The following is a 108,803-nucleotide window of genomic DNA, read 5'->3' as shown; positions in this document are numbered from 1 at the left end:
TCGCAGCTCGCCGCCATCAAGCCGCGCGCCGGTCCGGCCGGTTTCGGGCTGAAGCTTCTGGTGCCGCTCCTCTTCGGCGCCTGGCTGCTGATCTTCTGGCAGGTGATCGTCGTCGCCTTCCAGGTGCCGAGCGTGCTGATCCCGCCGCCCTCGGCGATCTGGGCGAAGCTCGTCTCGTCGATCCCGATCCTCGCCGCCGATTTCCGCCAGACCTTCCTGAAGGCGGTGATCGCCGGCTATGTCATCGGCTGCGGCTCCGGCTTCCTCGTCGCCATCCTGGTCGACCGCATTCCCTTCCTGCAGCGCGGCCTGCTGCCGGTCGGCAATCTGGTCTCGGCGCTGCCGATCATCGGCATCGCCCCGATCATGGTGATGTGGTTCGGCTTCGACTGGCCGTCCAAGGCGGCGGTGGTGGTGGTCGCCACCTTCTTCCCGATGCTGGTCAACACCGTCACCGGTCTCGCCGCCTCGCAGCCGATGCAGCGCGACCTGATGCGCACCTATGCCGCGAATTATTGGCAGTCTCTCTTCAAGCTCCGGCTTCCCGAGGCGCTGCCGTTCATATTCAATGCACTCAAGATCAATTCTACACTGGCCCTGATCGCAGCCATCGTCGCCGAGTTCTTCGGCACGCCGATCGTGGGCATGGGCTTCCGTATCTCCACCGAAGTCGGGCGCATGAACATCGACATGGTGTGGGCGGAAATCGCGGTGGCGGCGCTCGCCGGCTCCGTCTTCTACGGGGTGATCGCGCTCATCGAGCGCGCCTCGACGTTCTGGCATCCGTCCTTCCGCGCCTGAGGACGGGCGAGATCTGTATCTACCGTCCGCGTCAAAGAGCGCGGACGGGCAAGGTTGGGGGATCTCGCCAGGGAAAGGGCGACATCCTCGAAGGACGACAACGAACAGAACCTGGAGGGGTCAATGAAGAAGCTTATGATTGGAGCGCTCGCCATCGCCGCGGGGCTCATGACCAGCGTCTCGGCCCATGCGGCCGATCCGGTGACGCTGCAGCTGAAGTGGGTCACGCAGGCCCAGTTCGCCGGCTATTACGTCGCCAAGGAGAAGGGCTTCTACGAGGCGGAAGGCCTCGACGTCACGATCAAGCCGGGCGGCCCCGACATCGCCCCCGAGCAGGTGATCGCCGGCGGCGGCGCCGACATCATCACCACCTGGATGCCGGCGGCGCTGGCTTCGCGTGAAAAGGGCGTGCCGCTCGTCAACATCGCCCAGCCCTACAAGAAGTCGGGCATGATGCTGACCTGCCGCAAGGATACCGGCATCAAGTCGCCGGACGACTTCAAGGGCAAGACGCTCGGCGTCTGGTTCTACGGCAACGAATATCCGTTCCTCGCCTGGATGGCGAAGCTCGGCCTTTCGACCGAGGGCGGCCCGAACGGCGTCACCGTGCTGAAGCAGGGCTTCAACGTCGACCCGCTGATCCAGAAGCAGGCCGACTGCATCTCGACCATGACCTACAACGAGTTCGGCCAGGTGCTGGACGCCGGCATTCCGGAGAGCGAGCTGATCGTCTTCAAGTATGAGGACCAGGGCGTCGCGACGCTGGAAGACGGCCTCTATGTCATGGAAGACAAGCTGAAGGATCCGGCCTTCGTCGAGAAGATGGCGAAGTTCGTCCGCGCCTCGATGAAGGGCTGGGACTATGCCCGCGCCAACACCGACGAAGCCGCCAAGATCGTGCTCGAGAACGACGAGACCGGTGCGCAGACCGAAGCCCACCAGAAGTTCATGATGGGCGAGGTCAACAAGCTGACCGAGGGCAGCAACGGCAAGCTCGACGAGGCCGACTACACCCGCACGGTGAAGACGCTGCTGTCGGCCGGCGGCGAAGCGCCCGTCATCACCAAGGAGCCGACCGGCGCCTGGACCCATGCGGTCACCGACGCGGCCGGCCTGAAGTAAGCCGGCTTCGCGGAAGCGCGGATCCGCAGAGAAGGACGGGCGCCTCCTGGGCGCCCGTTTGCCATTTCAGGGCTCGCCTGCGCGGCGATCACGCGGCGGTCAGGCCGCCATCGACGCTTTGGATGCCGCCATGGATGGTGCTGGCGTCGTCGGAGGCGGGGACGGGGGGTTGCCTTCTTCACCTCTCCCGTGGGGAGAGGTCGACGGCCGCAGGCCGGCGGGTGAGGGCGTAGGAAACCATCCGGAAGGGCTGCACCCCCTCACCCGGAGCTTCGCTCCGACCTCTCCCTCTGGGAGAGGTGAGGGCCGGGGCGAGTCGGCGGGCGGGGACGCGGGCCAGTCGCCCTCTTCACCTCCCTCCGGGAGAGGTGAAGGCCCCGCGACGCCCGGCTTCCGCCCGGCCCACGCCAGATGCGCTCAGACGAGAGAAATCATTCCGGCACGAAGCCGAACACCGCGGCGAAGCCGGCCGAGCCCGTCGGCGTGACGGCGATGGCGCGGCTGTCCTTCACCCGCTCGATCCAGCCCTTCCGCAGCAGGTGGTCGCAGAGCGCCGCGCCGAGGCGGCCGGCGAGATGGGGACGGCGCTCGCTCCAGTCGAGGCAGGTTCGGCAGAGCGGCCGGCTGCCGGCCTGGGCGCGGCCCTTGCCGGGATGCCGGTTCAGCGCGATGCCGAAATCGCACAGGAAGCGGTCGCCCTCGGGCGTCACCAACCCCGCACCGTCGGCGAGGCGCACGAGGTCGCGCGCCACCAGGCTGTCGGCGATGGCGACGCCGAGCCGGCCGGCGAGATGGTCGTAGCAGGTCCGTGCCGCCCGCATTGCCTCGTCGCGCGGCCCGGTTGGCCGGTGCCGCTTCGGCCCCACGGCGACAAGCGACATCAGCGCCTCCAGAGCTTCAGCCACGGCGGGCGTCGCCAGCCGGTAGTAGCGATGGCGGCCCTGTTTCTCGACGGCGAGGATCTTCGCCTCGGTCAGCTTGGCGAGATGGCCGCTGGTGGTCGGGGCGCCGACGCCGGCATGGAAGGCGAGTTCGCCGGCCGAAAGCGCCCGGCCGTCCATCAGGGCCGACAGCATGTTGGCGCGGGCGACGTCGCCGATCAGCGCGGCGATTTCGGCGAGCGTGGTGCCGGAGACGAGATTGCTCATGGCGGCGAGGATACCGCCTCGCGCCGGCGCGGTCATGGACGAACCTTTCGTCCGTCGCCGAAGCATTCCGCGCCGAAGCCTCCCGCAACTTGACGCGCCTTGGCGCTTGTCGTCGGGGCCGTGGCGGGGTAGAGCCGCGGCGGCCGGTCCAGCCCGCCATCCATCCCGCAAGCCGCACGAGGCCCGATGCCCCTTCTCGACGACGCCCTCTACGAAGCCCTGATCGCGACGACGCTCGCCGCCGGACGCGTCGTCATGCAGGTTTATGACGGGGCCTTCGCGGTGGCGGTGAAGGGCGACGCCTCGCCGGTGACCGAGGCGGACCGCGAGGCCGAGATGGTCATCCTCGCCGATCTCGCGCGCCTCATGCCGGAGATCCCTGTCGTGGCGGAGGAATCCTGCGCCGAGGGTCGGATCCCGACGGTGGGCGGCTCGTTCTTCCTGGTCGATCCGGTCGACGGCACGCGCGAATTCATCAGCCGCAACGGCGATTTCACTGTCAATATCGGCCTCGTGCAGGACGGCGTGCCGGTGCTCGGCCTCGTCTACGCGCCGGCGCGCGGCGATCTCTATGCCGGCCGCGCCGGCAAGGGCGCCGAGCATTTCTCCGTCGTCGATTTCAAGATCGCTTCCCGCCGCGCCATCCGCGTCTCAGACCCGGCCGCTTCGCCGCCGCGCATTCTCGCCAGCCGCTCGCATCGCACGCCCGAGACGGACGACTTCATCGCCCGCTTCCCCGGCGCCTCGCTGGTCTCGGCCGGATCGTCGCTGAAATTCTGCCTGATGGCGGCGGGCGAGGCCGATCTCTATCCGCGCATGGGGCCGACCATGCAGTGGGATACGGCGGCGGGAGACGCCGTGCTGCGCGCCGCCGGCGGCAGCGTCGAGACGATCGACGGCGCGCCGCTCGGCTACGGTCCGGGCCCCGGCGAGGGCGTGTCCGCCTATGCCAATCCGTGGTTCGTGGCGCGCGGCGCCCTGGAAATCCTCTAGCCAAACACGACTAAATCCATCGACTTGGCTGAAATCAGGTTGCGGGATTTCGCCGGAACACGGCACGGATGGTGGCAAAGGCGGGCGATTTACGGCACGGCTGTGCTTGAGGCGAGGGGCGGGCGCGGACTAGGTTTCGGGCTCAAGTTCGGAGTTCACCATGTCGCCACGCCCCCCATCGCCGCATGCCCCCTCGCATCTCCGCCGCCTCGAAGCCGAGGCGATCTTCATCATGCGCGAGGTCGTGGCGAATTTCGAAAATCCCGTGATGCTCTATTCGATCGGCAAGGATTCGTCGGTCATGCTGCATCTGGCGATGAAGGCCTTCTATCCCGCCAAGCCGCCCTTCGCGCTGCTGCATGTCGACACGACATGGAAGTTCCGCGAGATGATCTCGTTCCGCGACGAGACGGTGAAGCGGCTCGGGCTCGAACTCCGCGTCCACACCAATCAGGAAGGCAAGGCGGCCGGCATCAATCCGTTCGACCATGGCTCGTCCAACTACACCCAGATCATGAAGACCGAGGCGCTGAAGCAGGCGCTCGACGCCGGCGGCTATGACGCGGCCTTCGGCGGCGCCCGCCGCGACGAGGAGAAGAGCCGCGCCAAGGAGCGCATCTTCTCGTTCCGCTCGGCCAACCACGGCTGGGACCCGAAGAACCAGCGGCCGGAGCTCTGGTCGCTCTACAACACCCGCATCCAGCCCGGCGAGACGATCCGCGTCTTCCCGCTGTCGAACTGGACCGAACTCGACATCTGGCAATACATCCTCGCCGAGGAAATCCCGATCGTGCCGCTCTATCTCTCGGCCGAGCGGCCGGTGGTCGAGCGCAACGGCCAACTGATCATGGCCGACGATGCGCGCATGCGCCTGCTGCCCGGCGAGGTGCCGCAGAATCGCCGCGTCCGCTTCCGCACGCTCGGCTGCTACCCGCTGACGGCGGCGGTCGAATCCGACGCCGACACGCTCCCCGAAATCGTCCGCGAGATGTTCCTCGCCACCACATCCGAGCGCCAGGGTCGCCTGATCGACCATGACGAATCCGGTTCGATGGAGAAGAAGAAGCGCGAGGGATATTTCTAATGGCCGAGCTTTTTTCCGCCCAGGCGGTCGCCAATGACGACGGCGCCGCCAGCATCCTCGCGCAGTCGGACGACAAGGGCATCCTGCGCTTCCTGACCTGCGGCAGCGTCGACGACGGCAAGTCCACCCTGATCGGCCGGCTGCTGTTCGACACCAAGAAGCTGTTCGAGGACCAGCTGGTCACGCTGGAGAAGGACTCGAAGAAGTTCGGCACGGTCGGCGACGACATCGACCTGGCGCTCCTCGTCGACGGCCTCGAGGCCGAGCGCGAGCAGGGCATCACCATCGACGTCGCCTATCGTTTCTTCGCCACCGACAAGCGCAAGTTCATCGTCGCCGATACGCCCGGCCACGAGCAGTACACCCGCAACATGGCGACCGGCGCTTCGACGGCCGATCTCGCGGTACTCCTCATTGATGCGCGAAAGGGGATCCTGACCCAGACGCGCCGGCACGCGACCATCGCCTCGCTGCTCGGCATCCGCCATGTCGTGCTGGCGATCAACAAGATCGACCTCGTCGGCTATGACCGCGATGTCTACGAGAAGATCGTCGCCGCCTTCGACGAGGACGCCGCGCACTACAATTTCGCCAGCCGCGTCGCCATTCCGCTCTCGGCCCGCCATGGCGACAATGTCAGCGTCCTGAGCCCCAACATGGAATGGTATCGCGGCCCGACGCTGATCGAGCATCTCGAAAACGTCGAGCTCGAGCCTGGCATCGACCGTCCGTTCCGCTTCCCGGTGCAGTGGGTCAACCGGCCCGACCTGACCTTCCGCGGCTATGCCGGCACGGTTGCCGGCGGCACGGTCCGTCCCGGGGACGAACTGGTGGTCGCGCGCTCGGGCCAACTTGCAAAGGTCGAGCGCATCGTCACCCATGACGGCGACCTCGACGCCGCCGGCACCGACGAGGCCGTCACGCTGACCCTCGACCGCGAGATCGACGTTTCCCGGGGCGACGTCCTGGTCGCCACCGAGGCGCGGCCGGAGGTTTCCGACCAGCTCGCCGCCCATCTGATCTGGATGGCCGAGGAGCCGATGTTGCCCGGCCGGCCCTACCTCATGAAGATCGGCACCCGCACGGTCGGCGCCGCCGTCACCGAGCTGAAGCACCGGGTCGAGGCCGAGACGCTGAAGCCGCTCGCCGCCAAGACGCTGGCGCTGAACGACATCGGCTTCGCCAACCTGTCGCTCGCCGAGCCGATCGCCTTCGACCCCTATGAGGACAACCGCGCCACCGGCGCGTTCATCCTGATCGACCGCTTCACCAACCAGACGGTGGCGGCGGGCATGATCCGCTTCGGCCTGCGCCGCGCCACCAACATCCACCGTCAGGCGCTCGACATCGACAAGGCGGCCCGTTCCGCCGCCAAGGGCCAGAAGCCCGGCATCCTCTGGTTCACCGGCCTTTCGGGCGCGGGAAAATCGACCATCGCCAACCTGGTCGAGAAGAAGCTGCAGCTGATGGGGCGGCACACCTACCTGCTGGACGGCGACAATGTCCGCCACGGCCTGAATCGCGACCTTGGCTTCACCGACGCCGACCGGGTGGAGAACATCCGCCGCGTCGCCGAGACGGCCAAGCTCTTCGTCGATGCCGGCCTGATCGTGCTGGTCTCGTTCATCTCGCCGTTCCGCTCCGAGCGCCAGCTGGCGCGCGACCTGGTGCAGGAAGGCGAGTTCATCGAGATCTTCGTCGACACGCCGCTTTCGGTCGCGGAAGAGCGCGACGTGAAGGGCCTGTACAAGAAGGCGCGCGAAGGGCTGATCAAGAATTTTACGGGCATCGACAGCCCGTATGAGGCGCCGCTTTCGCCCGACATCCATCTCGATACGACGTCGGGCGACAGTGAGGCGCTTGCCGACCAGATCGTCGCCTATCTCGTCGCGAAGGGCTATTCGGCGGGTTGATCCCGCCGGCGCCTTCTTCACCCCTCCCTAGGGGAGAGGTGACAAGGGCCTGTCGCTCGCATGGAAGCGGCTCGCAAAGCCGCTGCATGGATCCCGGGTCTCCGCCCGGGATGACGGCGAGGTGGGTGGCTGTTGGAGCCATGACGGCGAGGATGGGACGGTGGGCGGGGCATTCTGCCACCCCAATAAGACCGGGTCCCGGTGTCCGGCCTCGGCCGGCTCCCTCGCCCGCTTGGCTTGCGGGAGAGGGGTGGGGTGAGGGTGCCTATTTCAGCACTTCGATCCGCACCGACTTGATGTCGGCGGCGGTGCCGTCGCCGGGGATGCCCGGTTCGATCAGCACGGCGTCGGTTTCCGGGCCGCCGCGATCCTTCGGCACCGTCCAGGTGGTCGAAAGCGGCGCGTAGTCGGCGCCGATGACGCCGTCCTTCCAGGGGCTCAGGCTGCGGCCGTTCTGATAGGCGAAGCGTAGCGAATGGGACGGGGCCCCGGAGGCGGCGCGTGCCACGACGACGATGCGGATCGTCCGCCCGGAGAGCCGCTCATAGACGCCGCGACCAACGGTGATCCGCGACCCCGTCGAGTTGATCGACGAGGAGACGCGGGCGAAGCCGCCCTGCGTGTCGCCCTCGAAGCGGACGGGATTGTCCGGCATCGACTGGAACACGCTGGGATCGCGGCCGTCGAACAGGTTGAGCGTTTCAAGCGCCAGCGTGCCGGCGGGCTCGGCCGCTGGTTGCGGCGCCGGCCGCGCTTCGGCGGTGGCGGGCGCCGGGCTCTTCGGATCGTCCTCCGAGGCGGCGATCATGCCGGCGATATCGGTCGGCTTCGCCGGCGTCGCGGCTGGGCCGGCGCCCTCGGCGGTGGCGGCGGGCGCCGGAGTGCGGTTCAGGAAGAAGGCGGCTCCGCCGAGGCCGGCGACGAGCAGCAGCACCACGCCGGCGACGATGGCGACCATCCGGCCGCTGACCGCGTCGGTGAGGTTGCGCAGGCGTTCGCCGAGCGTCGGACGCGGCTCTTCCTCGTCGAACGGATCCTCGTCCGCTTCGTCGGCGGCCGCGTCCCGGTCGTCGGAATCGGCTTCGTCCGCGTCGAGCGGCTCGTCATCGACGGCTTCCTCGTCGATCGTGTCGTGCTCGTCCTCCGCCGCTTCGGTATCGCGCCGGTCGAAGCGTTCGCGGTGCAGGCGCAGCACTTCCTCGGCCGTTTCCGGCCGGTCCTGGTCCGCGTCGTCTTCCTCGTCGTCCCGCTCGTCGAGGTCCGGTTCGTCGCTCGCTTCCGGGCCCTCGTCGTCGTGGGGCTCGTCGTCGATCTCCGCGTCGAGGTCGGGCGCGTCAATCTCGGCGGGATCGATTTCCTCGTCGAGGAGGCCGACCTCGTCGTCCGCCTCGCGGCCGCGCGGATCGGCCGTCTTCGCCGGTTCCGCCTTCGCGGCCGGCTTCTTGTCGGTCACGGCTGCCTTGTCGAGCGCGGCAAGCGCGGCGATCACCGCCGCGTCGGGGCTCGGCGGTCCAGCTTCCGACGACGTCGTCGCCTTCGTTCGGGCCGCGTCGCCGGGCGTGGGCGAGCCGATCTGCGACAGCGGCTCGAACCGCGCCAGCTTGCGCACCGGCTCGCGCGGCGGCAGCACCAGGCTGGTCGCGAAGGAGGTCGCCGCCGGCGCGGCGACGATCTCGGATTTCGGCACGGCAAGGCGGCCCGGCTCGGACGACGCCTTCGCTTCCGCGGCGGCTGGACTGACTTTCGTCGCCGGCGCGCCGGCCTCGTCCGCGTCCTCGTCGCCATCCGCGTCGGCGGCTTCCGGGGACTCGCCTTCGCGCGCGATCGAGGCGACGACGGCGTCGAACTCGTCGATCTTGCTGTCGATTTCCTTGGGCGTCAGCGGCGGGTCGTAGGACCACAGCAGCCGGATCATGGCTTCGCGCGCATTGGTGAACGTACGTTCCCGACCGTCGTGATCCGACGGGTCGAGATGCGCGACGGAGCGGCGCAGGACCGTTTGAAGTTGGCTCATTCGCTCGGGATGACCGAAAAAGGGTGAACGAACGGTTGATAGCACCGCCTGAAGGCAAAACTTCGGCAAGCGCGCCCGGCCGCGGTGGCGGCGCGACCGGGGGGCGGCGCGGCGGTTACCCCTTCTTGAGGAAGCGCGGGCCGCTGCCGAGGATCAGCGGATCCGGCTCGCGCACGATGTCCTTGTCGCGGCCGGGATAGTCGATCTTGCCGAGCACGTAGCGGATGATGTTCAGCCGCGCGCGGCGCTTGTCGTTGGCGAGCGCGATGATCCAGGGCGACTTGTCGGTATGCGTCGCCTCCAGCATGGAGTCGCGCGCCTTCGAATAGTCCTTCCACTTGCCCAGCGCCGCATAGTCCATCGGCGACAGCTTCCAGATCTTGAGCGGGTTATGCCGGCGCTCGTGGAAGCGCTTCAGCTGCATTTCCTGGCCGATGTCGAGCCAGAACTTGAACAGGATCGTGCCGGAATCGATCAGCCCGGCCTCCAGCACCGGCGCCTGCTGCAGGAAGACCTTGCGCTCGTCCGGGGTACAGAAGCCCATCACCGTCTCGACGCCGGCGCGGTTGTACCAGGAGCGGTCGAAGGTGACGATCTCGCCGGCGGTCGGCAGCTCGGCGACATAGCGCTGGAAATACCACTGGCCGCGCTCGGTGTCGGAGGGCTTCGGCAGGGCGACGTCGCGCGCGTTGCGCGGATTGAGATATTGCCGCAGCGCGAAGATGGCGCCGCCCTTGCCGGCGGCGTCACGGCCCTCGAACAGCATGACGACCTTGAGGCCCTTCTCGATGACGTGGTGCTGCAGCTTGACCAGCTCGATCTGCAGCGCCGTCAGCTCTTCCTCGTATTTGTCGGATTTCAGCGACTTGTCATAGGGATAGCCGCCGGACCGGAAGGCGCTCTCGTCGACCCAGGCCGGCAACTGGGGATCGTCGAGGTCGAAGCTGCCGAGCTTGGTCTCGATCGGCGCGGCGTCGACGGTCGGCTGGAGCTGTATCGGCAGCGGCGCCGCCGGCTTGCTCTCCTCCTTCTTGCCGTTGCCGTCCTTGCCATTGCCGTTCTTGCCGCCATCGGCCTTCGCGGCGCCGTCCGGATCCTTGCCGGACTTGTCCTTGTCGTCGCCGTTCTTGCCCGTCTGCTTGTCGGCCTTCTTGCCGTTCTTCGGCTCGGCCGGGAGATTCGGATCCGCCTTGGCGTCGTCTGCCTTGGACTTCTTCTTCTCTGAATTCGCCATGTCGATTCCGATCTCTTGCATAGGAGCCGCTTCGTGCTGACAGTGCCACGCTGTCATCAGCTTGTCCTGTACGACATGTGATACTGAGCCGGCATGGTTATCGTGGCCTGCCGAGTTGGGGATGGAAGACGGAATGAGCGACAGGGAACGGACCGCGGGGGATCCCGAGGCGGCGGGCGAGGCAAGGTACGGCGTCGTCGCCCGGCTGATCGAGGCGCGCGGCTTCTTCCTGACCATGACCGCGCTGCTCCTGTTCCTGGTGCTGATCAACGAGATCAGTCCGGTCGCCGCCGGCATATTGCTCGCCGCCGCCATCGGCTTCTTCGCCATCTTCATTCGCGGCCGCGACGAGCTCCCCGTCCGGCTGACCAGCCGGCCTCCGCCGTCGATCTGGCCGGAAACCGGCATCAAGCGCATGGCCGATGCGCTGCCGGATCCCTGTGTCATCCTCGATCGTCGCGGCGTCGTGCGCTATGCCAACCGGCGCGCAGAGGCGACCTTTCCCCTGCGCCCCGGCGATCCCTTGACCTTCCGCCTGCGCAATCCCGATTTTGTCGGCGCCTTCGACCGTGTCGCCGCCGGCGGCCCGGCCGAGAAGGTGCAGTTCCTCGAGCGCGGGCCGACCGAGCGCTGGTACCTCGCCTGGTTCTCGGCGCTGGAGCCCGGCGGCAACGACAAGTCCGGCTTCATCGTGCTGATCTTCTCCGACCAGACGGAGCAGCGGGTGAGCGAGAAGATCCGCGTCGATTTCGTCGCCAATGCCAGTCATGAGCTGCGCACGCCGCTCGCCTCGCTCTCCGGCTTCATCGAGACCATGCAGGGCCCGGCGCGCGACGACGCGGTGGCGCGCGAGCGCTTTCTCGGCATCATGCACGATCAGGCGACCCGCATGAGCCGGCTGATCGACGACCTTCTGTCGCTGTCGCGCATCGAGATGAAGGCGCATATGCGGCCGGAAGCGCCCGTCGACCTGACCGGCGTCATCCGCGGCGTCGTCGATGCGCTGGAGCCGCTGGCGCGCGACCTCGGCGTCACCATCGAGACCGATCTGCCGGCGACGCCGCTGGTCGTGCCGGGCGATCGCGACGAGCTGGTGCAGGTATTCCAGAATTTGATCGAAAACGGCTGCAAATACGGAAGATCGGGCGAGCGCGTGCTGGTGACGGCGGCACCGCCGCCGGGCGGCCGCGGCGGCCCGGTCGTCACCGTGCGCGATTTTGGCGCCGGCATTCCGGCCGAACATCTGCCGCGCCTGACCGAGCGCTTCTACCGCGCCGACATCCAGGCGAGCCACGCGCAGCGCGGCACCGGGCTCGGGCTTGCCATCGTCAAGCACATCCTGAACCGCCACCGCGCCAAGCTCGGAATCGAGAGCCGCTCGGGCGAAGGCTCGACCTTCACAGTCACCTTCAATGTCGCCTTCACAGGAAACGAGCCCTCGGCTCGGCGCATTCCGCAAGATATTTCATACAGTTAGACTGTCATAAAAGAGTTATGCTATCGTCATAGAACCATCGCCTGTGGTCACTACGGTCCGCTCGCGTCCCGGTCGCACGGCTGGGGCAAGCAACCGCAAGTCCCGGAACCCTCGTCAGGGAGACGTCAGGTGAAACTCAAGAATATCGCACTCGCGGCCGGCCTTTTCGCCGCCACCATCGGCCTCAACGCGGCCCAGGCAGCGGACATTTCCGGCGCCGGCGCGACCTTCCCGTACCCGGTCTACGCCAAGTGGGCGGACACCTATAAGAAGGAAACCGGTACCGGCCTGAACTACCAGTCGATCGGCTCCGGCGGCGGCATCAAGCAGATCAAGGCCAAGACCGTCACCTTCGGCGCCTCCGACGCCCCCCTGAAGCCGGAAGAGCTGCAGAAGGCCGGCCTGGTCCAGTTCCCGACCGTCATCGGCGGCATCGTGCCGATCATCAACGTTCCCGGCCTGAAGGCGGGCGACCTGACCCTCGACGGCCAGACGCTGGCCGACATCTTCCAGGGCAAGATCGCCAAGTGGAACGATGAAGCCATCAAGAAGCTGAACCCCTCGGTCGAGCTGCCGGACATGGCGATCGCCGTCGTCCGCCGTTCGGACGGTTCGGGCACCAGCTTCGTGTTCACGACCTATCTGTCGCAGGTCTCGAAGACCTGGGCCGACGAGATCGGCGCCGCTTCGGCCGTCGAATGGCCGGTCGGCATCGGCGCCAAGGGCAATGAGGGCATCGCCGCCAATGTCGGCCAGACCCAGGGCTCGATCGGCTACGTCGAGTACGCCTACGCCGCCCAGAACAACATGACCTACGCCAAGCTGGTCAACAAGGACGGCAAGACCGTCGCTCCGGATGCGGCCAACTTCGCCGCCGCCGCCTCGAACGTCGACTGGAACAACGCTCCGGGCTACTACGTCACCATGACGAACGAGCCGGGCGAGACCTCCTGGCCGATCACCGCCACCACCTTCATCCTCGTCTACGCCAAGCCGGACAAGCCGGCCGACGTCGCCGAAGCCCTCAAGTTCTTCAGCTGGGCTTACGACAAGGGTGACGCTGCGGCCGAAGCGCTGCACTACATCCCGCTGCCGGACGCGGTCGTCGCCAACGTCAAGGCGACCTGGGCCAAGGAAATCCTCGGCGCCGACGGCAAGCCGGTCTACGCGGGCAACTAAGCCTGAACAGTACGAAAGAGGGGCGCACGGCCCCTCTTTCACCTTCTCCAGTCACATTGGCTCCCAATGCGGAACCGGGAAAACAACATGGTCGATGCTGCGATGACAGGCGCGATCAGCGCCGGCATGGATAGTGCCAAGCTGAAACGCATGCGACGGTTCAAGGCCGGGGACGCGACGTTCCGGGGCCTGACCCTTGGCGCCGCGCTGCTGGTGCTGCTTCTCCTCGGCGGCGTGATCCTGTCGCTGATCCACGGGTCGATCCCGGCTCTCTCCACCTTCGGGTTCGGCTTCCTCGCCAGCCAGTCCTGGAACCCGGTCACCGAGAAGTTCGGCGCGCTCGCGCCCATCTACGGCACGATCGTCACCTCCTTCATCGCGCTGCTCATCGCCGTTCCCGTCGGCATCGGCATCGCCATCTTCCTGACCGAGCTGTGCCCGCCCTGGCTGAAGCGTCCGATCGGCGTCGCCATCGAACTGCTCGCCGGCATCCCCTCGATCATTTACGGCATCTGGGGTCTGTTCGTCTTCGCGCCCTTCTTCCAGACGACGATCCAGCCCTTCCTGATCGACGTCTTCGCGCCGATCCCGGTGCTCAACAGCCTGTTCGCCGGCCCGCCTTACGGCATCGGCGTGCTGACCGCCGGCTTCATCCTGGCGATCATGGTGCTGCCCTTCATCACCTCGATCACCCGCGACGTGTTCGACACCGTGCCGCCGGTCCTCAAGGAAGCGACCTACGGCCTCGGCTGCACGACCTCGGAAGTGGTGCGCAAGGTGGTGCTGCCCTACACCCGCGTCGGTGTCATCGGCGGCGTCATGCTCGGCCTCGGCCGCGCGCTCGGCGAGACGATGGCGGTCACTTTCGTGATCGGCAACGCGCACAAGATCTCCGCCTCGATCATGGCGCCGGGCACGACCATCTCGGCCTCGATCGCCAATGAATTCACCGAGGCCGTCGGCGACCTCTACACCTCGTCGCTGATCGCCCTCGGCCTCATCCTCTTCGTCATCACCTTCATCGTCCTGGCGGCGGCGCGTCTTCTCCTGATGCGCATGAACGTCAAGGCCGGCAACTGAGGCGCGCGACCATGGCAAGCTCTCTCAGCACCGCCGCGGCCGGCTATTCCGCCGCGACAACGCCCGCCGCGCAGGCGCTCTATCGCCGCCGCCGTCGTGGCAACGCGATCCTGCTGGCGCTCTCCTTCGCCGCGACGGGCTTCGGCCTGATCTGCCTCGTGCTGATCCTGCTGGCGCTGCTCTACCAGGGCTTCAGCGGCCTCTCGCTGGCGGTCTTCACCGAGATGACCCCGCCGCCCGGCTCTGCCGGTGGCCTGCTCAACGCCATCTGGGGCAGTCTGGTCATGACCGTCGGCGGCGTCGTCATCGGCACGCCGATCGGCATCCTGGCCGGCACCTACATGTCGGAATACGGCCGTCACAACAAGCTGACGACGGTGGTCCGCTTCATCAACGACATCCTGCTGGCGGCCCCTTCGATCGTCATCGGCCTGTTCGTCTACGAAGTGATCGTCGTCCAGATGGGCCATTTCTCGGCCTTCGCCGGCATGGTGGCGCTTGCGATCCTGGTGATCCCGGTCGTCGTCCGCACCACCGAGGACATGCTGAACCTGGTGCCGAACCAGCTGCGTGAAGCCGCCGCCGCGCTCGGCCTGCCGCGCTCGATCATGATCCGTCACGTCGCCTACAAGGCGGCGCTCTCCGGCATCGTGACCGGCGTGCTGCTGGCGATCGCCCGCGTCAGCGGCGAAACCGCCCCGCTGCTCTTCACGGCGCTGAACAACCAGTTCTGGAGCACCGACCTGAACGCGCCGATGTCGTCGCTGCCGGTCACCATCTTCCAGTTTGCCCTGTCGCCCTATCCGGACTGGCAGAAGCTGGCCTGGTCCGGCGCCCTGCTCATCACCTTTACCGTGCTGGCGCTCAACATCGTCGCCCGCGCCTTCCTCAGCCCCAAGGCTTCCAAATGACCCAGACCGCGTTGAACACGGCCGGCATGGCCGAGAAGATTTCGATCCGCAATCTGAAGTTCTTCTACGGCGACAGCCTGGCGCTGAAGACCATCAACCTGCCGCTCTTCGAGAAGAAGGTCACCGCCTTCATCGGCCCGTCGGGTTGCGGCAAGTCGACCCTGCTGCGCGTGCTGAACCGCATGTACGACCTCTATCCGCGCCAGCGCGCCGAGGGCGAGGTGATCTTCGACGGCAAGAACGTCCTCGATCCCGACCAGGACCGCAACATGCTGCGCGCCCGCGTCGGCATGGTGTTCCAGAAGCCGACTCCGTTCCCGATGTCGATCTATGACAACATCGCCTTCGGCATCCGCCTCTACGAGAACATCTCGCGCTCCGAGATGGACGGACGCGTCGAGGCGGCGCTGACGCGCGGCGCCCTCTGGAACGAGGTCAAGGACAAGCTGCACTCCAGCGGCCTCAGCCTCTCCGGCGGCCAGCAGCAGCGCCTCTGCATCGCCCGCACCATCGCGGTGCGGCCGGAAGTCGTGCTGTTCGACGAGCCGTGCTCGGCGCTCGATCCGATCTCGACCGCCAAGATCGAGGAACTGATCGACGAGCTGACGACCGACTACACGATCGCCATCGTCACCCACAACATGCAGCAGGCGGCGCGCGTCTCCGACTACACGGCCTTCATGTATCTCGGCGAGCTGATCGAATTCGACGAGACCACGAAGATCTTCACCTCGCCGTCCGACAAGCGCACCCAGGACTATATCACCGGTCGCTTCGGCTAAGCCGGGCCACGGGTAGGAGCACGACATGTCCGAACACATCGTTTCCAAGTACGACGAAGAGCTGAACGACGTTGCCCGCCGGATCGCCGAGATGGGCGGCATGGCGGAGCGTCTCGTCGACGTCGCCGTCGGCTCGCTGATGCGGCTCGACACCGATACGGCGCGCGCCGTCATCGCCGACGACAAGAAGCTCGACGTGCTGCAGCGCGAATGTGAAGAGCGCGCGATCATGATCATTGCGCGTCGTCAGCCGATGGCGATGGACCTGCGCGAAGTCATCGCCGCCCAGCGCATCGCCAGCGACCTCGAGCGCATCGGCGACCTCGCCAAGAACATCGCCAAGCGCGTCATCGCGCTCGACGGCCAGTTCCAGTCGAAGCGCTTCAACACCGGTGTCGAGCACATGGCGCAGCTGTCGCTCGCCCAGCTCAAGGACGTGCTCGACTCCTACGCCACGCGTGACGTCGAGCAGGCCTACCAGGTCTGGAAGCGCGACGAAGAGATCGACGCGATGTACACGTCGCTCTTCCGCGAACTGCTGACCTACATGATGGAAGATCCGCGCAACATCACCTTCTGCACGCATCTCCTGTTCTGCGCCAAGAACATCGAGCGCATCGGCGACCACGCCACCAACATCGCCGAAACGGTGCACTATGTCGTCACCGGCCAGGTTCTGGCCGAGGATCGTCCGAAGCAGGACGATTCCAGCACGACCGCCGTTGCCTATGAGCAGAACTGACCAAACGCCTGAATGCTAGGATCTTCGTGAATGACGCCGCGCGTTATGATCGTCGAGGATGAGGAGGCGCTGAGCCTCCTCCTCCGCTACAACCTCGAAGCCGAGGGTTATGCCGTCGAAGTGGTGCCGCGTGGCGACGATGCCGAGATGCGCCTGCTCGAGACCGTGCCCGACCTGCTGCTGCTCGACTGGATGCTGCCCGGGATCTCGGGCATCGAACTCTGCCGCCGCCTCCGTGCCCGCGATGCCACCCGCACGTTGCCGGTGATCATGCTCACCGCCCGCGGCGAGGAGCAGGAGCGCATCCGCGGCCTCGCCACCGGCGCCGACGACTATGTCGTCAAGCCGTTCTCCGTGCCGGAGCTTATGGCGCGCGTCCGCGCCATCCTTCGCCGTTCGCGCCCGGAGGTGATCGCCTCGCTGCTGCGCGCCGGCGACATCGAGCTCGACCGCGAGACTCATCGCGTCCGCCGTTCGGGTCGCGAGCTGCATCTCGGCCCGACCGAGTTCCGCCTGCTCGAATATCTGATGAAGAGCCCCGGCCGCGTATTTTCCCGCGAGCAGCTGCTCGACGGCGTTTGGGGCCGTGACGTCTATGTCGACGAGCGCACCGTCGACGTCCATATCGGCCGCCTGCGCAAGGCGGTGAACCGCGGCCGCGTCAAGGATCCGATCCGCACCGTGCGGGGCTCCGGCTATTCCTTCGACGACCAGTTCGCCGCCGCCTGAATCCCTTTCATCGCCGCCTTTCCCCCGGGAGGCGGCCTGAAAACAAGCAAAGCCGCGTTCGGGTATCTCCCGGCGCGGCTTTTTGCTGCCCGGATGGGAGGGCTACAAAAAGAAACGGCCGTGCGCCTCGGGGGGAGGGCGGCACGGCCGGAATGGCATTTCGGGACGAAGGCGCGGACGCCGTCGTCGTCAGGCTGGCGCGATCAGGCGCCGACGGCCTTCTTCTGGCGGCGGTCATGCACCGGCTGGTAGGCTACCCGCGAATGATATTCGCAATAGGGAATGCCCGAATTCGAGCGCTGGCCGCAGAAGTGGAAATCCTCGGTGCTCGGGTCGCCGATCGGCCACTTGCAGGTCTGCTCGGTGAGCGTGAGGATCGTGGCGTGCAGGCTGATCGGAACGACGACGTCGTCCGAGCTGACAGGCCGGGGCACGCGCCGCGGCTCGGGCGCCATCTGGCCGAGAGGCTTCAGGGCCGTGTTGCCGGCCACCATCGGCCTGACGGGATTGGGACGCCCTGTCGTTGCAGAGCGGCTACTGGTCGTCGACGCGGGCTTGCGCGGGCGGGCGACCGGCGCTGCGGCCGGCTTGGCACGACCCGAGAGGCTCAGCCGATGTACCTTGCCGATGACTGCGTTACGCGTTACGCCGCCGAGTTCCGAAGCGATCTGGCTTGCGCTCAGGCCGTCGGTCCAGAGCTTCTTCAGCAACTCAACCCGTTCGTCCGTCCAAGTCATTAGCGTGTCCTTGTCGGTCGGAGCGATACCCGGAATCCTGTCACGGTCGTTCAGCCGGGATGCCGGACGACTGCGGACGCCATACAAGGGTCAGGGGGAGGTACCTGCTCGATATTTCGTGTCTTAACGAAAAGTAAAATACTATATGGCGTGACTCGGTGACAAGAGTCCGGGGGATTCGTCAAAGAGGATCCGGCCGTTTTCCCCAACTTGCAGCGCATTCCCGATCCGTGAGTCCGGTCAAACGCTTAGCCGTCGTGACGTGGCTGCGGGCGGTGATTTGATTGACACAAATCGTCACGACCGTGATATAAGGGCAACGCAAAAAGGTGCTGCTCGGCGCGTCGGCCTCGGGCAGCACCTTTGATTTTTAGGCATCCGTTTCCGTGGTTTCATCCGAAGGAGGGGATATGAGCGCCCCCGATACCAGCGTTAAAAAGACCTCGACCAGCCTCTTCGACACCTTTTCGCGTGCGCCGCTCGAGTTCGAGCGAGGCGAGGGGGCCTGGGTCTTTACGCGAGAGGGCGACGCTTATCTCGATTTCTCCGCCGGCATCGCGGTGAACACGCTCGGCCATGCCAATCCGGTTCTCGTGCAGGCGCTGACCGAGCAGGCCGGCAAGCTCTGGCACACCTCGAACCTGTTCCGCATTCCGGGTCAGGAGCGACTGGCCGACACGCTGGTCGCGAACTCCTTCGCCGACCGCGTCTTCTTCGCCAATTCGGGCGCGGAGGCGAACGAGGCCGCGATCAAGACGGCGCGGCGCTATCATTATGTGAATGGCCAGCCGGAACGCTATCGCATCCTCACCATCGAGGGCGCCTTCCACGGCCGCACGCTGGCGACGCTCGCCGCCGGCGGCCAGCAGAAATATCTCGACGGTTTCGGCCCCAAGGCCGACGGTTTCGACCAGGTTCCGTTCGGCGACATGGCGGCGATCAAGGCCGCGGTGACGCCGCAGACGGCCGCCATCATGCTCGAGCCGATCCAGGGCGAGGGCGGCGTGCGCGCCTTCCCGAACGCGTTCCTGCGCGAGATCCGGGCGCTCTGCGACGCCGAGGGCATGCTGCTGATCCTGGACGAGGTCCAGACCGGCATCGGCCGCACCGGCAAGCTGTTCGCCTATGAGTGGACCGGCATCACGCCGGATATCCTCACCTCGGCCAAGGGCCTTGGCGGCGGTTTCCCGCTCGGCGCGTGCCTGGCCACCAATGAAGCTGCCAAGGGCATGACCCCCGGCACGCACGGCACCACCTTCGGTGGCAATCCGCTGGCGATGGCGGTCGGCAACGCCGTGCTCGACGTCGTGCTTGCCGACGGCTTCCTGGAGCATGTGCGCGAGACCGCGCGCTACCTGACCCAGCGCCTCGGCGGCCTGATGGACAGCCATCCCGGCGTCATCGACGACATCCGCGGCGAGGGCCTGCTGGTCGGCCTGCATGCGCTGAAGCCGATCCCGGAAGTGGTCGCGGCGCTCCGCGAGCAGAAGATGCTCGCCGCCGGCGCCGGCGACAACGTCTTGCGCCTGCTGCCGCCGCTCAACATCGGCAAGGCAGAAGTCGACGCGGCGATCGAGAAGCTCGATGCCGCCTTTTCCGCAATCGAAACCGAAGCCGCGACGTCGGCACGGCAATCCGCCTGAGCGGACAAGGCAGGACATCATGGTTCGGCATTTTCTAGACCTGACGGAATTCGATTCCGCCACGCTGCGGCAGATCATGGACGGCGCCAAGCGCCTCAAGGCGGTGCGCGACGGCGCCCGCGACGGCGTCGGCCCGCTCGCCGGCAAGGTGCTGGCGCTCGTCTTCGAGCAGCCCTCGACGCGCACCCGCGTCTCCTTCGACGTCGGAATGCGCGAGCTCGGCGGCCAGACGCTGATGCTGACCGGCGCCGAGATGCAGCTCGGACGCGGCGAGACCATCGCCGACACGGCGCGTGTCATGTCGCGCTATGTCGACGGCATCATGATCCGTATCCTCGACCACGAGCAGCTGACCGAGCTGGCGGCGAACGCCACTGTGCCCGTCATCAACGGCCTGACGCGCCGCTCGCATCCCTGCCAGATCATGGCCGACATCCTCACCTATGAGGAGCATCGCGGCTCGATCGCCGGCAAGACGGTGTCGTGGCTCGGCGACAGCAACAATGTCATGGCCTCCTGGGTCCACGCCGCCGCGCGCTTCGACTTCCGCCTGAAGATCGCGACGCCGCCGGAGCTTGCGCCGTCGCACAAGCTGCTCGACTGGGCCCGCAACAATGGCGGCGAGGTGATCGCCGGCGAGGATGCCCACGACGCGGCCGCCGATTCCGACTGCATCGTCACCGACACCTGGGTGTCGATGGGCGACAGCGAGGCGGAGCGCCGGCACAATCTGCTGAAGCCCTACCAGGTCAACGCCCGGCTGATGGCGCGCGCCAAGAAGGACGCGCTGTTCATGCATTGCCTGCCCGCCCATCGCGGCGAGGAGGTCACGGCCGAGGTGATGGACGGGCCGCAGTCCGTCGTCTTCGACGAGGCCGAAAACCGGCTGCACGCGCAGAAGGGCATTCTTGCCTGGTGCCTGGGCGGCGCGGAGGCGCTTTGATGGTGGAGATCGCAACTCTCGGACCGGCCTCGATCGACCCGGCCGGCGATGACGCCGTCCTGCCGTTTTCGGTCGAGGGCCTCGACGTGCGCGGCCGCGCCATCCAGATGGGGCCGGCGCTGTCGGCCCTGCTGGCGCGGCACGATTATCCGCTGCCGGTCTCGAAACTGCTCGGCGAGGCGGTCGTCCTCGCCGTGCTGCTCGGCTCGTCGCTGAAATTCGACGGCCAGTTCCTGCTGCAGACGCAGACGGATGGCCCCGTCGACATGCTGGTCGTCGACTACCGCACATCCGGCAACATTCGCGCCTATGCCCGCTTCAAGGCGGAGCGTGTGGCGGAGATCGAGGCCGAGGGGCTGTCGAAGCCGGAACTGCTGCTTGGCAAGGGCATCCTGGCGATGACCATCGACCAGGGCGAGTTCACCAGTCGCTACCAGGGCATCGTCCAGCTCGACGGCGCCAGCCTGGAAGAGGTGGCGCATACCTATTTCCAGCAGTCCGAGCAGATCCCGACGATCGTCCGCCTGGCGGTGGCCGAGATGATGACCCGCGAGGATGGCGGCGCCGCGCATAGCTGGCGCGGCGGCGGCCTGCTGGTGCAGTACCTGCCGGAAGCCTCGATCGGCGTGCATCGCGACCTCTCCGGCGGCGACGCGCCGGAAGGGCTGGAGCATCACGCCGAGGAAGAGGACGCCTGGGCCGAGGCGAGCTCGCTCGTCTCGACGGTCGAGGATCACGAGCTGATCGATCCCGACGTGCCGGCCGAACGGCTGCTCTACCGCCTGTTCCACGAGCGCGGCGTGCGGGTCTTCGACCCGGTCCCCGTGCGCGAACAGTGCTCCTGCTCGCGCGAGCGCATCCAGGGCGTGCTGTCGAGCTTCTCGGCGGAAGAGATCACCGAGAGCATCGAGAACGGCGAGATCGCCGTCTCCTGCGAGTTCTGCGGCCAGAAATACGCCTTCGACCCGCAGGAATTTCTGGGCTGATTTCAGTGCGGGCTGAGGGGAGACCCTCTGCCCCAGCCCTCTCCCGCCTGTGGGAGAGGGGTATGGCTGCGCATTCCTTCACCTCTCCCGGTGGGAGAGGTCGGAGCGAAGCTCCGGGTTAGGGGATGCGGCCTTACCGGATAGTTCCCTACGCCCTCACCCGCCGGCCTGCGGCCGTCGACCTCTCCCCACGGGAGAGGTGAGGGGCGGTACGCCCGCGAACGCCTAGTGCAGGACGCGGGGGGCGTTGGGGACGTCGAGGGAGAAGGCCGGGATCTCGACGGAGAACATTTCGCCGCTCTCGGTCTGCATCTGGTAGGTGCCGGCCATGATGCCGGACGGCGTCGAGAGCGGGCAGCCGCTGGTATATTCGAAACTCTCGCCGGGCTTCAGCGACGGCTCCTTGCCGACGACGCCGACGCCGCGCACTTCCTCGGTGCGGCCCTTGCCGTCGGTGATGCGCCAGAAGCGCGAGCGCAGCTGGACGTTTTCAAGCCCGAGATTGACGATCTCGATGGTATAGGCCCAGACGTAACGGTCTTCGCCCGGCGAGGAATCGTCCTCGACGAAGCTTGGCTGCACGGTCACCTGGATCGATCGCGTGACGGTTCGATACATCGGCGTTCTTCTCGAAATGGATCGGAGCACATAGCGCCTGGCAAGGTGGGGCGTCAATCGCGCGCGACGCCGCATGGCGTGCGCAACCCGCTCGCTATGTCGTTGTGGCAACACGCACGACATTTGCAGCCGACACGTTTCGCCAGTGAATCGGCTACGCTATAGTTGCGCGGGTTGTAGATCAGGGTTCGCGACGAGCCGGGCGAAAGGGAACATTCAATGCTGAAGGAATTCAAGGAGTTTGCCCTCAAGGGCAACGTGGTCGACCTGGCCATCGGTATCATCATCGGCGCCGCCTTCAGCGGGCTGGTCAATTCGATTGTCAATGACATCATCATGCCGATCATCGGTGTGATCACCGGCGGCATCGACTACACCAACAAGTTCATCCAGCTCGCCGGCGAGCCGCAGACCACCCTCGACGCCGCGCGCAAGGCCGGCGCCACCGTCGCCTATGGCAACTTCCTCACCCTGCTGATCAACTTCCTGATCGTCGCCTGGATCCTGTTCCTGATCGTCAAGGGCATGAACCGCATGAAGCGCGAGAAGGCCGCCGCCCCGGCGCCGGTCGCGACGCCGGAAGACGTCGCCCTGCTGCGCGAGATCCGCGACCTGCTGGCGAAGCAGAAGGTCGGCTGATCCTCCAGCCTCGCTGGACGGGAATGCGACGGACGGCGGCCCTTGGCCGCCGTTTTGTCGTTGTTGGCCGCTACGAGCGGCGATCGATCCCATTCCGGCGCCCCGGCGATCAGGGCAGGGGCGCCCGCAGACATTGGAACATTGCGTGTCAGACCATTCCGCACTGCATTCGCTGCGGCCGGAGGCGAGCGAGGCTCCCGAAAGCGGCATCGTCGAGGTCTTCAACTACGGGCGCGACCGCGCCGGGCTGATCCCGCTCTGGGTCGGCGAGGGCGACCTGCCGACGCCGGCCTTCATCAGCGAGGCGGCGCAGGCCGCGCTCAAGGCCGGCGAAACCTTCTACACCCACCAGCGCGGCATTCCGGAGCTCCGGCAGGCGCTGGCCGACTATCACGCCCGCCTCTATGGCCGTCCGTTCGATCCCGAGCGCTTCTTCGTCACCTCGGGCGGCATGCCGGCGATCCAGATCGCGCTCCGCATGGCGGCGGGGCAGGGCGACGAGGTCGTGGTGCCGACGCCGGCCTGGCCGAATTTCGCCGCCGCCGCCGAGATCGGCGCCGCCCGCGTCGTCGAGGTGCCGCTCACCTATGGCAATGCCGGCTGGACGCTCGATCTCGACCGCTATTTCGACGCCGTGACGCCGCGCACCAAAGCGCTGTTCCTGAACTCGCCCTGCAACCCGACCGGCTGGACGGCGACGCGGGACGAGTTGCAGGCAATTCTCGATTTCGCGCGGGCGCGCGGGCTGTGGATCGTTTCCGACGAGGTTTATACGCGCTTCTTCTATGAGGGCATCCGGTCGCCGTCCTTCTATGACGTCGCCGGGCCGGACGATCGCATCCTCTTCGTCAACACCATGTCGAAGAACTGGGCGATGACCGGCTGGCGGGTAGGCTGGATCGCGGCGCCGCCGGCGCTCGGCCAGGTGATCGAGAACCTCGTGCAATATTCGAGCTCGGGCACGCCCAAATTCCTGCAGCGCGGCGCCGTCGCGGCGCTCGAGCAGGGCGACGCCTTCATCGACTTCCAGCGCCAGCGGGCGACAGAGGCGCGCGAGATCGTTTGCTCGGGACTGGAGCGGACGGGCCGGGTGCGCCTGGTTCGGCCGGCGGGCGCCTTCTATGCCTTCTTCGCCGTCGACGGCGAGCCGGATACGCGGGCGCTGGCGCTGAAGCTGGTTGACGAGGCCGGCGTCGGCCTCGCTCCGGGCGGCGCCTTCGGCGCCGGTGGCGACGGCTTCATGCGGCTCTGCTACCTGCGCGATCCCGAACAGATCCGCGAGGCGACAAGCCGGCTGGCGGGCTGGCTGGCGAAGTAGCCGCAGCCTGCTGACTTTCATGACTGGGCCCGCCGATCCGTCGGCGGGCTTTTTTCATGGCGGCGGCTCGCGCGAACGACTGGTGGCGGCTCGATCCCGAGCGTGTCGTGCAGATGCGCCCAGGTCACTGCCTCGAACCGTTCCGGCCAGCGGGCGCCCAATCGTGCCGCCATCTTTCTCGCGCGCGGAAGATAGAGCGCGGCATGCGCCAGATAGTTGGCGATCAGCGCGTCGCGCTCCGCCACCAGCGGCGGCAGTGCGGCGAGGGCCTTTTTCTGCTCCGCCGTGATCAGGCGGTTCAGATGCAGCACGCCGCCGCGATTGGGCGCGTCGGTCTCCTCGATCAGGAGATCGGTGATCAGATTGCGCAGGAAGAACAGGCCGGTGACCGAATTGAAGTATTCCGCCCGTCCCATGGCGAGCGGCAGCAATCCCAGGACGCGGAAGAACTCCTCGACCTGCCACTGCAGCCGTCCCGGGCTCGGTCGCGGCTTCTCCGCCTCGGCCGGCAGGGCTTCGAGCAGTTCGTCCGGATCGAACAGGATCCTGAGCCCGGCCTTCGTCCGCTCGGCGATCTGCTCCGGCGTCACGATGTCGACGTCGACGCGAAGCCAAGCCGCGGTGATGGCGTTGATCAGCGTCGGCTTCACCTGCCGGTCTCGCCAAAGCACGATCTCGCCGACCCTGCCAAGCGCGTCGCGCCAGAGCGCGGCGGTCTCGCTGCTGGCGCCGCTGTCGGCGACGACGAGAAAATCGAGATCGCTATAGGCATCGGCGAGGCCTGCGCCGTGGCTGCCACCCAGCGCCAGCGCTCGGATGCCGGGCTCGGCTTCGAGCCGTTCCGCGATGGCGCGGATGGCGGGATCGACATCGAAGGCGGGCGCCTGCGGCCTGTCGCGTTCGGCGGCATGGGACATGGTGTGTTTCCCCCGGGCAGGAGCCTAGCAGGCGGCGGCGAATGTTCAATCCGGCCGCCTTCCGCGGCTCTGCTGCCGGAGCGATGCCGACCGGATCCGCGAGGCGGCCCGTCGCCTGGCTGGCGAAGCCGGCAGGCAAGCAAGCCCCTCACCCAACCCTCTCCCGCGAGCGGGCGAGGGCGCCGCGCGCTCCCTCTCCCTCAGGGAGAGGGTTGGGGCGAGGGCCTGCCGGTCCACGCCTGCAGATTCTATTGCCAACAGTCCTTGGCTCGGGTAGATCATGCCCATACATCAAGAGTTGGGCCGACGCCCGACGCCAACCTGCCTTTCCGGGCAAGGTGGCACTCCCTCAGGGAGGATGTGGCCGATCCGGCAACCAAACGGACCCAGTCACACAGCGTCGGACCTTCCAGTACAGGACGACGCCGCCATGCCGATCAAGATCCCCGATGACCTGCCAGCCCGCCGCAAGCTCGAAGCGGAAGGCGTCGTGGTCATGCGCGCGGCCGACGCCGTGCGTCAGGACATTCGCCCGCTCCGGATCGGCCTGCTCAACCTGATGCCGAACAAGATCACCACCGAGACGCAGATCGCGCGGCTGCTCGGCGCGACGCCGCTGCAGATCGAGCTGTCGCTGGTGCAGATCACCGACCATGCGCCGCGCAACACCCCGGCCGAGCACATGCTCTCCTTCTACCGGCCCTGGGAAGAGGTTAAGGACGAGCGCTTCGACGGCTTCATCGTCACCGGCGCGCCGGTCGAGCGCATGCCGTTCGAGGACGTGACTTACTGGGACGAGCTGCGCCGGATTTTCGACTGGACGCAGACGCATGTGCATCGCTCGCTCAACATCTGCTGGGCGGCGCAGGCGGCCGTGCACCATTTCCACGGCATGCAGAAATACGACCTGCCCGGCAAGGCGTTCGGCATCTACCGGCACCAGATCCCGGCTGCCGCCTCGGCGTCGCACTATCTGCGCGGCCTTGCCGACGAGTTCGCCGTGCCGGTGTCGCGCTGGTCGGAGGTGCGCAAGAGCGAGATCCCGCAGGGCAGCGGCGTGATCGTGCTGGCCGAGAGCGAGGAGACGGGCCTGTGCCTGCTCGACGACACTCGCCATCGCGCCCTGCACATGTTCAACCATCTCGAATACGACACCAACTCGCTCGGCGACGAGTATTTCCGCGATATCAACGCCAAGATCGACGTGGCGCTGCCGGCCGATTATTTCCAGAAGAACGATCCGGCCCGGCCGCCGGTCAATAGCTGGCGCGGCAACGCCCATTTGCTGTTCGGCAACTGGATCAACGAGATCTACCAGACCGTGCCGTTCGACATCTCGAAGATCGGCCAGGAAGAAGCGACGGAAGTCGCGGCGTAGGCTGCGGGGTTGGGGGAGGAAGACCCTCACCCCGGTGCGGGAGAAGGGGCGCGCCTGTGCTCGTTGCCGGCAGTGCGCCAATACGATGAAGGTCGCCGGCCCAAAAGCCCTCGCCCGCTTGCGGGAGAGGGTTGGGTGAGGGGCTTGCTTGCTGAAACAAAAAAGGCCCGCCGATCGCTCGGCGGGCCCTTTTCATTCCATAGGGACCGTTCAGCCGCCGGCGGGCGGGAACACGTCGAAATGCGAGGCGCCGCCGTTCGCGACCAGGCGAGCGGTCTTCGCCGGGGCGGTGCGGCCCATCGGCAGCCACAGGCGCTGCCAGACGTCGATCAGCGCGTCGCGCAGGCCGAGGATCAGCTTCTCGTCGTGGCAGGGCGTCGGCGTGATGCGCAGCCGCTCGGTGCCGCGCGGCACCGTCGGGTAGTTGATCGGCTGGATGTAGATGCCATGCTCGTCGAGCAGCATGTCCGAGGCCTTCTTGCAGAGGTCCGGATTGCCGACGAAGAGCGGCACGATATGGGTTTCCGACGGCATCACCGGCAGGCCGGCGGCGATCAGCACTTCCTTGGTGCGCTGCGCGTGCTGCTGCTGCAGGTCGCGCTCGACCTGCGAGGTCTTCAGGTGGCGGATCGAGGCCGTGGTGGCGGCCGCGAGCGAGGGCGGCAGCGCGGTGGTGAAGATGAAGCCCGGCGCATAGGAGCGGACGGCGTCGATGATGGCGCGGCTGGCGGTGATGTAGCCGCCGAACGTGCCGAACGCCTTGGCGAGCGTGCCCTCGATGACGTCGATGCGATGCATCAGGCCCTCGCGCTCGGCGATGCCGGCGCCGCGCGGACCATACATGCCGACCGCATGGACCTCGTCGATATAGGTCATGGCGCCGTATTTCTCGGCGAGATCGCAGATGCCGGCGATCGGCGCGACGTCGCCATCCATCGAATAGACGCTCTCGAAGGCGATCAGCTTGGCGCGGCCGGGGCCGGCTTCCTTGAGCAGCTCTTCGAGATGCTCGAGGTCGTTGTGGCGGAAGATGCGCTTCTGCGCGCCCGAGCGGCGGATGCCCTCGATCATCGAGGCATGGTTCAGCTCGTCCGACAGGATCAGGCAGTCGGGCAGGAGCTTGCCGAGTGTCGACAGCGCCGCATCGTTGGAGACGAAGCCGGAGGAGAAGACAAGGCCGGCTTCCTTGCCGTGCAGGTCGGCGAGCTCATGCTCCAGCTCGACCAGCGGATGGTTGTTGCCGGAGATGTTGCGCGTGCCGCCGGCGCCGGTGCCCATGCCCTGCGCCGTCTCGACCATGGCGCGGACGACGTCGGGATGCTGGCCCATGCCGAGATAGTCGTTCGAGCACCAGACGGTGATTTCGCGCGCGCCGCGCTCCGAGCGCCAGATCGCGTGCGGGAAGCGGCCCACGATCCGCTCGAGGTCGGCGAAGACGCGGTAGCGCTTCTCGGCATGGAGAGCGTCGATCGCGTCCACGAAAAACGATTGATAGTCCATCAGCAGAGTCCGCTTCTTGGATGGGTTCCAAACTAGCCGAGGAACCCTAGCGAGTCCAATGCTGTTTGGCCTTGCGGCAAGTCAAATTCGCGCCGTTGATTTCAGCTTGGCGCCAGTAATCATGACGACGCGCGGGCCGCCACTGCGCAATTCAGCGCATCTTCTGTCCATGCCGTCGCAGCCGGGCGCCGCAACGCGGCCCGGCACAGGAAAAAGCCGCCGGAACGGGCGCATTCCGGCGGCTTTCGGTGGTTCGTGGCGGCGAAAGGACTCAGGCCTTGTCGAGCGCCATGCGGAGGTCCTCGATCAGGTCGTCGGGATCCTCGAGGCCGATCGAGAGGCGCAGCATGCCCGGCGTGATGCCGAACCCGAGCCGCGCCTCTTCGGAGAGGCGCTGGTGAGTCGTGGTCGAGGGATGGGTGATCAGGCTCTTGGCGTCGCCGAGATTGTTGGAGATGGTGATGATCTCCAGCGCGGTGGCGACTCGGAACGCCGCGTCCTTGCCGCCGTCGATCTCGAACGCCATCATCGTCGAGCCGGCGCCCATCTGCTTCTTGACCACGTCGGCCTGCGGATGGTCCGGGCGGCCGGGATAGATCAGCTTGGCGATCTTCGGGTGGCTGGCGATCGCGTCGGCGATCTTCGCCGCGCTTTCGGTCTGGCGGCGGACGCGGATATCGAGCGTCTCCAGCCCCTTCAGCAGCACCCAGGCGTTGAAGGCCGACAGCGTCGGTCCGGTCTGGCGCAGGAAATTGTGTAGGTGGTCGTTCACATAGGCTTCGTCGGCGGACAGGATGACGCCGCCGAGCACGCGGCCCTGGCCGTCGATGTGCTTGGTGGCGGAATAGACGACGACGTCGGCGCCGAGCTTGATCGGCTGCTGCCAGATCGGCGTCGCGAACACGTTGTCGACGATGAGCAGCGCGCCGGCCTCATGCGCGATCCTGGCGACCTCGGCGATGTCGATCACTTCGAGCGTCGGATTGGTCGGGCTTTCCAGGAAGAAGGCCTTGGTGTTCGGCCGCACCGCGTCGCGCCACTGGTTCAGGTCGGTGCCGTCGACCAGCGTCGACTGCACGCCGAAGCGCGGCAGCAGGTCCTCGACGACGTAAAGACAGGACGAGAACAGCGCCTTGGCGGCGACGACGTGGTCACCTGCCTTCAGCATGCACATCAGCGCCGCCGTCACGGCCGCCATGCCGCTCGCCGTCGCGCGCGCCGCCGCGGCACCTTCGAGCTGGCGGATGCGCTCCTCGAACATGAACACGGTCGGGTTGGAGAAGCGCGAATAGATGAAGCCAGGATCCTCGCCCTTGAAGCGCGCTTCGGCCGCCTCGGCGCTGTCATAGGCAAAGCCCTGCGTCAGGAACATCGCCTCCGACATCTCGCCGAACTGCGATCGGAGGGTGCCGCCATGCACGAGTTCCGTGGCGGGGCGGCGGGGGCGCTTGGCTTTGTCTTCGGACATTGTGTTCTGATCCCGGATACGAAAAAACCCGACGCGAAGTCGGGCAAAAATCGGATGTCGGATTTCCGGCAACCGACCTTTTAGCGACATTGTTTAACGTGGCGGCAAGCCGGTCGGCTCAAATAGACCACGGTAGGCCGTTTTCTGATATGCCTCTGGCGGCTTGGCGTCAACGGTGAGTTCGGATAAGGAGGGCGACCGCTCGGAGCCGAGTGTCGCAGGTTTGTTCGCCTCTCCCCATGGAGAGGTCGGGCCGGAAGGCCGCGGTGAGGGTTTACGGCCTCACCGGAGAGTTTCCTAAACCCTCACCCGCCGGCTTCGCTTTCGATCTCTCTCCAGGAGAGGCGAAGACATACGGATTGCTGAGAGAGTTGGGGAACGGGTGAGATGACGGATAAGGCAGCAATCGGAATTCTCTCGGCCGAGCAGATCCGCGCGAGCCTCGCGGCCGGCCAGATCGTGATCGACCGCCCGCTCGACGTTGACCAGGTGCAGCCGGCGAGCCTCGACCTGCGCCTCGGCACCGTCGCCTACCGCGTGCGCGCCAGCTTCCTGCCGGGTCCGAACGTGCTGGTGAAGGACCGTCTCGCCGAGCTCACCCTGCACGAGATCGACCTGACGGGCGGTTCGGTGCTGGAGACGGGCTGCGTCTATATCGTGCCGCTGCTCGAGGGCCTCGCGCTGCCGGCCGACGTGCAGGCCTCGGCCAATCCGAAATCCTCGACCGGCCGGCTCGACATCTTCACCCGCGTCATCACCGACCGGGCGCAGTCCTTCGATACCATCCCCGCCGGCTATCAGGGCCCGCTCTATCTGGAAGTCAGCCCACGCACCTTCCCGATCGTCGCCCGCACCGGCTCGCGCCTGTCGCAGATCCGCTTTCGTCGCGGCGATACGCGGCTTTCCGATACCGATCTCGCCGCGCTCAATGCGCGCGAGCCGCTCGTCGACGGTGCGTTCCGCGCATCCGGCGGGCTGCTGCTTTCCATCGATCTCGAAGGTTCGAACGGCATCATCGGCTATCGCGCCAAGCGCCACACCGGCGTCGTCGACGTCGATCGCCGCGCCGCCTGCGACGTGCTCGACTACTGGGAGCCGATCCCGGTGCGCGGCAAGGCCGAGCTGATCCTCGATCCCGACCAGTTCTACATCCTCGTCTCGCGCGAGGCGGTGCATGTGCCGCCGGACTATGCGGCAGAGATGGTCGCCTTCGACCCGCTGGTCGGCGAATTCCGCGTCCACTATGCCGGCTTCTTCGATCCGGGCTTCGGTCACCAGGCCGCCGGCGGCGCCGGCAGCCGCGCCGTGCTGGAGGTGCGCAGCCACGAGGTGCCGTTCATCCTCGAGCATGGCCAGACCGTCGGCCGCCTTGTCTATGAGCGGATGTCGGAGCGCCCGGCCAAGCTCTATGGCAGCGACCTCGGCTCCAACTACCAGGCCCAGGGCCTGAAGCTCTCGAAGCATTTTCGGTAGGCGAAGGACGGTCGAAAGACCCTCGCCCCAACCCTCTCCCGCGAGCGGGAGAGGGCGATGGCGGTTTTCCGGGCTCGATCTTTCACCTCTCCCATGGGAGAGGTGAGGGCGGCCTCACTCCGAAACCGTCACCCGCACCGCACCAAGGCCGGAAATCTCGATCTCGGCCCGGTCGCCGGCGTTGAGCCAGCGCGTCTCGACCAGGCTGCCGGTCAGAACCAGTTCGCCCGCCTTCAGGCCGTCGCCCCGCGCCGAGAGGCTGCTGGCGAGCCAGGCGAGCGCGTTCAGCGGATGGCCGAGCACGTCGGCGCCGCGGCCGCGTCCGGCTTCGGTATCGTTGATCCGCGTCACGCCGAGGACCGTTGAAAGATCCGGCGCCTGCGCGAACGGCAGTGGCTCGCCGAGCACGCAGCCGGCGGCGAAGAAGTCGTCGGCGATCAGCGTCGGCGTGTCGGTCTGGCGCCAGTCGGCATAGCGGTCGTCGACCAGCTCGATCGCCGCCATCACGCTCTCGACCGCGCCGGCGACCTCCTCGGCGCGGTAGGGGGCGGAGCGCGCCGGCAGGTCGCGGCCGAGCCGGACGGCGATCTCGCACTCGATGCCGACATGGCGGAAATCCGCCGCCGCGATCGTCGCGCCGGAGCGGTGCTTCGTGCCTTCGAACAGGCCGGCGCCGCAGGGGTTCGGAATGCCGAGATAGGTCTGCATCACCGGCGTCGTGCAGCCGATCTTCCAGCCGATCCGGCGGCCGTATCGGGCGCCGGCCAGCCGTTCATGCACCTTGCGCTGCACGGCATAGGCCGCCGCCTCGTCGGCTGGACGGATCGGCTCCGGCAGCAGCGGCAGCGGCGCAAGAGCGATCCGCGCCATGGCGATCCGGTCGGCGGCATCCTCGATCGGCGCGGCGGTGGTCGGCGGCATGACAATCTCGTTTTCGGGACAGGCATTTAGGTCGGCGGTCGGGTCGCGCGCGAGTTGCATCGCCGAACGGAGCCCGGCTAGGATCGCGCGAGGGCATGTCCCGCCTCGCGACGGCAACGTGCCGCGCCGAGGTGCCGGGGACAAGGGCACTTAACGAAATCCGCTGGCGAACAGCGAAACGGGCAGGGAAGAGACGATGGAAGCGCGCGTAGACGGCAAGATCCTTCTGGTGACCGGCGGCACGCAGGGCGTGGGCCGGGCCGTGGCGCTGGAGGCGGCGCGTTCGGGCGCGGAAGGCGTGATGCTGGTCGGGCGCAATCCGCAGCGCGGCGCCGCCGTCGTGGCCGAGTTGGAGGCGCTCGGTGTCGGCGGCGGCTTCGTCTCCGTCGATCTCGCCGCCGCCGATGCGGCGGCCATCGTCCTCGACGCGGCGCTCGATCGCTTCGATCACATCGACGCCCTTGTCAACGCCGCCGCCAGCACCGATCGCGGCTCGATCGCCGAGGCCGACATCGACTTCTTCGATACGGTCTTCGCCACCAATGTGCGCACGCCGATGTTCCTGATGCAGGGCGTGATCCAGCACCTGCGCAGCCGCGAGGCGCCCGGCGCGATCGTCAACGTCCTCTCGGTCAACGCCTATGGCGGCACGCCGGAGCTCGGCGTCTATGCCTCGTCCAAGGCGGCGCTGCTGACGCTCACCAAGAACGCCGCCCACTCGCACCGCTTCGACCGCATCAGCGTCAACGGCATCAATCTCGGCTGGGCCGATACCCCGGGCGAGCGCGAGATGCAGGCGGTCAAGCTCGGCAAGGGGGAAGGCTGGCTGGCCGATGCCGAGGCGATGATGCCCTGGGGCCGGCTGATCAAGCCGGACGACGTCGCCCGCCTGGCCCTGTTCCTGCTGAGCGACGCCTCGCTGCCGATGACCGGCGCGATCGTCGACCAGATCCAGGACTATGTCGTCGGCGTGCGCGACTGAGCGGGCGGGTGGATCTTCGAATGCGGTTCTTGAGTTCTTCGAGCCACGTCGCCGTCCTTGCCGCGGCGCTTCTTGTCGGCGCGGACGCATGGGCGGCCGAGACGGCCGCGCCGCCAGCCCGGGCCGATTTCCAAGACGCGGAGACCGGGCTCGCCTTTTCCGCCCCGCCGCCGCTCGTCGTTGGCGGGCAGCGCGACCATCGTGGGCATGATTTCGTCATCGAGGTCGACACCTCTGATCCGTCGCTGCCGCGCGCCGGCACGTCGAAGAGCCTCTGCGCCGTGGGCGTGAAGACGCAGCCGGAAGAGGTCCAGGCGTTGTCGCAGGAAGCGCTGTCCTCGCCGGAGATGGTCGCGGAAACGCTGGAATCGATGCGCACCACGCTCGGCTTTATGGGCAGCGTCGTCGACATCCGGCCGGTCGATTTCGGCGGCGGCGCGCGCGGTGTCGCGGCGGTGACGACGCCACACCTTGGGCCGGATCACGCCAATGTCCGCCAGTACATCGCCATCGCCGAGACGCCGGCCTATCGAATCAGCCTCTCCTGTGCCACCACCGCGGCGGCGATCGACAGGGCGCGCCCGCTGTTCGACGCGCTGGTCGGGACGCTCCGCATCGAGGGTTCCCGGTGAACGGGCCGAGGCGCCGGCGTCGTTCGGCGCCCCGGCAGACAGGCATTCGACATGACGCTCGACAAGACCTCGCCCGACGAAGCCATCCTCCGCGCCCTATTCGACGCGGCGCTGGCGGCATCGCTGCCGGATGGCCGTTTCGCGGGCAGGCTCCCCATCGCGCCAAAGGGGCGGACGATCGTGCTCGGCGCCGGCAAGGGCGCGGCGCGGATGGTGCGGGCGTTCGAGGACGCCTGGGAGGCGGCCGGCAATCCGGCGCCGGAAGGGCTGGCCGTCACGCGCTATGGCCATGGCACGCCGACCCGCTTCGTCGAGGTCGTCGAGGCGGCGCATCCGGTTCCCGATGTCGCTGGCATGGCGGCGGCGCAGCGCATTCTCGATTATGCCGGCACGGCGGGGCCGGATGATCTCGTCGTCTTCCTGATGTCGGGCGGCGCCTCGTCGCTGCTGGCGCTGCCGGCGCCCGGGCTTACGCTGGAAGACAAGCAGGCGCTGAACCGCGCGCTGTTGAAGAGCGGCGCGCCGATCGGCGCCATGAACCGCGTCCGCAAGGCGCTGTCCGCCATCAAGGGCGGCCGTCTCGCCGCCGCCGCCGCGAAGGCGCGGAGGGTGACCTATCTCATCTCCGACGTGCCGGGCGATGATCCCGGCGCGATCGGCTCCGGCCCGACCATTCCCGAGGCTTCCGATCCCGAGGGGGCGCTTTCGATCCTCGCCGAATACGGCATCGCCATCGAGCCGCGCATCGAAGAGGCGATCCGCGCCAATGCGGTCGAGGCCGGCGCAGGCGGGACGGTCGAGATGCTGGCGACCCCGAAGATGGCGCTCGACGCGGCGGCGGAAGCGGCCCGCGCCATCGGCCTGACGCCGCTGGTGCTCGGCGATGCGCTGGAAGGCGAGGCGCGCGACGTCGCCCGCGTGCTGGCGGCGATCGCGACCTACGCGGCCGCGCACGACCAGCCGGTGGCAAAACCCTGCGTGATCCTCTCCGGCGGCGAAACCACTGTCACCGTGCGGGGGCAGGGCAGGGGCGGCCGCAACGCCGAGTTCCTGCTGGCGCTCGCCGTGGCGCTCGGCGGGCACGAGGGCATCGCGGCGATCGCGTGCGATACCGACGGCATCGACGGCTCCGAGGACAATGCCGGCGCCTGGATCGACGCCGGCATCCTGGCCGAGGCGAAGGCAAGCGGCATCGATCCAGTCGCGCGCCTCGCCGACAATGACGGCTATGGCTTCTTCGAGGCGCTCGGCCGGCTGGTCGTCACCGGCCCGACGCTGACAAACGTCAATGATTTCCGCGCGATCCTGGTGCGCTGAAGGCCTTTTTGCCGCCCGCGATCGTTCGGAATTCGATGCAATTCGTGTTGCAGGCGGGCCGCCCCGGCAGAGTCTTCGCAGCCGGAGCCCCCGTCCGTCTTGACGGAATGGCCCCCAATACCGATTTCTGGTCGAGATGGGCCATCATTGGGCCAAGATGACGCCTTGTTTGGGCGGCACTCTGGGGGCGGGTGGCAGTTCGACGGCGTTCCGGTCGAGAGGGTACGTGATGAGGCATCTGATCCTGGCGGGCGCTGCCCTGCTGGCGCTTTCGAGCGTGGCCTTCGCCGCGGACATCTCCTATGAGCCTCCGGCACCGGTCGCCCCCGCGGCGCCGACCGGCTTCGACTGGAACGGATTCTATGCCGGCGTGCATGGCGGCTATGGCTGGGGCAGCGGCACCAAGGACGCCGATTTCCTCGACAGCCTGAGCGGCGGCCTGTTCGGCGTGCAGGCCGGCTACAACTACCAGGTGAGCAATCCCTGGCTGGTCGGCTTCGAGACGGATATCGCCTATAGCGGGCTCAGCGACAGTGTCGGCGACACCGCGCTCGACCTGAACTGGATCGGCTCGACCACCGGCCGGATCGGCTTCACCTATGACAAGTGGCTGTTCTACGGCAAGGGCGGCGTCGCCTATGGCAATCTGGAGGCCAAGCAGGCCGGGCTCGGCAATGACAGCCAGTGGGCGATCGGCTGGACGGCCGGCGCCGGCGTCGAATATGGCTTCACCAAGAACCTGACGGGCCGCCTCGAATATGACTATGTCGATCTCGGCAAGAAGACGGTCTTCGAAGGCACCCCGGCCCAGTCCGAGGTCGGCGCGACCTCCAACGCCGTCAAGGCAGGCCTGAACTACAAGTTCTAGGCGGTTCGCCGGCTGCAACAACCTCCACCGTCATCCCGGCGAAAGCCGGGATCCATGGCAGAACACGCTCCTGCCGTGATCCGTCACGCGCGGTCCATTTTCATGGCCGTCTCCGAGCGCACCTCCCAGACAGACCGCTGCATGGATCCCGGCTTTCGCCGGGATGACGGCGCGCGTGGGGCGAGGCAGTCATCGAAGAAAAAAAGGCCCGGTCATGCCGGGCCTTTGTCATGTCGGGCCGTTGCCTCAGCCGTTCACATAGGGCTGCAGGAAGGCGAGGTCGGCGGCGCCGAGGCGGTCCTTGGCGGCGGCGACCTGGTGCCAGTAGGGATAGTTCAGCGGCAGCTGGCTGACCTTGTCGAGCCGGGCGCGCTCTTCGGCCGAAAGCTTCAGATCGGCGGCGGCGAGGTTGTCCTTGAACTGCGCGTCGGTGCGGCCGCCGATGATCACCGAGGTGACGCCGGGCCGGCCGAGCAGCCAGGCGAGCGCCACCTGCGCGCCGGAGACGCCGCGCGCGTCCGCGATCGAAACCAGCTCGTCGACGATGTCCCAGAGGCGATCCCAGTCGTGGATCGGCGGCTCGGTCCAGCCCTGCGACAGGCGGCTGTCCTTCGGGGTTTCCTTGTTGCGGCGATGCTTGCCCGAGAGCAGGCCGCCGGCGATCGGGCTCCAGACCAGGATGCCGAGCTTCTGGTCGATGGTGATCGGCACCAGCTCCTGCTCGGCCTCGCGCGCCTGCAGCGTGTAGTGGATCTGCTGCGAGATGAAGGGGATGCGGTTGTCGCGGCGGGCGATCTCCATCGCCTTCATGATGTGCCAGCCGGAATAGTTGGAGCAGCCGATGTAGCGCACCTTGCCCTGGCGGACGAGGCTGTCGAGCGCTTCCAGCGTCTCCTCCAGCGGCGTCACGCCGTCCCACTGGTGCACCTGGTAGAGGTCGATGACGTCGGTCTTCAGCCGCTTGAGGCTCGCCTCGCATTCGCGGATCAGGTGATAGCGCGACAGGCCGCGATTGTTGGGGCCGTCGCCGGTCGGGAAGCGCGCCTTGGTGGCGATCAGGACGTCGTTCTTGCGCTTGCCGCCGAGCGCGTCGCCGATGATCGCCTCGCAGTCGCCGGCCGAATAGACATTGGCGGTGTCGAGCAGGTTAACGCCGGCGTCGATCACCATGTCGATCTGGCGGCGTGCCTCGCCGACATCGGTGATGTTGCCGACCTTGGAGAAGTCACCCTTGGCGCCGAAGGTCATGGTGCCCATGGTGAGCACCGAGACCTTCAGTCCCGAATTGCCGAGTTGCCGATATTCCATCGTCCGCTCCCATTGTCGTTGCGGTGATTCCGCTGAAGTTTGACAGCACCGTCCTGCATTCGGACAGCGCTGTCAAAGCGGGAAAGGACGATCGCGGCGGCGCGTCAGACGGCGATGAGCGCCTTGATCAGGCCGCGCTTGTCGTGGCTCCAGACCGGCATGTCGGTCACGAGCCTGTCGAGCGTCGTGCTGTGCGTCGCCAGCGCGTCGAGCGGCACCTTGCCCGCCTTGATCGAGGCGACGACATGCTCGAAATCGACCTTGGTGGCGTTGCGGCTGCCGATCAGCATCATCTCGCGCTTGTGGAACTCCGGATCCGAGAACGAGATCCGGTCCTTGACGATCGAGACGAGGACGTAGGCGCCGCCATGCGCGACGAGGGCGAAGCCCGCCTCGATCGCCTGCGCGTTGCCGGTGGCGTCATAGACGACGTCGAAGCCGTCGCCGCCGGTCGCGTCCATCAGGGTCTTCTGCGCGTCCGGGCCGGTCAGCGCCGTATTCGGGAAGCCGAGCGTGTCGCGGGCGAAGGCGAGGCGCTCCTCGCTCGAATCGAGCAGCGTCACTTCGAGCCCGGCGATGCGGGCGAAGATCGCCACGCCGAGGCCGATCGGGCCGACGCCGACGACGAGCGCGCGGCCGCCTTCCGGCTGCGAGCGGCGGACGGCATGCGCGCCGATCGCCAGGAACTCGACCATCGCCGCGTCGCGCAGCGACAGGCCCTCGGCCGGGTAGAGATTGCCTTCCGGCATCACGATCTTCTCGGCCATGCCGCCATCGGTGTGGACGCCGAGCACCTGGATCGAGGTGCAGCAGTTCGGCTTGCCCTTGCGGCAGGCGACGCAATGGCCGCAGGCGATGTAGGGATTGACGACGACCGGGGTGCCGACCTGGAGCGCGACGCCGGGGCCGACGGCCGAGACGACGCCCGAGAGCTCATGGCCCATGACGCGCGGATATTCGAGGAAGGGGTGCTTGCCTTCGAAGATGTGATAGTCGGTGCCGCAGATGCCGACATGCTTGATGTCGACCGTGGCCCAACCGGCGGCAGGCGCTTCCGGGTCGGGCCGCTCGACGAATTCCAGCCGCCCCGGTTCCACGCAGATCACGCTTTTCATGAAGTCCTCTTCGACATCGTCCCCAGTCACGATGGTCCTAGAGCTTTTCCGGGCCGCAGGGAAACGGGGAAACGCGCCGGCATCGCTTCCGGCCGCATTTTTCCGCGCTTGCACCGCTTGCCCGGAACGAATGGTGGGATTGCAACCACTGCGCTTCCCGCCTGCGTTGTTCGCGCGTATCGTCCGCAACGCGATCTCCCGGGCCGGACGGCGAGCCGGGCCGCTCGAGGGATCGATATCGACACGAAAGCATTGTCCGAAGTTAGTTTCGTCGATTTGAAAAGGAAAAAGCGATGGCGCCCCTGAAATCCTCGATTGACCTGAAGTCCAACACCAAGACCGCCTCGATCGAGCTGCTGAATGCCGTGCTGGCGGAAGGCATCGATCTCGCCCTGGTGACCAAGCAGGCGCACTGGAACCTGAAGGGTCTGCAGTTCATCGCCATTCACGAGATGCTCGACACGTTCCGCGCCGATCTCGACGACCATGTCGACACGGTGGCCGAACGCGTGGCGCAGCTCGGCGGCTTCGCGCTCGGCACCGTCCAGGCGGTCGCCTCGGCAACGAAGCTGAAGCCCTATCCGACCGATATCTCGGCGATCAAGGATCACCTGGCGCAGCTGATCGATCACTATGCGCAGGTCGCGAACGAGGTCCGCAAGGGCATCGACAAGGCCGCCGATATCGGCGACGCCGACACCGCAGATATCCTGACTGCCTTCTCGCGCAGCCTCGACAAGTCGCTCTGGTTCCTGGAATCGCACCGCGAGGTCTAGCCGGCGGCGCGGCCGCGCGATGTTCGCCACGCCGTCGCCGGCCGCCCAAAAACAAAGCCCGCCAACTGGCGGGCTTTGTCGTCTTGAGCCTTTGGTCCCGGCCTAGTAGGGCGAGACGCACTGGCGGCGCGGGCCGCTGTTCGGCTGGAAGGTGTTGTCCGAGGCGCGATAGGACCGATACCGGTTGGCGCACCACTCGTAATGGGCCGAACTGTAGCCGCCGCTGCTGTAGTTGTAGCTCGGCTGCGTGACCGCGGATCCGACGGCCGCGCCGACGCCGAACGCCGCAAGCGGATACCACCAGCCATTATAGTAGCGATATCCCGGCCGGTAGTAATTGTAGCCGTGATAGCCGTTCCAATAGCCGGGGCGATAGCCAGGACGATAGCCCGGGTGGCCCGGACGATAACCCGGGTGGCCCGGACGATAGCCGGGATGGTTTCCGTTCCAGCCCGGTCCGCCGGGGCGGTGGCCCGCGTTGGGCGGACGGCCATGGTGGCCCGACGGCCGCCGACCGCGCTTGATTTCCTTGTGGCCGCCGCCGTGACGAACCTGGATCAGGTCTTCGTTGGGCTGCGCGCTCACGCCGAGGTCGGGGACGACCAGCGGTGCCGCCTGGATCGGCGCGGATGCCGAGGCGAAGAAGGCAATGGCCAAGGCGCCACCGCACAGTTTGCCGAGAATCTTGGTCAAAGCGATGAATCCTCTTCTTGAGACAATTGATCGTCTTAAACTCTCCAGCGAAAATTAGACTTGGCTGATCGATGGTCAAGCCACCACCGATAAAAATCGCAACTGTCGATCGATGGTGCTGTTGCAGTGCAACGCGTCCCGTCCCTTGCGTCTATTGCCGGAGGGAACCGAAATCGATTGCGCTCGCGCCGGCGACAACATCCCTCCATGCGCAGGGTGGCGTGGCGAGTGCGGCATGGCGGCACGGGCGACTCTGTTTCGCCCGTTGAACCGGGACGCGCCACGGCCTATCCATGGCGGGCCGGCGGCCCCTTGCGACGCCACGTCGGGTGCGGCAGCCCGGCACGACCTGGAACGACACCACGAGACGCGATATGGCGAGCATCGAGGCGGCAATGACCGAGCCACAGTCTTCCCACGCGTTTCGCGCTTCGAGCGAAGCCGCCTGGCGCGAACTGGCGGTGAAGGCGATCAAGGGCGCCGATTTCGAGGCGAAGCTGGTGTCGCGCACCGCCGACGGCATTCGCATCGAGCCGCTCTATCCGAAGGCGCCGGGGCTTCATGCCCGGCCGGTCCGCGCCACGCTCGGCGACTGGCGCGTTGTCCAGCGCATCGATCTTCCGGACGCCGATGCCGCGAGCGTGCAGGCGCTCGAAGACCTGAACAATGGCGCGAGCGGCCTGGCGCTGGTCTTTTCCGATGCGGTTTCCGCGCGAGGCTTCGGCCTTGCCGCCGCCGACGAGCGCACTGTCGCGGCGGCGCTCGACGGCGTCATGCTCGACCTTGTGTCGCTGCGCATCGAGGCGGGGCGTTCGGCGGCCGAGGCGGCGCGCTCCGTGCTGGCGCTGGCGCGCGGCCAGGGCCTCGATCTCGACAGCCTCCGCCTCGATCTCGGCATCGACCCGTTCTCGGTGCTGGCGGCGGAAGGCGGCGCGGTCGACGCGGCAATCGACGCGGCGGCGGCGCTGGCGGTTTCCTTCGGTCCCGAGGCGAAGGCCCGCATCCTCCGCGCCGACGGCCGCGTCTTCCATGATGCCGGCGCCTCCGAGGCACAGGAATTGGCGCTGACGATTTCCGCCGCGCTGGCCGGCCTGCGTGGGCTGGATGCGCGCGGCCTGCCGCTTGAGGTCGGGCGGAAGCGGATTTCCTTCCTGCTCGTCGCCGATGCAGACGAATATCTGTCGATCGCGAAATTCCGCGCGCTGCGACGGCTCTCGGCGCGGGTCGAGGCCGCCTGTGGCCTGACGCCGGAGCCCGTCCAGCTCGCGGCCGAAACCAGCTTCCGCATGACGACCCGGCACGACGCCTATGTGAACATGCTGCGCGGAACGGCTGCAGCATTTTCCGCCGGGCTTGGCGGCGCCGACAGCGTCGCGGTGCTGCCCTTCACGCTGCCGCTCGGCCTGCCCGACGCCGGCGCGCGGCGGATCGCCCGCAACACGCAGACGATCCTGCTGGAGGAATCCGGCCTCGGCCATGTCTTCGACCCGGCCGCCGGCGCCGGCGGCTTCGAGGCGCTGACCGACGCGCTCTGCGAAAAGGCCTGGGCCCTCTTCCAGCAGATCGAGCGCGAGGGCGGCCTCGCGGCGGCGCTTGCCTCCGGCTGGGTCGCGGCGGAAATCCGCGCCGTCGCCGAGAAACGCGAGCGCGACATCCGCCGCCGCAAGTTGCCGATCACCGGCACCAGCGAATTCCCCGACCTGGCCGAGGCGCCGATCCTGGTGCTCCAGCCGGCCCCCGCCGCACCGCATGGCGGCGACGATCCGGCCCGGCTCGTCGCGCACCGCACCGCCGAGCCATTCGAGCAATTGCGCGGCCGCGCCGACGCCCTGGCCGAGGTGACGGGCCGCCGCCCGGCCGTCTTCCTGGCGACGCTCGGCAAGCCGGCCTCGTTCAGCGCCCGCGCCGGCTTCGCCAGGGGCGTGTTCGAGGCGTCCGGCATCCTGGCGGCGATGAATGACGGCTTCGCCTCGCTCGACGCGATGATCGAGGCGGCCCGCGCTGCCGGGGCTGCAGCGGCCTGCCTCTGCTCTTCCGACGAGGTCTATGAGTGCGAGACCGGCCATGCGAGCTATGAGGGCGAGACGCTGGCCGAGGAAGCGGCGCGGCGGCTGGTCGAGGCCGGGTTTTCGCATGTCGTGCTCGCCGGCCGGCCGGGCGAGCGCGAGGCGGCCTATCGCCATGCCGGCATCGAGGCTTTTCTTTACGCCGGCGCCGATGTGCTGGACTATCCGGGGCGGCTGCTCGACCGGATCGAGGCGATGACATGACCCGCATTCCCGATTTTTCGACCGTTCCCTTCGCCGACGCGCCGCTGACGGTCCCGACGGAAGGGGCTTCCTGGCAGACGCCGGAGGCGATCGCGGTCAAGCCGGTCTACACCGCCGCCGACCGCGAGGGGCTGGAGGCGGTCGACAGCTTCCCGGGCACCGCGCCGTTCCTGCGCGGTCCCTATCCGACCATGTATGTGAACCAGCCCTGGACGATCCGCCAATATGCCGGGTTCTCCACGGCGGAGGACTCGAACGCCTTCTACCGGCGCAACCTCGCCGCCGGCCAGAAGGGGCTTTCGGTCGCCTTCGACCTCGCCACCCATCGCGGCTATGACAGCGACCATCCGCGCGTCGCCGGCGATGTCGGCATGGCGGGGGTGGCGATCGACTCGATCTACGACATGCGCACGCTGTTCTCCGGCATCCCGCTCGACCGGATGAGCGTGTCGATGACGATGAATGGCGCGGTGCTGCCGATCCTGGCGCTCTATATCGTCGCGGCGGAAGAGCAGGGCGTCAGCCCGGACAAGCTCTCCGGGACCATCCAGAACGACATCCTGAAGGAGTTCATGGTCCGCAACACCTATATCTACCCGCCGGAACCGTCGATGCGGATCATCTCCGACATCTTCGCCTACACGTCGCAGCACATGCCGAAGTTCAATTCGATCTCGATTTCCGGCTATCACATGCAGGAAGCGGGCGCGACGCAGGACCTGGAGCTCGCCTATACGCTCGCCGACGGCGTCGAATATATCCGCGCCGGCCTCAAGGCCGGACTCGACATCGACCAGTTCGCGCCGCGGCTGTCGTTCTTCTGGGCGATCGGCATGAACTTCTTCATGGAAGTCGCCAAGATGCGCGCCGCCCGGCTGATCTGGGCGAAGCTGGTGAAGGAGTTCCATCCGAAGAACGACAAGTCGCTGGCGCTGCGGACCCATTGCCAGACCTCGGGCTGGTCGCTCGCGGCGCAGGACGTCTTCAACAATGTCGTCCGCACCACGGTCGAGGCGATGGCGGCGACACAGGGCCACACCCAGTCGCTGCACACCAATGCGCTCGACGAGGCGCTGGCGCTGCCGACCGATTTCTCCGCCCGCATCGCCCGCAACACCCAGCTCTTCCTGCAGCAGGAAAGCGGCACGACGCGGATCATCGATCCCTGGGGCGGCTCCTATTATGTCGAGGCGCTGACGGCGCAACTGGCGACACGCGCCATGGCGCATATCGAGGAAGTCGAAAAGCTCGGCGGCATGGCGAAGGCGATCGAGGCCGGCATCCCGAAACTCCGCATCGAGGAAGCGGCGGCGAAGACGCAGGCGCGCATCGACTCGGGCAAGCAGACCGTGGTCGGCGTCAACAAGTACCGCCTCGACGACGAGCCGGCGGTCGACGTGCTGAAGGTCGACAATTCCGCCGTCCGCGCCCGCCAGATCGAGAAGCTGCGCCAGTTGCGGGCCGAGCGCGATCCGGCCGCGGTCGAGGCGAGCCTCGCGGCGCTGGCCTCCTCGGCGCGCTCGGGCGAGGGCAATCTGCTGGCGCTCGCGGTCGACGCCGCCCGCGCCAAGGCGACCGTCGGCGAGATCTCGACGGCGCTGGAAAAGGCCTGGAAGCGCCATAAGGCGGTGATCAAGGTCAATACGGGCGTCTATCGCGAGGGCTTCGGCGCGCAGGACGCGCCGATCGAGCGGCTGTCGTCGCTGGTCTCGGAGTTCACCCATGACGAGGGCCGGCCGCCGCGCATCCTCGTCGCCAAGATGGGTCAGGACGGGCACGACCGCGGCCAGAAGGTGATCGCCACCGCCTTCGCCGATATCGGCTTCGACGTCGTCATCGGCCCGCTTTTCGCCACGCCGGAGGAGGTCGCGGCGCATGCGATCGCGGAACAGGTGCATGTCGTCGGCGTCTCGTCGCTCGCCGCCGGCCATCTGACCCTCGTGCCGGAGCTGAAGGCCGAGCTGGCGCGGCAGGGCCGGCCGGACATCATGATCGTCGTCGGCGGCGTCATCCCGCCGCAGGATTTCGAGGCGCTGATCGAGGCCGGCGCGGCGGCGATCTTCCCGCCCGGAACGCCGGTGACGGCCGCCGCCGCCGATCTCCTGGAAAAGCTGCGCGGCCATCTCGGCTTCGCGCAGAAACATCCCTCCGCCTATGTCTGACCGGGCGGGGAGGGCGGCCTGATGTTGCTTCGCCCTTCCAGCCTGGCCGCGCTGCTTCTTGTCGGCGCGATGCTGCTCCCCTTCGCGGCGCGGGCGGCGGAGGAGACGACGGTGCAGACGCTCTGCCGGCTGATCGAGACGGCGGCCGACGCCGAGGGACTGCCGCGCGATTTCTTCACGAGGCTGATCTGGCGCGAGTCGAGCTTTCGCCCGCATGTGACGAGCGGCGCCGGCGCGCAGGGCATTGCGCAGTTCATGCCGGGCACGGCGGAGGAACAGGGGCTGGACGACCCGTTCGATCCGGAACTGGCGATTCCCGCCTCGGCCAAGTATTTGAGAAGTCTGAAGGAACGGTTTGGAAACCTCGGTCTCGCAGCTGCAGCATACAATGCCGGGCCGACCCGGCTGGCGCGCTGGATCGAGCGCGGCGGCTACCTGCCGATGGAGACGGAGGACTATGTCGCCTTCATCACCGGCCGCAGCGTGCAGGACTGGAAGGGCGGCGAGATCGAGACGCTCGATGCGCCGGGATCGCCGAAGCCCGACGGCAAGGCCGAGCCCGGCGCGCCGGAGCCGCGACCGTCCGACCCGCGACCGATCGAGGCGCGAAACGACGATCCGAATCCGGCCAGGAAGAAGGCGGCCGCCGCCGCCAGCGCCGAGCCGAAGGCCAGGGATTGCGTGACGCTGGTGGCGGCGATCCGCGCCTACCGGCCGTCGCTGATCGAGGGCGCCTACGCGCCGTTCGGCGTCCAGCTTTCCGGCAATTTCTCCAAGAGCATCGCCATCGCTTCCTATCATCGCCAGGTGGCGCGCTATCCCTCGCTGCTCGAGGGCAAGCCGACGCTGATCCTCGGCTCGCGCATCGCCGGCCGCGGCCGCCGCGCCTTCTATCGCGTCCGCCTGCCGGCCGACACGCTCGCCAAGGCCAACCAGATCTGCAACGCGCTGCAAAGGCTGGGCGGGGCGTGCGTGGTGCTGCGGAACTGAGGGGGTAGACCCTCACCCCAGCCCTGTCCCGCGCGGGAGAGGGGGCTGTCGAGCTTGGTCCCGACGTTGAAGTCGCGCCGGCCCAAAGCCCTCGCCCGCTTGCGGGAGAAGGTTGGGTGAGGGGCTTGCCTGGATGACGAAAAAATCCGGAAGGCTCGCGCCTCCCGGATCCTGTTTCAGTTCAGGCTTCGATCAGCCCTTGTTGGGCTCGATCTTGGCGGCGATGAACTTGAAGTTCGACCACCACCACCACGGGCCTTCATAGTAGTTGTCGGCGCTCGGGTAGTTCTTCCAGTAGGTCTCGTTCACCGGAACGAACTTCGAGGTGCCGAACATCTCGATCGAGGGCAGGCCCTTGACCAGGTCCTTCAGCATCTCGGTGCCGAGCGGCACGATCTGCGGATCGTCGGCCGGGATCGAGCGCAGCGTGTCGATCTTGGCCGAGAGCACCTCGTCGACATAGCGGCCCTGGTTGGAGGAAGCCGCCGTGCCGTTCGGGCGGACATAGTCCTTGTGCCAGCCTTCGAGGCGGACGAACGGGTCCGGCACGATGCCGCACGAGGCGCCCCAATAGGAACCGACCTCGTAGTTGCCGGTGTTCTCGGCGGTGAAGAACGGGCCGTCCTGCATCTGCTGCACCTTGGCGTCGATGCCGAAGGCGGCCCATTCATTGGCGGCGGCGAAGGCCAGGCGCTGCGACTGCACCTCGAAATCGGCCGGCGCCAGGATGTTGATGACCCACGGCTTCCCGTCCGGCAGCAGCCACTTGTCGCCTTCCTTCTTGAAACCCTGGGCTTCCAGCATCTTGGTCGCCTGTTCCGGGTCGAACTTCCACCAGCCGACGCCGAGCAGGTCGCGCAACTGGTCCGGATCGGTCGGGATCGCCTCGACGCCCTCCGACCGCAGCTGTTCGCCGAGCTTGACGGCATAGTCCGGATCGAACGGCTTGTAGCCGTCGGCGAGCGCGAACTCCTTCAGCCAGGGCACCATCGGCTTGTGATAGGTGTCCATCAGCACCTTGGTCGGGGGCAGGGCCAGCGGCGAGGCGCGCAGCATGCCGGAGAAGGTGGCGATCGATGCCTGCTGCAGGTTCATCGCCAGCGCCAGCGCCCAGCGCGTCTCTGCCTTGTCATAGGGCGGCTTCGAGGTGTTGAAGTGGATGCCGCGCTCGCAGGGATCGTCGAGGTTGGCATAGGGGAAGCCCTTGAACCACGCCTGGACCTTCGGGTTCTGCTTCTGCAGGATATCGAGGCTTTCCGGCGAGATGTCCGTCAGGATGTCCATCTGGTTCTGCGCCATGGCGAGGACGCGCTTTTCCTCGGTGCCATAGGAGCGGAACAGCACATATTGTGCCTTCGGCTCGCCGACGATCTGGCCGACATCCGAATTCTTCCAGTCGTCGCGCTTCTCCCAGAGGAACCACGATCCGTTCGGATCCGAGCTCTTGTACTTGTAGGCGCTGATCGTCACCGGCGGGAAGTTGGTGAACGTGGCCGGGTCTTCCTTTTCCCATATGTGCTTGGGCACGACATGGAACGGGTTGCCGTAGATCAGCGAGCCGAGGACGAGCGACAGGCGCGGAGTCGGTTTGGTCGTCTCGATCTCGATCGTGTGGTCGTCGACCTTGGTGAAGCCCTTGATCGCGGCCTTGAAGGCGGCGCTGTAGGCGATCGAGTCCGTCTTGGCGATCATGTCGGCCGTGAACACCACGTCGTCGGCGGTGAACGGCTTGCCGTCGCTCCAGGTCAGGCCCTCGCGCAGCTTGACGCGGAACTTGGTGTAGTTGTCGTTGAGCGGCTCCGGCATCGTGGCGGCGAGGTCGGGGATCTGCTTGCCCGAGGCGGTGTCGATGTCCCACATCAGGGCCGACGCCATCTGGTGCATGCCCTGGTTGATGGTGACGCCCTGCTGGTAGGGGTTCATCGTTCCGGGGTTGGCGACGCGGGCGTTCAGCATGTCGACGATCAGGGTCTGATCGCGCGGCGTGCCGACATCGGTCGTCTCCTGGCTGAAGGCGGGCGCCGCCGTCAGCATGGTGCTCGTCATGAACAGCGCGGCGCCGAGCACGGCGATGCCGCGGCGGCGTGGGTGCCTGGAAATCTCGGTCATGCGTTTCCTCCTCGATTGCGTGGTGTAGTCCGGCAGTCGGACGTCGGATCGTCGAGGCGAGGCTTCTGTCTCAGAGCGAGGCGGCCTCTTCGCGGCCTTTCGGATCCGGCGTCGGTAGTGCTCCCTCAGGCTCTTGCGCGCAGCGGCTCGGCCTCGCGGCCGCTCGCCTCCGCCTTGATCTTCTCGATTTCCGGCCAGCGCTCGCCAAGGCGGGGGATCGCCCCCATCAGCTCGCGCGTATAGGCCTCGCGCGGATCGGCGAGGATCTCCTGCGGCGCGCCGGCATCGACGACGCGGCCCCTGTTCATGATCACCACGCTGTCGGACAGATAGTAAGCCGTAGAAAGATCGTGGGTGATGTAGACGAAGGACACGCCCGTCTCTTCCTTGATCATCTTGAAGAGATTGATGATGTTCATCCGCAGAGACGCGTCGACCATTGAGACCGGCTCGTCGGCGACGATCAGGCGCGGGCTCGGGATCAGTGCGCGGGCGATCGAGATGCGCTGCAATTCGCCGCCGGAAAACTGGCGGATATATTTGCCGCGCACCCGGTCGAAGGAGAGGCCGACGGAGCGCAGCGCCGTTTCGACGACATCGGCGCCGTCGGTCGTCTTCTCGGCGACCTTCAGGTTCTTCGCCGTATTGATCAGGTAGCTGTCGAGCGGCAGGTAGGCGCTGAACGCCTCGAACGGGTTCTGGAAGATCGGCTGGACGAGACGGCGGAACTCGAAATCGTTGATCCGGTCGCTGTCCTTCCCGGTCAGCGGCCGGCCGCCGAGACGGATCGAACCGCTGGTCGGCTCGACGAGGCGCAGGATCATGCGAGCGAGCGTCGTCTTGCCGGAGCCGGATTCGCCGACGATGGAAAAGACCTGCGGCTTCGCATCGAGGGTGAGCGAGACGCCGTCGACGGCGGCGATCTGCTTGCCGCTGAACAGGCCGCCGGCGCGATAGAGCTTGCGCAGCGCGTTGATTTCCAGGACCGGCTTGTCGTGCGGCGCGGGCGTGCGGGTCATGCGCGTTCCCTCAGCGAAAATGACAGGCGGAGGCATGGTTGGGCGCCTTGTCGACGAGCGGCGGCGACTTCTGGCGGCAGATCGCCTGCGCTTCCGGGCAGCGAGCTGCGAAGCGGCAGCCTTGCGGCGGCGCGGCGAGGCTGGGCGGCCGGCCATCGAGGCCGACGCGCTCGCTTTTCTGGCCGACGCGCGGCAGCGCGCCGATCAGCGCCTCGGTATAGGGATGGAGCGGCGCCTCGAACACATCCGCCGTCGGCCCGACCTCGACGATCTTGCCGGCATAGGCGATCGCGATGCGGTCGGTGATCTGGTAGTGCACGCCGAGATCGTGCGAGACGAGGACCAGCGTGTTCTTGAGCCGCCGCTGGATCTCGACCAGCATCAGGAGGATGCGCTTCTGCACGACGACGTCGAGCGCCGTTGTCGGCTCGTCGGCGAGGATCAGCCGCGGCCGGACGAAGGCGGCGATCGCCACCAGAACGCGCTGGCGCATGCCGCCGGAAAGCTGGTGCGGATAGCTGTCGAGCACGGTTTCCGGCAGGCCGAAGCCAGCGAGGAAATCGACGATGCGCTGGCGGAGTTCCGCCTTGCTGCCCTGCTTCTCGCGTTTCGGCAGCGCGTCGACGATCTGCTTCTCGACCTTCATGATCGGGTTCAGCACGCTCATCGAGCCCTGCGGCACGTAGGAGATCTGGTCCCACCAGAGATCCTGGAACCGCGCCGCATCGCTCTCGCGGGTGCGGCCGCTGTCGGGATCGGTGAAGCGGCCGGTGACTTCGCCGGCCGTCATCTTCAGCCCGCCGGAAAAGTCGCCATAGAGCGTCCGCATCAGGGTGGACTTGCCGCAGCCGGATTCGCCGGCGATGCCGAGGATCTCGTTGTCGTGGACCGTCAGCGTCACGTCGTCGACGGCGGCGACGAAGGCGTCGGGCGTGCCGTAGCCGGCGCGGACATTCTTCAGTTCGATCATCAGCCGATCCTCCGGGCTGCGGAACGGATCGCCAGGCCCGAGGAGATCAGGAACAGCGAGATGAACATCAGCACGATGGCGAGAACCGGCGCGCCGACCCAGAGATATCGCTGCGCCAGAAGCGCCTGATACTTGAGCGCCCAGTAGATCATCGTGCCGATCGTCGCCTGCTGGGCGCTCGACAGGCCGATGACGGCGAGGCTCGTCTCGGTGGCGATGCCGACCAGCACCGTGTTGATGAAATTCGCCGCCGACCAGCCGGCGATATAGGGGAAGATGTGGCGGCCGAGGATCTTCAGCCGGCTCTCGCCGGAGAACCAGGCGACGTTGATGAACTCGCGCTCGCGCATGGTCAGCGCCACGGCGCGGACCTGGCGGCCGGGATAGGGCCAGTTGAACAGGACCAGGGCGACGCCGACGATCGGCAGCGACAGCTGGCCGCCGAACAGGGCGGCGAGCAGGATCAGGATCGGCAGGCTCGGAATGCAGAGCAGCGCGTCCATCAGGAACGACAGCACCCGGTCGAGCCAGCCGCCGGAATAGCCGGCGGCGAGGCCGGCGAAGACGCCGATCAGCGTCGAGAAGAACGCGACGGTGAGGCCGAGGATCAGCGAGTTATGCAGCGCCCAGGTCAGCAGCCAGAAGATGTCCTGGCCGAGATTGGTGGTGCCGAGCAGATGGTGCAGGCTGGCGCCCTGGTTGCGCGGCGCCTTGTACCAGGTGAGCGGGTTGGTCGGCGCGAACCAGGGCAGGATCAGGCCGAGGACGACGAAGATCGTCAGCAGCGCCAGGCCGAGGCCGAGGCGGAACGAGCCGATTTTGGGAAGCTTGAAGGCGCGCATGATCACCTCGCCCGGATGCGTGGATCGAGGAGCGGGTAGATCAGGTCGATGATCATGGTGGCGGTGGCGACCGCGATGATCGACAGGCTGATCGTGCCCATCAGAAGGTTATAGTCGCCCTGGATCACGGCCATGTAGATCAGGTGGCCGAGGCCCGGATATTCGAACAGGATCTCGGTGACGATTGAGCCGTTGAACATCAGGCCGATCTGCAAAGCGAGGAAGGTGATCTGCGGCAGGATCGCGTTCGGCAGAACGTAACGCGTCAGGATGCGGCCGTCGCCAAGGCCCTTCAGCCGGGCATAGCGGACGAATTCTTCCTCGGCGAGCTGCGTCGTCTGCGCCTTGACGCTGATCACCCACCAGCCGAACACCACCAGCACGATCGACAGCGCCGGCAGGATCGAGTTCCAGACCACGCTCTTGACGAAGGCGAAGCTCCACGGTGCGCCATGCACCGAGGCGGTCAGTGGGAAGATCGGCCAGATATAGGAGAACAGGATCGAGAGGACGAGGGCGAGGATGTAGTAGGGGATCGGATAGACGAGGATCGCCAGCCCCTCCATGATCCGCGACGAGGCGCGGTTGGGCCGCCAGCCGGCGATCAGCCCGACGAAATTGCCGAGCACCCAGGCGATCAGCGTCGAGGAAAGCAGCAGCCCGAAGGTCCAGGGAAGCGCCTGCGCGATCAACTGGCTCACAGGCGTCGGATACATCGCCAGCGACGGACCGAAATCGCCGGTCATGACGATGCGCTTGACGAAGTTCCAGTACTGGGTGAGCAGCGAGCCCTGCAGCCCGAAGGCGTCGGTGAGCGAGGCGCGCAGCGCGTCCGCCTGGGCGGCGTCCATGTAGGTTCCCTGCGAGCTGACCTTGGCGAGCATGGCCTCGACCGGGTCGTTGGGCGCGAAGCGGGGAACGAAGAAGACCACGGTCAAGCCGAAGGCGATCACCAGTATGTAGGAGATCAGTCGGGTTGCGATCTGGCCGAGAAGTCTCATGGGCGGTGTCCCGTCCTGTTGCATCGGGCTCAGGAGGTCGCCGGCGGTCGGCAAGCATCGGACCGGGCGGCCAGTGTCTTTCCGGAGTGTGGCGCCCCGGAAAGACTTGCTGGATGCGGTTCGCGAGAACCGGGAGCGCGGCTGCGTCTCAGATGATCTCGAGATAGTCGCGGTCGGGCAGCGGCGGGAACGGCGCCGCGGGAAGCGTCTGGTACCAGAAGGCGACCGAGGCGATGTCGTCCTGCAGCGGCAGGTAGCGCCGGTCCTTCTTCTCCGTGCGCCAGCCGAGCGCCTGGATCGTCACCTTCAGGTCGCTGTCGAAGCGGATCGGATCCATGATGTGCCAGCGATACATGCCGAAGCGTGTCTGCGAACGATAGGTGCCGTCCGGGCGCAGGACCTGCGGCAGGCCGGCATAGGCGGTGCTGAACTCGCGGTATTCGCTCGTCATGGTCGGATCGACGACGCCGCCGTCGAAATTGTAGGCGCCGCAGAAATAGTCTTCCGTGCCGGTGCCGCAGATGGTCGGGTATTCCTTGTCGCCATCCATGAAGAACTTGATCTCGCCTTCACCCCACCAGCCGGCGTTGTTGACGCCCCAGGCCATGTAGGTGCCGACATACTGGCCCTGGCCCTTGACGCCGTCGAGGATGACATAGTCCTCCTTGAACGGCAGCGGGTTGGTGCGGCGGAACTGGGCGTGGAAATAGGCGGCGTCGGCCGGAACTTCGGTCAGCGTGTAGTTGATCTGGTAGTAGACGATCGCATGTTCATCGGGATCGCGGTTCTCCAGCGTGATCCGGCAATGCTTGCGGAACGGCATTTCCCAGTAGCAGTTGAAGGCGCGGCCGGGATTGACGCAGACGGCGAGCGAGGAAACCTGCGCATACTGGTTCCAGCCGGCGCAGAAGAAATCGCCGAGCGGGCTTTCGACGGAGGGATGTTCCTGGCCGTCCCAGTAGATGCGCAGGATCAGGTCGCGCCAGCGCACATTGGCCGGCGTTAGCCAGATCTGCTGGATCGCGCCGGGGCCTTCGATGTCGGCGATCACGCGGGTTTCGCCGGCTTCCATCCGGATCGACGGCGACACCTTCCAGCCGAGGCCGCTGCCATCCTTGCCGAGGCCGCGGGCGCAACTGGCGCCGGTGCCCTCGACCGCCATGCCGCCCTTGCCCTTCTCGCCGGTGAAGTTCTCCGGGCTGATCGAACGGGTCTTGGCCTTGGACAGCCGCGAAAGGTTCCCGAGATTCATCCCGAGTCCGGAAAAGCCCTCTGACATTTTTCCTCCATGTCAGTACGTGCGAGATCGGTGAGTGCGAAAATAAGAGCGTGCGAGATCATGCCGCCGAGATCGATCATCTTGGGAGGCAATAAGCAATTTGGCAGACAGGCAGAGCTGTATCGCGAACTGGGAAGGTTTATCGATAAGGGTCGAAATTATACCCCAATCGAATTGCCTTGCCGGCGCTTCGGTCTTATCGTGCTGGTGGCTTCGTTACCTTGGCGTTCGATTTCCAACCCGGAAGATTGTTTTTATTATTTTTGATCATCTTGATCATTCGCTGTTGTTCAGCGTGTCTTATTGATGTGAGATGCTAGGATCCTAGTTTGGGGGTGTCAATGGCGATCGCGATGACGAAGCGAAAAACTCCGGGCGGCGCCGAGCTTCCGCAACGGGACGACCCGTTCCCGGCCGACGCCGTCATCGATCGCTCGCGTCCGATCGGCGAGCAGGTCTATGGCCTGTTGCGCCGCGCCATCGCGCATTGGCGGTTGCGGCCGGGCGACCCCATCCCGGAGGCGCTGGTGACGCGGCGCTTCGACATTTCGCGCTCGCCGCTCCGCGAAGCGTTCCGCCAGCTTGCCTCGGACGGGCTGGTGGTGATCCGCCCGCAGGCGGGCACCTATGTCTCGCCGGTCGACCGGCTACGCTGGGAGGAGGGGCGGCTGATCCGTCGCGCGCTGGAGGTCGAGGGCATCCGCCACGCCGCGGCGCATGTCACCCAGTCCAGCCTCGATGAGCTCGAGCTGCTGATGCGCCAGCAGCGGCGCGCGGCCGAGGCCGGCAATTTCGAGGAGCTGATCGAGCTCGACGACCGCTTTCATGCCACTATCTGCCAGCTGAGCGGCTTTCCGCGCCTGTGGCGGATGATCGACGCCGCCAAGGCGCAGATCGACCGTACCCGTTTCATGGCGCTGCCGGAAATGGGCCGTGCCGACGATACGCTGGTCGAGCACCAGGGTATCCTCGACGCGCTGTCGGCCCGCGACCCGGAAATGGCCGTGGCTTTGCTCATCCGCCATCTTGACCGTTCGGATCGGGCGATGGCGCAATTGTTTGCCGGCGAAGCGTTGCACAGCGGCCTCTGCGAGAAGGCCTAGCCAAAAAAGAAAGCCCGCCATGTGGCGGGCTTTCCGTCTTCAGGATCGCGTTGCGATCAGTAGTAGGGCGACACGCAGGCCCGGCGCGGACCTTCGTTCGGCTGGAACGTGTTGTCCGAGGCGCGATAGGAGCGGTAGCGGTCCTCGCACCAGCGCAGGTGATCGCGCGACAAGCTCGGCGGCGCGACTTCGCGCGGCTGGTTGGCGATGGCGCCGCCGATCAGCGCGCCGACGCCGAAGGCCGCCAGCGGATACCACCAGCCGTCACTGCCGCGGCGATAGCCCGGGCGCGGGTCGCGATAGCCGTGGTGTCCGTTCCAGTAGCCGGGGCGGTTGGGCGGACGGTTCCAGTTCGGTCCGCCATGTCCGGGGCCGGGGCCACCCCAGCCGGGACCGCCAGGGCCGGGCCGGTTCGGGCCACCATGATTCGGACCACCATGGCCGGGACGGCCGGGCCGGTCGCCCGGGCGGCAGCCCTGCGGCGGGCAGGGGCGACCCTGGATCTCGATGACATTGGATGCCGTGCTGGCACCCGGATCGACGCGCATCAGCGGCGCCGCCTGGACCGGCAATGCCGACGCCGCGAAAACGAGCGCCATTGCGGCTGAACTGATTCGTCTCAACACCATATCTTCCACCTTCCCGAATGGCCTGGCGCGCCACGAGAGTTCGCGCGGGCGCAAGGCAAGAGTCACGTCCGCGGATTGCGCTCGAAAAGTCCTATCTTTCAAGAAGATGAGACAATCCAAGGGGCTACAGCGAACCCTCTCTGCGGCAGGAATTTCTGCCCCGTCATGGGATCAATGTCGCACCCGCGATCCGGTTCCGGCAGCCCGCGAAGCGAGCGAAGACGCTACGGTACGCCTTATTTGCCGGTACACGCTCTGGTTTGTATCCGGCAGAGTTGAATTGTTCCAGTTCCCGGGGCCAAATCCCGTCGGAGAAGGGGAGGCTCATGGCCGATTCTGCATATACCGGGTCCGCCGACACTGGGGCTCGCGCCGTTCGCTCGGATGTCGGTCTGTTTCTGGCCGCGTTCGCCGTCTGCCTGCTGTTCCGGCTTCCGGCCCTCGGCGACCTGGCGTTCTGGTACGACGAGGTCATGACCGCCGACGCCATCGCCAAGTCATGGAGCGGCATGGCGTGGGAGCGGCTGTCACAGGGCCATCTCCCGACCTATTTCGCCGTCCTCAAGGGATTTGGCCTGTCCGGCGGCTCGGAGTTCATGCTCCGGCTGCCCTCCGCGCTTCTCGACGGCGCGGCGGGCGGACTCGTCGCCGTGATGGCGAACCGCATCGGCGGGACCGTCTCCGCCATCGCCGCGGCCATCCTCTACGCAACCCTGCCGATCCTGATCATCTATGGCCAGGAGGCGCGACCCTATGCGCTGCAGCTTCTCTGCGTCGCCCTGGCGATGCAGGGGCAGATCGGCCTGCTGCGCCGCGAGGGCTCGGCCCCGGGCAATGCCCGGCTGGCGACCCTGGGAGCCCTGGGTTCGATCCTTGCCATTCCGGCCGGCGCCGTGATCGTGGCGATGCAGCATCTCGCCGTGCTGGCGTGTGGCGGGGTCCGCAAGGGGGCTCCGGAGCGGCGCATCTGGCTCCGGCACATGGCGACTACCTGGCTGATCGCGGCCCTGGCGCTCATGTCGCTGTATCCGTCGGTCCTGTTCCAGGCGGGCCGGCCGGAGGGTTTGATGAAGTGGCAGGCCGCCACCTCCTTGTCGGTCCGGATCAAGGGGGTCCTCCAGGGCACCTATGGCTTCAGGGTGCCGGAGGACCTGGATCGCTACTGGCCGCTCTCCTTCAACGCCGCGCTGATGTGGAGCCTGTTCGCGCTGATGGCGATCGGACTGATCGCCAACCGGCGGTCACTCGTTCATCGCTATCTGGCCATTGTCGCGATCGGAACCTTTGTCGCGTTCATGGGTGTCGCCGCGTTTACGGCGGTCACGGGCCGGTATCTGATCGGCATGATGCCGGCTGCCGTGATGCTGGCGGCGTTCGGCGTCGGCGCCCTGCTGGCAAACGGTCGGGCGCGGTGGTTCGCCTTGCCCTGGCTCGCGCTTTTCGGCGCCGGCCTTGTCCTGCAGGGCCTCGATACGCTCGCCGCTCCGCGCAAATATGACTGGCGGCCGGTTGCGCGCTTCCTGCATGACGCCGGCTTCCGCCAGGGCGTGGTCCACACGGATGTCGACGTTTTCCGGAGGGAACTGGGCCACTACGTCGACAAGGCAGACACCGTCGCCTTTCGTGCGATCTCCCCCGGCGAGTCGATCGACGCGCTCTGGCGCAAGGCTTCCGACCAGCCGGTCGCGTGGTTCGTCGTTTCCGCGTGGAGGGGCAGCCCTCCGATGCCGACGTCGGAGGCGGTCGTCTGCACCTGGCCGTTCGGCAAGATGAAGGTTGTGATGGTGGCGCGCGACCGGGCCGGCGCGCCCGACGGCGTCCGCAACGATCTGGCCGACCCACGCATCTGCACGGCGCCGGCCGCCTAAGCTTCGCTTCCCCTGCCGGCCGGCCCGCTCGACGTCGGTCTCGATCGGCGCTCTCATGGCGATAAAGTCCATGCCGATCAAGGACTGGGCGTCGACCCTGAAGGACCGCACGAACGGCCTGTTCCTCGCGCCCTACGAGCATGACGATCTCGACCCGTCCAACTTCTACTACCTGTTCAAGCCGGGCGGCCGTCATCACTACGCGCCGACTATGACAAGCTGGTGAACTCCGGCGACGCCGGCTCGGACTGGGCAGGCCGCCTCGCCCTGGCACATCGTCTGGCGCCACCTGATCCCGAATTCGGTCTCGCCGGTCATCGTCGGCTTCGTGCTCGCGATCCCGCTCGCCATGATGCTCGAGGCGTCGCTGAGCTTTCTCGGCATCGGCGTGCAGCCTCCGACCCCGAGCTGGGGCCAGATGATCAATGTCGGCATGAATTTCATGTATTTCTACTGGCACATGGCGGTATTCCCGGTGCCGGCGCTGGCCGTCACCATCCTCGCCGCGTCGCTGCTCGGCGACGGCCCGCGCGATGCTCTCGATCCGACCCTGAAAGGGCGCTGAAGTGACCACCAATCTCTCGCAGCACTTCCTCCTCGATCCCGAGGTCGTGTTCCTGAACCACGGATCGTTCGGCGCCTGCCCGCGTCCGGTATTCGAGGACTATCAGCGCTGGCAGCTGAAGCTGGAGCGCCAGCCGGTCGAGTTTCTCGATTCGCGCCGCGGCCTCGCTCCCAATCTTCGCGTCGCGCGCGAGGCGCTGGCGGCCGAGTTCGGCACATCCGCCGACAACATCGCGCAGGTTTCGAACGCTACCACCGGCCTCAACGTCGCGCTGCAATCGCTGCCGTTGAAGCCCGGCGACGAGATCCTGACGACGAACCACGAATACAGCGCGCTCGAAAAGACGCTCGCCTTCGTCGCCCGGCGCACCGGCGCGAAGATCGTCGTCGCCGAGGTGCCGCTGCCGCTGACCTCGGCCGAGACCTTCCACGACGCGATCCTTTCGGCCGTCACGCCGCGCACGCGCGTGCTGTTCCTGAGCCACGTCACCTCGGCGAGGGCGCTGCTCTTTCCGATCGAGAGGCTGATCGCCGAGGCGCGCCAGCGCGGCATCTGGAGCGTCATCGACGGCGCCCACGCCCCGGGGCATGTTCCGCTCGATCTCGACGCGCTCGGCGCCGACGTCTATTCCGGCAATTGCCACAAATGGATGATGGCGCCGAAGGGCGCCGCCTTCGTCCATGTGCGGCCGGAATGGCAGGCGATGATCGATCCGCTCGTCGTCAGCCATGGCTGGACGGCCGACAACAAGGAGCCGGGCGTGCGCGGTCCCTTCGGCGCTTCGGCCTTCGTCGACGAGATCGAGATGCAGGGAACCCGCGATCCCTCGCCCTGGCTGGCCGTGCCGGCGGCGCTCGCCTTCCGCCGCGCGCATGACTGGTGGCAGGTGGCGGCGGAATGCAGCCGCCTGGCGCAGGAGACCGCGGCGCGGGTCCGCGACCTGTTCGGCCTCGACGCGCTCTCCAGCCCGGAATTCTCGGCGCCGCAGATGGTGGCGATGCCGATCCCGGCCTGCGACCCGATCGCCGTGCACGATGCGCTGCTCCGCGACTACGGGATTGAAATTCCGGTGTTCGAATGGCAAGGCCATCATATCGCGCGGCTGTCCTGCCAGGGCTATAACACGCGCGAACAGATGGACCTGCTCGTGACGGCGCTTGGCGAACTGTTGGCGCGCGAGCAGCCGCTCAGGAAACGCGGCCAAGCGTGACAACGACCGACAAGAGCCCGATCGAACCGAACCGCCGCGACGCGGCCGAATATCTCGAACGCATCGACACGAAGACGCGCGGCGTCGCCGTACTCGACGCGCCGGGCTCGGCGTCGGGCGGACGACGATCCGCGAGGCGCTGAACCGCTGGGAGGGGCTCGGCATCATCCGCCGCCGGCGCGGCGCGCGCTCGAGGGCGAGGTGGTGCGCAAGGCGACGCTGAACGCGAACCCTGCGCAGCGCCGGGAAGTCTCTCGCCTCTGCGACGTCGTGCTCGCTGACGTCAATGGCGGGCGCCCCTGGCGCAAGTCGGATCATGCCTTCCACGGCGCCATCTACGAAGCCTCCGGCAACCCGATGTTCGGCCAGATCCTGCTCCATCTCGACCACGCTCTGGAGCGTTCGGCGGAATCGCCCTTCGGCCGCGACGGCTTCGGACTCGCTTCTTTCCCGCCGCACCGCACGCTCGCCGACGCGATCCTGGCCGCCGATGTGGAAGCCGCCGTCGCGGCGATTCAACTCATCATCGATAGCGTCGAAGGCGAGATCCCCCGCGTCATCGCCGCCGACCCGGCCTCCCTAGCGGCTGCATCCTTCACGGCAGGGATCGCGCTATTCTGCCAGTTGCGCGAGCGCGCCCGCATATTTCCGTTCGAGGCGCTCCCGTTGCTCCGCCGGCAGCCGCGACAGGCGGGCCGGGTCCGAATTGTCCGCGAGATCCGCCATCTTGACGATGCGCCCGATCGGGTTCGCCTTCGCCCGAAGCACGAAATCCTGGTAGCTCTCGCCGTCACGCTTCGTCACGGACAGGACCGCATCGACGATTCTCGGCTCGAACCCCTCGGCGAGGAGGCGCTCCGCCGACCATTCGGTATCCTCGATCACGTCATGCAGGACCGCAGCTATCTTGGCGTCGTCTCCAACGGCGGCGTGCATCACGCGCAGGACATGGAGAATGTAGGGCTCGCCGTTCTTGTCGGTCTGGCCGGCATGGGCCTCGACGGCAATCCGGATAGCCTTTTCGATGCCGGTCATTTCGATCTCCACCTCTGATCGGATCCGTCGAGCCTATCGTCACGACAGCCGCGCGCCAAGGATCCCCGACTGGAGAGGGATGGCGGCGCGGTACAGGGAATCGCTGTTGTTGGAAGGCTTGGAGCGGGCGATGGGAATTGAACCCACGACATTCAGCTTGGGAAGCTGACGTTCTACCTCTGAACTACACCCGCTTCTTAAGTGACTTAAATCACTTGTCTTTTCGCGATATCGTACAACTGGAACGCCGACTCCGCGAAAAGCTGGACACTTTGTACCCGCTTTATCCCGCTGTGATCAAGGCCATCGCCGAGTGTGTCTGCATTCGCCGGTTGGGCGATGGGAGCCGGCCGGTTTCCGGATCAGAACTTGCAGTTCAGGCCGACCCGGACGGCGTGGAACTTGGCCGAGTCGCTCCAGGGGACAAACGCGGCGCTGTCCTCGGCGCTGAAGGCTGTGTGGTCCTTGCTGCCGAGATCGACATAGAGATATTCGCCCGTGAGCTCAGTTGGTCGGTCAGGGCATATTCGGCGCCTGCGCCGAGTGTCCAGCCCCAGCGGACATCGCTCGACGAGCCGCTCAGGCCGCCGCTCCTGTCGAACGCGCGGTCGCCCGGGCCGCCCCACCATAAACCGTACTCATGGTGCTGGTAACTTCCGCTGCTCTTGACGCTGCCATAGGCGAGGCCGCCGGTTCCATAGACCCGCTGTCTCAGCCCGTCGCGATCACGATAGCTGCGCCATATTCCATGGCGAGGCGTCGAAGGTGGTCGCAGATCTGCTCTTCCGTTTCGTCATGCGCCGGCAGTCGCGCCATGCAGCGGCAGGCCGAGGCGCGCAGGTCGACCGGCTCGTGCTGCTCGAGCGCGGTCAGCACCTCGCAGATCATCAGCTCGGACATCAGCAACGCCGTCATGATGGGATGGCTCGGCGACAGGTTCGGGGCAGGGGGATTTGCCGATCGGTTCCAATCGGCGATCGCGCGGCTTGAGCGTGTGACCCGGCGATCGTGCGGGCGGATGGCGGATCGTCGCCGCTCCGTCGCGATCAGTGCAGCTTGTCGTCGCCGCCGGGCAGGCTCGGCACGTCGGGCGGGGGCGGCGTCACGGCTGCTTCCGGCGGGTTCGCCTTCTGCGGCGGCGTGTCTGCGGCGGGCGAAGCGCCTGCCTCGTCGCGATGCGGACTGGCCTCGTGCGATTCAGCCGGACGGCGCGGCGCGGGGCGGGCGGCGCTGTCGGGGCGGGCTGGACGGCGCGTGGAGAGCGAAGCGCGGCCGGATGCTGCGTTGCCCGACTTTGCGGGGCCGGACTTTTCATGGCCTGACTTGGCGTGGCTCGGCGTCGCATGGCCCGATGTGGCGTGACCTGATGCGGCATGGCTCGCGCCGACATGGCGGGATGAGCCGCGCGCGGAGGGTTTGGCGGCGCTGGAACGCTGGGAGGCGCGCGCCATCCGCTGCGGTCTGGCGGGCGTGCGCCTGCGGCCATCGTCGGAGAGCCCGTCGCCGAGTTCGTCCAACTGATCGGCGATCCAGTGGATGTGGTCGACCACCGGCGTGCGGCTGGCGACGTCGCGGGCCTCGGACAGTTCGAGCAGATCGGATCGAAGCAGACCCATCAGCGCTGAAATCCTCTGCAGGCTGTCCTTCAGTTCCGTCGGTGCTGCCATTTGCCGGCCCTCCACGTTGCGACCCTGCCCACCACCGGATCGACAACGTTTCGGCCGGGGCGTCGTTCCCGTTCCCTCGGGAATTCTCGCGCGGGCCGGATCTCAGGCGTCGTCCGGGTCGACCTCGGACAGTCGCCCGCGCACGAAGCCGAAGGAGATCCTGGCCGTGCGTGCGTCGATCGCCATCAGCAGCGTCTCGATGACGGCGCGCGCGTCGCCCTGATGCGCGGCCATCAGATTGTCGACGCGATGGTCGAGCGCGCTTTGCGCGGGATCGATCGGATGAACGGCCTGTGCCATGACGCTGGAACTCCCTGGGGCTTCGTTCCCATTTTGTTCTCATCGACGTGAGAGTCAATCCGGAGTCTTGCGTCCGTCCACTGGCGCGCCGACTCCGCCGGGTGGGATACGCCGGCGCGAAAGAAAAAAGCCCCCGCCGAGCGTCTCGGCGAGGGCCTTTGGAATGCGCGATCCGATGTGGATCAGAAGCGGTAGTTCACGCCGAACGTCGCGGTCTGCGACTTCAGGCCGACGTCGTACGAGCCGTTATCGTCCGGGAATGTATACGTCTTGGAGCCGAAGTCCGTGTAGAGATACTCGGCCTTGAGGGTCCAGTTCTGCGTGAAGGCGTATTCGACGCCGACGCCGGCCGTCCAGCCGAAATGAGTCTGGCTGTTCGAACCGTACACGCTGTCGTTGATCTCGTTGTTGGCCCAGGCGAAGCCGCCCGTCAGATAGGGCAGGAACTTGTCGATCGCGTAGCCGGCGCGGACGCGGCCGGTGCCGAAATAGCGGATCTTCGATTCGGTCGTGTACTCGTCGAGGTAGTTGAACGTGTCCTTGGCGTCCGAATAGTAGATGTCCACCAGGGCGCCGATCACGACGTTGCTCGGGAACTGGTAGTCGCCGCCAAGCTGCAGGCCGGCGATGAAACCGTCCGGCTTGACGTCGCCCGGGTTCTCGGTGATCAGGCCGTCATCGCCGTCCTTCTGGTCGGTCTTGCCCCAGGCGTAGCCGATGCTGCCGCCGACATAGAAGCCGGTCCAGTTGCCGACGGGCGCGGCGGCCGGAACGACCGGCGCGGGCTCATAGGTCAGGTCGGCTGCCTGGGCGGCGGCAACGCCCGAAGCGAGGATCGTGGCGGCGGAAAGGATGCGAAGGAGCTTCATGGGGGGGCTTCTCATGTGGTGTTGAGAGACGCGATCTACTAAGTCCACTATACATATTACTTAGGGGGATGCTGTTGCCGTTATGCTGCACTCGCCCGCTTTCGCAGGGCGATGGCGTCCGTCAATTCCGGGGAGGGGGACGGCAGGCGGGAGTTCAGGCGCCCGGCTTGAGCATCCGCATCAGCAGGCCGTCGCGCAGCCAGAACTGGTGCCACAGCGCCGCCACCACATGCAGGACGATCAGCACGATGAAGACGGGCTTGCCGAGCTCGTGCAGGTCGCCGAGCGACGGGACGAACCAGTAGGCGAGGATGCCGGTCACCGGCATGGCGACAAGAAGGAAATAGAAGGCGGCGTGGGTCAGCCGCGCCAGCAGGGCGACGATCGCCGAACCGTCGGGAAGCGGCGGGGCGCCCTTGGTCAACCGCAGCACGATGCGGATGGCGACGGCGGCGAGGATGGCGAAGCCGACCCAGATATGCAGTGTCGCCTGCGTGGCGACGCTGGGGTCCACGGCCTCGCCGCGCCCGATCGCGCGCAGGCTGTGCGACATCGCATCGCCGAAGACGAGCTGGAAGAAAACCAGCGCCACGATCACCCAGTGCAGGGTGATCTGGCTGGTCGAGTAGCCACGGGAAACCGGATATTGCATCGAATGCCTCGCGGGTCGCACCTCAGATTAGAATCAGTCTAATCAAAGGCGCGGGGGCGCGGCAAGGCTAGGCTTCCGCGGCCTTTTCGAACACTTCGGCGGCGGCTTCCGTCAGTTCCTCGGCGAAGAGAGCGGCGGCGACCTTGGGCGAGAAGGTGAAGGTGTCGATGCCGAGGCGGCCGAGGCGGACGAGGTCGTCGGCGGCGCGCAGGCTGGCGACGAGCACGCGGGTCTCGCTGCCGGCGCCGCGGATGATCTCCTGCATGGTGACGATCTCGGCGAAGCCGTCGCGGCCGGCGTCGTTCATGCGGCCGAGATAGGGAGCGACGTAATCGGCGCCGAGGGCGGCGGCGCTCAGCGCCTGATGCGCCGTGTAGACAGCCGTCATGGTGATGCGCACGCCCTCGGCCTTCAGCGTCGCAGCGGCGATGGCGCCCTCCTTGGTGATCGGCACCTTGACCACCATGCGCGGATCCATCGCGGCGATGACGCGACCATTGGCGATCAGAGCCTCGCTGTTGCGGCCCCAGGTCTGGGCCTGGAATTCCACGACATCCGCCTCGAAGGCGATGTGCGAAAGCCGGCCCAGCTCGGCCAGCGTGTTCGGCACGCCGGCATTGGCGAGGATGGTCGGGTTGGTGGTGATGCCGTGGAAGAGGCCCGTCGGCAGCCATTCGTCCCAGGCGGCCCTGTCGGCGCTGTCGAGGAAGAGGCGCGGGCGAATCGTCTGGGTCTGGTCGTGCATCATGGGCCTGCCGGTGGTTCGAATTGGACCGGCATAGTATGGGGCGGGCCCATAATGCGAAAGCGTCAAATCAGATCGCTGCACCGGCTTCGAAATCGCCGAACAGGCGGTCGAGCACCGTCTTCTCTAGGCCGGCGAAGGCGGGCGTGCCGCGTTGGCGCGGCCAGGCGAGCGGCACGTCGAGATCGAGCGCGATGCGGCCGTTCTCGATCAGCAGGATACGGTCGGCGAGCGCGATCGCCTCGGAGACGTCGTGGGTGACGAGAACGGAGGTGAAGCGCTGCGCCCGCCAGACGCGCTCGACCAGCCCCTGCATCGAGATGCGCGTCAGCGCGTCGAGCGCGCCGAGCGGTTCGTCGAGGGCGAGCAGGCGAGGGCGCGAGACGAGCGCGCGGGCCAGCGCGACGCGCTGCTTCTGGCCGCCGGAAAGTACCGAAGGCCAGGCGTCGGCGCGGCCGTCGAGGCCGACTTCCGCCAGCGCCTTCAGCGCCGCCGCGCGGCGGGATTTCGTCGACCCGGCGCGGCCGAGGCCGACGGCGACATTGCCGGCGACGGTGGCCCAGGGCAGCAGGCGCGGTTCCTGGAAGATGAAGCGGGCGGAATCCTTTGCGGCCTCGCCGAGACGGGTGATTGAACCCGCCGTCGGCGTCTCCAGCCCCATGATCAGGCGCAGCAGCGTGCTCTTGCCGCAGCCGCTTTTTCCGACGATCGCAACCGACTGGCCGGCGGGAATTTCGAGGTCGATGCCGCGGATCACCGGCGCGCCGTCGAACGCCTTGACGAGGCCGCGGATGGAGAGCCCCATGCCGCGCGTATGCGGATCGGCCTCGTCGGTGACCTCGAAGGGAACCGGGCGGGCGGATGGCAGGTCCCGCGGCGCCGTGCGGCTGGCGGTCTCGATGAAGGCCAGCGTATCGGCGAACATGGCGTTCCCTCCCTCAAACATTCTGGAAGGCCGGGTTCCAGGCCAGCGTCCGCCGCTCGAGGATCCGCGCCGTGGTGTCGGCGAGCTTGCCGAGCAGCGCATAGATCAGGATCGTCAGCACGACGACGTCGGTCATCATGAATTCGCGCGCCTGCATCGCCATGTGGCCGATGCCGGAGGAGGCGGCGATCGTCTCGGCGACGATCAGCGTCAGCCACATGATGCCGAGGCCGAAGCGGACGCCGACGAAGATCGAGGGCAGGGCGCCGGGAAGGATCACCTTCCAGAACAGGTCGCTGCCGTTCATGCCGTAGGTCTTGCCCATCTCGACCAGCTGCGGGTCGACGGAGCGGATGCCAGCCAGCGTATTGATGTAGATCGGGAAGAAAACGCCGAGCGCGACGAGGAAGAGCTTGGCCTGCTCGTCGATGCCGAACCAGAGGATCACCAGCGGGATCAGCGCCAGATGCGGCACGTTGCGCACCATCTGTAGCGTCGTGTCGGTCAGCGCCTCGCTGAAGCGCGACAGGCCGTTGGCGAGCCCGAAGGCGAAGCCGACCGCGCCACCGATCAGGAAGCCGACGCTGGCGCGCCAGAAGCTGACGCGGATGTTTTCGAGAAGCTCGCCGGATTGCAGAACGCGCCAGAGCGCGACGGCGACGGCGGTCGGCGCCGGCAGCACGTTTTCCGGGATGAAGCCGATGCGGGCGAGGAGTTCCCACAGGACCAGGACGGCGGCCGGCAGGATCCAGCCGATGAGCGCACGGGGGATCTTCATCACGAGGCCGAGGCGAGCTTGCGCGCCGTCTCGTCGACGCCGAACTCGTTCTGGATCGCCCGGCTGACGCCGCGCCGTGCCACGTTGATGCCGAGTTCCGGGAAGAGCAGTTCGGCCACCCGGTAGGATTCCTCCAGATGCGGATAGCCGGAGCCGATCACCGTATCGATGCCGAGCGCCTGATATTCGCGCAGCCGCTCCGCCACCTGTGCCGGCGTGCCGACCAGCGCCGTGCCGGCGCCGCCGCGCACCAGGCCGACGCCGGCCCAGAGGTTTGGCGCCACCAGCAGCTTGTCGCGGCGGCCGCCATGCAGCTCCGCCATGCGGCGCTGGCCGACCGAGTCCATCTGCTGGGTGAAGCGCTTATAGGCGATCTCGATCTGCTCGTCCGAGATGCGGCTGATCAGCTTGTCGGCGGCGGCCCAGGCCTCGGCCTCGGTCTCGCGGACGATGAAATGCAGGCGGATGCCGAAGCGCAGTTTTCGCCCGCGCGCGGCGGCGCGGGAACGAGCGGCCGCGATCTTGCCCGCCACGGCTTCGAGCGGTTCGCCCCAGGTCAAGTAGAGTTCGCACTGCTCGGCGGCGAGATCGATGCCGGCTTCCGACGAGCCTCCGAAATAGAGCGGCGGCGGGTTCTGTACCGGCGGAAAGTCGAGCCGGCCCTTCTCGATGCGGTAGTGCTTGCCGGAAAAGTCGACGCGCTCGCCGGAGACGAGGCTGCTCCAGATCCTGAGGAATTCGCCGGCCTGCTCGTAGCGCTGGTCATGCGGCAGGAACACGCCGTCGCCGGCGAGTTCCACGGGGTTGCCGCCGACCACGACGTTGAGCAGCAGCCGCCCGTTGGAGAGGCGGTCGAGCGCCGCCGTCTGCCGCGCCGCATAGGCGGGCTGGACGACGCCGGGGCGGAGCGCGACGAGGAATTTGAGCTTTTCCGTCACCGTCGCGAGGCCTGATGCCGTCACCCAGCTTTCCTCGCAGGCCTGGCCAGTCGGCAGCAGCACGCCGCCGAAGCCGAGGCGATCCACCGCCTGGGCGACCTCCCTGAAATAGCCGAACTCCGGCGGACGCTGCTGCGTCTCGGAGCCGAGATAGGTGCCATCGCCATAGGTCGGGATGAACCAGAAGAAGTTGAGCGGATCGGGAGGGGTGGTGACGGTCATGGCGGCGGCCTTGTGACGCGAAATTCAGGAAGTCGCTGTGCCGTCCGGGCCATGGCCAGAAGGTTTGGCTCGAACGGCAGGAGCCGGGTTCTCACGCCTTCGGCGCGGTCCAGACGGCGTCGGCGACGGTGATTGGCTTCGGGATGAGGCCGAGCTTGAAGAAGCGGTCGGCCGTCACCTGCTGGCCGGCGACGATCTCGCTCGTCAGCGGCAGGATGCCGTAGACCGCGCGTTCGACCGCCACGGTCTGCGGGCCGCTCGGCACGCCGGTGATTTCCGTCAGCGCCTTCGCCACCTCGCCGCGATTGGCATTGGCCCAATTGGCCGCGTCGCCGAGGCCGGCGATCGTCTTGGCGATAATGGCCGGGTTGGCGTTGGCGAAGGTCTTGTTCGCGAGCAGGTAGGTGTTGACGGCGACGGTATCGGCGGTGGTCGTCAGCAGCCGCACCGGCTGGCGCGCCTCGGCCAGCGCCAGGAAGGGATCCCAGATCGACCAGGCATCGACGCTGTCATTGGCGAAGGCGGCGGCCGCGTCGGCCGGCGACAGATAGACGGGCGTGATGTCGGCGAAGGCGATGCCGGCCTTCTCGAGCGCCGCGACCAGCAGATTATGCGCGCTGGAGCCCTTGGTAACGGCGATCTTCTTGCCCTTGAGGTCGGCGACCGTCTTGGCCGGAGAACCGTCCTTGACGATGATCGCCTCGCCCTTACCGTTGGAGGGGGCGGCGCCGACATAGACGAGATTGGCCCCGGCGGCCTGGGCGAAGATCGGCGGCGCATCGCCGGTCCAGCCGAAGTCGATGGCGCCGACATTGAGCGCTTCCAGCAGCGGCGGCCCGGCCGCGAACTCGACCCAGGTGACAGCAACGCCATCCGCCTCAAGCCGCTTCTCGATCGATTTCTCGCGGCGCGCCACGGCGAGGAGGCCGGCCTTCTGGTAGCCGATCCGCAGCGTCTTCGCCTCTTCCGCCTGGGCCTTGCGGCCGGCGAACGAGGTGGCGGCAAGGCCGACGAGGCCGGTCCCCGCCAGAAGTCCGAAGTGGCGACGTGTGAGCATTCTTGTCTCCGAGGCACAGGCAGGTTGCGTGCGGGAACGGGGGCCCGTCGAATGTCCTCATTGGACAGAATGACGAGTAGTTTGATCAAGAAAATGGATCTTGCCGCAGGGGCAATTCTTGGAAAGGAAAACCTCTGAAGCCGCCGCGGGCGCGATGGCTGTTGTTGTGTCGTCCGCGCGGCCCTTTGAGATGGCCATCACTGACTCTTCCCCAGCGTCATGGTGGAACGAAGCCATGACGGCGGGCGTTGGGCCTGCACCGGAAAACAGGGGGGCGTCTTCAGGCGACGCGGATCGGAAATGGCAAAGTTGTACACCCGCACCACCATCAGTCTCGTCGCCACCGCGGCGATCGTCGCCTTCGGCGTCACGGCCTATGGTGGCCAGGCCATGAGCCGCACCAGCGGCGCCTCGGATCCGACCGCGCTCACTCTGTTCGACAAGGCCGCTGTCGGCGGCCGCAAGGGCTGCGAGGTCCAGTCCTGGCCCGATATCGCTCCCGAATGCCTGCAGCCTTCCGATGGTCAGGCGCTGGCGAAGCCGGCCCGCAAGGTCTGACCGGGCTCGGCCAACTCAAGGCACCTGGTCGAAGGGCTTGCCACGGCGAGGCTTCGGTGGATTGATGCTGTTCTCCAGGGAGAAGCAGCATGTCCTTCGAACACTGGCTGGCCTTCGCGGCCGCCTCGGCCGTCATCCTCGCCATTCCCGGCCCGACCATCCTGCTGGTGATCTCCTATGCGCTGAGCCATGGCCGCAAGTCGGCCGGCGCCACCGTCGCCGGCGTCGCGCTCGGTGATTTCACCGCCATGACGGCATCGATGCTCGGCCTCGGCGCGTTGCTCGCCGCCTCGGCGGCGCTGTTCACCGTGCTGAAATGGGTCGGCGGCGCCTATCTCATCTATCTCGGCATCAAGCTCTGGCGTGCGCCCACGGGAGCGCAGGCGGAGGCGCAGACGTCGGAAGTGCGCCCGGTCCGCATCTTCCTGCATGCCTATGCGGTGACGGCGCTGAACCCGAAGAGCATCGTCTTCTTCGTCGCCTTCCTGCCGCAGTTCCTGGTTTCGAGCCAGCCGCTGCTGCCGCAGATGATCCTGTTCGAAGTGACCTTCCTCGTGCTGGCGACGATCAATGCCGCCAGCTACGCCCTGATCGCCGCCGGCGCGCGGCGGACCATCCGCAAGCCGAGCGTGCAGCGCATCGTCAACCGTACCGGCGGTGGCCTGCTGGTCGGCGCGGGCCTTCTTGCCGCCGGCTGGCGCAGCTCCACCTCCTGAGCCTCAGTTCTGCAGGCAATCGGCTGGTGGCGGTCCCGCCTGCCAGATGCCGCGCCGGAAGCAGCGCGCCTCGGTCTCGGCCGTCTTGTAGCCGTCCGGCGCTTTCGCGGCTGCCTCGGCCCAGCCCTGTTCGATCAGCCACTGGCCGAGATCGGTGCTGCCGATCCGGCAGGGCGCGACGAGCGGGTCGGTCGTGTCATTGGCGGAGACGCGGCACTCGACGCCGAGCGCCCGCACGCGGCGGCGCAGCGCTGCCAGCGCCAGCTTGGCGCAGGCGATCTCGCCCGCCGCTTCGTCCGTCTCGGCCGGATGGCAGAGCCGGTCGTCATCCGGTACGCGGATGCCGGCGAGCCGGACATGGCGCTGTCCGATGTCGAGCAGCCCGGCTTCGCGCACGACGACGGGCGAAAATGCCTTCCAGCGTGGCGGCGCCGGCGGCTTTTTCGGTATCGCCTCGCGTTCGAGCGGGCCGGTCAGCGCCGGGGCCGGCGTCATGCCGGGCGCCGTGACGTTGCGCGGCGTGCGCATGGGGGCGGGGTCGGGGGAGGGGTCCGGGGGCGACGCCGGTGTCTCGACCGCGGGCGGGAGTGTCTGCGGAGCTGCGGCGGCGGGAGCCCCGGTCGCGGATGGCGGCATCGCCCCCGGCGGCATGTCCGGATCCGGGGCGCCACCGTCATCGGCATCGACCGGGCCGTCGAACGGATCGCGGTCGGCATCGTCCACGTCGTTCGAAACGGCGACCTGTTCCGGCGCCGGCCCCCCCATCAGCCCGGCGAACTCGTGGCGGTCGAGGCCGCCGATCTTCGAGGTGACGATCACGGCGAGGCCGATCATCGCGGTCAACCAGAGCGCGGCGGGCGCCGTCCTCACTGGCTCGCCCAGATGATCCGGGCCATCCACTCCACCTCGCGGGCGGCAATCTCGCGGTTCGGATGCTCGGGATTGAGGGAGTGCAGCTCGACGATCTTCGCGGTTTTGCGGGCCAGCACCTTGGCCATGACCTCGCCACCCTGGGTGCGCACGACGACTCTGTCGCCGGGGCGGCAGGTCGCCGTCGGAGAGACGATGATGATGTCGCCGGCCCGGTAGAGCGGCATCATCGATTCACCCGAGACCTCGAGCGCGTAGACGCCCTCGGTCATCCTGGTCTGCGGGATCGCGACCTCGTCCCAGCCCTGGCCGACTGGGAAGCCGCCATCGTCGAAATAGCCGCCGGCGCCGGCCTGCGCGAAGCCGAGCAGCGGAACGTGGCGGAACGGCCCTGTCTGCTCCGGCGGCGCCAGCCGGCGGATGGTGAGCTCCATGAAGCGATCGAGCGGCTCGCCCGTCGCCTCGAGGATCTTGGAGATGCTTTCCGTCGAGGGCCAGCGCGGCCTGCCGTCGACGGCGACGCGCTTGGAGCGGTTGAACGTGGTCGGGTCGAGGCCGGCCTTGCGGGCAAGGCCGGACGCCGTCAGCTCGTTGCGGGCTGCCAGGCGATCGATCGCCGCCCAGATCCGCTCGTGCGACAACATGGCGGAAACCTCCGCGAATGCGGGCCAGGCCCGCGTCGTCCCGCGCTTCGAAAGCCGCAGGGAAAGGAATAAATCCCTCTCAACCAGCTTTTTATCCCCGTCCACGAGGTCTGTCCAGCGGCGGGGCCGGCATTTTGACGCCGGCTGCGCGCGAACCCTTGTTCCGCCGCGATGGCGCGACTAGGTTCCCGACAAACCTAAGGGATCCCACATGACCGTCATCTTCAAGATCGCCCCCGACATCCTTTGGAGCCAGGCGAGGGACGCGGGCGTCTTCACCGGCGCCACGATCGACATCACCGATGGCTTTATCCATCTCTCGGCCGCCGACCAGGTGCGCGAGACGGCTGCGAGGTATTTCGGCGGCCAGTCTGGCCTGGTGCTCGTCGCAATCGATGGCGACAAGCTCGGCGACAAGCTGAAATGGGAGCCGTCGCGCGGCGGCGCGCTGTTCCCGCATCTCTACGGCCCGCTCGATTTCTCGGCGGTAATCTGGACCAAGGCGCTACCGGTCGGCACCGACGGCCTGCACGTCTTTCCCGAGCTTGCGGCGTGAGCGCTTTCGGCAGCCTCGTCCGACCGCTGCTGTTCCGGATCGATCCGGAAAAGGCGCATGGCCTCTCGCTGAAGGTGCTGTCTTCCGGGCTGCATCCTTCGGTCCGTCCCGACCGTGACCCGAGGCTGGCGCGCAACCTGTTCGGATTGCAGTTTCCCAATCCGCTCGGTATCGCCGCCGGGCTGGACAAGAACGCCGAGGTGCCGGATCCGCTCCTGGCGCTTGGCTTCGGCTTCGTCGAGATCGGCACGATCACCCCGAAGCCGCAGCCCGGCAATCCGAAGCCGCGCCTGTTCCGCCTGGTCGAGGATCATGGCGTGATCAACCGGCTCGGCTTCAACAATGCCGGCCATGCGGCGGCGCGGCTGCGACTCCAGGCGCGGCGCGGCAAGCCCGGCCTCGTCGGCGTCAATATCGGCGCCAACAAGGACGCGGTCGACCGGGTCGCCGATTATGTCGCGGGCATCGAGACCTTCGCCGACCTCGCCTCCTATTTCACCGTCAACGTCTCCTCGCCGAACACGCCGGGCCTGCGCGACCTGCAGGCGAAGGGCGCGCTCGACGAACTGCTCGCCCGCGTGCTCGAGGCGCGCGATGCCCAGGCGCGCCGTGTGCCGGTGCTCCTGAAGATCGCGCCCGACATGGCCGAGGCCGGCCTTGCCGACGTCGCCGAGGTGGCGCTGGCTCGGAAGATCGACGGCGTCATCGTCTCGAACACCACGATCAGCCGCCCGAAGCTGATCGACGCCGCGACGGCGAAGGAAACGGGCGGCCTTTCCGGCCGGCCGCTGTTCCGCCTTTCGACCATCCAACTCGCCCGCTTCCGCAAGCTCGTCGGCCCCGAGATGCCGCTGGTCGGCGTCGGCGGCATCGAATCGGCCGAGACCGCCTTTGCCAAGATCACGGCCGGCGCCGACCTGGTGCAGATCTATTCCGGCTTCGTCTATGGCGGTCCGGGGCTGCCTGCCTCGATCCTGGCAGGCCTGTCGCGCATCCTCGACCGTCGCGGCATGTCCTCGATCGCCGACGCCGTCGGCATCGAGACGGAGAAATGGGCGGCCGAGACGGCGTGAACCGCCTCAGGCAAACGCTGCGCGGGTGCGGATGCCGCACCGCCAGGCGAGCGTGAAACCACGCGCCGACAGGAAGACCAGCATGGCCAGCCACAGGCCATGCGCGCCCCAGAGCGGCTCGGCGACCGCCCAGACCGCGAGATAGAGCGCGAGCGACAGCAGCATCATGTTGCGCATGTCGGCCGACCAGGTGGCGCCGATGAAGATGCCGTCCATCTCGAAGGCGAGAACGCCGGCGAGCGGCGTCAGCGCCGTCCAGAACAGGTAGTGGCGGGCGGTTTCGCGCACGGCGGGATTCACCGTCATCCAGTCGATCAGCCAGGGGCCGCCGAACCAGAAGCAGGCGGCGGCGATGAAGGCGAGCACATAGCCCCAGCCCAGCGTCAGCTTCAGCGAGCGCAGGAAGGCTGGCTTGTAGCGGGCGCCGATGGCGCGGCCGGCATATTGCTCCGCCGCGGCGGCGAAGCCGTCGAGGAAATAGCCGCCGACGAGGAAGAAGTTCATCAGCACGGCGTTCGCCGCCAGCACGACGTCGCCCATCTTGGCGCCGCGCGAGGCGAAGAAGCCGAACGCGAACAGCAGCGTGAACGAACGGATCATGATGTCGCGATTGACCGCGACCATGCGCAGGATCTGCGTTCGGTCGAGGATCTGCGCCATCGACGGCCGGTCGGCGCGGTCGAGCCGGCGCATCACCAGCGCGAGCCCAAGGATGGCGGTCACCGCCTCGCCAGTCGTCGTGCCCCAGGCCGATCCGGCGATGCCCCAGCCGAGGCCCAGCACGAAGGCGATGTTGAGGACGATGTTGAGCCCGTTCAGGAAGGTCTGCAGCACGAGGCCGAGCGTCGAGCGGCCGAGCCCGATCAGCCAGCCGAGCATGACGTAGTTGGCGAGCGCGAACGGGGTCGAGAACACGCGGATGGAATAGTATTCCGCCGTCGCCGCCTGTACGGCCGGGCTGCCGCCAAGCGCCGCGAGCGCGATCGCGAGGATCGGCCGCGAGAGCAGGATGACGACGAGGCCGATGCCGAAGGCGAGGATCAGGGCGCGGAAGAAGGTGGCCTGGATCTCCTTGCGGTCGTCGGCGCCGAGCGCCTGCGCCACCAGCCCGGTGGTGCCGCTGCGCAGGAAATTGAAGGTGGCGAAGACGAAATCGAAGATGACGGCGCCAAGCGCCACGGCGCCGAGCAGCGCCGCGTCGCCGAGGCGGCCGATCACGCCCATGCCGACGAGGCCTAGCAGCGGCGTCGTCAGATAGGCGAGCGTCATCGGCACGGCGATGGCCAGGATGCCGCGATGGGTGACTTCGAAGGGTCGGATGGCGGTCATGATGTCGGCGTGGCGTGGTGTGGGCAAGAAGCGATAGCCGCTTCGTCGCCCGGCGTCGACGCGATCGTTGCATGTCTCGCGGCCGGCCCTATGTTCGGCGGATGCTCCCGCCCATCGTCCACCACCCCGCCTACACCGCCGAGATCCCCGCCGATCATCGCTTTCCCATGCAGAAATACCGCCGGCTGGCCGAGATCGTCAGGGCCGACGGGTTGGCGCCGGCGGGCTTCGTCGTGCCGGAGCCGGCGACGGCGGCGCAATTGTCGCTCGCGCATGACCGGTCCTATGTCGAGGCGGTCCTGTCGCTCGCCGTGCCGCCGGCGATCGAGCGCGAGATCGGGCTGCCGATGAACGAGACGGTGGTGCGACGCGCGGCGGCGGCGACCGGCGGCACCATCCTGGCGGCCCGGCTGGCGCTGGCCCATGGCCTCGCCTGCAACACGGCTGGCGGCAGCCATCATGCCCGCTCCGAACAGGGCGCCGGCTTCTGCACCTTCAACGACGTCGCCGTGGCGATCCGCGTGCTGATGGCCGAGGGGATCATCGGCACCGCGCTGGTGGTCGATTGCGACGTGCACCAGGGCGACGGCACGGCCGAGATCTTCGCCGAGGACGCCACCGTGACGACGCTGTCGTTGCATGGCGAGAAGAACTACCCCGTCCGCAAGCGGCAGTCGACGATCGACATCGGGCTGGCCGACCGCACCGATGACCGCGCCTATCTCGCCGCGCTGGACGGCATCCTGGCGCCGCTGCTCGACCGTACCCATCCCGACATCGTCTTCTACAATGCCGGCGTCGATCCGCATGAGGAGGACCGGCTCGGCCGGCTGTCGCTGACCGATGCCGGCCTCGCGGCGCGAGACCGGCTGGTGATCGAGGCGGTGCGCAGCCGCGGCATCCCGCTCGCCGGCGTCATCGGCGGCGGCTATGGCGCCGATGTCGAGCCGATCGCCCGCCGCCATGCCCTGCTGCACCGCGCGGCGGCGGCGTTCGCGGGGTAGGGCGGCTCAGTGCTTGCGGAAGGTGAGGTCCGACAAAGTGGTGGCAGGCCCGTTCGCCTGCGGCTGGCTGACGACCTGGATGCGCAGCATGCCCTGTCCGTCATTCAGGATCGACATGCGCGCCCTGGTGCTGCCATTGACCGGCTTCGGCCAGGTCATGGTGAAGTTGACGCGGTTGCCGTTGCGCTTGCCGACGATCGTGGCCGGACCGGCGCGGGCGCCGACATAGGTGCCGGTATAGCGGCCGGTCGCCGGATTGAAGGTGACGTCGGCGCTGATGTCGCGGGTGAAGACGACGGCGCCGCGGCAACTGCCGCTGATCGACATGCGGTTGGGCGCATGGTCACCGGTTACGGCGCAATCGGCGTCGATGATGGGCGACTCGGCGTTGCGCCGCACGGGACCGCCTCCGGTCCAGCTGCCGGCGAAGCGGTTCTGGAAGCTCTGCTCGTCGCCGGTGGCCGAAAGGGCGGGACCGGCGAACAGGCAGAGCATGATCGGCCATTGCGGTCTCATCGCGCTCGCTCCCGCTCAGGAAACGAACCCAATAACGCAACTGTTCCGGGCGGGAAGGCCAAAGCCGATCACGTCTGGATCAAAAGAACCGGATCGTGATCGGCGGATGCGAGGCGTCAGCCGGCCGCGAGTTCGCCGCGCAGCGCCTTGGCGATGCGCTCGCGCGTCTCCGGAATGCCGTAGATGGCGACGAAGGAGCCGAAGCGCGGGCCCTGGTCCTGGCCGAGCAGCACCTGGTAGAGGCCGCGGAACCAGTCGAGGGAGACGCCGGGCGGGTTGCCGTCCGGACCCTTCTTGTTGGGATCCGGGAAGTACTTGCGGCCGATGTCGAACACGACGGTCTGGATCTCGTCGGCGTTTGCCGTGGCGGGCATCCCCGCCAGCGCCGAGTCGAGCGCGACGAGCGCCTCGCGGATCGCGCCTTCCGGCAGGACGTAGTGCTTGCCAGCCTTCAGCACGTCGTTGAAGTAGTGGATCGCGTAGCCGGCGAGGCGGTCGAGCTTGTCGTGCGTCGCCGCCGTCAGATGCGGCATGTAACGCGAGATATAGGCCCACAGCACGCCCTTGTCGGTGGCGTCGGAGACGCTGACCAGGTTGAGCAGCATGGCGAAGGGAATCGGCGTGCCTTCCGCCGGCGGGTGGCCGGAATGGATGTGCCAGGCGGGATTGCCGAGCTGCTGCTCGACCGGCTGGCGCGGATAGGCGTCGACGAAGCCGAAATACTCGTCGACCGTGCGCGGGATCACCTCGAAGGAGAGCCGCTTCGCCGTCTTCGGCTTCTGGTACATGTAGAGGGCGAGGCTGTCATTGTCGGCATAGCTCAGCCACTGCTCGATCGTCAGGCCGTTGCCCTTCGACTTCGAGATCTTCTCGCCGTTCTCGGCCAGGAAGTGCTCGTAGGTGAAGCTCTCGGGCGGCTCGCCGCCGAGCGCGCGGCAGATCCGGGTCGAGAGCTTGACGCTGTCGATCAGGTCCTTGCCGCTCATCTCGTAGTCGACGCCGAGCGCGTACCAGCGCATGGCCCAGTCGGCCTTCCACTGGCACTTGACCGAGCCGCCGGTCACCGGGACCTCGACCCGCTCGTTGGTGTCGGGGTCGATATAGGTGACGGTGCCCTTCTCGACGTTGCGGTCGACCATCGGCACCTGCAGCACGACGCCGGTGGTGGGCGAGATCGGCAGGAATGGCGAATAGGTGGCGCGACGGTCGGGACCGAGCGTCGGCAGGATGATTTCCATCACCTCGTCATAGACCTCGAGCATGCGCAGGAGGGCCTTGTCGAAGCGGCCGGAGGTATAATAGTCGGTCGCGCTGGCGAACTCGTACTCGAAGCCGAAGCCGTCGAGGAAAGCGCGCAGGCGGGCGTTGTTGGCCGCGCCGAACGAGGGATACTCGTTCGAGAACGGGTCCGGCACGCGGGTCAGCGGCTTGCCGATATAGGCCTGCATCATCTCCTGGTTCGGCACGTTGGTCGGCACCTTGCGGAGGCCGTCCAGGTCGTCCGAGAACGAGAGCAGGCGGGTCGGGATCTTGTCTTCGGTCAGCAGGCGGAAGGCGTTGCGCACCATGGTGGTGCGGGCGACCTCGCCGAAGGTGCCGATATGCGGCAGGCCCGAGGGGCCGTAGCCGGTCTCGAACAGCACCGGGCCGTCCGGGCGGCCCTGCCGCTTCAGCCGCTCGACGATCCGGCGCGCTTCCTCGAACGGCCAGGCTTTCGAAACCTGCGCAGCCTGAACGAGTTCGGGCGCAAGATCGAGAACTGGAAGCGTGCCGGTCGACATCGAAAACCTCTTTGGGGAAGCGCGCGCGGGATGTTTTGAAGAAGCGCGTGGGCGCGGACCCTAGGGAGACCCCGCGCGCGCGTCAATGGTCGCGTTGGCCGCTCGCGACAAGCCGCCCCGGTTGAACGGCGTGGCAAGAGATCCTACCTTGTGCGGGTATGATTGGAACGGGCATTCATTTCCCGCGTGCAGGAGCGTATCGACATGGACAAGCCGACCGGCAGCACGGTCTCCCCGCAGGAGGCCCTGATCTATGCGATGGTGACGCTATCGGCCGTCGACCGTCAGATGACCGATCGCGAGCTGCGCAAGATCGGCGATGTCGTGAACACGCTGCCGATCTTCGGCGGCTTCGATACGGACCGGCTGGTCGCCGTGGCGGAAGCCTGCGCCACCATCACTCGCGAGGAGGATGGTCTGCACGCCGTGCTCGCCACCATCGCCACCTCGCTGCCGAAGAAGCTGCACGAGACGGCCTATGCGCTCGCCGTAGAGGTAGCCGCCGCCGACCTGCATGTCGAGCAGGAGGAGCTGCGCTTCCTCGAGCTGCTGCGCGACGTGCTCGACGTCGACTCGCTGACCGCGGCGGCGATCGAACGCGGCGCCCGCGCCCGCTACCGCACGCTCTGAGGCGTCGTTCACAAGACCCTCACCCAACCCTCTCCCGCAAGCGGGCGAGGGGGCTCGCCTAGGCTCATCGGTACATCGAGTTCCATGCTGCGAACGCGGCGGCCCAAAGCCCTCGCCCGCTCGCGGGGGAGGGTGGGGTGAGGGGCTTAGTTGTGTCGGGCCCCTAGAAATAGCCGACCGGGAAATAGCGCAGGTAGAGCTCGGCGAAGACGCCCTTGTCATAGAGGCTGTCGAGGGCCCAGTTGAGCGCCAGGCGTAGATCGTCGCGCTTCGGCGGCAGGGCGATCGACAGCCCCTGGCCGAAGAAATGCGGCTCGACATAGGGGCCGCCGATGAAATCGCAGCACCCCGAGGCCGCCTCCGACTGCAGCCAGAAGGCGAGCTGAACCCCGTCGCCGAAGACGAGATCGACGCTGCCCGCCTTCAGCGCGTCCGCGGCCGCGCCCGGCGTCTCGACGGCGATGCGCGTGCTCGCCGGGAAGAAGGCGGCGAGATAGGCCTCGTGCGAGCTGCCCTTGGCGACGGCGATTTTCCGGCCGGCAAGCCCGTCCGTGTTGAGGCGCGCCGCCGGCGCGCTCTTGCGGCCGACGAAGCGCGCGACCGGGCGCAGATAGACATCCGAGAATTCGAGCTTCGCCCGGCTTTCCGGGGTGATCGCGATGCCGGCAAGCGCCGCGTCGACGCGGCCGGCCGCGACCGTGTCGATCAGCCCGTCCCAGGGGCGCGCCTGGATCGTGCAGGGGACGCTCAGTTCGCGGCAGATGGCGCGGGCGAGATCGACGTTGAAGCCGGTGAGCTTGCCGTCGGGCCCGGTGAAGTTGAACGGCGGAAAATCGTCGGTCGTGGTGAAGCGGATGCCGGTCAGCGCTGTCGTTGCCGGCTTGTCGAGGCGGCGGTTCGGGTCCCAGAGGTCGGGGATGACGACGCCCTCGCTGGGGCGCGCCTCGGGAGCGTTCTGGGCCGTCGCCGGGCCGACGCAGCCCGCGGCGGCCGCCATCGCCACGATGCTCGCCAGGATTGCGAAGCTTGCCAATCGCCGCCACATGCCTGTATCACTCTGAATTGGTTGTTGCCGTAACGTAAGCCAAGGGGATGGCGCGTGCGGACTATAGACCAATTGTCGATGGGCACGAACCCGGACAAGCGGGCGGCCCCGACAGGTGTGGCGGGGGAGCGAATGCGTTACGGCTGGGATCCGCCTGCCGGGGGAACGCCGGATGAAGCCACGCGTTCGGCCGCGCTGGCCGCGCGCCTCGGCCTGCCGTTCGATCCCACACCGAAACGGACCTTCGAGACGGCGGTGCCGCATGAAGGAAACGGCGACGTCGCGCCGCTGGCGGCCGCCATCCGCGCCGGCCGGGTCGCCATGCTGGAGGACGGCGGGTCCCGCCGGCTGCTTATCGCGCCGCGGGCGGAGGATGTCGGTCGGCTGGCGACGGCGCTGGCGGCGGCGCCGGACCTGGCCGCGCGCCTGACCGTGACCACGCCTTCGGCGATCCGCCGCTGCCTGACGGAATCGGGATCCGTCCAACTGGTCGATCACGCCGTGTCGGGCTTCGATCGCGCCCATCCGGATCTGTCAGCCCGCCGACTGCTGACGTCGGCACAGGTGGTCTTCCTTCTCTTCTGCCTGGCGCTGGGCGGTCTCGCGCTCTGGCATTTCGGCTGGCAGGCGGTGCAGGTTGTCAACATCGCGCTCGGGATCCTGTTCCTGGCGCTCATCTTGCTTCGCCTGCTCGCCGTCAGCGTCGCGCTCGAACGCACTTTCCGGCCGGCGCCGCCGCTCGATGTCGATCGCTCGCGGCTTCCCGTCTACAGCGTGCTCGTGCCGCTCTATGACGAGGCGCACATGGTGGCGGACCTCGCCCGCGCGCTCGAGGCGCTCGACTGGCCGAAGGACCGGCTCGACATCAAGTTCATCGTCGAGGAGCGCGACCGCGCCACCCGACACGCGCTGGAGAGGCTCGATCTGGGTCGCGAGTTCGAGATCCTGGTGGTGCCGGACCGTGCCCCGCGCACCAAGCCGAAGGCGCTCGATTTCGCGCTGCCGCTGGCGCGCGGCCGCTTCGTCACCGTCTATGACGCCGAGGACCGGCCGGATCCCGGCCAGCTGCTGGAGGCCTATCTCGCCTTCGCTTCCGGCGACGAGCGGCTCGCCTGCATCCAGGCGCCGCTGCTCGTCGACAATGACGACGTCAACGGCCTGACCGCCTTCTTCGCCATGGAATATTCCATGCAGTTCGACGGCGTGTTGCCGACGCTGGTCGCGCTCGACATGCCGCTGCCGCTCGGCGGCACGTCGAACCATTTCCGCATCGAGGCGCTGCGCGCGGTCGGCGGCTGGGACCCCTACAACGTGACGGAGGACGCCGATCTCGGCATCCGCTTCGCCCGCTGCGGCTTGTGACGTGCAAGATCACATGGCATTTCCGGGAATATCTGGGAACAGCCGGGAACGTGCGAAAACACATGCGTTCCTACGGGCTTAGCCGTGATCCGGCGCCATGCGCGAATATCAGCCGCGCAAGATCAGATGGCATGAGCCCAGCGCTGGGCCAAAATCTGATTGGCGGAACTCCGCCATTTCTTCTCGCCAACTCGCAACTTCTGTGATGTCAGTTGCGCCATGTTGCGAGTTCCGAGAAACGGCCGATTTCTGCCGTTGAAGGGCTCTCCGGAGGCCTTCAAACTGTGAACTAAGGTGCAACTGTGTTGGGGCTATCCGTCGATGGTTTTCTTGGCGGCAGCCTCTGACAACAGGCGACGGTGCAGGGAGCCAAAGCTCATGACGAAGATGATGGCGTAGAGCCACCAGGCCGCCCCTTGCACGAAATACCAAAAGAGCCCCGTGAGGACGCAGGCGAAGGCGATGGAGATTAGGGCAACGCGCTCAGACGGTTTCATCTCGTCCTCCTAGATAGTGCGGCCAAACCACCGGACGCGTCCCTCGACGATGAGGTCTGGTACGTCATGCGCTGCGATCAGCTCATCGTCATAGCGCTCTCGGTTGTCGCTTCTGAGCACCACCGAACCATCTACGCGAGTTTGAAGCCGCTTCACAACCACCATGCCTGCCACCACGACGACATAGATGCCGTTGTCGACGATCCGGTCGATAGATCGGTCGATCAGCAGTAGGTCCCCATCCCGGATCGTCGGCTCCATGGAATCGCCGACTGCTGTGAGCGCCTGGGCAAATGCGGGATTAATTCCTATTCGCCTAAGCCAAGCTTCGCGGAAGGCGACGAACTCCTTCTCCTCGCCAGCATCCATGATTGCAAGCCGGCCCCGGCCGGCGCTGGCACGGACATCCAGCCTCGGCACAGGAACAAATCCGTCCTGTTCGGCCTTATAGGAAGCTGAAGGTCGATCTGAATTTTCACCGCCAAGAAGTTCATGAACCTGAACTCCACATGCCTGCGCAAGGCGAACGAAGACGGAGACCTTGGGGTCTGCCTTGCCATAAATGTACGTGTTTAGAGTACTGATGGGCACGCCGGAGGCCGCAGAAACCCTATCTTTTCCGCCAGCTGCAGCCACTGCGGCCTTCAGCCGTGCAGCGGTCTCTTCAATGTGCAGCTTCTCGTCAGCCTCGCCCAACAATCCGTCCTCGGTTTGTTCAGGTTCCTGTTGACGAATCATCTAGGAACCTGCACCTTTCATCCACTGATGAACAACACATCACAAAAAGCCGCCCGGACAGGGGCGGCCGCTGAGGTGAGATGAATATCGTCCTATCACAAGCTGGTTGGCACCGCGCCGACATCATCGCCGCGATCCATAAGAAGGGTTCGAGCCTCACGAGGCTCGGTCTGGCAAATGGCTTTGCCGCGACCACGCTTCGATCGAGCCTGCATCGACGCCATCCGAAGGCGCACGCGATCATCGCAGCCTTCCTGGGCATCTCGCAGGCGGAACTCTGGCCCCACTGGTACGCCTCGCCGGACCGCTATTCTTCCCCGCATTCGGAGCCTGCCAGAAGCGACGCGGCCCCGTCGAGTCAATTCCGGGGTGCGGCATAGACATGGCCCATCGTTCTGCCCCCGAGGTCGTGTCCAAGCCTTGCGTCAACCTGGACAGCCGGAAGACTGCGGTCGAGAGCGACCTGGCCCGCCGGCTCAGCGCTTTAGGACTTGCCATCTGCATTGCGGCGTTCGCCGCACGCCCCGGCGTCGCCCTGGTTCATGCCTGGCTGCAGGGGGCGCTGTGATGCTTCGGCGGCTCGCGACCCAGCCGGTGATCGACGAGGCACGAGTGGTTGTCACCCACGACGGCCCGGTCGCCTTCGATCGCCTCGTCGCAGCGATGGTCGCGACGGCCCGAACTGGGGTCCGGCGCGGCGCTAGCGCCGTCGAGATATTGGCCGTTTCGGGCCAATTCACCTCCGCCGAAATCATCGAATGCCTCGCCGATGTCGAGGCAGCGATCGCAGCCGAGCGCTGCGAAGCAGCACCTGCATATCAAGGATCTGAGTGATGTCCGCGCGCTTCGAAGAGGTTCTCGTCTCCGCCATCCACGTCGGAAATCGCCTACGCGATGCCGACGGAGACCGGGTGGCCGTCCTCAAGGTCACGGTCGGCGATCGCGGCCTGCAGCAGCCGATCGTTCTGGGAGAGAATGTCCACGGTCTTCATCTTGGCGCGGGCCTGCATCGGCTCACAGCCGTGATGCAGCTCGGATGGTTGCGGATCCCCGCCAGCATCAAGACGATCTCGGATGACCCGGCCCGGGCTGCCGTTGAGCTTCGCTACATCGAGGTCATCGAGAACCTCGACCGGAAGGAGTTGACCGCGCTCGATCGCGCTCGACATCTGGCCGCGCTTCATGATGTCCAGCAGCAGCTGAACCCGACCAAGCGTCGGGGCGGTGATCGCCGCTCTGAGGATTTCAAACTGCAGTCTTTGCAGTTTGATCTGGCCGAGGATCTCGCCGAGCGTGTCGGGCTCTCCCCACGGTCCGTTGCCCTGGCCATTTCCATCTCTCGTGGGCTTTCGCCTAAGTCTATGTCGAGGCTGCAGGGCACCTGGTTGGCCGATCATCAGGCCCAGCTCAAGCTGCTATCGGACCAGAAGCCCGCCGCACAGGAGCAGATCCTCGGCGCGATCTTTGCCGACCCGCCGAAGGCGGCCAGCGTCATGGACGCCCTGGCGCTGCTGGAAGGCATTTCCAAAGAGCCATCGTCCGCGCCCTGGACCCGGCTTTCAGGAACCTTCGCTCGCCTTTCGAAGCGCGATCAGTTCACCTTCTTTGACAGTCACGAGGATCTGGTCCGCGAGTGGCTGGCCGGGCGGGAGCGCGCGCAATGAGCCGGCGCCCACGTGATCCCCACACGCTCGATATATTCCAGGACTACGCGCCGAAGCCCGTCGTTGAGCGGTTCAACGAGGACGAAGTGCGAGCTGGTCGGCTCTCCGCGCGGATGTCTCGCGCGGTCAAGAAGACGCTCGACGATAGCGGCATGTCGCGCCCAGAACTCGCGAAGGCAATGGGCGAGTTCCTCGGCGAAGTCGTGCCGAAGTCAATGCTCGATGCCTATGCCAGCCAGGCGCATGAGGATCACAACATCTCCGCCGTGCGCCTGGTGGCTCTCGCCAGCGTTACCAGCGACGCGCGCCTGCTCAATGCCCTCTTGGAATGCATTGGGCTGATTGCGGTGCCGGCTCGGTACGAGTCCCTGATCCGTCGCGAGATGGCCCGCGAAGCCGTCGAGCGCGCCGAGCGCGCCGCACAGGCCGCCGACGCGGAATGGAGGGCGCGGCGGTGAGGGAATGGCTTAACGCTCAGGAGATTGCTGAGCTGAAGCTGGCTGGCATGCCGGCCTCGCGCTTTGGTGTTCAAAGGCTCGCGGATCGACAGCAGTGGCATGTCGATGAGAGGCGCTCGCGCCAACGGCAGGAGCGAGGCGGCGGCATCGAATATCATTTCGAGCTGCTGCCCCTTCCAGCTCGAGTCGATTACTTTAAGCGCCATCTCGCGGTTGATCCCACTGACGACGCGATGCGCCGCGAGGCTGCGGCGGAGCCCGGCGCCAGTGCGCTTTCTAGTTCGGCGGCTGCTCAGCGAGACGCCCGTCTCGCGGTGCTTAAGAGCGCCGAGGACTTCCATCGACATTCCGGCCTGTCGCTGATCGCCTCCGACTGTGCGTTCGCGAGGATCTACAACGCCGGCAATATCGCCGCGCCCGAGTGGGTTCGCGAGGCCATCAAGCAGATCTCGGCACGCTCGATCGCGAGGTGGCGTGCGCACCGCAAGGCCGGCGAGACGAAGCGCCTCGGAGTTGACCGTGCCGCTGCTCGCAAGGGCAAAGGCGCGCTCGACATCGCCGACGGCGGCGGCGTTCGCACCTTCATTTTCGCACTCCTAATCCAGCAACCCATGATCTCCGCCAAGAACGTTCGGCGGCTGGTGCGGGCGCGCTATGGCGACTTGCTGCCGGGTCATCTCGACGAGGCCCTGCCGCTGCCGCCGCTCCGGACGTTCCAGCATTTCCTCAAGAGCATGCGCGACGAGCACAAGATCGACCTGGTCGCCCTGACCAATCCGGACGCATTCCGCTCGCAATATCGGATCGCAGGTCGTGGCTCGCTTCGCCATGTCACGCGCGCCGGGCAACTTTGGATGATCGACGCGTCGCCTGCCGACGCTCTCCTCGTCGATGGCCGCCACTCCGTCTACCTTTGCGTCGACATCGCGACCCGCCGTCTGAAGGTCTACGTCTCGAAGACACCGCGCGCCAGCGCCGTCGGTCTCTTGATGCGCCGCGCCATTCTCGACTGGGGCGTCCCTGAAGCAGTGAAGACGGACAATGGCTCCGACTTCACCGCCAAGGCGACGGAGCGACTCTTCGCGGACCTCGATATCGAGGCAATCACCTCGACGGCCTTCCAGCCGCAGGAGAAGGGCCATATCGAGCGCGCCATCGGCACGTTCCAGCGCGATCTGATGCAGCTTTGCCCCGGCTTCATCGGCCATTCAGTATCGGACCGAAAGGCGATCGAGTCCCGTAAGAGCTTTGCCGATCGCCTCGGTGAGCAGGATCGCGACACCTTTGCCGTCGAACTGACCGCCGATCGTTTCCAGACCTACTGCGACGAATGGGCTGACAACCTCTACGCCCATGAGCCGCATGATGGCCTTCATGGCAGGACGCCGTTCGACGTGGCATCGGAATCGCGCGATGCGATCCGGACCGTCGAACCCCGCGCGCTCGACATGCTGCTCGCACCCATCGCCGGCAAGGATGGGTACCGGACCGCCACCAAGTCCGGCATTCGTATCGACGGAAACTACTATCTGGCCCCGGCCGTCCAGCCTGAAACCCGCGTGTTCGTGCGACGCGATCCGGCAGACCTCGGCAGGCTGTTCCTGTTCTCCGACGCTGGCGGCGACTACCTGGGCGAAGCCATTTGCCCACGTCTTGCCGGCATCGATCCGGCAGAGGCTGTAAAGGCAGCCCGCGCCGAACAGAGCCGCATCCTGGCCGAACGGACGCGCGAGGCGAAGGCCGAAGCCCGGCGGATGACGAAGGGCCCGCATCTCGTCGAGCTGGTCCTTGGTCAAGCTCGCAAAGATCGCGCCGGCGTCGTCGCCTTCCCGAAGCCTTCGGTGGCTCACTCCACGCCGCAGATCGACGCTGCGAAGCACGCTGCCAACGCAGCAGAACGCCCGGTCGCGCCGACGCCGATCCATTCTCCCGAAGCGCTCGCCATGCATGCGCGCCTCGCTTCCGAGCCGGCGCTGCGGCCGGTCCGCGCCGCGCCGCGCAAGACCGACATGGAGCTGATGACCGAGCGCTGGGAACGCGCCTTGCGGATCGAAGCCGCCATCCAGCGCGGCGACACGATTCCGGAAACCGACCTTCGCTGGCACGCGGGCTACTCGGCAGGTCCCGAGTATCGCGGCCTCGACATGACGCATCGCGGCTCTTTGAGCCGGGAACGAAGCACGGCCTGAAAACCAAGCTCAACTGAAGTGGGGAATTGAATATGACACATGCGGCAAGGCCCGTCCGAGGTCCGGTCAACCTGAAGATCGTCGGTGGCTTCATGGCCATGGCGATGAAGTTGATCAATCGCGACGCGCATCTGCCGGGCCTTGGCGTCTGCCACGGTCCCAGCGGCTACGGGAAGACGCAGGCCAGCATCTTCGCGCGCAACATGACGGGCGCCATCGTCGTCGAGGTCGGCGACAGCTGGAACAAGAAGATCCTGCTGCAGCGGATCCTGTTCGAACTCGGCGAGCAGTCCCCGAAGGGACGGACGATCGGCGAGTTGTCGATGCAGGCCAGCGAAATCCTCGGCCGCGACCCGAACCGTCCCCTGATCGTCGATGAGGCGGATCGCCTGGTCGACAAGGGGCTGGTCGAGATCATTCGCGAGTTGCACGAGATGAGCCAGGCGCCGGTCATCCTGATCGGCGAGGAAGAGCTTCCCCGCAAGCTTCTGCGCATCGAGCGCGTGCACAATCGCGTGCTGGAGTGGTTTCCGGCCGAGCCCTGCGATGGCGCCGATGCTCGCCTGCTGGCTGACGCGCTCTGCCCGAACGTCGAGATTGCAAACGACCTTGTCGAACTGATCCGGCAGCAGGCCGACGGGCGCGCCCGCCGCATTGTCGTCAACCTGGCGCGTATCGCAGAAGCGGCCCGCAACGAGGACGTGGCGCGTTTCGATGTCGGATCCTGGGGCGATCGCGGCTTCTACACTGGCGAGCCGCCGGCGCCGCGCGCAACGTCGCTCTACCGGAGGGCTGCCTGATGGCCCGTCGTCCACACCCGGAAGAAGTCGCGCTGAAGATCAAGGTGCCGCGCGGCATTGAGGGCTACTGGTCGATCATGCTCGATCTCGGCCGCGACGGCGGGACCTTCAGTGTTCCCGACGTTGACGTCCGGTCTAATACCGACAAGGCAACCATCAGCGGCTATGTGAGCCGACTGGTGAAGGCCGGCTATCTCGTGCTTGACCACACACGGCCGTCGGCCAAGGGGTCTCCGCAGCGGTTCTACCGTATTGCCAAGCTCAGCGCCGAGGCTCCCCGCGTGCGCCGCGACGGCTCCGAGGCGCCGCGCGACCAGCAATGGCGGCTTTGGGCAACCATCCGGCTCTTGAAGCGAGGCTTCACGGCCGAGGAACTGGCGTTCAATGCCGGCCTGGAAGAGGCTGTGCCGATCCGGACCGTCCGCAGCTACATCCAGCATCTGGAGCGTGCCGGCTACCTCGGCCGCGTCGGTATCGCCAAGGCGGGAAAGCCGATCACCTACCGGCTCCTGCGCGACACCGGCCCCAAGCCTCCGATGGTCCTCGCGACCCGCTCGGTATGGGACCAGAACCAGGCCGCGATCGTCGGCGACAGTGTGACGGAGGCGGCATCGTGAACCGTGGTCCCGTCGCCGGCCGACAGTCCGGTACTGACTATATCGCCAAGGTCCAGGACGCCTGGGGCGACGTCCCTGACTTCGTCATGGAGCTGGCACTTGAGGCCTCGCGCACGACCCAGAGCGCTGCGGCGAAGCGCATTGGCTATTCGGCTCCGGTCGTCTCAGAAGTCTTCGCCAACCGCTATCGCGGCGACATGGTGCGCCTTGAGCAGAAGGTTCGGGGCGTCCTGATGGGCGCAACCGTCAGCTGTCCAATCCTCGGAGAAATCGGCCGCGACCGCTGCCTCGACGAGCAGCGCGTGCCGTTTTCCGCCTCCTCTTCCATCCGCTCGAAGCTCTACCGGGCCTGCCGCAATGGCTGCCCGAACGCCCGCCTTCAATCACAGGAGTAGACCCATGCTTTCCCGCAATTTGAGCCGTCTCGCCACCTCGTTCGAACGCCGGATGGTCTCCGGAAGCTTCGACCCGGAGAGCGCCATGGCGTTCCTGGCTTCGCTGCAGGTCGCCGCAAGGCAGGCCGAGCAGATGGAGACGGCCGAGCCCAGCCCGACCAAGCGTCCGGTCATCGCCGTCGACAATGTCATTCCCTTTCCGAGGTCGCAGTGATCCGGCCGATTCACAGGGACATGGTTCTGCGCATGGCGAGCCGCGGACTTCCGCCGAAGGCGATCCACGACGCCATGGGCCGCTCAATCCCGCTCGATCTCATCTCCGAGATCGTCGGAGACGGCGGCGCCTCGCAGCGTCTCCAGGCAACTGCCGTGCGGCTTGAACGCATCCGAACCCGTCAGGCCCGACGCCAGGCGAGAGGGTCGGGAAACCAGCGCGCGACTGCCTTTCACACACACACCCAAGCGAGGAACTTCTGAATGTCTGAGACGACCAACTACAACCCGACCCCCACAATCGACGTCGGCGGCAAGCCGTTCATCTACGACGCGAAGGGCAATCTCGTTCCGCTCTCGGCGGTCAAGCCGATGGATCTTTTGCAGGATGAGATGGTTCGCAAGGTGATCGGCTATGCCCGCGAGCTGTCGGCCCAGATCGCCCGTTTCAAAGGCCATACCTTTGACGACGTCGGGTCCCTCCAGGCGCTGATCGCTCAGGACTATGGCGCGACACTCGGCGGCAAGAAGGGCAACGTCAGCCTCACGTCCTTTGACGGCACCCAGCGAGTTACCGTCCAGGTCGCGGATCTGCTGGAGTTCGGACCGGAGCTGCAGGCCGCGAAGAGCTTGGTGGATGCTTGCCTCGCCGAGTGGTCGGAAGGCTCGCGCGACGAAATCCGTGCCATCGTCACGCGCGCCTTCAATGTCGACAAGGAGGGCCAGATCAACCGGGCAGAGTTGTTCATGCTGCTGCGGGTCTCGATCGAGGACGAGCGCTGGCAGAACGCCATGCAGGCGATCCGGGATTCGATCCGCATTATCGGCTCGAAGACCTACGTCCGGTTCCACGAGCGGGACAGTGCCGACGGCGCCTGGCGCGCCATCACGATCGACCTGGCTGCGGCGTGAGGGCATGGGGATGGCAACGTTCGACCGATCCACCGAACCGATGGCCGGCTCCACGCCGGCCAAGGTGACCGTCCAGCTGCAGCTGCTCGCTGACGGCCAGACCATCGTCCTCACGGCGGTGTGTTCCCTGCCGGCGATCGCCGAGGAACTCTTTGCCGGAATGGCGGAACAGCTGAAAGGCTCGTCGCTGTTTCGCCTCGCGGATTTCAGCTTTCGGCAGCCGGTCGCCGGTGAGAGCAGCTGAGACCATGGCAGGCATTTACTGGACCGAAGGATGCGCTCGCGTCCGCAACTTCTCTGCCGCCGTGAGGTCGACGGGCAACTCCATTGTGAAGGTCGAGATCGAGGTTCTCGACGACTTCGAGCTTGGCCACCTCTTGGCTGAACTCAAGAAGCTCGCCCGACCGGCCATCCGGAAGGGGCGACGCTCCGCACCAAAGCTGCTGGAAGATCTCAGGGGGAAGGAATGAAGATCGAAGTCTCGTCTGAAGGAATGGCGCCCGAGATCCGAAATCTCCGGATCGTGGCCCTGGCCCAGGCTGGCAAGCCTCCGTCAGCTATCGCCGAAATACTGAGCATTCCAGTCGGCACGGTCTACAACGCGATTCGGCAGGCGCGGATGGGCGGGATCGTCATTCCCGTTTTCAGCCAGCGCACCACGCCACCGCGTGGCAACCAGTCCCGACGGGTGCCGGAGGATCACTCCCGACCGGCGGCAGCCCCTAAGCCGGAGGCGGCCCAGCGCCTGCGCAAATGGACCTTCGAGGACGACCAGAAGCTGACGGAGCTGATGGGGCGCAATGTGCGTCTGACCGGCATCGCTGCGATCATGCGTTATCCCTATGCCACCATCATCGCGGCTGCAGAGCGGCTGGGCCTGACGCGCGCTGGAGCTTCGTCATGAGCGCCCTCGCGAAGATCCATGTCGCCAAGAAGGCGCTCGCGCTCGATGACGACACCTATCGCGATGTCCTTGGGCGGGTGACCGGCAAGCGCTCGGCGAAGGACCTCACAGTCATCGAATGCGGACGTGTCCTGGACGAGTTCAAGCGACTCGGTTTCAAGCCGATGCCGGTCCGACGCGCGTCTGGCGCTGTCGAAATGGAAGGGCCCTACGGCGGCAAGCTGCAGGCCCTTTGGATCTCGGCCTGGAACCTCGGCGTCGTGCGCGATCGCAGCGATCGCGCACTGGTCTCCTTCGTCGAGCGCCAGACCGGGATCGAGCGCACGCGCTTCCTCCGCGACGCCAAGGAGGCCGCCAAGGCGATCGAGGGGCTGAAGAAGTGGATCGGCCGCGAGACCGGCGTGGACTGGCCGGGACGGACGCCCTTGCCCCATGAGACCAAGCGCGCCGTCATCAAGGCCCAGCTCGCCATCCTCGGCCGCGCCATCGACAATGCGGCAGCCGTTGATCCCGATGCCTACATGGCCGCGCTCGGTGTCGAGATCCGGAGGCGCCAAGCATGATCCCGTCTGGCGCCACGGCCGTGATGTCGACCAGGAAATCGCCGAAGCGAAAGAAGTCCAGTCCCCAGACCAAGCCATTGCCGGCTCCGGTCGACAAGGACCCGCGAGACGGGCTCGAATTCTTCCCGACCCCGCCCTGGGCGACGCGGGCGCTGACCAAATACGTCCTGCCATTGGTGACCACCGGTCTAGACCAGTTGACCTACTGGGAGCCGTGCTGCGGCGAGGGTCATCAGGCCGAGGTACTGAACGAAAGCTTTGGACGCGGCTACGCCTCGGACGTCTATCCCCACGGCTACGGCGCCGTCGGATCTTTCGTCGGCATCGGCGGGCTCGACCTGGATATCGCTCATTGTCCGTTCCGGCCGGACTGGGTCATCAACAACCCACCGTTCGGATTGGCAGTCGATGTTGTCGAGCGAGCGCTGCAGGAGGCCATTGAAGGCGTCGCGATGCTGGTGCGGACGCTCTGGATCGAAAGCGACGAGCGCTATCAACTGTTTTCGCGCTACGAGCCGACCTTGCAGGCGACCTACGCCGAGCGTGTCCCGATGGTGCAATATCGCTGGGACCCCGAGGCGTCGACCGCGACCTCCTACAGCTGGGTCATCTGGAAAAAGCCGTTTGGCGGCTGCGGCCCAGGCGGCATGCCGAGCTGGCGAACCGTCATCATCCCGCCCGTCTGCCGCAAGGAACTTTCGCGACCGGATGATGTCGCCCGGTTCACGAGCAGGCAGAGCGTGCCCTTGTTGGCCTACGCTGGAGCGGCCGCATGACGAAGCGCGCCATCTCCGTCACCGACCACGCCGTGCTTCGGTTCATGGAGCGCGTGCATGACCTCGACATCGACGCCATCCGGCAGCGCATCGCGGAGCGTGTCGAACGATCCGTCGAACTGGCGACCAGCCTGGACGGCGAAGGAACGGTCACCGTCGTCAAGGATGGTTTCCGCTATGTCGTGAAGGGCGGAACCGTCGTCACGATCACACGGACGCGAGACCAATGAACTACTCCTGGCTGCCGCCCCGTCTTGCAGAAATCGCGGAGATCGTCGGTCTCGACGCGGCTCTGCGTCTGGCCGAGATCCGGGGCGGCGCCAGGCTGATGTTTCCACGCACGGCGAAGCCGGACCATTGGTTGGTCCAGGAGCTTGGTGGTGAGAAGGCCCAGGCACTGTGCGATCATTTCTCCTCGACGGGCGGCGTGCCTGTCGAGATCCCGCTGGGGCCGACCGGCTCGGCGGCGGGCATGAGGCAGGCGATCGATCGCCTTATCGCAGACGGCATCTCGGCTGAGGAGATCGCCCGGCGACTGCGCGTCTCGGCGCGCAACGTGCGGCGCCGGCGCACCAGCCTCGGCGACGCCGAACAGGATCCCGATCAAGGCCGCTTGTTCTAGAAGCGGTTTCGGGTAGTCTTCGAACATCCTTCGAAATGCGCCTGCGGACAGACGTCCGCATAGGCTCGGCCACACGGTTGGCCCACCTTCCAGCTCGCTCAATTGCGATCTGGAGTCACCATGTCGTCATCCCGTTTTCTCGCTTGTCTTGCCGATACGCGTCGGCATGAAGGCGGCTATTCGACAAACCGTGCCGATCCCGGCAACTGGACCGGCGGCAAGGTCGGGAAGGGCGAGCTGAAGGGCACCAAGGCCGGCATCGCCGCGTCGTCGCACCCCAACCTCGACATCAAGAACCTGACCGACGCCCAGATCGCGCAGATCTACGAGGCCGAGTATTGGCGCGTGGTGCGCGGCGATGACCTGCCGGCTGGCGTCGATCTGACCACGTTCGACTACGGCGTGAACTCTGGCAACGTGCGGTCGATCAAGGCGCTACAGAAGGCCTCGGGCACCGTCCAGGACGGCAAGGTCGGCCCCGCGACGCTTGCGGCCGTCCGCGCGAAGTCGCCGACCAAGCTCATCCAGACGATCAATGATGCCCGCCTCGGCTTCCTGCAGGGCCTGACCAACTGGACGACCTTCGGCAAGGGCTGGGGCGCGCGGGTCGGCGACATTCGCGCCCGTTCGCTGCTGATGGCAGGCGCGGCGATTGCCGATCTCCAGGCCATCGCCTCCAACGACAACAAGAAGGCCCAAGCCGACGAGAAGGGCGCCACGGCGGTCATCGCCGCCGGGACCGGCTCCGGGACGGGTGCGGTCGCGGGCTCTGTCCCCTCCGACCAGCTCGTCAATTTCAACTGGACCACGGTCGTCGGCTTGGCCGTCGCCGCCGGCGTCCTGGTCGTCTGCGGCGTGGTGTTGAAGCGCCGCGCACAGGCTCGTCGCGCGATGGCCGATGCCACGCTCGCTGTGATGGCGGAGGCTGCCTGACATGGACTGGAAATCGATCGCCGGGCCGCTGGCCCAGGCCGGCGCGACGACGCTCGGCACCATCATCGGCGGCCCGCTTGGCAATGCAGTCGGTGGCGTGGTCGGCCGAGCAGCTGCCGAGGTTCTCGGCGTCGAACCGACGCCGGAAGCCGTAGCCGACCAGATCGCACGCGATCCCGACGATGCGGCTGCTCGCCTGAACGAGCTGGAAACGGCACGCGCCGATGAATGGGCGGCGCTACAGGCCGAAAGTCTGAAGCTGATGCAGCAGCTCGCGGCGCAGGAATCGTCGGAGGGCTGGCTCTCGTGGGGCTGGCGGCCGGCGCTGTCCTGGATCATTGCCGCCATCATCCTGCAAACCTTCATCATCGCACCGTGGATGAAGGCGCTGTTCGGCCTCGACGTCGCGGTGTCCTATGACAACGTCATCGGCATCTCCTCGATCTGGCTGATCATCTACGGCGGCGGCCACACGGCGAAGGCGATCTTCGGCAAGAGGCTCGGCTCGTGAAGATCGCGCTCGAAGCCCTCTTGTCGCAGGCTGTGGCCGAGGCGTCCGACGGCGAAGCCGAGTTCCGGGTGATCGCGCGACGCCATCCGCGCACGCGCAATCTGGAATTCTCCGCCGTGCAGCTCTACCGCGACGAACCCGTCGGCCACTATCTGCTGGCCGGCACGGTGGTGACGCCCCTCGACCGGGAGGCCGGCACCGATGGATGACGCGGATCGCGCAGGCTGGCTCGCCCAGGCCGAGATCGAGGGAGCGCTGAGCCGCTCCCGAAACCGCATCGAACTGCCCGCGAGCGAGGTGTGCGTGGGCTGCGGCGACGATATCGACGCGGAGCGCCGCGTTGCCGTTCCCCATGCCCGGCGCTGCTTCGGCTGCCAGAGCGCCCTCGAAAGGAAGCGTCGATCGTGAGCCCGTCCGATATCCAGCAGGCGCTCTCGATCGCCAGTCTTCTCGCCGCCCTGGGCGCCTCGATCTACACCTGGCTGACCACTCGATCCCGCGTGAACGAGACACAGATCGCAGCCCTGAGCGACAAGGCGGCCGAGCATGATCGCCGTCTCGACAAGGTCGAGAACGACCTTCGCCACCTGCCGGACAAGGACCTCACCCACCGCATGGAAATGACCCTAACAAAGATGCAGGGCGACATGGCGGTACTGAACGAACGGCTGCAACCGGTCTCGGCGATCGCCGAGCGTCTCCAGGAATTCCTGCTCGAACAGGCCAAGCGATGACCGATTTCTCCAAGCTCATCCGGGAAGAAGCCCGCCTCGTGATCCTGCGCGCGCTCGCGGACCAGGTCGACGAAACCCTGTCGTCCTCCATGTTGGAGACGACGCTGCGGACCTACGGCATCCGCAAGGAGCGCTCCTGGGTGCATGACGAGCTGGCATGGCTGGCGGAGGCCGGCGCGGTCAGCATCACGCCGACTCCCGGCACGGTGCTGGTCGCGGTCCTGACCACCAAGGGACGGCGGCACATCGATCGCGAGATCGCCATCGAGGGCGTGAAGCGTCCCTCCCGTCCGGAGGTCTGACATGGCCCGGCGCACGGGACGCGGCAGGCTGTCGAGCATCGATCTTCTCCCGGAGGCCGCCGGCCCGATCGTGGCGTGGGCAACGGGCGAGCTGCTGCGTGAGCGAGGACGGACCCAGCTCGATATCCATGCCGAGTTCAACGGACGCCTGGCTGCCCTTGCCGCTGAGACCGGCGAGGATATCCAGCCGATTTCCTTGTCCGCTTTCAATCGGCGCGCCGTGCGCCTGGCGTCGATCGCGCGCCGTCTCGAGGAGACGCGAACCATCGCTGCCGCCGTCACTGAACGGCTTGGGCCGGACCAGACCGACGACCTCACCATCCTCGTCGCCGAGACGATCAAGATGCTGGTGTTCGAGCTGCTGGAAGACCAAGACGACGATGGTCGGACGAAGGTCGATTCGAAGGGCGCCATGGAGTTGGCGCGGGCGCTGCAATCCGCGGTCTCGGCGCAGTCCGTGTCGGCCGACCGTCGCCGCAAGGTCGAGGCGGAATTCGCTGCCAAGGCTTCGAAGGCGGTCGATGAGGTCGCCAAGGTCAAGGGCATGACGGCCGAGACCGTCGAGGCGATCAAGACGAAGATCCTCGGTGTCGGCAAATGAGCTACTTGCCGACCACCACCGAGGAATGGGCGAGGCATCGTCGCCTTGCCATGCAGGAAATGCCGGCGATCTTCGCCGGTGCACGCCTGCCGGACGTCCTGCTTGCCTACCAGGCCGAACTGCTTGCCTCGACAGCGAAGTACCAGCTCGTCGTCACGGACAAATCCCGCCGCATCGGTGCCACCTGGGGCGTGGCCGCCGACGCCGTGCTGACGTCCGGCGCGCAGAAGAGCGCGGGCGGCATGGACACGCTCTATCTCGGCTACAACCTCGACATGGCGCGCGAGTTCATCGACACCTGCGCCATGTGGGCGCGCGCCTTCGCGCCGGCCTGTTCCGAGGTCCAGGAGTTCCTCTTCACCGAGAAGGATGAGAAGGGCGCGGACCGGGCCATCCAGGCCTTCCGCATCAACTTCGCCTCCGGCTTCGAGATCGTGGCCCTGTCGTCGAAGCCGCGTTCGCTGCGCGGTCGACAGGGCTATGTGATCCTTGACGAGTTCGCCTTCCACGACGACGCGGAGGAGTTGCTGAAGGCGGCGATGGCGCTGCTGATCTGGGGCGGCAAGGTCCTGGTCATCTCGACCCACAACGGCGAGGACAATCCGTTCAACCAGCTCATCCAGGAGATCCGTTCCGGCCGGCGTCCCGGCTATGTGATGCGCTGCACCTTCGACGATGCCCTGGAACAGGGGCTCTACCAGCGGATCTGCCTCGTCACCGGAAAGACCTGGTCGCCCGAGCTGGAAGCGGAATGGCGCGCCAACATCCGCGCCTCGTACGGCGACGCGGCGGGCGAGGAACTCGACTGCATTCCCTCCCAGGGTTCGGGCGTCTACCTGACGCGTGCCCTGATCGAGGCGTGCATGTCGCCGCAGGTTCCGGTCTTGCGCCTGAAGTGCCCGGCAGGCTTCGAGCTGCGCTCCGACGCCGATCGGCACGACTATGTCGCGGCCTGGTTGGAAGAGAATGTGAAGCCGCACCTGCGGCTGCTTGATAGGGACCTGCAGCACTACTACGGCTTCGACTTCGGCCGTTCCGGCGACCTCTCGGTCTTCTGGCCACTCGCCGAGGGGCGTGACCTGGTCTTCCGGACCCCCTTCGTGATCGAGTTGCGGAACGTCCCGTTCCGGCAGCAGGAGCAGATTCTCTTCTATGTCGCGGATCGGCTGCCGCGCTTCGGCGCCGGCAAGCACGATGCGCGAGGCAATGGCCAGTTCCTGGCTGAGTACGCCCAGCAGCGCTACGGCGGCAATCGGATCGAGGCCGTGATGCTGTCACAGGCCTGGTATCTCGCGCACGTTCCGAAGGCGAAGGCGCGTCTCGAAGACCGCACCTGGCAACTGCCGCTCGACGCCGACGTCAGCGGTGATTTTCGCCAGATCAAGATGGTGCGCGGCATCCCCATGGTGCCGAGCGACGCCCATAGGCAGGGGTCCGATGGTGGCCAGCGACACGGTGATACCGCCGTCGCCGGCGTCCTCGCCGTGGCGGCCGCCGAGACCGACGTGGTCGAGTATGGCTACACGCCGGTCGGCGACTTGCGGAACGATTCCGAAACGAACTGGCAGGACCAACCGGCGAGCCGCGCGCGCGGCGTCGATGACGGCCGCCGCGATGGTCTCTGGTGAGGTGAAGAATGGCGCTCTTGGATCAGTTCGGGCGACCGATGAAACCCGCCGTGTTGCGCGAGGAGATCTCCGGTCCGTCGCTGACCGGCATCCGCCGGCACTATGACGAAGTCGTCGCCTCGGGGCTGACGCCGGGCAAGCTCGCCAGCATCCTTCGGGAGGCGGTCGAAGGCGACGCCGACGCCTACCTGACGCTGGCCGAGGAGATGGAGGAGCGCGATCTCCACTATCGATCGCAGATCGCTCTTCGCAAAGGCGTTCTGCTCGGCCTGGAGCCGCAGGTCGAGGCGGCGACCGACGAAGCGCGTGACCAGGAGATCGCCGAGGCCGTCCGCGATCTGATTGGCCGGCCGCAGTTCTCCGAGATGATCGAAGATCTCGTCGACGGGCTCGGCAAGGGTTACTCGGTCGCGGAGATGATCTGGGACACGACGTCGACGCCGTGGGAACCCGGCACCTACAAATGGCGGGACCCGCGCTGGTTCCTGTTCGACAAGGTCGACAGGACCACACTGCGAATGAAGGAGGACGGCGCCTTCAACGGCGTCGACCTGCCTCCCGCGAAATTCATCGTCCATATCCCCAAGCTGAAGTCGGGCATCCCGATCCGAGGCGGCTTGGCGCGGCTTGCAGCCTGGGCGTTCATGCTGAAGAGCTACACGCTGCGCGACTGGGCGGAATTCGCCGAGGTCTATGGCAAGCCTTACCGTGTGGGCAAGTACGGACCGGGCGCATCCGAGGACGACAAGGCGGTTCTTCTCCGCGCGATCCGCGACATTGCCGCCGATGCCGGCGCCATGATCCCTGACTCGATGATGATCGAGTTCATCGAAGCGTCGAACCGTGGCGAGCCTGTTTTCGGGTCGCTGGCCGAGTATCTCGACAAGCAGGTCTCGAAGGGCGTTCTCGGTCAAACCATGTCGTCGGACGACGGAGCGAGCCGCGCCCAAGCCGAAGTCCACAATGGCGTTCGGATGGATATCGCCAAGATGGACGGGCGCCAGCTCGGCCGCACGATTTCCCGCCAGCTGGTTATTCCCTTCGTCCTCCTGAACTACGGGCCGCAGAAGATCTATCCGGAGGTCACGTTCCCGGTACCCGAGCCGGAGGACCTGAAGGCGCTGACCGACAACCTGGCGAAGCTTGTTCCCATGGGGCTGCGGGTCGGGACCTCGGTAATCCGCGACAAGCTGCAGATCCCCGATCCGCAGCCGGGCGAGGAAATCCTCGTCGCGCCCGCGTCGCGACCGGCTGCTCCAGTACCAGTCGAAGCACCTGGCCGTGCAGCTGCTGCCGCCCTCGGGCCGGTTTGCGCCGGTTGCGGACAGCGTCACGCCCTGGCCGCCTCCGCGCCGACCGACCCGCTCGACAGCCTGATCGGAGCCGCGCTCGAAGGATGGGAGCGTCCCCAGCGTCCCCTGTTCGTAAAGATCCGGTCGGAATGGATGGCAGCTACATCTTATGACGATCTCAAGGTGCGCCTGGATGCGCTTGCGGGCAGCCTCCCGGTTGCGGAGCAAGCCCAGGTGCTTGCGGTCATGACCATGATCGCGCGCGGGCTCGGCGAGGCGGGGCCGGGCTGATGGCCGAGGTTCTCGGCCCTGATGGATTGTTCGCCGAAGCGCCTGAGCCCGTCCGGCGCTTCTTCCGCTCCAAGCGCTCGCTACCTTCCTTCAGCTGGCAGGACGTGGCGCCGGCCGAGCATGCGACCATGTTCACGGTGGCGAAAACCGCCGGCTATGACGTGCTGGAAGATCTCCGTGCCGCCGTCGATGATGCGATCGTCAATCGAACGCCGTTCGAAGCCTTCCAGAACCAGCTCGAACCGATCCTCCGGGCCAAAGGCTGGTGGGGGCGGGCACTGGTCGAGGATCCGCTCACCGGCGACCTCGTCGATGCGCAACTCGGCAGCCCTCGCCGGCTTCGCACCATCCATTGGGCGAACGTCTATTCGGCCCATGCGGCCGGCGAATGGGAGCGGATCCAGAACTCGAAGCGCGTGCTGCCCTTCTTGCGCTACGGGCTGACGGTTTCAAAGGAGCCGCGCGAGGAGCATGCCGCTTGGTTCGGTGTCATCCTGCCGGTGGACCATCCCTGGTGGGACACGCACTTCCCGCCGAACGGCTGGGGCTGCAAATGCCCGGTCGAACAGCTTTCTAGGTTTCGAGCCGAGAAGCTCGGGTACGACCCAGCGAAGGCGCCGCCGGATCTTGGCGCGACGACTTGGACCAACAAGCGCACCGGCGAAACGGTCGAGGTCCCGGACGGGATCGACCCCGGATGGGAAGGCAATCCGGGAAAGACCCGCGCGGACTCTATGAGCGCGCTCGCCGCCGGTCGGATCGAGCGGATGCCACCGGCGGCCCAGGATGCGGCAGTCGCGGACCTCACACGCTCGCCGGTCGGCAGGGCTATAACGAACGGCAGCATTCCGTATCGGCCTGGAGACACCAGTTCAGCCAATCGGCAGAATGGCGAAATCGCGGTGCCGGTCGCCGTCCTGCCCCCGTCGATCTCAGAGCCCTTTGGCGCGTCGTCGCCAGTGGTACGCTTCTCGGTTGCCGATGGCTACAAGATGCGGAGGGTACATCCGGAGGTATCGGTTGATGATATCGCCCGCGTCCACCGCGCGCTGCGCGACCCATCCACCCGCAAAATTGTCGAGGCAGAAGCGCGGAATCTGCATCTGCTGTTCGATGACTGGCATGCCGTGATCCGTCGCACCGGTGACGGTGCCTGGACGTTTCTGAAGACGCTGCATCGCTGGGGTAATGATCCGGGCTATGGAGAGCGTGTCATTAAGCGGGGGCAACCAATCGACTGAAATCGTCGCGGGAATCTAGACTAGCAGAGGAGTCGATTCGAAAGCTCGGCGTCGGGGGGCGCAAAATGGCACTGCTGGACGATCTAACCAACTCGGTGAAGACGACTTTTGCCGCGTCGTGGAGCACCAGAAACGGCACCGTGGTGCCCGTCGACACTGACCTCAGTCTGGGGAATGACGGTGTCAAGCTCACCGCTACGGTTCTGTACGCCGATTTGTCGGAATCGACGAAACTGGTCGACAGCTATCCCGCTGCTTTGGCCGCTGAAATCTACAAGACGTTTTTGCAGTGCGCCGCCAGGATCATTCGATCTGAGAACGGAGCCATAACCGCCTACGATGGGGACCGAGTTATGGCGGTTTACATCGGTGATTTGAAGAACACCCAGGCGGCCCGAACCGCGCTTAAAATCAACTGGGCATGCAAGAACATCATCCAGCCTGCCTATAACAAACAGTACCCAGACCGCCCGTACGCCCTCAAACACACGGTTGGGATCGACACATCTGAGATTCTGGTCGCTCGTGCCGGCATCCGAGGTTCCAACGATCTGGTTTGGATAGGGCGCGCGGCAAACTGGGCGGCAAAGCTGTGTGCCCTGGATCACGACTACCCCAGCTGGATCACTGCCGCAGTGTTCGAACAAATGGCAACAATAGCGAAGACATCTATCGACGGGCGCCCAATGTGGGAGGCGCAGACGTGGACGGCCATGAACAGCGCAAGCATCTATCGTTCACACTGGTCTTGGCAACTATGACGGATCCCATTGGGCTCGAGGCCGCCGAGCGGCAACTGGACCGCGTCCAGGCATTCTTTCCCCGGATTGACGCCAAGGTCTCAGCGCTCTTTGCGATCTCGTCCGCGCAAATTGCGGTAGCGGCGGTGAATATCACCGTGCCCGACCTTCACCATTGGTGGATCGCGGTGCCAGGGATTGTCTTTGCCGTCCTGATGTCCGCGACGTTCATCAATCTCTATTGGTGTACCTACCCCCACCTTCGGGGCGGAGCCAACTCGCTTGTCTACTTCCAGGCGATATCCAGTTTGAAGGAAGAGGAGTATCTGGCTCGCTATGTCTCGATTTCCGAGCAGAGCCTGAAAGTGGAGATTATTCGGCAGATCTGGCGAAACTCCGAAATTGTCTCGGCGAAGTACCGCTATCTGAAGGACGCAACTCTCGCTGTCTGCCTGGCTCTGGTCCCGTGGACAATATTGCTCGCGGCAACGTCGTTGGCCAACGGTAAGCTTCCAACGATAGCGGGATAGATGAGCCGCTCCCGAGGCGGCGGCCGCACCGCCTCCGGCCAGATGTCCGGGCAGGCAATTCCGGGAGCACCCTCAATATAGGAACACGAGCCGCGATCGCAACTCGCCTCTCTAGTCGGCCTTTTTCACTATCTCATAACCGGCCTGGTTCAGGGCGATGAGGATCGCCTTCCCCACGTCTTCGCTAGCTTCGTTGGGGTTGAAGATCCGGTCTTGGATCGTGCCGGCATCGGTTACCGGGTGATTGATCCGGCGGCTCTTTACGGCAGTTTCTATGATTTCAATGACAATCGCATCCTTGGTCATTCTATCCCCCTTGCATCGAATTGAGAGCCCAAGGACGTCATAGCGCCGGAGAACGTCCAGGGCGCCGAGATGCGCTCCGGCCGCACGAATGGTCGCAAAATCCCGCTGAGGCCGTCCAGCCCCCTTAGAAACCGCTTCGAGCGCATAAATAATCGGCTATGATGCCGGTGCTTCGACGCATCGGCCGATCCGGGCCTGCGGACATCGGTCCGCAATGCTGCTCGAAGCTGCGCCCGGCACATTCGCCGGCATGAAGCTCGCAACCGCATCCACCACGATTCTCTCGTCTCTCGGCGCCGACGGCAAGGCGCCCGAGTGGATCATGCTGTTTCCGGCCGGGCTGATATCTGCGCAGGATGGCCGGCAGTGGGTTAACGACGATCCCGCCCAGGTCGCCGACAAGTCGCTGCGAGGCGTAGATCTCCCGATCGACTGGGAGCATGCCGCCGATCACAAAGCCCCGAAGGGCGAACAAGCGCCCGCCGCTGGCTGGATCGACCAGGTCGAGGTCCGCGATGGCGCGGTTTGGGCACATGTGACCTGGACCGAGGCCGGCCGAGCGTCGGTCGAGAGCAAGTCTTATCGCTACGTCTCCCCTTCCTTCCTTCACGACTCCGGCGGCCACATTCGCCGGCTGCTCGGCGCCGGCCTCGTGAACCGCCCGGCGATCACCACCCTGCCGGCACTCGCTTCCGGCACAACCTCGGATCCCGACATGGAAAAAGCTCTCCTCGACGCGCTCGGCCTGGCCGCCGGCGCCACCACCGCCGACGCTGTCATCGCGATCGGCAAGCTGCGCGGCGATTTGCAGACGGCAACCGCCGCCGTCCAGCAGCCGGATCCGACCAAGTTCGTGCCGAAGGCGGATCTGGAATTGGCGCTGGCTCGCGCCTCGACGGCGGAAACGAAGCTCGAAGACAACGCTAAGGCAGCCGCCGAAGCGAAAGCCACGGCTGCCGTCGATGCCGCGATCGCGGCCGGGAAGATCGCGCCGGTCTCCAAGGATCACTACCTCGCGCTGGCCCGCGAGCGCCCCGCCGAGGTCGACGCGTTGTTCGCGACGCTACCCCCGCTCGGCCTCGCCCAGGTCTCCGACAAGGGCGGTACCCCGCCTGTGGCCACCGGCCAGCTCACGGCCGAGCAGAAGGCGCTCTGCGCGCAGACCGGCGTCTCCGAGGCTGACTTCCTCAAGGCGCTCGGCTGAGCCCCAACCAACAAGGACCGACCCTCATGGCCGCGTTGACTTCCCCCCGCAACACGCCCCGGCGTGACAATCCTCAGGTCCGCGAGCCCGTTGCGGCGGCGCGGATCCTTCAGGGCGCGCTCGTCGTGCTCGAAGCCGGCGCCGCCAAGCCCGGCAAGACGGCGACGGGTCTGATCGCCCTTGGCGTCGCCGAGGAAACCGCCGAGATCGGCGACCGCGCCCGCACGCGGGCCGGCACCTTCCGTTTCGACAATTCGGCCGCGGCCGATGCCATCGCCGCCACCGAGATCGGCAAGACCGCCTACATCGTCGACGACCACACCGTCGCCAAGACCGACGGGACGGGCACCCGTTCCGCCGCCGGCACCGTCTTCGACGTCGATGCCCAGGGCGTCTGGGTCAAGGTCGGCTAACCCCACACCAGGAACGAGACACCATGCTGATCAATTCCACCAACCTCCGAAACCTCGGCGTCTCGTTCAAGGCGTCATTCCAGGGCGGCCTCGGACAGGCAGCGCCGCTCTCTTTGCGCGTCGCGACGGAAGTGCCGTCGTCGACCAAGGCCAACGAATATGGCTGGCTCGGCAAGATCCCGAACGTCCGCGAGTGGATCGGCGAGCGCGTAATCCAGGGCGTCGAGGCATCGGACTATACGATCAAGAATCGATCGTTCGAGCTGACCATCGGCGTCAGCCGCGACGACATCGAGGATGACAACGTCGGCATTTATTCGCCGCTGTTCCAGGAGATGGGCGCTTCCACCGCTGCCCATCGCGAGCTGCTGATCTTCGGCCTGCTCAAGAACGGCTTCTCGACCGCCTGCTACGATGGCCAGTATTTCTTCGACACGGACCATCCGGTGCTCGACGAAGACGGGGACGAAGTCTCGGTGGCAAACACCGACGGTGGTTCGGGCGCGCCCTGGTTCCTGATCGATGACTCGCGCGCGCTGAAGCCGATCCTGTTCCAGAAGCGCAAGGACTGGAACTTCGTCGCCCGCGATAACCCCGACGACGAGAATGTCTTCTCGAAGAAAGAGTTCGTCTACGGCGTCGATGCCCGCCACAATGTCGGGTTCGGTTTCTGGCAGTTCGCCTGGGGCTCGAAGCAGCCCCTCGACGCCGCCCACTATGCCACGGCCCGCGCCGCGCTCGGCAGCATGAAGGGCGACTATGGTCGGCCGCTCGGCATCACTCCGAAGCTGCTCGTCGTCGCGCCGGGGCAGGAGAGCGCGGCACTCAAGATCGTCAACAACGAGCTGGGCGCCAACGGCGAGACCAACGAGTGGCGGGGTACCGCCGAGGTGCTTGTCTGCCCCTGGCTGGCCTGATCGGCGCGGCTTTCTAGCGGCCCCGGTTCCGCCGGGGCCGTCGGTAAACCGCGCAGTGGGGATCCATCATGACGACCAGACGTCTCGCACAGTCCAAGGCTGCAAGGCCCGCGAAAGCACAGCCGACCATCGGTCAGAGTTCGACGGCTGCCGCGCCGAGCCGCGAAGGATCGACCGACGATGTCGCCCAGCGCCACGCGGCGGAGGGCGAGGTCACCGCCGCGATCGTCGACGACGCGAACTCGGTGGCGACGGCCGATAGCACGGCTACCGATCTTCTCGCCGGCGGAGACGAATCCGATCGCGCCGCCGGCGATGACCGCGACGCCCTCGACGCTGGTGAAGGCCAGCCGGCCGAGCCGATCGTCGGCGACACGACGCAGAACGACCAAGCTTCGACCAGCGGCGCGCCGGCCGGCGAAAGCACCTCCGGCGATCTGTCGCTCGACGGCGAACTGCTCGCCAACGCCACCGCCGATGGTTCCGTCGTGCTCGGCGTCGGTGTCGACGAAGCTATCGAACTGATCGCCGTCCTGGTCGTCACCGGGCCGCTGAAGGGCGCCCGCCGCGCCGGTCTGCGGTTCGGCCCGGAGCCGATGCCCCTGCCGATCTCGATCCTTCGGCAGGAGGAGATCGACGCGATCGAATCCGATCCCCGCCTCTCGACCAGGCGCGAACAGCGTCCGGCCTCGACCCTCTTTTGAATGCTCGGCCGTACGGCGGCCCGCTCTTGCGATCCGTACGGCGAGATACCTCCGGCCGGCCGCCCCACTGGTCGGCCGGGGGCACTTTGATCCATGAGGCAGACATGACCACAGGCAATCCCTTCTCGAACATGTTGCCGGCTGGGTTTTCCGGAGGTCTGTCTGCCGAGCAGTGCGATCCTCTGCAGGTGATCACCTTCGCTGCCGAAGGGCTGTGGGACGTCCTTGACGGACTGCCCGACAAGGCCACCGGGACGCTGGCCAAGCGCCGCCTGCAGGAGACCGTGTTCTGGGCTGGCCAAGCTGCCTCCACCGTGATGGTGGCAAAATGACCTATTCGACTCGTGCCGACATCGAGCAGCTCTACGGCGTGCCGTTCCTGGCGGCGATCCTGCCTGACCAGGAAGCCGACACGGCCGAGCCCGACCAGGTCGCCAACGCCGCGATCGAGGCCGCAACCAGCCAGGCCGCCTCGCACATCGACTCCTATCTTGGCGTCCGCTACGCGCTGCCGCTCGGCGTCGTCCCGGATTTCCTCGTGTCGGTGTCCGTGGACATCATCGTCTACACGCTCTGCAATACGCATGACCGCCTGACCGACGAAATCACGAAGCGCTACGAGCGCGCGATCGCCTGGCTGCGCGACATTGCGGCCGGCAAGGCCGGTCTCGGCCAGGCCGAGCCGTCGAACGCCGAGACCGGTGCCGGCGGCCCCACCGGCGCGGCCGTCTTCGGGCGCCCCCGGAGGAACTACTGATGGCTGGCGCCGCGATCACAGTCGACGTCGTCGGTCTGGCGACGGCCGCCGGTCCAATCGAGCATCTAGCGTCGCTGGAGCGCTCAGAGCTGCTCGACGGCCTCGGTCGCCTGGTGCAGGAGCAGACCCGCCGACGCATCCGGGAAACGAAGACTGGCCCCGACGGTCAACCTTGGGCACCCAACCGCGCCGGCACGTCCATCCTGCTCAAGGAGGGGACGCTGGCGAATTCGATCGATTTTGCTGTCGAGGGCGACCAGGTCGCGGTCGGCAGCGGACTGGTCTATGCGCGCATCCACCAGCTCGGCGGTACCATCGTTCCCAAGAATGCCCAGGCTCTCCGCTTCGTGGTCGGCAGCCAGCTCGTCTTCAGCAAGAAGGTGACCATCCCGGCGAGACCCTATCTCGGCGTCTCCGGCGAGGACCGGGAGGAGATCGAGGCGACGGTGCTCGATTTCCTCGCCGTTGTCGCCGGCGAGGGAGCGACACCGTGAGCCGCGTCGTCACGTTCGCCATGGCTGTGGCCGCGTCGATCAAGGCCGACGTTCCGTCGGTCACCGAGGCGACGTGGCAGCTCGGCCGTTTCAACCTGGATGACCTCGCGCGCGTCACGGGTCGCGGCGCTTTCGTCGTCGTCGGCATCCTCAGCGCCCACATCGACCGTGGCGCCGATAGCTCGCCATCGGCCCTCACCAGGGTCGCCGCCTTTGTTGTCACGAAAGGCAAGAAGGCGGAACGGGAACATCAAGCGTGGTCGATCGGTGAGGCGATCGCGGTCCTGGCCGATAGCAAGGCGCAATTCTGGGGCCTTCAGGGACTGGGTGTGCCGATGAAGGTGCGCCTCGAACCGCTCACCTCGGTGCTTTCCGACGACAAGGGCGTCTCCCTGCTGGCGGTTCAGTGGGAGCAGAAACTGCATCGGATCGGCGAAGGCGTCTTCGACGCCGATCCCGAGGCGCCGGCGCAGCTGTTCATCTTCGACGAAGAGCAGGACGGGGGCGACGATGCGCCTGGCCCGTGAGCTGCGTTCCGTCCGCAAGGATCTCGAAGACCTGAGCCGCCGCTTTGCCACGAGCCAGATGACCGGCCGAGTGGCTGCCGTCGACGGCAAGCGCGTTCGTATCGAGTTCGGCCAGGACGCCAACGGCAAGAAATTCCTTTCGCCCTGGGTGCAGGTCCAGGAGGCGGCCGGCGCTCGCTTCGGCGGGATTTCGACCCATTTTCCAATCGGTATCGGCGAGCCCATGCGCGTGTTTTCGCCGACGGGCGAGCTGGGTTCCGCATCGATCGCTGTCCGCGATTCCTACGCCGAGGACGCGCCTCGTCCGACCGACCAGGACAGCGCGGCAGTTATCACCAACGGCAAGTCGTTCGTGACGCTCGACGGCGACAACATCATCCTGAAGGGCAGGCACATCCTCCTGCAGGGCGAGGAGATCGTCACCGATGGCAAGACGAAGCTGAACAATGGAACCCGCAAGGTCGTCTTCGAAGGCAGCAAGGACACCGATGGCGACACGAACAACGAAGGCGCCGACGGCGTCTTGGTCTGAAGGAGAAAACTATGGAAAAGACCGACTACATCGTCACGGACAAGGCCGGCTCCCATGTGGCCGGCAAGCGCGTCACTGCGGGAGATCCCATCTCTCTGACCGAGGCTCAGGCGCGATACGAGCTGCTTCTCGAGTCGATCCGGCCGGCTGACGAAAAGGCGCCCGTCGAGCCGGCTTCGAAGCCCGCTCGAAGCGCTGGCAAGTAAGGCTGCGGCGATGGCTCGGACTGGGATCGATCGAAACACTTGGAGGGTCATCACCGGCTGGGCGCACTGCGTCCAGAGCATCGGCATGATCCTGTCGACCCGTATCGAGAGCCGCGTCATGCGCCGCACCTTCGGAAGCACGGTGCCCCAGTTGCAGGACGCCAATGCCACGCGGCGCATCCTGCTCGAACTCTACGTCGCCATCGCTGACGCCCTGGCGAAATGGGAGCCGGGCTTCCGGCTGCAGACCATCGATCTCATCAAGGGCGGCCGCGACGGCGTGTTCATGTTCGTCCTCTCGGGCATCTTCTATCCGCGCGGCCATCTTGGCGATTATTCGCTTTCCGAGCCCCGGAATACGACCATGACGGCGGCCGCGAATGACAACGGCTTCGTGATTGTAAGCGAGGCGGCATGAGCACCATCGACCCCGCCACTTTCCCGCCGCCCGAGGCGATCGAGACGCTCGATTTCGAGGCGATCCTCGTCGAGATCATGGCGGACGCCCAGAGCCGGTTCGACGCGGCCGGCATCGCCTATGACGTCGGCGGCCTGGAGACCGACCCGGTGAAGATCGTCGCCGAGGCCGCCGCCTATCGCGAGATGCTGCTTCGCGCCCGGGTCAATGATGCCGTGCGGGCCAATCTTCTGGCTTTCGCGCGCGGCGCGGATCTCGACCATCTCGCCGCCTTCTATGACGCGGTGCGGCTACCGGACGAGGGCGACGAGCGTTTTCGCCTGCGCACCCTGCTCGCGGTCCAGGGCCGTTCGACTGGCGGCACCGAGCCGCGCTATCGCGCCGTCGCGCTCGGCGCCTCGCTGCGGGTCGCGGACGCGGCCGTCTACCGCGTCGGCACCACGCCGCAAATCGAGATCGCCGTGGTCGCCGCCGACAATAATGGCGTCGCCGATGCCGGGCTGCTCGCCCTCGTTTCCGAGGCGATCGAGAACGCGGCCGTCCGCATGGTCAATGACACGATCCGTGTGATCGCCGCCGTCACCGACACGATCGATGTCGCGGCGCGCATCTGGCTGCTGCCGGATGCGGCCGGGTCGCTGGTTGCGGCCCTGCCGGCGGCGCTGCGGGCGGATTGGGCTGCCGAGGGCGGTCTCGGCTTCGACCTGACGCGCGAATGGCTATTGGCCCGGCTGATGAAGACGGGCGTGCAGCGGGTCGAGATCCTGGCGCCGGCCGAGACCGTCGTCGTGCTGCCGGGCCGCGCCGTCGCGCTCGGCGCCGTCGACCTGACGATGATGGGGCGGGATCGATGACGGCGGCGGTGCATCTGCTGCCGACGTCTTCCACGGCCTTCGAGCGGGCGCTGTCGGAAGCGATCGACGTCACGCCGCGCCTGGACGGTGCGATCACCAGCCTATCCGGCATCAAGTTCACGCCGCCGCCGTCCTTCCTTCCTTTTCTCGTCTACGAGTACGGCCTTGGCGAGCTGACGCCCTATGTGCCGAACCTCTATGACCTGCTTCGGGAGGGCGTCGCCTGGACCCGTGTTCGCGGCACGCCGGCGGCGGTCGATCGCGCGCTCGGCTGGCTCGGCTACACCGCCGCGATCGAGGAGGCGGCCGTCCGTCGATCGCGCTGGAACCTGTTTCAGCTCGCGCTCGACCGCGTCCGCGACGACGAGGACGACCTCGATCCGATCGACGGCGTCGCCAACCTTTCGACGCCGCTTCGCTCGGTGTTCTGGCGCGGCTTCGCCGGCTACGACATCCGTCCGCTGGAATACAGCCGGAAGCGTTGGTCCGAGGCGCGCTGGAGTTCCTCGTCGGGAGCCCGGCTGCGCACGGACGGCGCCAAGTGGTCATTCGGGCGGACCTACAGCTTTGACCACGCCATGACGGAGGCGGATCTGACCGCCCTCGGCGTCTGGATCGAGCCGACCGGTGACGGCGAGGTGCCGTGGCTGGATATCGAATGGCCGGATCTCGCCTGGGACGCGTTTGGCGGCGATGCCCGCTCCGAGCTGATGCTGCTTGCCGTTCCGGCCGGCACGGCCTGGGCCTGTTTCCGCGATGCCGGTGGCGCTGTGATCGGCTACCGCCGGGCAAAGGTGCAACAGCGCGTCGTCGTCGATCCTACCGGCCCTTACTCGTTCGGCGGCCTGCGCTTCGCGCCGGCGGCAACCGGCGCCGAGATGATGCTGGTCGAGGCCTTGACGGACTTCGGCGAAGGCTATGGCAGCACGGCCGCCGCCGTCTCGCTGATCCTCGCCGCCGAGCCTGCGGATCCTGCCCGGCCGGGCGCGCTCTGGCTCGGCACCGGCGAGCTCGATGCCGGCCTGCCGGAGATCGCCTTGACACCGCTCGATATCGAATTCGGCCGCACCGTGCGCGAGCGCGTGCGCTTCCTGTTGAGGTTCTGATGACCGATTTCTCCGATCCCTCCGGGCTTCCGGCTGCCTATGACCGGGCGCAGCACAAGCCGCTCTGGCAGCGCGTCGTCGGGCGCGAGGACCGTTTCGCCGAGGCGGCCGACCTGAATGACATCCAGACGATCGTCGAGCGGCGGCACCGCCGCGTCGGCGACCTGGTTGCCTCGGATGGCGACCGCATCGCCGATGGCGACATCGTCGTCGACGTCGCCGGCGGCTCCGTCCAGCTGGCCGCCGGCCGGGTCTATGCGCGCGGCGATGTCCGCGACGTTGCAGCAGCCGTGCTCGCCGACGTGCCGATGACCGGCGACATCGTCATCGGCATCCGCATCGTTTCGACCGTTGTCACCTCGGTCGAGGACCCGGATCTGCTCGGCCTCTATCCGGGCTCCGAGGCCGAGGGCGAAGGCGGCTCCGCCAGGGTCGCCGAGACCGTTGCCTGGGGCCGGTCGGGTGATGGCGAGGCCGGCGACCTGATCGCCGTCTACCTGCTGCGCAATGGCACCGTGCTCGACCAGAGCCCGCCGCCGACGCTCTCCGGCGTCGTCAGGGTGATCGCGGTCTACGACTACCAGGCGCATGGCAACTACATCGTCCAGGGCTGCCGGGTGACAGCGCTCGGCAAGGAGGCGGGCGACCAGGTCTTCTCGATCGAGGAAGGCATCGCTAACATCTACGGATTCAAGACCACGCGCCTCAACGCGCTGCGCTACGCTGAGGCCGAGCTCTATGATCTCACCTCGGCCCAGAGCGAGCCGCATACCTTCGACGATGCCGGCACCGGCACGGCGGTGATCGCTCTGAACCATGCGCCGCTCTCGGCCCTGGCGGTTGCGATGATCACCAAGGAAGTGACGGAAACCAAGACGCGCGGCACGCCGGCGAACACGTCCGACCTGCTCGACAAGGACAATCCGCGCGCCATCATCGAGGTGCAGTCGGGCGCGACGACCTACACGGCCGGCACCGATTACAATCTCTCCGGCGGTTCGATCTCCTGGGCGCCGGGCGGCGCCGAGCCGAGCTCGGGCCAGAGCTACACGGTCAAGTATCGCTATCTGGTGGCGGTGACGCCGGCCGCTGTCGCCGACGATAGCGTCACGCTGTCGGGGGGCGTCACCGGCACCGACGTCTTCCTGACCTATGACTGGAAGCTGCCGCGCATCGACCTGCTCTGCCTCGATCAGGATGGCCTGCCCGTCTATGTAAAGGGGCTCTCGGCGCGCTCGCGCCCGGTGGCGCCGGTGCCGGCCGAAGACCTGCTGCCGCTCTGCACCGTCACCAACACATGGACCGGTAAGCCCGGCATCGTGAACAGCGGCGTCCGCGCCGTGCCCTATGCCGAGCAGTGGCGTTACTACAATCGGCTGATCGACCTGATCGACGTGGTGTCGATGGAAAAGCTGAAGCGGTCGATCGACGGCAAGGATCCGGTCGCCAAGCGCGGCATCTTCGTCGATCCCTTTGTCGACGAT

At 66.6% G+C, this 108,803-nt stretch carries 121 protein-coding genes, 1 tRNA gene, 2 pseudogenes and 2 riboswitches (1 of these 126 running past the window's edge); of the genes and pseudogenes, 84 read left to right on the top strand and 40 right to left on the bottom strand.

The window, feature by feature from the left end:
* Both WFK98_RS24040 and WFK98_RS24035 read left to right on the top strand, forming a co-directional pair.
* On the top strand, positions 1–801 hold the 3' portion of the coding sequence (locus WFK98_RS24040) for an ABC transporter permease (protein WP_266337237.1). The gene continues 324 nt to the left of window position 1, outside the view; the window shows 801 of its 1,125 coding nt (coding positions 325–1,125); the start codon falls outside the window, past its left edge; its stop codon occupies positions 799–801.
* 123 nt (positions 802–924) lie between these two features.
* Positions 925–1,923 (top strand): ABC transporter substrate-binding protein, encoded by a 999-nt coding sequence (locus WFK98_RS24035; RefSeq protein WP_266337238.1) that lies wholly within the window; start codon positions 925–927, stop codon positions 1,921–1,923.
* Between the two features lie 431 nt (positions 1,924–2,354).
* Here WFK98_RS24035 and WFK98_RS24030 read toward each other — a convergent pair whose 3' ends face one another.
* Positions 2,355–3,107 (bottom strand): ArsR/SmtB family transcription factor, encoded by a 753-nt coding sequence (locus WFK98_RS24030; protein WP_336802057.1) that lies wholly within the window; start codon positions 3,105–3,107, stop codon positions 2,355–2,357.
* 150 nt (positions 3,108–3,257) lie between these two features.
* Between WFK98_RS24030 and cysQ the strand changes: the two genes are divergently transcribed.
* The 3 genes from cysQ (at position 3,258) to cysN (ending at position 7,061) form a co-directional block, all read left to right on the top strand.
* On the top strand, positions 3,258–4,064 hold the full coding sequence (gene cysQ / locus WFK98_RS24025; RefSeq protein ID WP_336802056.1) for a 3'(2'),5'-bisphosphate nucleotidase CysQ: 807 nt from the start codon (positions 3,258–3,260) through the stop codon (positions 4,062–4,064).
* Positions 4,065–4,224: 160 nt separating this feature from the next.
* Positions 4,225–5,148 (top strand): sulfate adenylyltransferase subunit CysD, encoded by a 924-nt coding sequence (gene cysD, locus WFK98_RS24020; RefSeq protein WP_336802055.1) that lies wholly within the window; start codon positions 4,225–4,227, stop codon positions 5,146–5,148.
* Positions 5,148–7,061, top strand: coding sequence for a sulfate adenylyltransferase subunit CysN (cysN, locus tag WFK98_RS24015; RefSeq protein ID WP_336802054.1), 1,914 nt, complete (start codon positions 5,148–5,150; stop codon positions 7,059–7,061). Before cysD ends, cysN begins: the two co-directional genes overlap by 1 nt.
* Before the next feature lie 265 nt (positions 7,062–7,326).
* Here the strand turns inward: cysN and WFK98_RS24010 are convergent, their stop codons facing one another.
* Positions 7,327–9,075, bottom strand: coding sequence for a hypothetical protein (locus WFK98_RS24010; protein ID WP_336802053.1), 1,749 nt, complete (start codon positions 9,073–9,075; stop codon positions 7,327–7,329).
* Between the two features lie 115 nt (positions 9,076–9,190).
* Positions 9,191–10,072, bottom strand: a complete 882-nt coding sequence (gene ppk2 / locus WFK98_RS24005; RefSeq protein WP_420909596.1) for a polyphosphate kinase 2 — start codon at positions 10,070–10,072, stop codon at positions 9,191–9,193.
* A gap of 370 nt (positions 10,073–10,442) precedes the next feature.
* Between ppk2 and WFK98_RS24000 the strand changes: the two genes are divergently transcribed.
* The 7 genes from WFK98_RS24000 (at position 10,443) to phoB (ending at position 17,209) form a co-directional block, all read left to right on the top strand.
* A complete protein-coding gene (locus WFK98_RS24000) occupies positions 10,443–11,786 on the top strand; it encodes an ATP-binding protein (RefSeq protein ID WP_336802052.1) in 1,344 nt (447 codons plus the stop codon).
* A 129-nt stretch (positions 11,787–11,915) separates the two neighbouring features.
* On the top strand, positions 11,916–12,965 hold the full coding sequence (gene pstS / locus WFK98_RS23995; RefSeq protein WP_266337245.1) for a phosphate ABC transporter substrate-binding protein PstS: 1,050 nt from the start codon (positions 11,916–11,918) through the stop codon (positions 12,963–12,965).
* A gap of 87 nt (positions 12,966–13,052) precedes the next feature.
* Positions 13,053–14,045, top strand: a complete 993-nt coding sequence (pstC, locus tag WFK98_RS23990; protein ID WP_420909587.1) for a phosphate ABC transporter permease subunit PstC — start codon at positions 13,053–13,055, stop codon at positions 14,043–14,045.
* Positions 14,046–14,056: 11 nt separating this feature from the next.
* Positions 14,057–14,956, top strand: a complete 900-nt coding sequence (pstA, locus tag WFK98_RS23985) for a phosphate ABC transporter permease PstA (protein ID WP_266337246.1) — start codon at positions 14,057–14,059, stop codon at positions 14,954–14,956.
* The gene (gene pstB / locus WFK98_RS23980) at positions 14,953–15,738 is read left to right on the top strand and encodes a phosphate ABC transporter ATP-binding protein PstB (RefSeq protein WP_266337247.1); all 786 of its coding nucleotides are present in this window, start codon (positions 14,953–14,955) and stop codon (positions 15,736–15,738) included. Before pstA ends, pstB begins: the two co-directional genes overlap by 4 nt.
* 25 nt (positions 15,739–15,763) lie before the next feature.
* Positions 15,764–16,480: a phosphate signaling complex protein PhoU gene (gene phoU, locus WFK98_RS23975; RefSeq protein WP_266337248.1), complete on the top strand. Its 717-nt coding sequence runs from the start codon at positions 15,764–15,766 to the stop codon at positions 16,478–16,480.
* Between the two features lie 30 nt (positions 16,481–16,510).
* Positions 16,511–17,209 carry a phosphate regulon transcriptional regulator PhoB gene (gene phoB / locus WFK98_RS23970; RefSeq protein WP_266337249.1) on the top strand — a complete coding sequence of 233 codons (699 nt, stop codon included), beginning with the start codon at positions 16,511–16,513 and terminating at the stop codon, positions 17,207–17,209.
* Between the two features lie 203 nt (positions 17,210–17,412).
* On the opposite strand, the gene WFK98_RS23965 is transcribed toward phoB, so the two are convergent.
* Positions 17,413–17,946 (bottom strand): GcrA family cell cycle regulator, encoded by a 534-nt coding sequence (locus tag WFK98_RS23965; protein WP_266337250.1) that lies wholly within the window; start codon positions 17,944–17,946, stop codon positions 17,413–17,415.
* Positions 17,947–18,356: 410 nt separating this feature from the next.
* On the opposite strand from WFK98_RS23965, the gene WFK98_RS23960 reads away from it, so the two are divergent.
* The 3 genes from WFK98_RS23960 to WFK98_RS23950 are packed head-to-tail and all read left to right on the top strand — an operon-like array spanning position 18,357 to position 21,518.
* Positions 18,357–19,589 carry an aspartate aminotransferase family protein gene (locus WFK98_RS23960; protein WP_336802051.1) on the top strand — a complete coding sequence of 411 codons (1,233 nt, stop codon included), beginning with the start codon at positions 18,357–18,359 and terminating at the stop codon, positions 19,587–19,589.
* 19 nt (positions 19,590–19,608) lie between these two features.
* Positions 19,609–20,532 (top strand): ornithine carbamoyltransferase, encoded by a 924-nt coding sequence (argF, locus tag WFK98_RS23955; RefSeq protein ID WP_336802050.1) that lies wholly within the window; start codon positions 19,609–19,611, stop codon positions 20,530–20,532.
* Positions 20,532–21,518: an Hsp33 family molecular chaperone gene (locus tag WFK98_RS23950; RefSeq protein ID WP_336802049.1), complete on the top strand. Its 987-nt coding sequence runs from the start codon at positions 20,532–20,534 to the stop codon at positions 21,516–21,518. Before argF ends, WFK98_RS23950 begins: the two co-directional genes overlap by 1 nt.
* 225 nt (positions 21,519–21,743) lie before the next feature.
* Here the strand turns inward: WFK98_RS23950 and apaG are convergent, their stop codons facing one another.
* Entirely contained in the window at positions 21,744–22,136 is a 393-nt protein-coding gene (apaG, locus tag WFK98_RS23945; RefSeq protein WP_266337254.1) for a Co2+/Mg2+ efflux protein ApaG, read from the bottom strand.
* A gap of 219 nt (positions 22,137–22,355) precedes the next feature.
* Here apaG and mscL point away from each other — a divergent pair, with 219 nt between their 5' ends.
* Together mscL and WFK98_RS23935 are read left to right on the top strand one after the other, a co-directional pair.
* The gene (mscL, locus tag WFK98_RS23940; protein WP_266337255.1) at positions 22,356–22,775 is read left to right on the top strand and encodes a large conductance mechanosensitive channel protein MscL; all 420 of its coding nucleotides are present in this window, start codon (positions 22,356–22,358) and stop codon (positions 22,773–22,775) included.
* A gap of 145 nt (positions 22,776–22,920) precedes the next feature.
* Positions 22,921–24,093, top strand: coding sequence for a pyridoxal phosphate-dependent aminotransferase (locus tag WFK98_RS23935; protein ID WP_336802048.1), 1,173 nt, complete (start codon positions 22,921–22,923; stop codon positions 24,091–24,093).
* A 17-nt stretch (positions 24,094–24,110) separates the two neighbouring features.
* On the opposite strand, the gene WFK98_RS23930 is transcribed toward WFK98_RS23935, so the two are convergent.
* Positions 24,111–25,010, bottom strand: a complete 900-nt coding sequence (locus WFK98_RS23930; RefSeq protein ID WP_336802047.1) for a nucleotidyltransferase domain-containing protein — start codon at positions 25,008–25,010, stop codon at positions 24,111–24,113.
* Positions 25,011–25,293: 283 nt separating this feature from the next.
* Positions 25,294–25,400: riboswitch (SAM-I-IV-variant riboswitch) on the top strand.
* A gap of 40 nt (positions 25,401–25,440) precedes the next feature.
* Between WFK98_RS23930 and WFK98_RS23925 the strand changes: the two genes are divergently transcribed.
* Positions 25,441–26,388 carry a homoserine O-succinyltransferase gene (locus tag WFK98_RS23925; protein ID WP_266337258.1) on the top strand — a complete coding sequence of 316 codons (948 nt, stop codon included), beginning with the start codon at positions 25,441–25,443 and terminating at the stop codon, positions 26,386–26,388.
* Between the two features lie 210 nt (positions 26,389–26,598).
* On the opposite strand, the gene hemA is transcribed toward WFK98_RS23925, so the two are convergent.
* Positions 26,599–27,888 carry a 5-aminolevulinate synthase gene (gene hemA, locus WFK98_RS23920; RefSeq protein ID WP_266337259.1) on the bottom strand — a complete coding sequence of 430 codons (1,290 nt, stop codon included), beginning with the start codon at positions 27,886–27,888 and terminating at the stop codon, positions 26,599–26,601.
* Between the two features lie 271 nt (positions 27,889–28,159).
* Positions 28,160–29,356 carry an O-succinylhomoserine sulfhydrylase gene (locus WFK98_RS23915; RefSeq protein ID WP_336802046.1) on the bottom strand — a complete coding sequence of 399 codons (1,197 nt, stop codon included), beginning with the start codon at positions 29,354–29,356 and terminating at the stop codon, positions 28,160–28,162.
* A 60-nt stretch (positions 29,357–29,416) separates the two neighbouring features.
* Positions 29,417–29,497: riboswitch (SAM riboswitch) on the bottom strand.
* A 246-nt stretch (positions 29,498–29,743) separates the two neighbouring features.
* Between WFK98_RS23915 and WFK98_RS23910 the strand changes: the two genes are divergently transcribed.
* Complete coding sequence (locus tag WFK98_RS23910; RefSeq protein ID WP_266337261.1) at positions 29,744–30,829, top strand: 2'-deoxycytidine 5'-triphosphate deaminase; 1,086 nt, start codon at positions 29,744–29,746, stop codon at positions 30,827–30,829.
* 114 nt (positions 30,830–30,943) lie between these two features.
* Here the strand turns inward: WFK98_RS23910 and WFK98_RS23905 are convergent, their stop codons facing one another.
* Positions 30,944–31,750, bottom strand: a complete 807-nt coding sequence (locus WFK98_RS23905; protein ID WP_336802045.1) for a 2-keto-4-pentenoate hydratase — start codon at positions 31,748–31,750, stop codon at positions 30,944–30,946.
* 196 nt (positions 31,751–31,946) lie between these two features.
* Between WFK98_RS23905 and WFK98_RS23900 the strand changes: the two genes are divergently transcribed.
* The 4 genes from WFK98_RS23900 to WFK98_RS23885 all read left to right on the top strand — a co-directional run bounded on the left by WFK98_RS23900 (position 31,947) and on the right by WFK98_RS23885 (position 35,549).
* Complete coding sequence (locus WFK98_RS23900) at positions 31,947–32,732, top strand: SDR family oxidoreductase (RefSeq protein ID WP_266337263.1); 786 nt, start codon at positions 31,947–31,949, stop codon at positions 32,730–32,732.
* 20 nt (positions 32,733–32,752) lie between these two features.
* The gene (locus WFK98_RS23895; RefSeq protein WP_266337264.1) at positions 32,753–33,364 is read left to right on the top strand and encodes a hypothetical protein; all 612 of its coding nucleotides are present in this window, start codon (positions 32,753–32,755) and stop codon (positions 33,362–33,364) included.
* Positions 33,365–33,415: 51 nt separating this feature from the next.
* Positions 33,416–34,681: a glycerate kinase type-2 family protein gene (locus WFK98_RS23890; protein ID WP_336802044.1), complete on the top strand. Its 1,266-nt coding sequence runs from the start codon at positions 33,416–33,418 to the stop codon at positions 34,679–34,681.
* Positions 34,682–34,910: 229 nt separating this feature from the next.
* Positions 34,911–35,549 (top strand): outer membrane protein, encoded by a 639-nt coding sequence (locus WFK98_RS23885; RefSeq protein ID WP_266337266.1) that lies wholly within the window; start codon positions 34,911–34,913, stop codon positions 35,547–35,549.
* Between the two features lie 246 nt (positions 35,550–35,795).
* Here WFK98_RS23885 and WFK98_RS23880 read toward each other — a convergent pair whose 3' ends face one another.
* Both WFK98_RS23880 and WFK98_RS23875 read right to left on the bottom strand, forming a co-directional pair.
* Positions 35,796–36,857: an aldo/keto reductase gene (locus tag WFK98_RS23880; RefSeq protein WP_266337267.1), complete on the bottom strand. Its 1,062-nt coding sequence runs from the start codon at positions 36,855–36,857 to the stop codon at positions 35,796–35,798.
* A gap of 104 nt (positions 36,858–36,961) precedes the next feature.
* On the bottom strand, positions 36,962–37,972 hold the full coding sequence (locus WFK98_RS23875) for a zinc-binding alcohol dehydrogenase family protein (RefSeq protein WP_266337268.1): 1,011 nt from the start codon (positions 37,970–37,972) through the stop codon (positions 36,962–36,964).
* A gap of 293 nt (positions 37,973–38,265) precedes the next feature.
* Here WFK98_RS23875 and dps point away from each other — a divergent pair, with 293 nt between their 5' ends.
* Positions 38,266–38,748, top strand: coding sequence for a DNA starvation/stationary phase protection protein Dps (gene dps, locus WFK98_RS23870; RefSeq protein WP_266337269.1), 483 nt, complete (start codon positions 38,266–38,268; stop codon positions 38,746–38,748).
* Positions 38,749–38,850: 102 nt separating this feature from the next.
* On the opposite strand, the gene WFK98_RS23865 is transcribed toward dps, so the two are convergent.
* On the bottom strand, positions 38,851–39,441 hold the full coding sequence (locus WFK98_RS23865) for a BA14K family protein (RefSeq protein WP_442907478.1): 591 nt from the start codon (positions 39,439–39,441) through the stop codon (positions 38,851–38,853).
* Positions 39,442–39,836: 395 nt separating this feature from the next.
* On the opposite strand from WFK98_RS23865, the gene WFK98_RS23860 reads away from it, so the two are divergent.
* The 3 genes from WFK98_RS23860 to WFK98_RS23850 are packed head-to-tail and all read left to right on the top strand — an operon-like array spanning position 39,837 to position 44,863.
* Positions 39,837–41,711, top strand: a complete 1,875-nt coding sequence (locus WFK98_RS23860) for a methylmalonyl-CoA mutase subunit beta (RefSeq protein ID WP_336802043.1) — start codon at positions 39,837–39,839, stop codon at positions 41,709–41,711.
* Complete coding sequence (gene scpA, locus WFK98_RS23855) at positions 41,708–43,873, top strand: methylmalonyl-CoA mutase (protein ID WP_336802042.1); 2,166 nt, start codon at positions 41,708–41,710, stop codon at positions 43,871–43,873. The genes WFK98_RS23860 and scpA overlap by 4 nt, the downstream gene beginning before the upstream one ends.
* A gap of 21 nt (positions 43,874–43,894) precedes the next feature.
* Entirely contained in the window at positions 43,895–44,863 is a 969-nt protein-coding gene (locus WFK98_RS23850) for a lytic transglycosylase domain-containing protein (protein WP_336802041.1), read from the top strand.
* A 192-nt stretch (positions 44,864–45,055) separates the two neighbouring features.
* Here the strand turns inward: WFK98_RS23850 and WFK98_RS23845 are convergent, their stop codons facing one another.
* The 6 genes from WFK98_RS23845 to WFK98_RS23820 all read right to left on the bottom strand — a co-directional run bounded on the left by WFK98_RS23845 (position 45,056) and on the right by WFK98_RS23820 (position 52,056).
* Entirely contained in the window at positions 45,056–46,972 is a 1,917-nt protein-coding gene (locus WFK98_RS23845) for an ABC transporter substrate-binding protein (protein ID WP_336802040.1), read from the bottom strand.
* A gap of 125 nt (positions 46,973–47,097) precedes the next feature.
* On the bottom strand, positions 47,098–47,991 hold the full coding sequence (locus WFK98_RS23840) for an ABC transporter ATP-binding protein (protein WP_336802039.1): 894 nt from the start codon (positions 47,989–47,991) through the stop codon (positions 47,098–47,100).
* Positions 47,992–48,001: 10 nt separating this feature from the next.
* Positions 48,002–48,961, bottom strand: coding sequence for an ABC transporter ATP-binding protein (locus WFK98_RS23835; RefSeq protein ID WP_266337275.1), 960 nt, complete (start codon positions 48,959–48,961; stop codon positions 48,002–48,004).
* On the bottom strand, positions 48,961–49,803 hold the full coding sequence (locus WFK98_RS23830; protein ID WP_336802038.1) for an ABC transporter permease: 843 nt from the start codon (positions 49,801–49,803) through the stop codon (positions 48,961–48,963). The genes WFK98_RS23835 and WFK98_RS23830 overlap by 1 nt, the downstream gene beginning before the upstream one ends.
* 2 nt (positions 49,804–49,805) lie before the next feature.
* Positions 49,806–50,804, bottom strand: a complete 999-nt coding sequence (locus tag WFK98_RS23825; protein ID WP_266337277.1) for an ABC transporter permease — start codon at positions 50,802–50,804, stop codon at positions 49,806–49,808.
* Positions 50,805–50,952: 148 nt separating this feature from the next.
* Positions 50,953–52,056 (bottom strand): glycoside hydrolase family 172 protein, encoded by a 1,104-nt coding sequence (locus tag WFK98_RS23820; RefSeq protein ID WP_266337278.1) that lies wholly within the window; start codon positions 52,054–52,056, stop codon positions 50,953–50,955.
* Between the two features lie 380 nt (positions 52,057–52,436).
* Between WFK98_RS23820 and WFK98_RS23815 the strand changes: the two genes are divergently transcribed.
* Complete coding sequence (locus WFK98_RS23815; RefSeq protein ID WP_266337279.1) at positions 52,437–53,186, top strand: GntR family transcriptional regulator; 750 nt, start codon at positions 52,437–52,439, stop codon at positions 53,184–53,186.
* 56 nt (positions 53,187–53,242) lie between these two features.
* On the opposite strand, the gene WFK98_RS23810 is transcribed toward WFK98_RS23815, so the two are convergent.
* Entirely contained in the window at positions 53,243–53,785 is a 543-nt protein-coding gene (locus WFK98_RS23810) for a BA14K family protein (protein ID WP_266337280.1), read from the bottom strand.
* 356 nt (positions 53,786–54,141) lie between these two features.
* Between WFK98_RS23810 and WFK98_RS23805 the strand changes: the two genes are divergently transcribed.
* The 6 genes and pseudogenes from WFK98_RS23805 to WFK98_RS23780 form a co-directional block, all read left to right on the top strand.
* Positions 54,142–55,683 (top strand): glycosyltransferase family 39 protein, encoded by a 1,542-nt coding sequence (locus WFK98_RS23805; RefSeq protein WP_336802037.1) that lies wholly within the window; start codon positions 54,142–54,144, stop codon positions 55,681–55,683.
* A gap of 55 nt (positions 55,684–55,738) precedes the next feature.
* The gene (locus WFK98_RS23800) at positions 55,739–55,909 is read left to right on the top strand and encodes a hypothetical protein (RefSeq protein WP_336802036.1); all 171 of its coding nucleotides are present in this window, start codon (positions 55,739–55,741) and stop codon (positions 55,907–55,909) included.
* A 42-nt stretch (positions 55,910–55,951) separates the two neighbouring features.
* Positions 55,952–56,248, top strand: a pseudogene (locus WFK98_RS23795) (ABC transporter permease); the annotation flags it as partial.
* A 1-nt stretch (position 56,249) separates the two neighbouring features.
* On the top strand, positions 56,250–57,458 hold the full coding sequence (locus WFK98_RS23790; RefSeq protein ID WP_336802035.1) for an aminotransferase class V-fold PLP-dependent enzyme: 1,209 nt from the start codon (positions 56,250–56,252) through the stop codon (positions 57,456–57,458).
* Positions 57,455–57,601 (top strand): hypothetical protein, encoded by a 147-nt coding sequence (locus WFK98_RS23785; RefSeq protein WP_336802034.1) that lies wholly within the window; start codon positions 57,455–57,457, stop codon positions 57,599–57,601. Before WFK98_RS23790 ends, WFK98_RS23785 begins: the two co-directional genes overlap by 4 nt.
* Before the next feature lie 4 nt (positions 57,602–57,605).
* Positions 57,606–57,974 (top strand): annotated as a pseudogene (locus tag WFK98_RS23780) (FadR/GntR family transcriptional regulator); the annotation flags it as partial.
* A gap of 96 nt (positions 57,975–58,070) precedes the next feature.
* On the opposite strand, the gene WFK98_RS23775 reads toward WFK98_RS23780, so the two are convergent.
* The 12 genes from WFK98_RS23775 to WFK98_RS23720 form a co-directional block, all read right to left on the bottom strand.
* A complete protein-coding gene (locus WFK98_RS23775) occupies positions 58,071–58,493 on the bottom strand; it encodes an HD domain-containing protein (protein ID WP_336802033.1) in 423 nt (140 codons plus the stop codon).
* Between the two features lie 119 nt (positions 58,494–58,612).
* Positions 58,613–58,687, bottom strand: a tRNA-Gly gene (locus tag WFK98_RS23770).
* Positions 58,688–59,204: 517 nt separating this feature from the next.
* Positions 59,205–59,408, bottom strand: coding sequence for a hypothetical protein (locus tag WFK98_RS23765; RefSeq protein WP_266337286.1), 204 nt, complete (start codon positions 59,406–59,408; stop codon positions 59,205–59,207).
* Positions 59,409–59,539: 131 nt separating this feature from the next.
* Entirely contained in the window at positions 59,540–60,160 is a 621-nt protein-coding gene (locus tag WFK98_RS23760; RefSeq protein WP_336802032.1) for a hypothetical protein, read from the bottom strand.
* A gap of 102 nt (positions 60,161–60,262) precedes the next feature.
* Positions 60,263–60,460: a hypothetical protein gene (locus WFK98_RS23755; RefSeq protein ID WP_266337288.1), complete on the bottom strand. Its 198-nt coding sequence runs from the start codon at positions 60,458–60,460 to the stop codon at positions 60,263–60,265.
* A gap of 182 nt (positions 60,461–60,642) precedes the next feature.
* On the bottom strand, positions 60,643–61,329 hold the full coding sequence (locus WFK98_RS23750) for an outer membrane protein (protein WP_266337289.1): 687 nt from the start codon (positions 61,327–61,329) through the stop codon (positions 60,643–60,645).
* 154 nt (positions 61,330–61,483) lie between these two features.
* Positions 61,484–61,981, bottom strand: a complete 498-nt coding sequence (locus WFK98_RS23745; RefSeq protein ID WP_266337290.1) for a cytochrome b — start codon at positions 61,979–61,981, stop codon at positions 61,484–61,486.
* A 67-nt stretch (positions 61,982–62,048) separates the two neighbouring features.
* On the bottom strand, positions 62,049–62,729 hold the full coding sequence (locus tag WFK98_RS23740; RefSeq protein WP_336802031.1) for a transaldolase family protein: 681 nt from the start codon (positions 62,727–62,729) through the stop codon (positions 62,049–62,051).
* Between the two features lie 67 nt (positions 62,730–62,796).
* Positions 62,797–63,651 (bottom strand): ABC transporter ATP-binding protein, encoded by an 855-nt coding sequence (locus tag WFK98_RS23735; RefSeq protein WP_442907477.1) that lies wholly within the window; start codon positions 63,649–63,651, stop codon positions 62,797–62,799.
* A 13-nt stretch (positions 63,652–63,664) separates the two neighbouring features.
* A complete protein-coding gene (locus WFK98_RS23730) occupies positions 63,665–64,429 on the bottom strand; it encodes an ABC transporter permease subunit (RefSeq protein ID WP_266337292.1) in 765 nt (254 codons plus the stop codon).
* The gene (gene ssuD / locus WFK98_RS23725; protein ID WP_336802030.1) at positions 64,429–65,589 is read right to left on the bottom strand and encodes an FMNH2-dependent alkanesulfonate monooxygenase; all 1,161 of its coding nucleotides are present in this window, start codon (positions 65,587–65,589) and stop codon (positions 64,429–64,431) included. Before ssuD ends, WFK98_RS23730 begins: the two co-directional genes overlap by 1 nt.
* A 91-nt stretch (positions 65,590–65,680) precedes the next feature.
* Complete coding sequence (locus tag WFK98_RS23720) at positions 65,681–66,646, bottom strand: sulfonate ABC transporter substrate-binding protein (protein ID WP_336802029.1); 966 nt, start codon at positions 66,644–66,646, stop codon at positions 65,681–65,683.
* A 300-nt stretch (positions 66,647–66,946) separates the two neighbouring features.
* Between WFK98_RS23720 and WFK98_RS23715 the strand changes: the two genes are divergently transcribed.
* Positions 66,947–67,204 carry a hypothetical protein gene (locus tag WFK98_RS23715; RefSeq protein WP_266337295.1) on the top strand — a complete coding sequence of 86 codons (258 nt, stop codon included), beginning with the start codon at positions 66,947–66,949 and terminating at the stop codon, positions 67,202–67,204.
* Positions 67,205–67,293: 89 nt separating this feature from the next.
* Positions 67,294–67,920, top strand: a complete 627-nt coding sequence (locus WFK98_RS23710) for a LysE family translocator (protein WP_336802028.1) — start codon at positions 67,294–67,296, stop codon at positions 67,918–67,920.
* Positions 67,921–67,923: 3 nt separating this feature from the next.
* Here WFK98_RS23710 and WFK98_RS23705 read toward each other — a convergent pair whose 3' ends face one another.
* Both WFK98_RS23705 and WFK98_RS23700 read right to left on the bottom strand, forming a co-directional pair.
* Positions 67,924–68,790 carry a thermonuclease family protein gene (locus WFK98_RS23705; protein WP_336802027.1) on the bottom strand — a complete coding sequence of 289 codons (867 nt, stop codon included), beginning with the start codon at positions 68,788–68,790 and terminating at the stop codon, positions 67,924–67,926.
* Positions 68,787–69,434 carry a S24 family peptidase gene (locus WFK98_RS23700; protein ID WP_266337298.1) on the bottom strand — a complete coding sequence of 216 codons (648 nt, stop codon included), beginning with the start codon at positions 69,432–69,434 and terminating at the stop codon, positions 68,787–68,789. The genes WFK98_RS23705 and WFK98_RS23700 overlap by 4 nt, the downstream gene beginning before the upstream one ends.
* Positions 69,435–69,645: 211 nt before the next feature.
* Here WFK98_RS23700 and WFK98_RS23695 point away from each other — a divergent pair, with 211 nt between their 5' ends.
* Together WFK98_RS23695 and WFK98_RS23690 are read left to right on the top strand one after the other, a co-directional pair.
* A complete protein-coding gene (locus tag WFK98_RS23695) occupies positions 69,646–69,990 on the top strand; it encodes a DUF952 domain-containing protein (protein WP_266337299.1) in 345 nt (114 codons plus the stop codon).
* Positions 69,987–71,063, top strand: coding sequence for a quinone-dependent dihydroorotate dehydrogenase (locus tag WFK98_RS23690; protein ID WP_336802026.1), 1,077 nt, complete (start codon positions 69,987–69,989; stop codon positions 71,061–71,063). The genes WFK98_RS23695 and WFK98_RS23690 overlap by 4 nt, the downstream gene beginning before the upstream one ends.
* A 6-nt stretch (positions 71,064–71,069) precedes the next feature.
* On the opposite strand, the gene WFK98_RS23685 is transcribed toward WFK98_RS23690, so the two are convergent.
* Positions 71,070–72,392 (bottom strand): MATE family efflux transporter, encoded by a 1,323-nt coding sequence (locus WFK98_RS23685; RefSeq protein ID WP_266337382.1) that lies wholly within the window; start codon positions 72,390–72,392, stop codon positions 71,070–71,072.
* 101 nt (positions 72,393–72,493) lie between these two features.
* Between WFK98_RS23685 and WFK98_RS23680 the strand changes: the two genes are divergently transcribed.
* Positions 72,494–73,396, top strand: a complete 903-nt coding sequence (locus WFK98_RS23680; protein ID WP_336802025.1) for a histone deacetylase family protein — start codon at positions 72,494–72,496, stop codon at positions 73,394–73,396.
* Between the two features lie 6 nt (positions 73,397–73,402).
* Here WFK98_RS23680 and WFK98_RS23675 read toward each other — a convergent pair whose 3' ends face one another.
* Both WFK98_RS23675 and WFK98_RS23670 read right to left on the bottom strand, forming a co-directional pair.
* Positions 73,403–73,912 (bottom strand): hypothetical protein, encoded by a 510-nt coding sequence (locus WFK98_RS23675; protein ID WP_266337302.1) that lies wholly within the window; start codon positions 73,910–73,912, stop codon positions 73,403–73,405.
* A 116-nt stretch (positions 73,913–74,028) separates the two neighbouring features.
* Positions 74,029–75,693, bottom strand: a complete 1,665-nt coding sequence (locus WFK98_RS23670) for a lysine--tRNA ligase (RefSeq protein ID WP_336802024.1) — start codon at positions 75,691–75,693, stop codon at positions 74,029–74,031.
* Between the two features lie 204 nt (positions 75,694–75,897).
* Here WFK98_RS23670 and WFK98_RS23665 point away from each other — a divergent pair, with 204 nt between their 5' ends.
* Entirely contained in the window at positions 75,898–76,323 is a 426-nt protein-coding gene (locus WFK98_RS23665) for a tellurite resistance TerB family protein (RefSeq protein WP_266337304.1), read from the top strand.
* 163 nt (positions 76,324–76,486) lie between these two features.
* On the opposite strand, the gene WFK98_RS23660 is transcribed toward WFK98_RS23665, so the two are convergent.
* Complete coding sequence (locus WFK98_RS23660) at positions 76,487–77,356, bottom strand: transporter substrate-binding domain-containing protein (protein WP_266337305.1); 870 nt, start codon at positions 77,354–77,356, stop codon at positions 76,487–76,489.
* Between the two features lie 144 nt (positions 77,357–77,500).
* On the opposite strand from WFK98_RS23660, the gene WFK98_RS23655 reads away from it, so the two are divergent.
* Positions 77,501–78,730, top strand: coding sequence for a glycosyltransferase family 2 protein (locus WFK98_RS23655; protein ID WP_336802023.1), 1,230 nt, complete (start codon positions 77,501–77,503; stop codon positions 78,728–78,730).
* Positions 78,731–79,041: 311 nt separating this feature from the next.
* Here WFK98_RS23655 and WFK98_RS23650 read toward each other — a convergent pair whose 3' ends face one another.
* Together WFK98_RS23650 and WFK98_RS23645 are read right to left on the bottom strand one after the other, a co-directional pair.
* A complete protein-coding gene (locus WFK98_RS23650; protein ID WP_336802022.1) occupies positions 79,042–79,227 on the bottom strand; it encodes a hypothetical protein in 186 nt (61 codons plus the stop codon).
* A 9-nt stretch (positions 79,228–79,236) separates the two neighbouring features.
* Positions 79,237–79,965 (bottom strand): XRE family transcriptional regulator, encoded by a 729-nt coding sequence (locus tag WFK98_RS23645; RefSeq protein WP_336802021.1) that lies wholly within the window; start codon positions 79,963–79,965, stop codon positions 79,237–79,239.
* Positions 79,966–80,045: 80 nt separating this feature from the next.
* Between WFK98_RS23645 and WFK98_RS23640 the strand changes: the two genes are divergently transcribed.
* The 29 genes from WFK98_RS23640 (at position 80,046) to WFK98_RS23500 (ending at position 98,881) form a co-directional block, all read left to right on the top strand.
* Entirely contained in the window at positions 80,046–80,345 is a 300-nt protein-coding gene (locus WFK98_RS23640) for a helix-turn-helix domain-containing protein (protein ID WP_336802020.1), read from the top strand.
* Positions 80,346–80,532: 187 nt separating this feature from the next.
* Positions 80,533–80,799, top strand: a complete 267-nt coding sequence (locus tag WFK98_RS23635) for a hypothetical protein (protein ID WP_336802019.1) — start codon at positions 80,533–80,535, stop codon at positions 80,797–80,799.
* Positions 80,799–81,629, top strand: a complete 831-nt coding sequence (locus tag WFK98_RS23630; protein WP_336802018.1) for a ParB/RepB/Spo0J family partition protein — start codon at positions 80,799–80,801, stop codon at positions 81,627–81,629. The genes WFK98_RS23635 and WFK98_RS23630 overlap by 1 nt, the downstream gene beginning before the upstream one ends.
* Positions 81,626–82,087 (top strand): hypothetical protein, encoded by a 462-nt coding sequence (locus WFK98_RS23625; RefSeq protein WP_336802017.1) that lies wholly within the window; start codon positions 81,626–81,628, stop codon positions 82,085–82,087. Before WFK98_RS23630 ends, WFK98_RS23625 begins: the two co-directional genes overlap by 4 nt.
* A 233-nt stretch (positions 82,088–82,320) precedes the next feature.
* A complete protein-coding gene (locus WFK98_RS23620; RefSeq protein WP_336802016.1) occupies positions 82,321–84,276 on the top strand; it encodes a transposase family protein in 1,956 nt (651 codons plus the stop codon).
* A gap of 32 nt (positions 84,277–84,308) precedes the next feature.
* Entirely contained in the window at positions 84,309–85,076 is a 768-nt protein-coding gene (locus WFK98_RS23615; protein WP_336802015.1) for an ATP-binding protein, read from the top strand.
* A complete protein-coding gene (locus WFK98_RS23610; protein WP_336802014.1) occupies positions 85,076–85,693 on the top strand; it encodes a hypothetical protein in 618 nt (205 codons plus the stop codon). Before WFK98_RS23615 ends, WFK98_RS23610 begins: the two co-directional genes overlap by 1 nt.
* The gene (locus WFK98_RS23605; RefSeq protein ID WP_336802013.1) at positions 85,690–86,088 is read left to right on the top strand and encodes a transcriptional regulator; all 399 of its coding nucleotides are present in this window, start codon (positions 85,690–85,692) and stop codon (positions 86,086–86,088) included. The genes WFK98_RS23610 and WFK98_RS23605 overlap by 4 nt, the downstream gene beginning before the upstream one ends.
* Before the next feature lie 4 nt (positions 86,089–86,092).
* A complete protein-coding gene (locus WFK98_RS23600) occupies positions 86,093–86,302 on the top strand; it encodes a hypothetical protein (protein WP_336802012.1) in 210 nt (69 codons plus the stop codon).
* A gap of 263 nt (positions 86,303–86,565) precedes the next feature.
* The gene (locus tag WFK98_RS23595) at positions 86,566–87,213 is read left to right on the top strand and encodes a DUF3164 family protein (protein ID WP_336802011.1); all 648 of its coding nucleotides are present in this window, start codon (positions 86,566–86,568) and stop codon (positions 87,211–87,213) included.
* Between the two features lie 10 nt (positions 87,214–87,223).
* Positions 87,224–87,457 (top strand): hypothetical protein, encoded by a 234-nt coding sequence (locus tag WFK98_RS23590; RefSeq protein WP_336802010.1) that lies wholly within the window; start codon positions 87,224–87,226, stop codon positions 87,455–87,457.
* A 4-nt stretch (positions 87,458–87,461) separates the two neighbouring features.
* Positions 87,462–87,683 (top strand): hypothetical protein, encoded by a 222-nt coding sequence (locus WFK98_RS23585; protein ID WP_336800633.1) that lies wholly within the window; start codon positions 87,462–87,464, stop codon positions 87,681–87,683.
* On the top strand, positions 87,680–88,117 hold the full coding sequence (locus WFK98_RS23580; RefSeq protein ID WP_336802009.1) for a helix-turn-helix domain-containing protein: 438 nt from the start codon (positions 87,680–87,682) through the stop codon (positions 88,115–88,117). The genes WFK98_RS23585 and WFK98_RS23580 overlap by 4 nt, the downstream gene beginning before the upstream one ends.
* Entirely contained in the window at positions 88,114–88,680 is a 567-nt protein-coding gene (locus tag WFK98_RS23575; protein ID WP_336802008.1) for a regulatory protein GemA, read from the top strand. The genes WFK98_RS23580 and WFK98_RS23575 overlap by 4 nt, the downstream gene beginning before the upstream one ends.
* Positions 88,677–89,456, top strand: a complete 780-nt coding sequence (locus WFK98_RS23570; protein ID WP_336802007.1) for a hypothetical protein — start codon at positions 88,677–88,679, stop codon at positions 89,454–89,456. Before WFK98_RS23575 ends, WFK98_RS23570 begins: the two co-directional genes overlap by 4 nt.
* Entirely contained in the window at positions 89,453–89,686 is a 234-nt protein-coding gene (locus WFK98_RS23565) for a hypothetical protein (protein ID WP_336802006.1), read from the top strand. The genes WFK98_RS23570 and WFK98_RS23565 overlap by 4 nt, the downstream gene beginning before the upstream one ends.
* Entirely contained in the window at positions 89,683–90,078 is a 396-nt protein-coding gene (locus WFK98_RS23560; protein WP_336802005.1) for a hypothetical protein, read from the top strand. The genes WFK98_RS23565 and WFK98_RS23560 overlap by 4 nt, the downstream gene beginning before the upstream one ends.
* Before the next feature lie 120 nt (positions 90,079–90,198).
* Positions 90,199–91,011, top strand: coding sequence for a glycoside hydrolase family 108 protein (locus WFK98_RS23555; protein WP_336802004.1), 813 nt, complete (start codon positions 90,199–90,201; stop codon positions 91,009–91,011).
* A 1-nt stretch (position 91,012) separates the two neighbouring features.
* Entirely contained in the window at positions 91,013–91,522 is a 510-nt protein-coding gene (locus tag WFK98_RS23550; RefSeq protein WP_336802003.1) for a 3TM-type holin, read from the top strand.
* On the top strand, positions 91,519–91,731 hold the full coding sequence (locus tag WFK98_RS23545; RefSeq protein WP_336802002.1) for a hypothetical protein: 213 nt from the start codon (positions 91,519–91,521) through the stop codon (positions 91,729–91,731). The genes WFK98_RS23550 and WFK98_RS23545 overlap by 4 nt, the downstream gene beginning before the upstream one ends.
* The gene (locus WFK98_RS23540; RefSeq protein WP_336802001.1) at positions 91,724–91,930 is read left to right on the top strand and encodes a TraR/DksA C4-type zinc finger protein; all 207 of its coding nucleotides are present in this window, start codon (positions 91,724–91,726) and stop codon (positions 91,928–91,930) included. Before WFK98_RS23545 ends, WFK98_RS23540 begins: the two co-directional genes overlap by 8 nt.
* A complete protein-coding gene (locus WFK98_RS23535) occupies positions 91,927–92,256 on the top strand; it encodes a DUF2730 family protein (protein WP_336802000.1) in 330 nt (109 codons plus the stop codon). Before WFK98_RS23540 ends, WFK98_RS23535 begins: the two co-directional genes overlap by 4 nt.
* Positions 92,253–92,558: a VpaChn25_0724 family phage protein gene (locus tag WFK98_RS23530; RefSeq protein WP_336800644.1), complete on the top strand. Its 306-nt coding sequence runs from the start codon at positions 92,253–92,255 to the stop codon at positions 92,556–92,558. Before WFK98_RS23535 ends, WFK98_RS23530 begins: the two co-directional genes overlap by 4 nt.
* Position 92,559: 1 nt before the next feature.
* Positions 92,560–93,159, top strand: coding sequence for a DUF3486 family protein (locus WFK98_RS23525; RefSeq protein WP_336801999.1), 600 nt, complete (start codon positions 92,560–92,562; stop codon positions 93,157–93,159).
* Complete coding sequence (locus WFK98_RS23520) at positions 93,156–94,787, top strand: hypothetical protein (RefSeq protein WP_336801998.1); 1,632 nt, start codon at positions 93,156–93,158, stop codon at positions 94,785–94,787. Before WFK98_RS23525 ends, WFK98_RS23520 begins: the two co-directional genes overlap by 4 nt.
* An 8-nt stretch (positions 94,788–94,795) precedes the next feature.
* On the top strand, positions 94,796–96,370 hold the full coding sequence (locus WFK98_RS23515) for a DUF935 domain-containing protein (RefSeq protein ID WP_336801997.1): 1,575 nt from the start codon (positions 94,796–94,798) through the stop codon (positions 96,368–96,370).
* The gene (locus WFK98_RS23510; RefSeq protein ID WP_336801996.1) at positions 96,370–97,611 is read left to right on the top strand and encodes a phage head morphogenesis protein; all 1,242 of its coding nucleotides are present in this window, start codon (positions 96,370–96,372) and stop codon (positions 97,609–97,611) included. Before WFK98_RS23515 ends, WFK98_RS23510 begins: the two co-directional genes overlap by 1 nt.
* Positions 97,612–97,676: 65 nt before the next feature.
* Complete coding sequence (locus WFK98_RS23505; protein ID WP_336801995.1) at positions 97,677–98,372, top strand: adenylate/guanylate cyclase domain-containing protein; 696 nt, start codon at positions 97,677–97,679, stop codon at positions 98,370–98,372.
* A complete protein-coding gene (locus tag WFK98_RS23500; protein ID WP_336801994.1) occupies positions 98,369–98,881 on the top strand; it encodes a Pycsar system effector family protein in 513 nt (170 codons plus the stop codon). The genes WFK98_RS23505 and WFK98_RS23500 overlap by 4 nt, the downstream gene beginning before the upstream one ends.
* Before the next feature lie 111 nt (positions 98,882–98,992).
* On the opposite strand, the gene WFK98_RS23495 is transcribed toward WFK98_RS23500, so the two are convergent.
* The gene (locus WFK98_RS23495) at positions 98,993–99,187 is read right to left on the bottom strand and encodes a hypothetical protein (protein ID WP_336801993.1); all 195 of its coding nucleotides are present in this window, start codon (positions 99,185–99,187) and stop codon (positions 98,993–98,995) included.
* 214 nt (positions 99,188–99,401) lie between these two features.
* Between WFK98_RS23495 and WFK98_RS23490 the strand changes: the two genes are divergently transcribed.
* The 14 genes from WFK98_RS23490 to WFK98_RS23425 all read left to right on the top strand — a co-directional run.
* On the top strand, positions 99,402–100,391 hold the full coding sequence (locus tag WFK98_RS23490; RefSeq protein WP_336801992.1) for a phage protease: 990 nt from the start codon (positions 99,402–99,404) through the stop codon (positions 100,389–100,391).
* A gap of 26 nt (positions 100,392–100,417) precedes the next feature.
* A complete protein-coding gene (locus WFK98_RS23485; protein WP_336801991.1) occupies positions 100,418–100,804 on the top strand; it encodes a hypothetical protein in 387 nt (128 codons plus the stop codon).
* Positions 100,805–100,827: 23 nt separating this feature from the next.
* Positions 100,828–101,721, top strand: a complete 894-nt coding sequence (locus WFK98_RS23480) for a Mu-like prophage major head subunit gpT family protein (RefSeq protein WP_336801990.1) — start codon at positions 100,828–100,830, stop codon at positions 101,719–101,721.
* A gap of 68 nt (positions 101,722–101,789) precedes the next feature.
* Positions 101,790–102,425: a hypothetical protein gene (locus WFK98_RS23475; RefSeq protein WP_336801989.1), complete on the top strand. Its 636-nt coding sequence runs from the start codon at positions 101,790–101,792 to the stop codon at positions 102,423–102,425.
* Between the two features lie 104 nt (positions 102,426–102,529).
* On the top strand, positions 102,530–102,757 hold the full coding sequence (locus WFK98_RS23470) for a hypothetical protein (RefSeq protein ID WP_336801988.1): 228 nt from the start codon (positions 102,530–102,532) through the stop codon (positions 102,755–102,757).
* Entirely contained in the window at positions 102,754–103,182 is a 429-nt protein-coding gene (locus WFK98_RS23465; protein WP_336801987.1) for a gp436 family protein, read from the top strand. The genes WFK98_RS23470 and WFK98_RS23465 overlap by 4 nt, the downstream gene beginning before the upstream one ends.
* Positions 103,182–103,676 (top strand): phage virion morphogenesis protein, encoded by a 495-nt coding sequence (locus WFK98_RS23460; RefSeq protein ID WP_336801986.1) that lies wholly within the window; start codon positions 103,182–103,184, stop codon positions 103,674–103,676. Before WFK98_RS23465 ends, WFK98_RS23460 begins: the two co-directional genes overlap by 1 nt.
* Positions 103,673–104,203, top strand: a complete 531-nt coding sequence (locus WFK98_RS23455; RefSeq protein ID WP_336801985.1) for a hypothetical protein — start codon at positions 103,673–103,675, stop codon at positions 104,201–104,203. Before WFK98_RS23460 ends, WFK98_RS23455 begins: the two co-directional genes overlap by 4 nt.
* Positions 104,187–104,735 (top strand): phage baseplate protein, encoded by a 549-nt coding sequence (locus WFK98_RS23450; protein WP_336801984.1) that lies wholly within the window; start codon positions 104,187–104,189, stop codon positions 104,733–104,735. Before WFK98_RS23455 ends, WFK98_RS23450 begins: the two co-directional genes overlap by 17 nt.
* An 11-nt stretch (positions 104,736–104,746) precedes the next feature.
* Entirely contained in the window at positions 104,747–104,941 is a 195-nt protein-coding gene (locus WFK98_RS23445; RefSeq protein ID WP_336801983.1) for a hypothetical protein, read from the top strand.
* An 85-nt stretch (positions 104,942–105,026) separates the two neighbouring features.
* Positions 105,027–105,359 carry a GPW/gp25 family protein gene (locus tag WFK98_RS23440; RefSeq protein WP_336801982.1) on the top strand — a complete coding sequence of 111 codons (333 nt, stop codon included), beginning with the start codon at positions 105,027–105,029 and terminating at the stop codon, positions 105,357–105,359.
* Positions 105,356–106,213 carry a baseplate assembly protein gene (locus WFK98_RS23435; RefSeq protein WP_336801981.1) on the top strand — a complete coding sequence of 286 codons (858 nt, stop codon included), beginning with the start codon at positions 105,356–105,358 and terminating at the stop codon, positions 106,211–106,213. Before WFK98_RS23440 ends, WFK98_RS23435 begins: the two co-directional genes overlap by 4 nt.
* Complete coding sequence (locus WFK98_RS23430; protein ID WP_336801980.1) at positions 106,210–107,319, top strand: phage tail protein; 1,110 nt, start codon at positions 106,210–106,212, stop codon at positions 107,317–107,319. Before WFK98_RS23435 ends, WFK98_RS23430 begins: the two co-directional genes overlap by 4 nt.
* The coding region (locus WFK98_RS23425) for a DUF4815 domain-containing protein (protein WP_336801979.1) at positions 107,319–108,803 on the top strand (1,485 nt) is incomplete at its 3' end. The genes WFK98_RS23430 and WFK98_RS23425, both read left to right, overlap by 1 nt.

The organism is Kaistia sp. MMO-174, from assembly GCF_037147815.1.
GTDB classification, from domain to species: Bacteria; Pseudomonadota; Alphaproteobacteria; order Rhizobiales; family Kaistiaceae; genus Kaistia; species Kaistia nematophila.
The sequence above is the reverse complement of the archived record's forward strand: the minus strand, read 5'-3'. Positions and strand labels throughout refer to the sequence as shown.

Bases quoted from the DNA above. Each gene is read 5' to 3' on its own strand.
- WFK98_RS23615 (WP_336802015.1), top strand. From the start codon at position 84,309: ATGACACATGCGGCAAGGCCCGTCCGAGGTCCGGTCAACCTGAAGATC.
- WFK98_RS23470 (WP_336801988.1), top strand. From the start codon at position 102,530: ATGACCACAGGCAATCCCTTCTCGAACATGTTGCCGGCTGGGTTTTCC.
- WFK98_RS24000 (WP_336802052.1), top strand. From the start codon at position 10,443: ATGAGCGACAGGGAACGGACCGCGGGGGATCCCGAGGCGGCGGGCGAG.
- WFK98_RS23810 (WP_266337280.1), bottom strand. From the start codon at position 53,785: ATGGCGCTCGTTTTCGCGGCGTCGGCATTGCCGGTCCAGGCGGCGCCG.
- WFK98_RS23515 (WP_336801997.1), top strand. From the start codon at position 94,796: ATGGCGCTCTTGGATCAGTTCGGGCGACCGATGAAACCCGCCGTGTTG.
- WFK98_RS23710 (WP_336802028.1), top strand. From the start codon at position 67,294: ATGTCCTTCGAACACTGGCTGGCCTTCGCGGCCGCCTCGGCCGTCATC.
- WFK98_RS23755 (WP_266337288.1), bottom strand. From the start codon at position 60,460: ATGGCACAGGCCGTTCATCCGATCGATCCCGCGCAAAGCGCGCTCGAC.
- WFK98_RS23610 (WP_336802014.1), top strand. From the start codon at position 85,076: ATGGCCCGTCGTCCACACCCGGAAGAAGTCGCGCTGAAGATCAAGGTG.
- WFK98_RS23815 (WP_266337279.1), top strand. From the start codon at position 52,437: ATGACGAAGCGAAAAACTCCGGGCGGCGCCGAGCTTCCGCAACGGGAC.
- phoB (WP_266337249.1), top strand. From the start codon at position 16,511: ATGACGCCGCGCGTTATGATCGTCGAGGATGAGGAGGCGCTGAGCCTC.
- WFK98_RS23635 (WP_336802019.1), top strand. From the start codon at position 80,533: ATGCTTCGGCGGCTCGCGACCCAGCCGGTGATCGACGAGGCACGAGTG.
- WFK98_RS23930 (WP_336802047.1), bottom strand. From the start codon at position 25,010: ATGTCCCATGCCGCCGAACGCGACAGGCCGCAGGCGCCCGCCTTCGAT.
- WFK98_RS23900 (WP_266337263.1), top strand. From the start codon at position 31,947: ATGGAAGCGCGCGTAGACGGCAAGATCCTTCTGGTGACCGGCGGCACG.
- WFK98_RS23435 (WP_336801981.1), top strand. From the start codon at position 105,356: ATGAGCACCATCGACCCCGCCACTTTCCCGCCGCCCGAGGCGATCGAG.
- ssuD (WP_336802030.1), bottom strand. From the start codon at position 65,589: ATGACCGTCACCACCCCTCCCGATCCGCTCAACTTCTTCTGGTTCATC.
- WFK98_RS23880 (WP_266337267.1), bottom strand. From the start codon at position 36,857: ATGGAATATCGGCAACTCGGCAATTCGGGACTGAAGGTCTCGGTGCTC.
- pstC (WP_420909587.1), top strand. From the start codon at position 13,053: ATGGTCGATGCTGCGATGACAGGCGCGATCAGCGCCGGCATGGATAGT.
- WFK98_RS23600 (WP_336802012.1), top strand. From the start codon at position 86,093: ATGCTTTCCCGCAATTTGAGCCGTCTCGCCACCTCGTTCGAACGCCGG.
- WFK98_RS23895 (WP_266337264.1), top strand. From the start codon at position 32,753: ATGCGGTTCTTGAGTTCTTCGAGCCACGTCGCCGTCCTTGCCGCGGCG.
- WFK98_RS23685 (WP_266337382.1), bottom strand. From the start codon at position 72,392: ATGACCGCCATCCGACCCTTCGAAGTCACCCATCGCGGCATCCTGGCC.
- WFK98_RS23510 (WP_336801996.1), top strand. From the start codon at position 96,370: ATGGCCGAGGTTCTCGGCCCTGATGGATTGTTCGCCGAAGCGCCTGAG.
- WFK98_RS23800 (WP_336802036.1), top strand. From the start codon at position 55,739: ATGGCGATAAAGTCCATGCCGATCAAGGACTGGGCGTCGACCCTGAAG.
- WFK98_RS23485 (WP_336801991.1), top strand. From the start codon at position 100,418: ATGGCCGCGTTGACTTCCCCCCGCAACACGCCCCGGCGTGACAATCCT.
- WFK98_RS23850 (WP_336802041.1), top strand. From the start codon at position 43,895: ATGTTGCTTCGCCCTTCCAGCCTGGCCGCGCTGCTTCTTGTCGGCGCG.
- WFK98_RS23450 (WP_336801984.1), top strand. From the start codon at position 104,187: ATGCGCCTGGCCCGTGAGCTGCGTTCCGTCCGCAAGGATCTCGAAGAC.
- WFK98_RS23495 (WP_336801993.1), bottom strand. From the start codon at position 99,187: ATGACCAAGGATGCGATTGTCATTGAAATCATAGAAACTGCCGTAAAG.
- WFK98_RS23835 (WP_266337275.1), bottom strand. From the start codon at position 48,961: ATGATCGAACTGAAGAATGTCCGCGCCGGCTACGGCACGCCCGACGCC.
- WFK98_RS23555 (WP_336802004.1), top strand. From the start codon at position 90,199: ATGTCGTCATCCCGTTTTCTCGCTTGTCTTGCCGATACGCGTCGGCAT.
- WFK98_RS23960 (WP_336802051.1), top strand. From the start codon at position 18,357: ATGAGCGCCCCCGATACCAGCGTTAAAAAGACCTCGACCAGCCTCTTC.
- WFK98_RS23585 (WP_336800633.1), top strand. From the start codon at position 87,462: ATGGCAGGCATTTACTGGACCGAAGGATGCGCTCGCGTCCGCAACTTC.
- WFK98_RS23775 (WP_336802033.1), bottom strand. From the start codon at position 58,493: ATGACCGGCATCGAAAAGGCTATCCGGATTGCCGTCGAGGCCCATGCC.
- WFK98_RS23760 (WP_336802032.1), bottom strand. From the start codon at position 60,160: ATGGCAGCACCGACGGAACTGAAGGACAGCCTGCAGAGGATTTCAGCG.
- WFK98_RS23595 (WP_336802011.1), top strand. From the start codon at position 86,566: ATGTCTGAGACGACCAACTACAACCCGACCCCCACAATCGACGTCGGC.
- cysQ (WP_336802056.1), top strand. From the start codon at position 3,258: ATGCCCCTTCTCGACGACGCCCTCTACGAAGCCCTGATCGCGACGACG.
- WFK98_RS23590 (WP_336802010.1), top strand. From the start codon at position 87,224: ATGGCAACGTTCGACCGATCCACCGAACCGATGGCCGGCTCCACGCCG.
- WFK98_RS23505 (WP_336801995.1), top strand. From the start codon at position 97,677: ATGGCACTGCTGGACGATCTAACCAACTCGGTGAAGACGACTTTTGCC.
- WFK98_RS23475 (WP_336801989.1), top strand. From the start codon at position 101,790: ATGACGACCAGACGTCTCGCACAGTCCAAGGCTGCAAGGCCCGCGAAA.
- apaG (WP_266337254.1), bottom strand. From the start codon at position 22,136: ATGTATCGAACCGTCACGCGATCGATCCAGGTGACCGTGCAGCCAAGC.
- phoU (WP_266337248.1), top strand. From the start codon at position 15,764: ATGTCCGAACACATCGTTTCCAAGTACGACGAAGAGCTGAACGACGTT.
- WFK98_RS23560 (WP_336802005.1), top strand. From the start codon at position 89,683: ATGAACTACTCCTGGCTGCCGCCCCGTCTTGCAGAAATCGCGGAGATC.
- WFK98_RS23695 (WP_266337299.1), top strand. From the start codon at position 69,646: ATGACCGTCATCTTCAAGATCGCCCCCGACATCCTTTGGAGCCAGGCG.
- WFK98_RS23665 (WP_266337304.1), top strand. From the start codon at position 75,898: ATGGACAAGCCGACCGGCAGCACGGTCTCCCCGCAGGAGGCCCTGATC.
- dps (WP_266337269.1), top strand. From the start codon at position 38,266: ATGGCGCCCCTGAAATCCTCGATTGACCTGAAGTCCAACACCAAGACC.
- WFK98_RS23655 (WP_336802023.1), top strand. From the start codon at position 77,501: ATGCGTTACGGCTGGGATCCGCCTGCCGGGGGAACGCCGGATGAAGCC.
- WFK98_RS23650 (WP_336802022.1), bottom strand. From the start codon at position 79,227: ATGAAACCGTCTGAGCGCGTTGCCCTAATCTCCATCGCCTTCGCCTGC.
- WFK98_RS23480 (WP_336801990.1), top strand. From the start codon at position 100,828: ATGCTGATCAATTCCACCAACCTCCGAAACCTCGGCGTCTCGTTCAAG.
- WFK98_RS23910 (WP_266337261.1), top strand. From the start codon at position 29,744: ATGACGGATAAGGCAGCAATCGGAATTCTCTCGGCCGAGCAGATCCGC.
- WFK98_RS23500 (WP_336801994.1), top strand. From the start codon at position 98,369: ATGACGGATCCCATTGGGCTCGAGGCCGCCGAGCGGCAACTGGACCGC.
- WFK98_RS23675 (WP_266337302.1), bottom strand. From the start codon at position 73,912: ATGAGACCGCAATGGCCGATCATGCTCTGCCTGTTCGCCGGTCCCGCC.
- WFK98_RS23965 (WP_266337250.1), bottom strand. From the start codon at position 17,946: ATGACTTGGACGGACGAACGGGTTGAGTTGCTGAAGAAGCTCTGGACC.
- WFK98_RS23720 (WP_336802029.1), bottom strand. From the start codon at position 66,646: ATGCTCACACGTCGCCACTTCGGACTTCTGGCGGGGACCGGCCTCGTC.
- WFK98_RS23430 (WP_336801980.1), top strand. From the start codon at position 106,210: ATGACGGCGGCGGTGCATCTGCTGCCGACGTCTTCCACGGCCTTCGAG.
- WFK98_RS23740 (WP_336802031.1), bottom strand. From the start codon at position 62,729: ATGATGCACGACCAGACCCAGACGATTCGCCCGCGCCTCTTCCTCGAC.
- WFK98_RS23830 (WP_336802038.1), bottom strand. From the start codon at position 49,803: ATGCGCGCCTTCAAGCTTCCCAAAATCGGCTCGTTCCGCCTCGGCCTC.
- WFK98_RS23550 (WP_336802003.1), top strand. From the start codon at position 91,013: ATGGACTGGAAATCGATCGCCGGGCCGCTGGCCCAGGCCGGCGCGACG.
- WFK98_RS23640 (WP_336802020.1), top strand. From the start codon at position 80,046: ATGAATATCGTCCTATCACAAGCTGGTTGGCACCGCGCCGACATCATC.
- WFK98_RS23840 (WP_336802039.1), bottom strand. From the start codon at position 47,991: ATGACCCGCACGCCCGCGCCGCACGACAAGCCGGTCCTGGAAATCAAC.
- WFK98_RS24030 (WP_336802057.1), bottom strand. From the start codon at position 3,107: ATGACCGCGCCGGCGCGAGGCGGTATCCTCGCCGCCATGAGCAATCTC.
- scpA (WP_336802042.1), top strand. From the start codon at position 41,708: ATGACCCGCATTCCCGATTTTTCGACCGTTCCCTTCGCCGACGCGCCG.
- WFK98_RS23530 (WP_336800644.1), top strand. From the start codon at position 92,253: ATGACCGATTTCTCCAAGCTCATCCGGGAAGAAGCCCGCCTCGTGATC.
- pstB (WP_266337247.1), top strand. From the start codon at position 14,953: ATGACCCAGACCGCGTTGAACACGGCCGGCATGGCCGAGAAGATTTCG.
- WFK98_RS23440 (WP_336801982.1), top strand. From the start codon at position 105,027: ATGATCCTGTCGACCCGTATCGAGAGCCGCGTCATGCGCCGCACCTTC.
- WFK98_RS23715 (WP_266337295.1), top strand. From the start codon at position 66,947: ATGGCAAAGTTGTACACCCGCACCACCATCAGTCTCGTCGCCACCGCG.
- WFK98_RS23670 (WP_336802024.1), bottom strand. From the start codon at position 75,693: ATGTCGACCGGCACGCTTCCAGTTCTCGATCTTGCGCCCGAACTCGTT.
- WFK98_RS23735 (WP_442907477.1), bottom strand. From the start codon at position 63,651: ATGTTCGCCGATACGCTGGCCTTCATCGAGACCGCCAGCCGCACGGCG.
- WFK98_RS23890 (WP_336802044.1), top strand. From the start codon at position 33,416: ATGACGCTCGACAAGACCTCGCCCGACGAAGCCATCCTCCGCGCCCTA.
- WFK98_RS23540 (WP_336802001.1), top strand. From the start codon at position 91,724: ATGGATGACGCGGATCGCGCAGGCTGGCTCGCCCAGGCCGAGATCGAG.
- WFK98_RS23950 (WP_336802049.1), top strand. From the start codon at position 20,532: ATGGTGGAGATCGCAACTCTCGGACCGGCCTCGATCGACCCGGCCGGC.
- cysN (WP_336802054.1), top strand. From the start codon at position 5,148: ATGGCCGAGCTTTTTTCCGCCCAGGCGGTCGCCAATGACGACGGCGCC.
- WFK98_RS23645 (WP_336802021.1), bottom strand. From the start codon at position 79,965: ATGATTCGTCAACAGGAACCTGAACAAACCGAGGACGGATTGTTGGGC.
- WFK98_RS23700 (WP_266337298.1), bottom strand. From the start codon at position 69,434: ATGTTGTCGCACGAGCGGATCTGGGCGGCGATCGATCGCCTGGCAGCC.
- WFK98_RS23845 (WP_336802040.1), bottom strand. From the start codon at position 46,972: ATGACCGAGATTTCCAGGCACCCACGCCGCCGCGGCATCGCCGTGCTC.
- WFK98_RS23680 (WP_336802025.1), top strand. From the start codon at position 72,494: ATGCTCCCGCCCATCGTCCACCACCCCGCCTACACCGCCGAGATCCCC.
- WFK98_RS23465 (WP_336801987.1), top strand. From the start codon at position 102,754: ATGACCTATTCGACTCGTGCCGACATCGAGCAGCTCTACGGCGTGCCG.
- WFK98_RS23905 (WP_336802045.1), bottom strand. From the start codon at position 31,750: ATGCCGCCGACCACCGCCGCGCCGATCGAGGATGCCGCCGACCGGATC.
- WFK98_RS23520 (WP_336801998.1), top strand. From the start codon at position 93,156: ATGAGCTACTTGCCGACCACCACCGAGGAATGGGCGAGGCATCGTCGC.
- WFK98_RS23490 (WP_336801992.1), top strand. From the start codon at position 99,402: ATGCTGCTCGAAGCTGCGCCCGGCACATTCGCCGGCATGAAGCTCGCA.
- WFK98_RS23730 (WP_266337292.1), bottom strand. From the start codon at position 64,429: ATGAAGATCCCCCGTGCGCTCATCGGCTGGATCCTGCCGGCCGCCGTC.
- WFK98_RS23875 (WP_266337268.1), bottom strand. From the start codon at position 37,972: ATGAAAAGCGTGATCTGCGTGGAACCGGGGCGGCTGGAATTCGTCGAG.
- mscL (WP_266337255.1), top strand. From the start codon at position 22,356: ATGCTGAAGGAATTCAAGGAGTTTGCCCTCAAGGGCAACGTGGTCGAC.
- WFK98_RS24035 (WP_266337238.1), top strand. From the start codon at position 925: ATGAAGAAGCTTATGATTGGAGCGCTCGCCATCGCCGCGGGGCTCATG.
- WFK98_RS23460 (WP_336801986.1), top strand. From the start codon at position 103,182: ATGGCTGGCGCCGCGATCACAGTCGACGTCGTCGGTCTGGCGACGGCC.
- cysD (WP_336802055.1), top strand. From the start codon at position 4,225: ATGTCGCCACGCCCCCCATCGCCGCATGCCCCCTCGCATCTCCGCCGC.
- WFK98_RS23625 (WP_336802017.1), top strand. From the start codon at position 81,626: ATGAGCCGGCGCCCACGTGATCCCCACACGCTCGATATATTCCAGGAC.
- WFK98_RS23630 (WP_336802018.1), top strand. From the start codon at position 80,799: ATGTCCGCGCGCTTCGAAGAGGTTCTCGTCTCCGCCATCCACGTCGGA.
- argF (WP_336802050.1), top strand. From the start codon at position 19,609: ATGGTTCGGCATTTTCTAGACCTGACGGAATTCGATTCCGCCACGCTG.
- WFK98_RS23820 (WP_266337278.1), bottom strand. From the start codon at position 52,056: ATGAATCTCGGGAACCTTTCGCGGCTGTCCAAGGCCAAGACCCGTTCG.
- pstA (WP_266337246.1), top strand. From the start codon at position 14,057: ATGGCAAGCTCTCTCAGCACCGCCGCGGCCGGCTATTCCGCCGCGACA.
- WFK98_RS23445 (WP_336801983.1), top strand. From the start codon at position 104,747: ATGGAAAAGACCGACTACATCGTCACGGACAAGGCCGGCTCCCATGTG.
- WFK98_RS23765 (WP_266337286.1), bottom strand. From the start codon at position 59,408: ATGACGGCGTTGCTGATGTCCGAGCTGATGATCTGCGAGGTGCTGACC.
- WFK98_RS24010 (WP_336802053.1), bottom strand. From the start codon at position 9,075: ATGAGCCAACTTCAAACGGTCCTGCGCCGCTCCGTCGCGCATCTCGAC.
- WFK98_RS23575 (WP_336802008.1), top strand. From the start codon at position 88,114: ATGAGCGCCCTCGCGAAGATCCATGTCGCCAAGAAGGCGCTCGCGCTC.
- WFK98_RS23525 (WP_336801999.1), top strand. From the start codon at position 92,560: ATGGCCCGGCGCACGGGACGCGGCAGGCTGTCGAGCATCGATCTTCTC.
- WFK98_RS23570 (WP_336802007.1), top strand. From the start codon at position 88,677: ATGATCCCGTCTGGCGCCACGGCCGTGATGTCGACCAGGAAATCGCCG.
- WFK98_RS23860 (WP_336802043.1), top strand. From the start codon at position 39,837: ATGACCGAGCCACAGTCTTCCCACGCGTTTCGCGCTTCGAGCGAAGCC.
- WFK98_RS23745 (WP_266337290.1), bottom strand. From the start codon at position 61,981: ATGCAATATCCGGTTTCCCGTGGCTACTCGACCAGCCAGATCACCCTG.
- WFK98_RS23580 (WP_336802009.1), top strand. From the start codon at position 87,680: ATGAAGATCGAAGTCTCGTCTGAAGGAATGGCGCCCGAGATCCGAAAT.
- WFK98_RS23750 (WP_266337289.1), bottom strand. From the start codon at position 61,329: ATGAAGCTCCTTCGCATCCTTTCCGCCGCCACGATCCTCGCTTCGGGC.
- hemA (WP_266337259.1), bottom strand. From the start codon at position 27,888: ATGGACTATCAATCGTTTTTCGTGGACGCGATCGACGCTCTCCATGCC.
- WFK98_RS23925 (WP_266337258.1), top strand. From the start codon at position 25,441: ATGCCGATCAAGATCCCCGATGACCTGCCAGCCCGCCGCAAGCTCGAA.
- WFK98_RS23620 (WP_336802016.1), top strand. From the start codon at position 82,321: ATGCGCCGCGAGGCTGCGGCGGAGCCCGGCGCCAGTGCGCTTTCTAGT.
- WFK98_RS23805 (WP_336802037.1), top strand. From the start codon at position 54,142: ATGGCCGATTCTGCATATACCGGGTCCGCCGACACTGGGGCTCGCGCC.
- WFK98_RS23565 (WP_336802006.1), top strand. From the start codon at position 89,453: ATGACGAAGCGCGCCATCTCCGTCACCGACCACGCCGTGCTTCGGTTC.
- WFK98_RS23885 (WP_266337266.1), top strand. From the start codon at position 34,911: ATGAGGCATCTGATCCTGGCGGGCGCTGCCCTGCTGGCGCTTTCGAGC.
- WFK98_RS23825 (WP_266337277.1), bottom strand. From the start codon at position 50,804: ATGAGACTTCTCGGCCAGATCGCAACCCGACTGATCTCCTACATACTG.
- WFK98_RS23915 (WP_336802046.1), bottom strand. From the start codon at position 29,356: ATGTCCGAAGACAAAGCCAAGCGCCCCCGCCGCCCCGCCACGGAACTC.